Origin of the sequence: Streptomyces sp. NPDC046876 (assembly GCF_040645035.1) — a bacterium.
Lineage (GTDB): Bacteria > Actinomycetota > Actinomycetes > Streptomycetales > Streptomycetaceae > Streptomyces.
Genome location: NZ_JBEYXK010000010.1, coordinates 57,672 through 147,860 on the forward strand (window position 1 = coordinate 57,672; position 90,189 = coordinate 147,860).

The window sequence follows — 90,189 nt, forward strand, 5'->3', positions numbered from 1 at the left end:
CCGGGAGCAGGCAAAACGCACCCCCGGGGCCGGGGTGGACGCACCCCCTCCTCATCTGGGGCGACTGAGAGGCGCCTGCCGGGCGAACGCCCAGGTCCGGCGCCTCTTTTCGTGCCCTAGAAGAACCCGAGCTTCTTCGGCGAGTACGACACCAGCAGGTTCTTCGTCTCCTGGTGGTACAGCAACTGCACCCACGCTGACCAGCGGAAACGGCAGTTGGTGCGGCTCCTTGGTGCGATCTGGACCGGAATCGGTCCGGAATTTGTTCCGGATGCTGACGTTCCCGTCGCCTCGCCGTACAGACTGCGTGCGGGCCCCGTCGTCTCATTCGCGTCGTGTGTCCTGTCCCGCTGCCCTGTCTTTCGGGTCGGCCGACCGCCCTGGGGATTCGTGTCGGTCGCCTCTTGTCGTCCCCTCCCCAGGGTTGATGACCTACTCCCAGGGGCTCGGGGGGTGCGGGCCGGCGGGGGATGGCTGAGGTGTTGGGGGCCACGGATATCGAGTTGGACCGGCAGGTGATCGCGCGGGAGGGACTGGTCGAGGCCCGGGCGGCCTCCGCCGCCGATTCCCCGGCCGTGACCACGGCCGGGGTGGAGAGGGCGGAGGGGGAGCCGCCGCTCGCGTCGCTGCGGGCCCGACGGTGCCGCCCCTGGAGGCAAGGACTGCCCGTGATGGTCCTGGCGCCGGACCGTCAGCGGACCGCAGGAGTGCTGGAACAGTTCACCGGCGTGCACGGCTCTGCGCCATGAGCAACTCTGGTTGCAGAGGGCAAGTGTTTTCGGCCAAAGATCACGAAGGCCGCTGACCTGCTGGTATGGCTGGATGTGTGCGCCCCAAGCCGTTACCTGGGGAAGCGCGTCGCTGATGGCCAGTAGGTTTCAAGCCGTCGTGATTTTTCTTGTTGACCTTCGGTTTACCCACCTGTCACATTGATGCCGGTTCCCGATTTTGATCATGGAAATGGAGTCAAACATGCAGGTCAGCAGTCGATTCAAGGCCGCCGTCGCGGCCGGTTTCATCGTCCTGGGCGCGGCGGTTCCCGCGGTGGCTGCGCAGTCGGACGTCAGCGGCGGCACGTGGTACTACGGCACCAACAGCAGCGACTTCGTGTACTCGAACTACTACCACGGGGAGCGGTGCCACGGTTCGTCTGCGAAGGGCAAGTACCTTGCGCAGAGCGGCAATGTCGACAAGGGCAAGACGTCCTACGCGTCGGCACCGGAGGCGATGTGGGGCAACGAGTCGTACTACCGCTCCAACTGCAGCTAAGAGCTCTTCAGGCTCTCCATGCCATCGGGCCGCGTGAGGCGGACCTGGCAAGCCGGTGTCCGGGCGTCGGCGCTGGCGCCGGCGTCGGACGCCAGGTCGCCCTGCGTACCGCCCCGTGATCCTGCCCCTCCACGCTCGGGGCATCCCTGAACTGATTGTGAAAGAGCTGAACATGCAGACTCGTACGCGTTTCAAGGCAGCCCTCGCGGCGGGCGTCATCGTCCTGGGCCTCGCCACCCCGGCGATGGCCGGTACGTCGAAGGTCAGTGGCGGCACCTGGTACTTCGGTACCAACAGCAGCGACTTCGTCTATTCGAACTACTACCACCCCGACCGGTGCCACGGCTCTTCCGCGAAGGGCAAGTACCTCGCCCAGAGCGGCAACGTCGACAAGGACAAGACGTCCTATGCGTCGGCACCGGAGGCGATGTGGGGCAACGAGTCGTACTACCGTTCCAACTGCGACTGAGACACCGCATGACTTCGGATGCGTCGGACGTTCCGTAGCCGCTTGGACTGTGTGGGGACCGGCAAGCCGGTCCCCACACAATCGGCCCCACCGACGGTCTTCGCGCTGTCCCAGCGCATGCTCACCCGACCACTCCGACCTAGGTATTCGATTGCTGCACCGAGGTATCAAGTTCGTCTACGCCGCCGTGTTCGCGTTCTCCGCACTGGTGGCGTTTCTGTTCGTGCGGGGGCTGGACGAGGACTACGTACTGGGTCACTCGGCTGTGGTCTGGGTACTCGACTCCGACGATTCCGCCAGCGGTTCCGACGTCGCGCGCGGCGTGGCGGCCTTTGCCGCCCAGCACAAGGTCACGGTGGCCCGTGAGGTGCCCGATCTGCGGAATCCCGATGGTCTTCGGCACCTGTACCTCGCCACCGGCGCCCCGAACTCGGTAGCAGCGTCGTGGCTGACGCAGGGCTATCCGGCGTTCGGCCGGGACCTCCACACCGAGGTCCACCCCCTCGCCGAGATCGGGCAACGGGACCCGCGGGGCTACTACTACGTGTTCGGGTCGCCGGCGGCATCCGATGCCCTGGTAGCCAAGTTCAGGGACCTCGGGTTGCGAGCGAGCATTCACCACCCGCTCTCCTTCGAAGAACTGACCCCCTTCTACGCGGACAGCATCCTGGTCTTGTCCTTCGCCGTGGTCGCCCTGGCCGCCATCACCATGACCGGTGCGAGTGTCCTGCTCAACGCGAAGGCGTACGGGGTGCTGCGCCTGCAAGGCAGGTCGTTCACGGACATCCTCTTCCGAGATCTCCGCCAGTTGGCAGGGTTCGCCACGATCGCCGCCACCGCGGTGGCAGCCGGCGCCCTGTTCGTTCTAGCCGTCTACAACGGCCTGGCCTGGCTCGGCCTTTTCACCTCGGTGGCCACGGGCATCGCCGGCCTCCTCGTCCTTCTGGTCCTCGCCGCCCACGCGGCCATGCTCGCCCTGACGTTCAGGACCGATGTCCTGCGCGCCCTCAAGGGCGAGCTGCCGGCCCGGGCCGCATCCACTTCCGCTTACCTCGTGCGGGTACCCGCTCTCCTGCTCGCCTTCAGTATCGCCACCTCCACCGTGCTCGCGGCCCAGGATGTGCTCTCCCGCCAGGACAGTCGCCGGCTCTACGCCAAGGTGGGCGACACCGCCGCCATCCGTCTCAACGGCAGTCTGGGCGAGGAGGACACCAAGACACTGGAGGGCAGGGTGGGGCAGTGGCTGCGCCAGTCCGACGCAGCAGGCGAGCTCATCGTCGCCGGCCGCCGGGACCTCCAGGACCTCGCCCCGGGAGCTGGCCTCCCCCAGGGTGAAATGCTCATCGTCAATGAGACCTTCCTCGACCGACAACCCTTCCTCGATCCGGCAGGCCGTCGCTACGCCCCCGCCCCGAAGGACGGCAACTCGCCGGACTCCCGCCCGGTGCGGCTCATCGTCCCGGCCTCCCTGAGCCGGCATGCCCCGACCATCGCCGCTGAGATACCTGGAACCCTCAGCCCGGGCCATCGCGAACGGATCAAGGCCGATCAAATCGAGACGCTCCAGGCGGCGAGCGGCCAGCAGGTCTTCGGCTACAACTCCGGGGAGCAGGTCCACACGGCGGCACGCAATACCAAGGAAGACCGCTCCCTCGTACACGACCCGGTTCTGCTGGTGGTCCCCAACGGGTCGACGTACCTCACCGACAACGCCTACACCTCGTTCGCGACGCAGGGAGGTGTGGTCTTCCCGGACCCGGTCGACATCCAGAAGGGGATCGACGCGAAGGCGCTGCAGACGTACGTGATCGCCATCCGCCCCGTCGGGCAGAACGCGGCACTGCAGATGCGGGATGCCGTCAACGATCTGCGGATGCAGCTGTTCAATCTCGGCATCGCCGTCACGGTGCTCATCATTACCGGCATCGGTGTGTGCATCGTGTACTCACGCAAGAACGCCCAAGCCATCTTCGTCAAACACATCAGCGGCTGGAGGTTCGTCGCCAGCCACCGCTCCGTGCTCGCCGTCGAAGGGATCCTCGCCCTTCTCCTGGTCGCCTGGGTTCCGTTCCAGGTGTGGCAGCAGAACCAGGAACTGGAGCAGTACACAGCCATCGGTATCCCCGCACCAAGCCAGCCCGCACAGATTACTGCGCTGGACCTGGGCCTCACCGGCGGGCTGGTCGCCCTGGAAGCCGGTGCTGTGCTGCTCGCCTTGGCCGTCTTCCACCGCCGCATCGTCAAGGAAGGGGCAACCGAAGGGTGACCACTTTTGCCAACGCCCCCACGCCTTCCCCCCGCAGGAGCACTGCCGTGATCAGTATCGAGAACCTCTCCAAATCCTTCGGTCGACGGACCCTGTGGTCCCATGTCGACCTCACCGTCAACAGGGGTGCCATGCTCGCCCTCGTCGGCCCCAGCGGATCGGGAAAATCCACGCTCCTCAACTGCCTCGGCCTCCTGGAATCTCCGAGCACGGGCGCGATCCTGTACGACGGCAAGGACATTACCCGCTTCGATCGGCGCGGAGTCCGACGCTTTCGTCGCGAAGTACTCGGCTACCTCTTCCAGAATTACGCCCTGATCGAGAACGCCTCCGTCGCCGCCAACCTGGAGGCCGCCGTCAAGCCGCGTCGGGGTCTGAGGAACAGTTCGAGAGTCACCATCGCGGAGGCCCTCGACCGCGTCGGGCTTGCCGGCAGGGAGAAGGAAAAGATCCATCTCCTCAGCGGCGGGGAACAGCAGCGTGTTGCGCTCGCCCGACTCATGGTCAAGCAGCCCGCCCTCGTCCTCGCCGATGAACCGACCGGAGCTCTCGACCACGACAACACCGTCATGGTCGTGGAAATTCTTCGCGAGATGAGCGAGGCAGGCTGCGCTGTCGTCATCGCGACCCACAACGACTACGTCCGCGACCGCTGCGACACCGTCTTCTCCGTTGACACGGCCACGCTGACGACACCCCTCCGAGCCGAATCCACGCATTCAGGTGCCTGACACCGGCATCGCCGCGACTTTCAGGACCCACCATCGATGCCGCTCGTCCCAGTACCAGGCGGCAGGGGACAGCGCGGGTCGCCAGGTCGGCAGGGGCGCGGTTGCCACCTGCCTCACCTGGGCGGCAATCTGGTCCGTGACTGGTCCGGAGAAAAGGCTGCGCGGCCGAGTCGACTATTTGCCGTAATGCCTCGGAGCCGGCGGTGACGCATCTGAGGCTGGCCATGGATGAGCAATTTCCATGTCGCTGGACAGACTTGGGACGCTAGAAGAGCCCCAGCGCTTTCGGCGAGTAGCTGCAAAGAATGTTCTTCGTCTGCTGGTGGTACACGGCTCAGATGCAGTTTGACCAGCGAAAACAGCTTCGATCGCCACAAGCTACGGACGGCTGGTCCGGGTATGGCCCGGATCTTGGTTCGAAGGTTCGTGGTGATGAGCGCTGCTCGCATGTTGCGCTTGTACGACGATGACGGCCTCGGCATTGCTTCGAGAGGCGACGACGGGCCGCAGAAGACTGTCCTGACCGGGCTGCACCAAGGCTGGATCCGGCGCTGGCGGAGGCCAGCGGCGGTTTCTTCGGCCCGGCCCTACAACCGTGGCGCTGTCCTCGCAGGACCGCGACGACACCGCGTTGAGAATTCGTCCCGTGGGGGCTCGGTTGGCCGAGGCGTCGCGGCGGCGGGTTGATCAGTGCCTACCAGTGCCTCCCGACCCTGTGACGCCCCCGGGTCATGGTCGCAGAACCACGGCTTGAAGGGGCGGCGCCGGCGCACTATGGCTGTGAGTGCGCTTCCGCTGCTTTTCGCCATTCGTCGGCAGAGCTCCGCTTGGCGTGACCGGGGCTGTTTCCGCAGGTGAGAGACGGACAGTCACGCGCTGCGTAAGGGCTGGCGGAAAGGGCCATGGTGAACCGCTTGGGAGCTGAGAAGGGCATTCGCCCAGCTGAGCTGCCTCAGGCTCGGCCCCGTGAATTGGCCTGACGGTGTGGGCCCTCCTGGCCTGATGGCGACTCGACCGGGGCGTAGCGCCGTGATGACCCATCAGCTGCTGTCAGTGCCCACTGCTACATCCTTTTGTTGGGATGAGCCGCGCTCCGCGGCCCACCGACGGGAGGGGGAAACATGTCGAAGGTGCCGGACGGGTTCCACCGGGTACGCGGTCACATCCGTCGCAATCCGAAGCCCAGGAGCGCCAAGCGCATGAGCGGTTGGATGATTGCCGGCTTACTGGCCGGCGTGTGGCTGTGGGGGCACGTGTTCGGGTTCAGTGAGTCCACCGCCACGACACCGCCGACGGATCCGAAGCCGGCGGCCAGCGCGACGGCCGACCGCTGATGGGACGGATACGTCTGCGGCGCCCTCGCGGTGCCGCGGAACTGGTCGCAGCGGCTGTAGTCGCCCTGGCCGTGCTCGTCCTGGTGGCGCGGACGGCGGCCATCGCGGTCGGCACACTGAAGGCGGCCTGGCCTGCCCTGCTGGCTTTCGCTCTGCTCACGGGAGCCGTCGCGGCGTGGCGGATCAGGCAGGCGACCACGATGCGGCGTCGGGAGAAGGAGCGGCTGGCCACTCTGCGGATCATGCTCGCGGAGTTCGACACCATGGACGACCGTCGCTTCGAGTACGCCCTGCGGGATCTGCTGGTCCGCGACGGCTGGCCGGCCCGCAGAGTGGGTGGCGGCGGCGACCAGGCCGCCGACGTCATCGGTGACCATCCGCAGCGCGGCCGGATCGTGGTGCAGGCCAAGCACACCCGCGTCGGCGGGAAGGTGGGCTCAGCTGTGATGTACGCGGTGAAGGGGACGGCCGGGCCGGTCCACAAAGCCGATCACGCTGTCGTCGTCACCAACGGAGCCTTCACCCGCGATGCCATGGCGTGGGGCGACCGGCACGGCGTCCACTGGATCGACCGGGAAAAGCTTCGGCGCTGGGCCGGGGACGGTGCCGCTCTGCACGAGCTCCTCGGATTGTCCGCGCGCTCCCGCCCGAGCCGATTCAGGCGTGCGGCATGACTGGCAAAGATCGTGATCGCTGCCCAAGACGTCTGGAGGTGTGGTGTTCGATGAGGACGGGTCGCTCGACCCGCTGCTGAAGTTCCTGCTGTATGCGGTCATCGCGCTGGCCGTCGGCAAGATGCTCTGGGAGTGGCTCACCGAGGATGTCGGCCAGTGGATCACCGTAGATTTGTGGGGGCTGATAGCCGATCACCCGTGGTGGACCGGGCTCTTCGTGGTCGGCGGACTGCCCATGCTGCTCCTGCTCGGCAGAATCCTGTCGTTCCTGTTCGGCGCCAACACCTACGCCAACGCGGACGAAACGTTCGCCGCTCCCTCTGGCGATGCGATCGAAGCGGACGCGCTGACCTTCAAGATGAAGCAGCTTTCGTCGATGAGCGCGACGGGTTTCGAGCAGGCGTGCACTGATCTCCTGGCCCGTGAGGGATTCCGGCGTCCGAAGCGGGTCGGGGGCGCCGGTGACCTCGGCGTGGACATCACTGCTCGCGATGACGAAGACCGCCTCCTGATCGTGCAGTGCAAGCAGTATCAGAGCCCAGTCGGGTCAGGCCACGTGCAGAAGTTCAACGGGACAGCCCGCCCGCACCACGGAGCCGACCTCCCGATCATGATCGCGCTCAACGGCTTCACGCAGCCGGCGATCGACTTCGCCCAGCATCACCAGCTCATCCTCATGAGCCGCCCGGAATTGAAACGATGGGCCCACGGCGAGCACCTCTACGACGTCCTCGGCATCCCAAGCACGACACACTGATGCCAGCGCACACGGAGATGAGTCCGTCCCGGGAGATCCCGCCTAGTGGCCGGTGGTCCCGTTTCGGGCTCAGTCCGGTGCGGCGCGTTGTCATGGAGGTCGGCCCGGGCCCCTCCCGGCGAAGAGCTCCCCACCGCGAGGCGGCCTTGGGTCGAGGGATCGTGAGGCGACACACCCACACCTGTGATGACGCCGCGGTCTCCGGCATGCCGGTCCTCCCCAATGGGCTCTCCACCCCAGCCGCTCACCTTCTGAAGCGCGCTTCCTGACGGTCCGTGACCTTGCTGCTCGGCGGGTAGGTACTGAGGCTGCCCCGCAAGGCCGCAGTAGCGGACTCACTGCCTCCGAGGCAGCCGTCCGGGCTGACCATCAGCATGAGGAACCGATCAGGTAGAGCGCGGCAGGCGGAAGGTGAGCCGGTCGCGGCAGAGGGTGACCTCTATGTCGATTCCGCTGTCAAGGACGGTGAGCACGTCGATGTGAGCGTCGGCGGGTACCCGCGCCAGGTCCCTGGTTCCGTCGGAGACGGTCAGTGGATCGGGCGTGTCCGTGGCGTCATTTCGAATCCGCACCGCTAGAGGTGCCTCGGGAGCAGCGGCGAAAGGAATTACCTGCAAAGAGCAACGCTCGGTGTCCAACAAGTCGTTGATCAGGCTTCGCTTACGGAATCGGGTGTACTCGAGGAGTTCACCGGTCTCATAGGCGTTGGCGTTGAAGTCGCTCTTCCACCGGTTGATATGGAGATCGGTTAGCCACTGGCGAAGGTCTTCGGGGCGAACGTGTTGGGTCTTGGCCGAACGGCCAATGCTGTGGGCCAGTCGGCGAGACGTGATACCGGCGTTCAGGAGATTGAGGGCGTGGGGGGTGTCCACTCCGTGGCGCAGGTGCCATCCGGCCGTGGACGGGAGCCGGAATGTGGCATGAGCGTTTTCAAGGCGGGCGTTGACAAGGTTGATCAGTGCGCCGAGGGTCCAGGACAGGTAGTGCTCGAAGGTGCTGCTGATATTGCTGACGGTCTGTTCCAGGGCCCACTCGGGCGGAAGCGATGGCAGCCAGTCGGTGGAGAGGTCGGGGATGGAGCGGCCGCCGATCCACGCCGCCACCGCTGCCGCGATGTCGACAGTGATCTTGTTGCTCCTCCCCCTCGGCTTTTCGGTGAAGGTCCAGGCATCCTTGGCCTCGGGGAGACTGAGCAGAAGGCTGTAGACGTTGTGCTGATCAAAGAAGTCCAGGGCTTGTTGAAGCGGCCACTCGGAGGCCAGAGCATCGGCGAGGGCCTCTCCCCAGAAGCCGGGAGGAACCGGTGTGGGAGCTGCCGGCTCCCGCAGAAGGAGTACGGTCAGGACTTCTGCAACGGCGTCCAGGGTGCGGGCGGACCTGATACTGGTCCCAGGGGTGGTCCAACGGCGGCGTGCACCTTCATCGGTAGCTGCGTATTCATCAGCGACCTTGACCGCGAGACGCATCCAGCGCTGGGCGAGCTCGTCCGGCAATTGGCGCATTGCCAGAAGTCGTTGGACAGCGGCGAGGGGCGGCTGCTCGGTGAGCGTGGGGATGCGTGAGAGCGCGTCGAGCGTGAACCAGACGTATGAGGCGAAGTCCGCCGCCTGGCTGGCCGCGAGACGTAGGACAGCGTTGGCGCTCTGGGCGATGAGCTCCTCCGCCTCGGCGAGGGAAGCCAGAGCGTCTTCGGATCCGAGCGCGGAAAGTACGTGAAGCCGGTCGACTCCAGGCTGAAGCAGGCTGTAGTCCGCCGTACGCGGATTGCTGTGACGGGTGAGTAGGATCCAGCCTTCACTTTCGCGGCCGGCGCGGCCAGCTCGCCCGACGGCGTTAAGGAGTTGGGCAGGTGGCATCTGAGGTCGTCCCGACCAGCGGTGGGGTCTGCCGTCGTCGACGTCGCTGTGGATGACAACAGAGCGCACGGGCAGATTGACGCCGTCGGTGAGGGTGCTGGTGCAGCAGATCACGTTCAGTTTGTCGTCACGAAGCGCATCTTCGACGGCGCGCAAGACTTCGGCCGGGAGCCTGGCGTGATGGTAGGCGACGCCGTGGCGCGCACAGTCAATCAGGGGGTGCTCGGCTCCCAGGGTATCGGCGAGGAATTCGGCCAGTTGTGCGGCGGGAGCGTGTTCGGGCAGAAACTCAGCGACGGCGCGGGCCATCGTCTTGGCCGAGTTCCGTGAGTCGCAGACCACCAGGACGCTGCCAGCTCGTGCCAGGTGGGCGGCTCCGAAGGCGAACAAGGTGCGGTTAGGAACAGATGCGGGTGCTTTGGCACTGGTGTCGCCGGGCGTCTTTTCCAGGTAGATGCGCGTGCCCAGAGGCTCTTCCGGCCGGGTGGTCATCGAGTACGTCTGGCCGGTCGTGGTGGGACGGACACTGATTCGTAGGCCCATCGGCACTCGGAGCTCAGTGGTTCGCGTGCGGTTCGGGTGCGGCGGAAGTGTCCTGCGCACCTGCTGGTCGCGAAAGAGTTCAGGGGTAAGCAGTCCGTGTAGGCGTCGCGGTCCGCGCCATGCGTCGGTGAACACCACTTTCTCTGGGGGCTGTTCATCATCGAGCCAGGCCGCGAGTTCACCATGGTTTCCGACGGCCGCGGACAGCAACACCAGGCGTGGCGGGCGGGGATGCGCCTGACAGAAGGCGAGGAGCCCTTCGAGGAGGAATCCACGTTCGCCTTGCTGAATGTGATGAGCCTCGTCGATCACGATCAGTCCAACACCGTCCAATGCGGCATGGGCATCTTGGCGCAAGGCGTGCATCAGTCGCTCAGGAGTGGAGATCTCCACGTCGCTATCGGCGCTGGTGAGGGGGGCTCCGGAGGCCGGAAAGTCCGGCTGGTCCGCAGCGAGAGTCCGGCCCAGGACGCGCAGGCGCGAGCGTAGTGCCTGACGCATCTCACGGCCCAGACTTCGCAACGGTGAGACGTACAGCACGCGTTCCGCGTGGTCGGCGAGGTGGGCGCAAATGATGAGCTGCGCCATCAGGGTCTTGCCGGCGCTGGTGGGCACACTGATCAGCAGGCGGCGGGTGTTCTCATCCAGGGGGTTGGCCTTCTTGAGCAGGGAACGTTGCGGCGGCCACAGCGTCATCACCGGTGGATCCGACAGAGCGAAGGTCCGCGCGAGGGCTGGCGGAGATCCGTCGGGCAATAGCCCCTGCAGGCTGTCGGCGGCCAGATGTCCCAAGAACTCCAGCAGGTGTGCTGCCACCCAGCGTGCCGAGCGGTCGGCCATGCCCGCTTCCCCGGTGACGACGTCGCGCAGCCGGGTCCGAGCCTGCTCCAATGCCGGTGCGTCGGCCCGGGTGAGATATCGCGTCAGGTACGCACAGGCGTCGACGACCGCTTCGGCGGGTCCATAGACGGTGCCGTGCAAGTTGGGAGCGTCGGCGAGCTGGGCGAGATCTCTGAACTGAGAACGCCAGCGGCGCAGCAGTTGGGCGAGACGGCGACGCTGCATCCCCAGGAACGCCACTGCGGCTTCGACGGCGAGTGTGTCGAGGTGGCTCGACAGGGCCGCCTCAGTGATCAGAAGGGAGTCTGTCTGGTCGATCTGGCGGAAGACCGCGGTGGCGTTGGGGTCCTGCTCGCAACGCCGGTAGCCGATCTGTGCGCCGAAGGCCATGGCCAGGCGCCGGGCTCGGATCACTTCCGGGGGCTGCGCGGATGATGGACGTTCTGCTTCCGCGTCGACAGAGAATTCGGCGGCGCGGATCTGGTGCCGGGGATCGCCCAGAGCCAGCTCGAGGATGTGGGCGCTGACGGCAAACGCGTGTCTACGCCGTACCGGGTCATACAGCTCAGTGCCCTCTGCCGCGGCGGCCACCCCGTGCAGGTACCAGGCGGTGCCGAGAAGCTGATCCGGCACCTCCGAATCGGCACGGATCGCTGCGACTTCGATGTCGGCGATCAGAGCGGCGAGTTGTTCGGGGGAGGGCAGGATGCCGGTCTCATGGACACCCAGTGCTTGAGCCAGGATCTGTGGATCTACAGTGCGCTCCACACCAGCTCCTGTACGTGCTCGGCGAATTCCGCGAAGTTGTCGATGGCGATGACGAGCCCTTCCAGCGCACCGGGATGTGTCAGGTGCGGGATGTGAGTGTGCGAGGTGGTGAACGCCTCGGTGGGTGCTGCAGAGGTGTTGGTGGCCACGCTGACTCCTGCGCCGCTACTGGGGTGGCCGTCGATCCACATCTCGACCATCTGACTGACGAACGCACCGAGATCACCCGCGAACTCGCGGTCTGCCCAGGCCGTCTGGGACAGCACGTACGCGGCGCCATTCTCGCTGAGCTGCTGCCAGGCGCCGGTCACGGTGGCCGTGATCGAGTCGTCCTTGCCGGTGTACTTCTTCATTTCCCAGAGCCGGAATACCAGTTCCGGTCCCGAGCCGCTTCGGGTACGCCGGATGATCAGCCCGTCGCCGCCGCCGTCATTGACGTTCACTTTCGGCTCAGCCAAGTACTCAGTGGTTCGACCCGGCAGGTCAGGCGTCTCGAGAGCAAGTAGGTACCACAGCCACTCACCGACATGGCCGGGGACGCCGTGGTGCGGCTTTGCGTTTGGCTTCGTCTGAGGCTTGAAGACGGGACTGGCGAACTCCTTGATCAAGCGCTGCTGGCGCGGGTCGAGTGCTGCTTCACCAAGCGCCACTGCTCGCCAGAGAGCGAAGACATGCGGCAACTTGCGGCAGCGCTGTCGCATCACCGCCTCGGCGACGATCCAGGCGATCGCTGCGCGCTCTTCTGGGACGAGTCCGGCCAGCGAGGCGAACTCCCAAGGGCACGGCTGCTGCACACCATGGCGCTGTCGCTTCGTGAACGCGGTGATCCGATTGCCGTGCCGTGCGGCGAGCTTCTGACCTATAGAAGGGGGGACGCGGCCACCATTGCCACCTGCAGTCGCCATGAAGGTCGCGTGTCTCCCACCCGCGGCTGACTAGACGTTGGGCCTTAGGGAGCAAGCCGCTCAGCAGCCCTGGGCGCGTCCGAGGGTAGCTGACGGCTACATGCCCTGGCGCGCTGTCCGCCGTGAGTACGAGGTCGTGGTGCAAGGCGCCTGAGGTCTGCCAGTCGCAAGCTCCCCAGGGCCGGGACGGCGAGGGAATGGGCTACCTCTCCGTCGAGCACCGCGACGACCCGGCGGACGGCTGTCCGGTCGCTGCGCTCGCCACCGACATCGCGCGCGAGGTCGGTGGCGCGAGGCCCGTCGCGTCTACGTCGACCGGGGTGGCCGACTTCGCCGAATTCCTAGCTAGAGACGACCAGGACGGCATCGTCCGCCTCTGCACCCTGTTCGGTGCGCTGGTCCTATCCCGGGCCCTCAAAGCTCCCCGCTCTCCGGGGAGATCTTCGCCGCCGCGCACGCAGCCTTGACTGAAGCAGTCTGATCAAGGGTCCGATGCCGGTGCACATCGACCGCGCTCGAAGGCTCCTTCCCGCTCAGTAGGATCACCGGCAGAGCGGGGCGGGAGGCGCACGGGGTGGGGAGCAGCGGTATGGCAGCGGGGGGTCGGCGAGTGTCGGCGGAGCGGGTGCGGGAGCGCCGTAGGGCCGCGGTGCGCAAGCGCGTTCACGACAAGGCACTGGTCGAGGTGCGGGGCTGTCTGCGGGACTGGGACGACGGCCGGGACGCGGCACGCGAGGCCAAGGCGGTGGCCGAGACGATCATCGCGCCCGAGTACGAGGGTCGGGTGCTCATCGAGTTGTTGCAGAACGCGCACGACGCGCACCTGGCCGGCGCCGCCGACGGACGTATCGAGATCCGGCTGGACGAGGACGAGGGTGAGCACGGCACCCTCTATGTGGCCAATGGCGGCAAGCCGTTCGGCGGCAAGAACTTCAAGGACCTGTGCAGCATTGCCCTGTCCAGCAAGCGTGCCGACGCCGGGATCGGCCACAAGGGCGTGGGCTTCAAGAGCGTGCTGCACCTGTGCGACGCGCCCGAGATCTACAGCGTGGCCAGGGAGGGATCCCGGGTCCCCGACGGGTTCACGTTCCGGTTAGCCCGGCTCGATGACTACGACGCGCTCGCCCGGGAGGTGGCACCCGAACGCGTCGGTTTCGCCGACTACTTGAAGGAGAACCTGCTCACGCTGAAGGTGCCGGTCTTCCTGGAGGAGGCACCGAAGAGTGTCCACAACTTCGTGCGCCGCGGCTTCGTCACCGTCGTCCGTCTGCCGCTGAAGTCGGCCGACGCACGCTCGGCCGCCGGGGCGCAGGTGCGGGAACTCATGGACGACAGCGCCCCGTTCGAGCTGTTTCTTGACCGCCTGGAACGTGTCCGGCTGGAGCGGCGGGTCGCAGGGAAAACCCGGGGCAAGACGTATGACCGCCAGGTGGAGGTGCTGCACCAGGCCCGCGGCCTGAAGGTGCAGCAGGTCACCTTGCGCCGGCGGATGCGACTGATCGTCGTCTGCGGGAAGGCCAACCCGGACCGCGCCCGGGAGGCACTCACCGCGTCGATCGAGAAGAGCGGGATGCGACGCGACTGGATGGCCTGGGAGAAGAAGGCCGAGGTACGCGTCGCCGTACCGGTCACCGATCCCCTGCGGGAGGGGCGGCTCTACGCCTTCCTGCCGATGGGCGAGCAGATCCCGGCGCCCGTGCGCGGCTTCGTCCACGCCCCGTTCTTTGCCGAGATGAACCGGCGCTCGTTCAACGAGGCGGTGCCGTGGAACGGCCTGCTCCTCGACACCGTGGCCGAGACGTGTGCCCGCGCGGTGCTCGCCACGGCCGAGGGACGGGCCCCCGTTCCCGCCGGAGCGCTGGTCGACCTGATGTGCTGGCGGTCGCCCACAGCCCTGACCCGGCTCACCTCCTCCTTCCAGCGGCTCGGTCACGGGATCGCCGAGGTGCCGTTCATCCCTGTGATCGCCACGGCGTCCGGCACGCGCACCTCCCTGCACCGGGCAGTGCTGTGGGAACGCAAAGAACACGCCACGGCTTTCACCCCGCACGCGGCCGCCGCCAGTGGGGTCACCGAACTCCTCGACCCGCAGCTGCATTCCGTACGGCTGCGGCGGCTGGTGTCTCTCGCGAGAAGTGTGGGCACGCGCCTCGAACCGCCGCCGGAGCGCCTCGCCTCCTGGGCGGAGCGGCTCGCTGAGGCCGCCGCCCGCGCCCCCTTCGACCCTGGATGGTGGGCGGACTTCTACTACGACCTCTCGCAGGAGTTCCCCGACGGCTCGGACCTGCCCGGCAAGCGGATCATCCTCACATCCGAGTCGGCGTCGCCGGCACCGGCTGGCAGGGAAGGCGTCTTCTTCGACCGCGAGTCCCCGCGGGGCGGCCCCCTTCCGGCCCTGCCCGACGGGCTGTCCGGCCGTCTGCACTTCGTGCACGAGGGCATCGCCTGGACCGGCAAGGGCCGCAAGCGCAGAGCGCAGGGCCGCACCTGGCTCAGGACCGCCGGCCTCGTCCACGAGTACGGAGCCGACCGGGTGCTCGAGGTCGTGGCCGCGGCACTGAGGGCGGACGGAGAGGGCGGAGTCGAGGACGGCGTGCGCCTGGCCTGCCTTCGCTACGCCTGCGCGGTATCCCACGCGCTGGAGACCGAGGGGCGCAGGGCTCCGCAGCTGAAGGATCTCCGCGTACCGACCCGCGGCGGCTGGCAGGAGGCGAGCCGCGCCATGTTCGGGCCGGGATGGCCCGGTGAGCACTCTTCCATCGATGACACTCTGACCCGGTTCCTGGAGCGCGCCCGGGGACTGTCGTCCGTACTCACCCAGACGGAGCAGCGGCTCCTCCCGCGCCCCGAGGAGCTGTGCGGGGACACGCTCCCCGTCGAAGCCATGCGGCGCTTCCTCGAACGGCACGACGTCGCTCACGGCCTGCGTCCCCGGCACGAGGTCTTCCGCACCGAAGTGCGAGGCCAGGACCTCAACTGGCCCGCCCGGTTCTGGGTTCCGAACCGGCGGGATCTGCTGCCGCAGTGGCGGACGACCGCCGAGCGCTGGCCGAACCGGCGGCGGGTCGGTTACCTCAAGGTGGCCTACCACTCACGCGCCCATTCCGCGGACGTGCTGCCCGGACAGGCCGACTACGCCGCCTTCGGCGAGGAGGACCGCAGGCTCTACGCGGAACTCATCGTGCACGGCCTCGCCTTCTCCTGGCTCGACTCCGCGCTGGAGATGCATTTCGTACGTCACACCGACTCCGCGGGCACCCCCTGGCCCACTCCGCTGGCCGCCTTCCTCGCCCAAGCGCCGTGGATCCCGCAGACCACCGTCCCAGGCGCTCCCGCTGAGGGGATCGTGTTCGCCACGGCGGGCCGGGCCTGGTGGTGGCAGGGCACGCAGTCCCCGCCCCCTTTCCTCAGCGTGGTGCCCGCGACCTTGCGCAGCAGGCGGTCCGCCAAGCTCGTGGCACGCCTCGGCCTGCTCGGCATCCGCTCCTGGGACGACCCCGGCACCGCGCTCGACCGGCTCAGCCATCTGCCCAACATGGTGCAGGCCGGCCCGCACCTGCGCGAAGGCAGGCACGCGCACGAGATCGGGCAGGAGTACGAGAAGGCGTGGGCCCAGCTGCTGCCCGCGAACGGCGGCACACGCACCACCGACGGCGGGCCTGCCACGCCACCGCACCGGTTGCTGGTCCACCGGGCCGGTGCACTCGAACCCCTGGACGCGGCGGAGACGGACGAGCCGGTCTTCGTCCCGGACCCGGACGGCGCCCAGAACCGGGCCCTCCTGGACCGCGTCCCGGTACCTGTGATCCCGATCAGGGACAGGGCGCTGGGCGGCCGGGTCCACGCCTTCCTCGACCAGGGGACGACGTTCGACGTCCAACGGTGCGGCGACGCCACACACGACATCCAGGCCGACGGGCTGCCCGTCCGTGAGGCGATGCGCCTGCCGCTGACCCAGTACGCGGGCCCCTGGCTGCTCACCCTGGTCGCGGCCCTGGTGGAGTTCGACGAGGAGCGCGCGTCCCGGACGGAGCCCGTGACCGTGGCCGAGACGACCACCCTGCTGCGCCGCTGCGAGGTGACCGTGGCCGACGAGGCCGTCGTCTGGATCGCCGGACACCATCTCACCGAGAACGGCACGGACCGCGCCCTGCTCCACCCACACCCCGACCGGCCCTGTGTCGTCGTCATGCACAACGGGGCGCGCACCGGCTGGCGGGTGCTCCGTACCGCCGCACCCGCCCTGGCCGCTCTCATCCGCGCGCCCTACCTCGCGGACATCCTGTGGAAGGCACTGACCCGGCTGGAGGAGCGGGACCTGAAGACGGACGACGTTTCCGAGGAGGATCTCGCGGACGTCCTGGAGCTACGGCAGCACCAGCTGCGCGTAATCCTCGCCGAGCGCGCCTCGCAGCGCTCCGGCAGCGCGCGGCTCGTGCCGCTCCTCGCCTGCCTCTACCTCGACCTCGCGGAGGAACTCCAACAGCGCGTCGAGGAATTCCCCGACCGTGCAGCCCTCCTGGCCTGGCTCACCGCCCGCACCGGCGCACCCGACGCGGAACGCCTCATGCGGCTCCTCGACGACGACGATCCGGAACGGCAGCTGAGGGCCCTGTCCGTAACCCTGGCCGAAGCCAACCGCGCCTGGCGCGCACTGAGTCTGCCGCAGATCGACAACACCGACCGGCACGAACGGCAGTTCGCGACCTGGCTCCAGCGAAACCGTCCCGCACTCGCCGAGCGGATCAGGGACGCCCACGCCGACGTCCACCGCTCCGGCCGGTCCCTGGCCGCCTACGTGCGCCTGCGGGGCCTGCCCACACTCGCGCCGGACCCGACCTGGCACACGACACTCTGGGACCTCACCGACCAGCTCCTCCAAGCTCACGCGGACGCCTGGCTGACCCGATCGCTCCCCGCACAACCGCCGACGTCCCGCGCGCTGCCGCCGCTCACCGAGGTCCGCGAAGCATCCACCACCGCCGTCCACCAGCAGCTGCCGCGTCTACGGCAGCTGATCCAGGAATGGCAGCGTCTGCACCCGACGAGCCACACCGTGGTGCCGCCGCCCCCGCAAGAGGTGCTACGAGCGCTGGACGACGAAGGGCTGCTGGACTTCGAGGTCCTATCCACCAAGGCGTTGATCACCTGGCTCAGCCACCACGGCCACTGGCCGACGGACATGCCCCTGTCGGACCGGCGCGCCCAACTCGGGCTGTCCCCGACGAGCTCGTCGGCGCCTGCCGGGAACAGCGGCACGGCCGCGGGCACAGGCCAGTCCGGAGCACCCGTGCCCGGCCCCCAAGTGGCTCTGAACGGCAGGCTCGTCCCGGCGGGCCCCGACGACCTGGCCGCACTGGCCCGTGAGGTGGCCGCGGACCTGACACCGGAACAACGCGCCACTTCGGCCACGGCCGTGACCACGCTCGCGCCCCGCATTCCCCGGCCGCGCACCCCGTCACAGCCCGGAACGGGATCGCAGGGCGGTTCCTACCAGGCCGCGGGCAACGACCAAGACCGCACCGTGCCGGTGGGCGTAGCGGGAGAGGCGGCGGTGGCCGCCTGGCTGCACAAGCAGTTCGGCGTCGAACCACAGGACTCATGGAAGTCCAGCCTGCGCGTGCACGGACTCGCCGGAGCACAGCCGGGGGACGACCGGCTCGGCTACGACTTCCTCATCCACGACGGCGACGCGACCTACCTCTACGAGGTCAAGGCGTCCACGGGCGACAGCGGAGAGATCATCCTGGGCGAGTCGGAGGTACGACGCGCTTCCCGGCTGGCCCCGGGCGAGACGTACTTCATCGTGTACGTCTCCCATGTCTTCGACCGCGACCGCCGCGCCATCACCGTCCTGCCCAACCCATTCGGCGCCCCGGACCTCGCAGGCTACGAACTGGTTAGCACCCAGCTGAGGCTCCGCTTCAACATTGGCTGAATCAATAAGTTCGGGCCCGGCTGGCTGTGAGACGTCGGCCTTGTTGACGAGCTTGGCAAGCATGGGTTGGACACTGAGTGGGCACGGCCGAGCCGAGCCGGTGGCTCCGCACGGTCACGCGGCGCTGCGCGTGGAGGCGGAAGCGGAGCCCGTGCAGGGGGCCAACCGCCTGGCGGTCGTAAAGCCGCCGAAGGTGGAGTATGTGCAGAGCTGGACGCCGGTGATGACGAGCAAGCTGGAGGGGCCGAAGTGAGCGAGATCAGGCGCGACGAGTGGGTTGGGATGACCAAGTCCGCCAGGAGGTACGAGCCGTTTTGGGAGAGCGTCCGGGTGGCGGAGGCGCAGGGTCGTCCGGTGATGCACGTCGTTAAGGTTGGCAAGTTCATCATGCAGGCGTCCACGGACATCGAGCTCGCCAAGCTGTTCGCGGAGCACCAGATCTTCGACCAGGACGAGGTCGGCGAGTTCGACTGGGTGCCGGACGAGTTCGAGGTGCTGCATCTTCGGTTCAAGAACACGCGGACTGGGGAGTGGGAGTCCACCATCCAGTCCATCTCGACGGTGCCGGCGCTGCCGGAGGTGCCGAAGTGAGTGAGCCGCAGGGTCCCGGCCCTTCGTGGTCTGCTTGCTGGCCATCAGGCGACTCTCTCATCGAAGGAAAGCCCGCCGTCGATGACGCCGAGGATGCCGTCATAGGTATCCAAACGCGGCTGCTCGCACTGCACTTGGTCGGCAAGGGCCAGCCGCATGCGAGCCTATTCGCGGCTGGCTATCGCGGCCGCCGCGTGGGTGGGATCGGTGCAAGAAGCCATCCCACACCTCAAAACGGTGTAGCGCAGGCACGCGCGTCGGGGGCGCATTCCGCCCGAGCCACCGTCTGATCTCACTGCTGTACAGTCCGCCGACGTGTCACTGTGCGCGAGGGAGTTGGGGGCCTCTAGTGATCGGATTGCAGATCCCGGAGATCTACTGGGACGACGAGAATGCCGTGAGTCTGCTGGTCGAGTACTTCACCCGACGACGGTCAAGCGGTGACCTGTTCTATTCCGGCGCGCACTTCGAGCGCCTGGGCGGGGGCGGCGACGCCGAGCATGTCGCAGACCGCTTCGACAGCAACGACCTGTTAGCCATCACCATGCTCAACGTCTCCCTGGAGCCGCATGGGGCGATCAACTTGCTGACCGACCCCGACGGGCACTGGGCGCGCCTGCTGTCGCTAATCCCTCGTGACGCGCGCCTGGAGAATCCTGGAAGCGATGCGCTCATGGAGGAGGGTGGACCCGCGTGGGAGTTGTGGGAACGCCTAGCTGGCACCAAGCACTACCCAGGGAAACCCGACGGCAGCGGCCCGGTTGTGGCAGGTAAATTGCTGGCCCGCAAGCGGCCGCACCTCATCCCCATCTACGACATCCGCATCAAGCAGCTATTCGAGCGACCGAAGGTGGACCACTCCTTCTGGGCCGCGCTGTCCGCGGCCCTGCGGGTGGACAACGGTGCCTTCCGTGATCAGTTGATCCATCTCCGCGGCAAGGCGGGTATCGGTGAGGACATCGGCGTCCTGCGTGTGTTCGACGTCATCGCCTGGATGCTCCAAGGTCGGCAGGCACAGGTCGCGACGAACTGAGCCCTGAGGTGGAGTGGTGGGAAGGCACATGCGGAGGCCGATGGGGCACCGAGGGCGGGCGAGGCTAAGCGCAGACACATTGAGCCCTACCGGGCAGATGTCCCGGAAGAGACCAGGCAGCCCAGTGAGCTGCTCTGATGGGTGGTTACGCGCTCCTGACCTGGTGAATGAACTTTCGGCTGTTTCACGCTCATACCCGTTGATGCAGCCGGAAGTCCCAGAAAAGTCCCTGAGCACTCCCGCTGCCCGGAGCCACTCTTTCGGTTCTATGCAGAGTGTGGGGACGCAGTGCCGCCAGTGCCACGTCAGTGGTAGTTGTTTCTGACCGTGCTGATTCTCGGCGTGATCATGGTGCGGGTGTTGGTCCGCGCGCCAGCCGCCTGGACGTGGCACCTGACGGTCGACTTTTCCGGAACCAGGCTGGCAACTACGTGGACGCTGCCGCCTACGGCATCACATGGGCGCGGGCCCGGGAATACGCCCTGACCCTTACTGAGCGCACTTCTCGCCTGGCCAAGCGGCCTTACGATCTCCGTCACGCCGGGATCTCGTTCTGGCTCTACTCCGGAGTGGACCCGGCCGAGTGCGCCCGCCGCGCCGGCCAGAGCATCGAGGTTCTCTTTCGCCACTACGCCAAGTTCCTTGACGGCCTTCGAGAGCAGGCGAACCGTCTCATCGAGCAGTCCATGAACGAGTGGCAGCGCGTCAGTCAGGGTGACGTAACCGAGGGCTGAACCGGGGGTTTGGTCCGTGACTGGTCCGGAAGCACTGGTCAGGAGGGGTGCAGTCGTGGGAGGAATTGGGAGTTAGCACGCAAGCCGGGCCCGGTCGAGAACGGGTTGCACGAAGGGCGCCTGACGGGTGAAAACCCAGGTCAGGCGCCATTTCGCATGTGTCTAGAAGAAGCCCAGCCTCTTCGGCGAGTACGACACCAGAAGATTCTTTGTCTGCTGGTAGTGCTCCAGCATCATCTTGTGGGTTTCGCGGCCTATGCCGGACTGCTTGTAGCCGCCGAAGGCGGCGTGGGCCGGGTAGGCGTGGTAGCAGTTCGTCCAGACGCGGCCCGCCTGGATGGCGCGGCCCGCGCGGTAGGCCGTGTTGATGTCGCGGCTCCACACGCCGGCGCCCAGGCCGTACGCCGTGTCGTTGGCGATGCGGATCGCGTCGTCGAAGTCCTGGAACGAGGTCACCGAGACCACCGGGCCGAAGATCTCCTCCTGGAAGATCCGCATGCGGTTGTCGCCCTCGAAGACCGTCGGCTGGACGTAGAAGCCGCCCGCCAGCTCGCCGCCGTGGTCGATGCGTTCGCCGCCCGTGAGGATCTTCGCGCCCTCCTGCCGGCCGATCTCCACGTACGACAGGACCTTCTTCAGCTGCTCCTCCGAGGCCTGGGCGCCGATCATCGTGTCGGTGTCCAGCGGGTGTCCGGGCGTGATGAGTTCCGTACGGGCCACGGCAGCGTCGAGGAACTCGCCGTACCGGCCCCGCTCGATCAGGGCGCGCGACGGGCTCGTGCACACCTCGCCCTGGTTGAGGGCGAACATGGTGAAGCCCTCGAGCGCCTTGTCGCGCAGGTCGTCGTCGAGGGTCCAGATGTCGTCGAAGAAGAGGTTCGGGCTCTTGCCGCCGAGTTCGAGGGTGACCGGCTTCAGGTGTTCGGCCGCGTATTGCATGATCAGGCGCCCGGTGGAGGTCTCCCCGGTGAAGGCGACCTTCGCCACGCGCGGGCTGGACGCCAGCGGCTTGCCCGCCTCCTCGCCGAAGCCGTTGACGATGTTCACCACGCCCGGCGGCAGCAGGTCCGCCACCAGGCCCAGCCAGTAGTGCACCGAGGCCGGGGTCTGCTCGGCGGGCTTCAGCACGACCGTGTTGCCGGCCGCCAGGGCCGGGGCGAGCTTCCACACAGCCATCAGGATCGGGAAGTTCCACGGGATGATCTGCCCGACCACGCCCAGCGGCTCGTGGAAGTGGTAGGCCACGGTGTCCTCGTCGAGCTGGCTGAGCGCGCCCTCCTGGGCGCGCAGGGCGCCCGCGAAGTAGCGGAACTGGTCGATGGCGAGCGGCAGGTCGGCGGCGAGGGTCTCGCGGATCGGCTTGCCGTTCTCCCAGCTCTCCGCGACGGCCAGCGCCTCCAGGTTCTGCTCCATCCGATCCGCGATGCGCAGCAGGATCGCCGACCGGTCCGCGGCCGACGTCCGTCCCCAGGCGGGAGCGGCCGCGTGCGCCGCGTCCAGAGCGCGCTCCACGTCCTCGGCCGTGCCGCGGGCGACCTCGGTGAACGCCTGGCCGTTCACGGGGGAGAGGTCGGCGAACCAGCCGCCGCGGGCGGGTTCGACGTACTCGCCGCCGATGAAGTGGCCGTAGCGGGACGCGTACGACATCAGCGCGCCCTCGGTTCCGGGCGCAGCGTAGCGGGCCATGGTGTCCTCCCCTTGCCGGGCGCGGGCCGCCGTCGGCCCGCGCTCGTCGGCGAGGTTAGGAGCGGGCAGGTTGCGGATACGTTGCATGCCGGGACGGCCGCGCCGACGCAGTGCGCACCGCGGACGGGTCGGTGCCCAGTTCGCCGTCCAGCGCCCGTACGCGGGCCAGCGCGGCCGGGCGGTCCGCAGGCGGCAGGGCCGCCGCCAGGGCCCGCCACACCGCCGGGTCGTCCGCGCCCCACGGCGCGCACACCCAGTCGGTCAGCAGCCCCACGTCCGCGCGGGCGATCACGGCGGCCCGGGCCTGGTCCTCGATGCGGCGCCGGAGGCGGACGATGCCGGGCGCCGTGGAGCCGGGGAGCAGCGGGCCCGCGTAGTGGTGGAGCGCGGCGGACACCGCGCCGGACGCCAGGTGCCGGGTCACGGTGGTGAAGTCCGCCTCCAGCGGCGCGGCCGTGCGGTAGGGGCGGGAGAGCGGGGCGCGGGCGCCCAACAACCCGCGCAGCCGTGACATCTCGGCACGCAACGTCACCGGTGACACCGATTCGTCCTCGTAGAGCTCGATCGCCAGCTCTTCGCCGGCCAGGCCCTCGGGATGGTGCGCGAGGAGGGCCATGATCTCGCTGTGCCGCCGACCCAGGCGGGTGCGCGTGCCGCCGTCCGTGACGAGCAGCGCCTCGTCCAGCCCGAGGGCGCTCAGAGTGTGGGCGGCAGCCGGGGACGGGCCCGGGACGGGGGGTAAGGGTTGCAGCAGCGCCAAGTGGGACTCCGCCGCCCGGGCCACCGCCTGTACGAACGCCAGGGAGTGGGGGTGGGCCAGGCCGTCGCCGCCGGTGATGTCCACCGCTCCCAGGACCCGGCCGGTGCGGGGGTCGCGCACCGGGGCCGCCGCGCAGGTCCAGGAGTGCACCCGCCGGCTGAAGTGCTCGGCCCCGAAGACCTGGACCGGCTCCCCGACGGCGACCGCCGTGCCGGGGGCGTTGGTGCCCATCGCGGTCTCCGCCCAGCGCGCACCCGGCACGAAGCCCAGCCGCTCGGCCCGCCGCAGGGTGGCGTTCTCGCCCTCCACCCACAGCAGGCTGCCCCGCGCGTCGCACACCGCGAGCAGGTGCGAGCCGTGCGCCGCGAACGCCCCGACCAGGTCCCGGAAGAGCGGCATCACCCGGGCCAGCGGATGCCGGTCGCGGTACGACCGCAGCTCCGCCCCGGCCAGACCCACCTCGGGGGCGCACTCGGGGCTGACGCGGGCCCGGGCGCAGCGCCGCCAGGACCTCGCGATCACCGCCCGGACCGGCGCCTCGACCCGCCCGTCCCGGGTGAACGCGGTGTGCGCCCGCCGCAGGACGCGCGTGCGCTCGGCGGGGTCGGCCCCGCCCGCCAGTGCCACCGGCGGATCGTCCATGTCAGCCTCCCGTGGTCCCGCGGTGCCGGAGCGCCCCATGGTCGTCCCGGGCACGGGCCGCGACAAGCGCCCCACCGGCCACGAACGGTGCCGAAACGAGCGCCCGGCCATCAACGGGAACGCGCCAGGCCGGCGGCGCGTTGGGAAGGGCAGTGGCCGACGACGGATGGAGTGGAGGTCCGCTGATGTCCCCACGTGCGGTGATCGCGGTGGCCGGGATCCCGGTAGCCCTGCTGCTGTTCTGGCTGGTCGGGTTCTGGGCGGGCCTGCTGGTCCTGATCGGCGTGCCGACGGCCGCCTATCTGCTGCTGGACCCCTCCCAGCGGCGCCGCCTGCGGGGGATATCCCGCAAGCAGCTCGGCCGCTGAGCGCCCGCGCCCCCGCGCCGGTGCGGTACGGGGCGGGGGCGGTGCGGGATCAGCAGGAGCCGGATCAGTAGTAGTCCCGCATCAGCTCCGTGGCCCACTCCGGCTGCCTGTGCGCGCCCCGGGGGCCGAACTCCGCCATGTACGGCTTGAGGTCCAGGACCGGTGTCCCGTCCACCGCGTCCAGGCCCTCCACGTGCACGTCCAGTCCGTCCACCTTCAGGATCCGGCACCGCGACAGGCCCAGCCGGTTCGGGCGGTTCTTGCCGCGCTGGGCGAAGATGCCGACCAGCGGCCAGTCCGGGTTGCCGCGCGGCCGCCGGGCCCCCGTCTCGATCTTCTCCGCCGGGACCCGGTCGAAGTGGTACACCACCTCGACGTGGGAGAAGGCCTCCAGCCCGTACAGCGCCTCCGGGCCGAACCGGTCCGCGTCCAGCCGGATCACGGCCGTCTCCCGCCCCCAGTCGTCGTCGACCACCTCGGTGCGGCCGCCCACCACCACGGCCACCGGCTGCAACTCCACCAGCATGACGTCTCCTCCCCGTTGTCCGGTCGGATGATCATGCCGGGCGCACGGCGATCCGGTCCAGAGCCGAGAGGAGCCCCGGAAGCTCCGGAAGCCCCTGCTCCCCGCCCTTCGGGACGGACAGCACCTCGCCCGGCTCTTCGTCCAGCAGGACGAAGGCCGGACCGTCCGTGCGCGCCACCAGCGACCAGCCCGGCCCGTCGACGCGGAGCGTCCGCGCGCCCTCCCCGGCGAAGGAGGACCGCACCCGGCCCGGCGGCGGAGGCGTGCGCGTGTACTCCAGCGCCTGGGCGAGCGCCCGCGCCAGCCCGGGATGCGCCGCGGCGGCCGCCCCGCCGTCCGTCGCCACCCGCTCGCGCCAGTCGGACCACTCCCGGGCCACCTGGTCCGCGCCCATCCGCCGCTGCACCGCACCCCAGGCCTCGGCCGACGGCGGTGCCAGCGGCACCCGCCCCGTGCCGTCCGCGCCCTGCTCCGGATCGTGCGGCTCCGGGATCCCCGGGGCGGCCACCGACAGCTCCAGCGGCCAGCCCGCCAGCGAGACCACGATGGTCCGCTCGTCGGGCGAGAGGTCGTACTCCATCCCGCAGTCCCACGAGGCGATGGCCGCGGCGACGAGCGAGACGTCGTCCACGACGACCGTCCAGCGGGCGCCCTCCTCGTCCTGGCCGAGGACCAGGCCGTATCCCCCGGGCGCCGGCGGGACGCCGAGCAGCGAGCAGGCCTGCGGGAAGTCGTCGCCGAGGACGCCCGGGAACTGCGCGGGGGTCAGCAGTACGGCGGTGAGCACGTAGAGCGAACCGCCCCCCTCGTCATCGGACACGTGGCCTCCCGGTGCTCTCTGTCGTCGGCGTGCGCGCACCCTAACCAGTGAGTAGCCACGGCGTCGAGGGGCTTCGTGCGCGGACCTGCACCTCCTGCCCCCCGGCGTCAGCCGCCCGTCGCCAGCCGAACGGCGGTTTCGAGCAGGAGGGCGTGGACGAAGGCCTGGGGCAGGTTCCCGCGCAGCTGGCGCTGGGTGACGTCGAACTCCTCCGCGTACAGCCCCGGCGGCCCGCACGCCGCGCGGTTGCGTTCGAACCAGCGCGCGGCCTCGACCGCGTGCCCCAGCCGGTGGTGGGACAGGGCGACGAAGAACCCGCACAGCAGGAACGCGCCCTCGGCGTCCTCCAGGGGCCGCTCGTCGTGCCGGAAGCGGTAGCAGTAGTGGTCCCGGGCGAGCTCCGCCAGGACGGCGTCGAGCGTGGCCCGGCTGCGCGGATCCTCGGCCGGCACGGCCCCGCGCAGGGCCGGCAGCAGCAGCGCCGCGTCCACGCCCGCATCGGTCGGCGAGCGCTGCCAGCGGCCGTCGGGGTGCAGGGCGCAGGCGGCGGCCTCCGCGGTGATGCGGTCGGCGAGGGCCTCCCACCCGGCCGCGAGGCCGCGGCTCGCCCGCGGCAGCGCCGCGGCCATCGTGCGGAGCCCGGCCGCGCAGATCAGCCGGCTGTGCGTCCAGTGGTCCGGACGGAGTTCCCAGATGCCGGAGTCCGCGCGGGTGTGGCGGGCGGCGATCGCCTCGGCCGCCGTCCTGGCGGCCCGCCAGCCGTCCGCGTCCAGCCGGTCGTGGCGGGCGGCGGCCGCGAACAGCAGCAGGGCCTCGCCGAAGCAGTCGAGCTGGAACTGGCGATCGACCCGGTTGCCGATGACGTCGAAACCGCCCGGGTATCCCGGCAGATCCAGCCGTTTCGGGTCCGGGACGGCGCCGCCGTCGACGGTGCAGGCGGGCGGCAGGTCCGGGCCGTGTTCCAGCAGGCGTGCCGCGACGAACCGTACGGAGTCCTCCAGCAGCGGGTGCGCCCCGGCCGCGGCGGCGGCCTGGCCGACGTAGCACTGGTCGCGGATCCACACGTACCGGTAGTCGTAGTTGCGTCCCTGCTCGGCGCGTTCGGGGAGGCTGGTGGTGGCCGCGGCCACCGTGCCGCCGCCGCCCGGGTCGGTCATCGCGCGCAGGACGGCGTACGCGTGGCGGGCGTCCGCAGGCCCGGGGACTGCGCAGAGGCCGGGCAGGTGCGCCTGCCAGCCCGCCTCGGTGGCCCGCCACAGCAGGTCGGCCGGCTCACACCGCTCCAGTGGGTGCTCGGCGAGCTCCAGCACGAGGTCCTGACGGGCACCCGCTTCCAGGCGCAGCCGCGCGCGCAGCTCCGGAAGGCCGTCGCCCGTGCCGATCCGTGCGTCCGGCGGACCGCTCCAGCGCATGCGCAGGCGCCCGGCCCGCGCCGTCCAGCAGCCGTCCTCCCCGAGGACGGGATCGACCGTCCGCTGCCCGCCGAAGCCGGGGGCGAGCTGGAGCCGCACCGTCACCTCGGCCGGGCCGTCGACCGCCTCGACCCGGCGCAGCAGCACGGCGCGGCGGCGGTCCCCGGGGTACGCCAGGGCCTCGCGGCACTGGACGATGCCGGTGCGGGTCACCCAGCGGCTGCGCCAGATGAGACTGCCGGGCTCGTAGGAGCCGCCCCACACGTACGGCCCGGCGGGGGTGACGGTGTACCAGCCGGGGCCGCCGATCAGCGCGGCGAAGACGGCGTCGTCGTGCCAGGCCGGCGCACACATCCACACGATCTCGCCGCGCGGTCCGACGAGGGCTCCGCGCCGGCCGTCGGCGAGCAGGGCGTAGTCGCGCAGCGCGTGCGGTTCGGGTGCGGCCTGTGGTGCCAAGGGGGCCTCCTTCCCGGGTCCTGCGGCGGGTGAACGACCCCCACCCGCCGGGGCAGTCGGGTCGGCCCGCGCCGGGCCGGAGCACGCTGCCCGCGGCGCGGCTCAAAGATCGGGGCTCCGCCCCGGACCCCGCGCCTCAAACGCCGGCGAGGCTGGATTTCCGCCGGGCGGGGCTGGATTGTCGCCGGGCGGGGCTGGGTTTCGGCCGGGCGGGGCTGGATTGTCGCCGGGCAGCGCTGGGTTTCCGGTGGGCGGGGGTGGATTGTCGCTGTGTGGGGGTGGGTTTCCGGCGGGCGGGCGTGGATTGTCGCTGTGTGGGGCTGGGTTTCCGCCGGGGGGAGCCGGAAGCGGTGCGTAGCGGCGGAATCCAGCCCGCGGGGCGTTCGGGTGCACCAGGTGTGAAGCGCCCGGGTCTTGTGGCTCCGTCGGGGCGGCCGGTCCGGCTTCGGTGCCCGCCGGTCGGCGGGTGGTCGCCCGACCGGAAGCGTCGCCGCCGGCCCCCCGGCCGTAGCGGGCGAGAATCTCCGGCCGGGCGGTCAGGCCCAGGCCCGGGGTGCCGTCCGCGCCGGGCCGCAGTTCGCCGCCCGCGGGGTCGAGGACGCCGTCGAAGAGCAGGCGTTCGACGCGCACGTGGTCGTGGAACCACTCCACGTGCCGGAGGTTGGGCAGCGCGGCCGCCGCATGGGCGTGGACGTGCGGGGCGCAGTGCGCGGAGAGCTCCAGCCCGTGGGCCTGCGCGAGCGCCCCGGCGCGCAGCCAGACGGTCAGCCCGCCGCACCGGGTGGCATCGGCCTGGAGGCAGTCGACGACGGGCGCCATGGCGGCGAAGTACGGCAGCGTGAACCCGTATTCGCCCGCGGCCACGTCCGCGCCGGTGGCGGCCCGGACCCGGGCCAGCCCCGGCAGGTCGTCGGAGGAGACCGGCTCCTCGTACCACCGGACGCCGAACTCCCGGAAGCGCTCGGCGACCCGGATCGCCTGCTTGGCGGTGTAGGCGCCGTTGGCGTCGACGTAGAGCTCCGTGCCGGGGCCCACGGTCTCGCGGGCCTGCCGGATCCGGGCCAGGTCCCGGTCCTCCCGGGAGCCCCACGCCTCGCCGATCTTGATTTTGACGCGCGCGATCCCCTCGTCCACGGCCCATCCGCGCAGCTGCCGCTCCAGTTGCCCCTCGTCGTAGCAGGTGAAGCCCCCGCTGCCGTAGACCGGGACGCCGGTACGGGCGCGCCCGAACAGGTCGGCCAGCGGCACGCCCAGCAGCCGCGCCTTGAGGTCCCACAGGGCGATGTCGACGGCGGACAGGGCGTAGCCGCCGATGCCGGGGCGGGCGGCGTTGCGCAGGGCGCGGTGCATGGCCTCGTTCGCGGCCGGGACGTCGAATGCGCTGCGGCCGGTGACCTGTTCGGCCAGCAACTCGGTGACGACGCCCGCCGCGGCCGCGGCCCCGTAGGTCCATCCGAGGCCGTGGTGGTCCCCGGCGGCCGCCTCGACCAGGACCATGGTGGTCGAGTCCCAGGACGCGGTCCCGTCGGCCTCCGGGGCATCGGTCGGGAAGTCGAGGACCCGCACGTGCAGGGCTTCGACGACCGGAGCCGGGCCGTGCGCCATGGCGGTCACGACGTCCCGTCGGCACCGGCACCGGCACTGCCACCGGCACCGGCACCGGCATCTGCCTCGGCACCGTCCTCGGCCGTGTGCTGGGCGGCCTCGCGCGCGTACTGCAGGAAGTCGGAGCCGGCCAGCGCGGTCAGCGTGGCCGCGGCGAGCCGGGTGGCGCGGGGTGCGAAGACCGAGCCGCCGGTCAGCGCGGTCGCGATCCACAGCCCGGTGCAGAACGGGCAGCCGAGCAGCTCGCCCAGCGCCTTGCGGGCGCCGCTCCCGCGGACCTCCTCGTCCAGCTCGGCGGGCGCGGAGGTGCCCCGGAAGCGGGTGAAGGGCATCCGCAGCGGGCTGGTGACCGGGTCCTTGGCGAGGAGTCGGGCCATCTGGTGGGTGGCGACCGCGTGGAGGGCGATGTCGCGGAAGGACGGGTCGGGCAGCCGGCGCCCGGTGGCGCGCGCGGCGCCGGCGAGGGCGAGGACGGTGGCGGCGTAGACGCCCATGGCGCCGGTGTAGGCCGCGAGCGGGCGGTCCTCGCCGGCGGAGTAGCTGCGGGCCTCGTGGTCGAGCCGTTCGCGGACGGTCCTCCAGGCGTGCTGTGCGGTGGTCACGGGTTCCTCCTGACGTCGCGTCGGGCGGCGCGGGCGGCGGTGGCCGCCCCGGCCGCCGTGCCGATCAGCCCGCCCAGGACTCCGGCGGCGACCGCACGGGCGGGCCCGGGCCGCGGCCGGGGCCGCGGGGCGGCCTTCTCGGGGTGGTCGGCGGGCAGCGGTCCGTCCAGGGCGAGGGCGAGCGCCTCGGCCAGGTGAAGGGCCCGCCGCCCGGTGCCGGCCTGCTCGATCTGGGTCCGGCAGCTGAACCCGTCCGCCAGGACGAGGGCGCTCGGGGCGGTGGCGCGGACGGCCGGCAGGACGCCCTGCTCGGCGATGGCCAGCGACAGCTCGTAGTGCCCGCGTTCGAAGCCGAAGTTCCCGGCCAGTCCGCAGCAGCCGGCGTCCAGGACGTCGGCGTCGAGGCCGGCCCGGCGCATCAGTTCACGGTCGGCGCCGAAGCCGAGGACGGCGTGCTGGTGGCAGTGGGTCTGCACGGTCGCCGCCCGGGCGGCCCGCGGCGGCCGCCAGCCGTCGGGGGCGTGGTGGACGAGCTGCTCGGCGAAGGTACGGGTCCGCTCGGCCAGCCGCCGCGCGTCCTCGTCCCCGGCGAGCAGGTCCGGGGCGTCGGAGCGGAACACGGCCGCGCAGGAGGGCTCGAGCACGACGACCGGCGTCCCGGCCTCCAGCCACGGCCGCAGGCCGCGCAGCGTGCGCTGCAGCACGCGGCGGGCGCCGGCCAGCTGCCCGGTGGAGATCCACGTCAGGCCGCAGCAGACCGGCCCCGGCGGCACCGCCACCCGGAAGCCGGCGTCCTCCAGAACGCGCACGGCGGCGCGGGCGATGTGCGGATGGAAGTGGTTGGTGAAGGTGTCCGGCCACAGCAGGACCGTGCGCGGGTCCCGCGGGTCGGGCCCGGCCTGCGCCGGCCCGCGCCACTGCTCCTGGAAGGACGCGGCGGCGAACGGGGGCGCGGGGCGCCGCGGGTCGACGCCGGCCGCCAGCTTCCCCAGCCGGCCGAGGACCGGCGCCTGCAGCACGGCGTTGGCCAGGCCCGGACTCGTACGCCGCGCCAGCCGCGCCCACACCGGCAGCAGGCCGAGGGCGTAGTGCGCGGGCGGACGCAGCCGCCCCTGGTAGTGGTGGGCGAGGAACTCGGCCTTGTATGTGGCCATGTCCACGCCCACCGGGCAGTCGGAGGCGCAGCCCTTGCAGGCCAGGCACAGGTCCAGCGCGTCACGGACCGCAGGGGAGCGCCAGCCGCCGGTGACGGGGGAGTCGCCGTGGCCGTCGATCATCTCGAACAGCAGCCGGGCCCGGCCGCGGGTGGAGTGCTCCTCCTCCAGCGTGGCCCGGTAGGAGGGGCACATCACCCCGCCCTCATGGGTGCGGCAGTTGCCGACGCCGACGCAGCGCTGCACGGCCCGCCCGAAGTCGTGGCCGTCGTCGGCGAACGCGAAGTACGTGGCCCGCTGCGGCGCGGGCCGCCAGTCGGCGCCCAGCCGCAGGTCCTCGTCGACCCGGTGCGGACGGACCACCTTGCCCGGGTTCATCCGGTCGTCCGGGTCGAACAGCGCCTTGACCTCGCCCATCGCCCCGACGAGCGCCGGACCGAACATCCGCGGCAGCAGCTCGCCGCGGGCCTGCCCGTCTCCGTGCTCGCCGGAGAGCGAGCCGCCGTACGAGGCCACCAGGTCGGCCGCCTCGTACAGGAACGACCGGAACGCCTCCACGCCTTCGGCGTCGCGCAGCCCGAACGGGATCCGGGTGTGCACACAGCCCTGGCCGAAGTGCCCGTACAGGGAGGCCTGCTGGTAGCCGTAGCGGCGGAAGAGCCGCTCCAGGTCGCGCAGATAGGCGCCGAGCCGCTCCGGGGCCACCGCCGAGTCCTCCCAGCCCTCCCAGGTCTCGGAGCCGTCGGGGGGCCGGGCGGTGACGCCGAGGCCCGCCTCACGGGCCTTCAGGAACTCCTGTTCCCGGGCCGGGTCGTCGGAGAAGGCCACGGACGGGTCGTCCTGCGCCCGGCCGAGCGCGTGCAGCAGTTCGTACGCCTGCCGGTCCGCCTCCTCCTTCGTCCCGCCGCCGAACTGGACGAGCAGCCAGCTGTCGCCCTCGGGCAGCAGGTCCAGGGAGTCGAGGTGGACCCCCTCCTCGCGCATCAGCTGCGCCATCCGGCCGTCGACGGCCTCCAACTGGGAGGGGCGGCTGTGCTCCAGCAGCTGCGGTACGGCGTCCGCGGCGGCGAAGACGTCGTCGAAGCCCAGGACCAGCAGGGCCTCCGCCTGCGGCACCTCCACCAGCTCCAGTTCCGCCCGCAGCACGGTCACCAGCGTGCCCTCGCTGCCGACCAGGGCCCGGGCGAGGTCGAAGCCGTTCTCCGGGAGCAGGGAGTCCAGGTTGTAGCCGGAGACCCGTCGCGGGATCTTCGGGTACCCGCGCCGGATCTCGGCCAGGTGGCGCGCGGCGATGTCCCGCAGCCCCCGGTACAGCCGCCCGCGCGGGCCGCCCCCGGCCACGATCCGCTCGTACTCCTCGCTGCCGGTGGGCCCGGCGTGGAAGCGGAGCCCGCCGTAGGTGAGGACCTCCAGGCTGCGGACGTTGTCGACCGTCTTGCCGTAGGCCTGGGCGGAGGCCCCGCAGCTGTTGTTGCCGATCATGCCGCCCAGGGAGCAGTGGCTGTGCGTGGCCGGCTTGGGGCCGAACTTCAGCCCGTACGGCGCCAGCTGCCGGTTCAGCTCGTCCAGGACGATGCCCGGCTCGACCACGCAGGTCCGCGCCGCGGGATCCACGGAGACGAGCCGGTTGCAGTACTTGGTCCAGTCGAGGACGACCGCGGTGTTGGTGCACTGCCCGCCGAGGCTGGTACCGCCGCCGCGCGAGAGCAGGGGCGCGCCGAAGCGGGCGCATACGGCGACCGCCTGCGCCCCCGCCTCCACGGTGCGCGGGACGACCACGCCGAGCGGGACCTGCCGGTAGTTCGACGCGTCGGTGGAGTACGCGCCGCGGCTGCCCGCGTCGAAGCGGACCTCCCCGTCCACCTCGGCGCGCAGCGCGCGCTCCAGACCGGTGAGGTCGGTGCCGGAGCCCCGTGCCACGGTCAGCGCTCCTCTCCTGCTCCGCTGCCGGGCAGGAACTCCTGGACCTTCGCCCGGAAGCCCTGGCGGACCACGGCGGCGCGGTCGCTGTCCCCGCGCAGCACGGACGCGGCGGCGGACTTGATCTGGTCCCACGTGGCGTGCGGCGGGATCGGCGGCACGGCCGGGTCCGTACGGAAGTCGATGACGTACGGCCGGTCCGCGTCCAGCGCCCGGCGCCAGGCCGGGGTCACGCCCTCGGCGGTCTCCACCCGCTCGCCGTCCAGGCCGAACAGGGCGGCGACCTCGGCGTACGGCACGTCCGGGATGCTCTGCGAGGGCTCGAACGCCGGGGCGCCCTGCATGGCGCGCATCTCCCAGGTGACCTGGTTGAGGTCCTGGTTGTTCAGCACCGCGACGATCAGCCGGGGATCGGACCACTCGTGGTGGTACTTCGCGGCGGTCAGCAGCTCCGCCAGCCCGTTCATCTGCATCGCGCCGTCACCGACGAGGGCGACTGCCGGCCGGTCGGGGTGGGCGAACTTCGCTCCGATCGCGTACGGCACGCCCGGCCCCATCGTCGCGAGGGTGCCCGACAGGGAGCCGCGCATGCCGTCGCGCATCCGCAGGTGCCGCGCGTACCAGTTCGCGGCCGACCCGGAGTCTGCCGAGATGACCGCGTTCGACGGCAGCAGCTCGTCCAGCGCGTGGACCACGTACTCGGGGTTGACCGGATCGGCCGGCACCTCCGCACGCCGCTGCATGACCTCCCACCAGCGCGCGGTGTTGCTCTCGATCGTCTCGCGCCATGCACCGCCCGTACGCTGCCGGAGCAGCGGGGCGAGGCGACGCAGCGTCTCGGCCGCATCCCCGACGAGGTTCAGCTCGAAGGGGTAGCGCAGCCCGACCATGGCCGGCTCTATGTCGATCTGCACCGCGCGGGCCTGGTCGAACTCCGGCAGGAACTGCGTGTACGGGAAGCTGGATCCGACCACGAGCAGGGTGTCGCAGTCGCGCATCATCTCGTACGACGGCCGGGTGCCGAGCAGCCCGATCGCGCCGGTGACGTACGGCAGGGTGTCGGGCAGCGCGTCCTTGCCGAGCAGCGCCTTCGCGACCCCCGCGCCGAGGAGGTCGGCGACCTGCTCGACCTCGGCGCGGGCGTGCCGGGCGCCCTGCCCGATGAGCATCGCCGGCCGCTCGCCGGCGTTGAGGATCTCCGCCGCCCGCGCGAGGTCCTCGTCGGCCGGGACCGGCGCGTAGCGGCCGACGCCCAGGCTGGAGGGGACCTGCTTGAATGCGTGGGCGGGCGGCTCGTAGTCGAGCTCCTGCACGTCCGCGGGGATGATCAGCGCCGTGGGCGTGCGCTGCGTGGCGGCGATGCGCAGCGCCCGGTCCAGGACGTTGGGCAGCTGCTCGGGCACGGTGACCGTCTCGCAGAACGCGGAGGCGACGTCCTTGTAGAGGGAGGCCAGGTCCACCTCCTGCTGGTAGGAGCCGCCCATGGCGCTCCGGTCGGTCTGCCCGACGATGGCCACCACCGGCACGTGGTCGAGCTTCGCGTCGTACAGGCCGTTCAGCAGGTGGATGGCACCCGGCCCGGAGGTCGCCGCGCAGACCCCGGTGCGTCCGGAGAACTTGGCGTAGCCGACGGCCTGGAAGGCGGACATCTCCTCGTGCCGCGCCTGGATGAAGCGGGGCCGGTCATCGGCCCGCCCCCAGGCCGCGAGGAGACCGTTGATCCCGTCGCCCGGATAGGCGAAGACGTGTTCGACCTCCCATGCGCGCAGTCGCTGCAACAGGTAGTCGGCAACCTTCATCGTCCTGCTCCCTCGTGGTCGGGTCCGCTTCCCTCGTGGTCGGGTGCGCTCGCGTCCGCCCCCGCCACCCGCGTTCCGCCCCCCGCCACCCGCGTCTGCCCGGCGGCCCGCACCCCATGCACGGGGCGGTCCGCCCCGGCTACCGGCACGTAGAGTTGGCCATCCGCCACAGAAAGGGAGCACCCGGTGCAGCGTTACGACCGGCTGAGGGAGATCCTCGGTCTGGATCCGGACAAGGACTTCCTCGCCATCTACCGGCTCACCGCCACGTACGAGTTCCCCTGGGACTTCACCCGCGCCCTCGAGCTCGCACTCTTCCGGACCTATGCCGTCCCCAGCATCGGCCGCCTCCTCGCCGAGACCGCCGAGTTCACCGACCGCGCGCAGAAGCGCTACGACGACACCGCCCTGCTCCTCGACGCCGTCGTCGAGCACGGCTTCGAGCACGAGACCGCGCGCACCGCGATCCGCCGCATCAACCAGATGCACCGCAGCTACGACATCTCCAACGAGGACATGCGCTACGTCCTGTGCACGTTCGTAGTGATCCCGCCGCGCTGGCTGGACGCCTACGGCTGGCGCCCCATGACCCACCACGAGCGCCGCGCCTCCGCGAACTACTACGCCACTCTCGGCCGGCACATGGGCATCAAGGACCTCCCCGGTTCCTACGAGGAGTTCGAGGAGACCCTGAACGCCTACGAAGCCGAGCACTTCGGCTGGGACGAGGGCGGCCGCAAGGTCGCCGACTCCACCCTGGACCTGCTGGCCTCCTGGTACCCGGCGCCGCTCGCCCCCGCCGTGCGCGGCGCGAGCCTGGCCCTGCTGGACGACCCGCTGCTGGACGCGTTCCGCTTCGAGCGCCCCCGCCCGCAGGTCCGGCGCCTGGTCCGCGGCGCCCTGCGGCTGCGCGGCCGTGCGGTGCGGCTGCTGCCCCCGCGCAGGGCCCCGCACTACGCCCGCCAGAACCCGGAGATCAAGGGCTACCGGAACGGCTACGACGTGGGCGAGCTCGGCACCTTCCCCGTGCCCGGCTCCGGGGGATGCCCCGTGCCGCATCCGCGCCGGCCGGCCGGAGCCGGGGCCCAGCCCCCGGCCTGATCCGGAGCACCTCCGCGGGCCCCGGGGGCGGGGCCCTCGTACGAAGGAAGGGCGGACCGGATCCGGGGCGGCGGCTCAGGTGCGGCGCGCGGCGACGGCCAGGAAGCGGGCGTCCTCGTCGGTGTAGCGCAGCAGCTCCCAGCCCGAACCGGCCAGCAGGGGCCCGAGGTTGTGCTCGGCCCGCAGGTCGTCCGGGGTCAACGCGCGGCCGTGGCGGGCCGCCAGCGCCGCCCGCCCGATCGGGTGAAACAGCGCGAGCCGGCCGCCGGGGCGGACGACGCGGGCCAGTTCCCGCAGGTTCGCCGCCGGATCGGGGAGGTGCGCGATGAGCCCCGAGGCGAACACCGCGTCGATCGCCGCGTCGCGCAGCGGCAGCCGGGACACGTCCGCGAGCAGCAGCGCGCCGTCCGCGTCCCGCCCGGCCTGCTGCGCGGCCGTCAGCATCTGCGGGGTCAGGTCCGCGCCGAGCACGGTGCCCGCCGGGCCCACGGCGGCCCGCAGCGCGGGCAGCGCCCGGCCGGTCCCGCAGCCCGCGTCGAGCACGCGGTCGCCGGGGCGCAGCCCGAACTCGGCCACGGCGGTCTCGAACGCGGGCCCGTCGTCCGGGAACTTCTCGTCCCAGCCGGCGGCGCGCTGCCCGAAGAACTCCTGCACGTGACGGGGGTCGTGGTCGTCGCGGGGGATGCGGGGGTCGCGGGGGTCGCGGTCGTCAGTCATGGGCACATGTTCCCCCACCGGTCCGGCGCTGCCCTGCGCGGGCGCGGGCGGCCGGTGCGCACGGCGGGCGCGGGCGGCGGGTGCGCAAGGGTGCGCGGGCGGCCGGTGCGCAAGGTGGTGTGCGGCGTGGTCGAAGACGAACGTATCTCTGTCATATTCCAGCAGTTCCCGTTGGTTTTGAAATGCTCCCCTTGTTCGGCCCCTCACCCGGACTAGCGTCCCGGGGCCATGGGACACCTCGACCACGCGGCGTACGGCTGGCTGACGCCCGTACTGTCATATGTGATGGCATCCATCGGCGCCGCCCTCGGGCTGCGCTGCACCGTCCGCGCGCTCGCCGCGACCGGATCCTCGCGCCGCAACTGGCTCCTCACCGCCGCCTCCGCCATCGGCACCGGCATCTGGACCATGCACTTCGTCGCGATGCTCGGCTTCAACGTCACCGGCACCGAGATCCACTACAACGTGCCGCTGACCGTCCTCAGCCTGCTCGTCGCCATGGTGGTCGTCGGCGCCGGCGTCTTCGCCGTCGGCTACGGCAACCAGCGCCGCCGCTCCCTCGTCCTCGGCGGCCTCACCACCGGCCTGGGCGTCGCCAGCATGCACTACCTCGGCATGGCCGCCCTGCGCCTGCACGGCAGCATCTCGTACGACCCGCTCACGGTCGGACTCTCGGTCGCCATCGCCGTCGTGGCGGCCACGGCCGCGCTGTGGGCCGCGCTCCACATCAAGGCGCCCGCCGCCGTGGCCGTCGCCTCGCTCGTCATGGGCGCGGCCGTCAGCTCCATGCACTACACCGGGATGATGGCCGTCGCCGTCCGAGTGGCGCCCTCGGACCAGGCCCTGCCGGGGGCCACGGCCATGCAGTTCGTCTTCCCGCTCGCCGTCGGGCTCGGCTCGTACCTCTTCCTGACCTCCGCGTTCGTGGCGCTGTCGCCCACGGCCGACGAGCGGGCCGCTTCGGCGTCCGCTTCTGCCGCCTCGGCTGCCGCGGGCTCGGCTCCGGGGGGCTCGGGTTTCGGGGCTTCCGGGGCCTCCGGTGTCTCCGCTTCTGCCGCCTCGCCCGCCCACTGACCGCCGACCGCCCGCAGGACCAGGACCAGGACCAGGACCCGGAACGAGGAGCCCATGCGCACACCCCGCAGACACCCGGACGCAGCGGCACCCCGGCCGCCCGCGCCCTCGGCGCGCGGCCGCCGGGCCCACGCCGGACCGCCCGCCGAGGAGCCCGAGCCGTCGGCCGCGGGTGAGGCCGGTGCGGCAGGTGTGGCGGGTGTGGCGCGTCCCCGTCCGGGGCTGCGGCTCCGCCTGCGTCCCGCGACGGTCCGGGCCAAGATCGTCTCGCTGCTCATGGTCCCGGTGGTCTCCCTGCTCGCCCTCTGGGGCTTCGCCACTGTCAACACCGCCCGGGACATCGCCCGGATCGGCCGCGTCCAGCGGATCGACGAGCAGATCCGCACCCCCGTCGCGGCCGCCGTCACCGAGCTCCAGGCGGAGCGGCGCGCCTCCGTGCGCTACCTGGCCGACCCCGCCGCCGAGCGCGCCGCCGAACTGGACCGCCAGCAGCGCCGCACCGACGAGGCCGTCCGGCGCCTCCGCCTCGGCGACCGGCACACCGTGGCCGAATCCGGCGACCAGCGCACCGAGGTCGTCGTCCGCCTCGGCGCCTTCGTCGCCGCCGCCGAGGGGCTCGGCCCGGCCCGCAAGGACATCGCCGACCGGCGTGCGACCGCGGACGCGGCGTACGAGACGTACACCCGCGTCGTCGACGCCGCCCTCGCCGTCACGGGCTCCCTCTCCGGCGGGGCACGGGCCGAACTCGGCCCCGAGGCACGCGTGCTGCTCGAATTCGCCCGCGCGGGGGAACTCCTGGCCCGGGAGGACGCGTTGATCTCCGTGCCGGGCCAGCGCAGCGCCGAATCGGTTCGGCGCCTGACCGGCCTCGTCGAGACCCGCCGCGCCCTCACCGAGAGCTCCGCCGCCGACCTGCCCGCCGCCCAGCGGGACGCCTGGCAGGCCGTCGCCAAGGGCGCCGCCTACGCCGAACTGACCGGCGCCGAGGACCGGGTGCTGGCCGCCGGAACCGCCAAGGACCCGCGCGGCGCGGCCGCCGGCTGGGACGCCGCGTACACGAGCGTCAGCAGCTCCGTGCGGGAGATCGAGGCGGCCGCGCACGCCGGAGCAGCCGACCGCCGCGACCCCCTCGCGGAAGGCGCGCTCGGCCCTGCCGGAGCCGCGGTGCTGCTGGGACTGGCGGCCGTGGCCGCCTCGCTCGTCATCTCCGTCCGCATCGGCCGCGGACTCGTCGTCGAACTAGTCTCGCTGCGCAACACCGCCCTGGAGATCGCCCACCGCAAGCTCCCGCACGCCATGGACCGGCTGCGCGCCGGCCAGGACCTCGACGTCGACGCCGAGGCCCCGCCCGGGCCCGCCGCCGACGACGAGATCACCCAGGTCGGCGCGGCGCTGGCCACCGTTCACCGGGCCGCGCTGGGCGCCGCCGTCGAACGCGCCGAGCTCGCCAGCGGGGTGAGCGGCGTATTCGTCAACCTGGCGCGGCGCAGCCAGGTCCTCGTGCACAAGCAGCTCACCCTGCTCGACTCCATGGAGCGGCGCGCGGACGACCCCGGCGAGCTCGGCGACCTCTTCCGCCTCGACCACCTCACCACGCGCATGCGGCGGCACGCGGAAAGCCTGATCATCCTGTCGGGTGCCGCCCCGGGGCGGGCCTGGCGGACGCCGGTCCCGCTGACGAACGTGGTCCGGGCCGCCGTGTCCGAGATCGAGGAATATCCGCGCGTGGAGGTCCGGCAGCTCGTGGAGGCCGCCGTCATCGGCGGCGCGGTCGCGGACCTCACCCACCTGCTCGCCGAACTCATCGAGAACGCCACCCAGTTCTCCCCGCCCCACACCAAGGTCCGGGTCAGCGGCGAGCCCGTCGGCGCCGGATACGTCCTGGAGGTCGAGGACCGAGGCCTCGGCATGGGCCGCGACACGCTCGACGAGGCCAACCGGCGCATCGAGCAGTCCGAGGCCCTCGACCTCTTCGACAGCGACCGGCTCGGGCTCTTCGTGGTCAGCCGCCTGGCTGCGCGGCACGGCGTACGGGTGCACCTGCGACCCTCGCCGTACGGGGGCACCACCGCGGTGGTGCTGCTGCCGAACTCCCTGCTCCAGGGCGCGCTCGAGCCCGGATTCGGGCCGGCGGGGCACGCGCCCGCCCCGGAGGGCCCGGCTGCTGCGGCCCGGCCGCGCGGGGCCGGGCCGCAGCCGTCCGCCGTGGCGGCCGTGCCCGCGGTGTCCGGGGTGTCCGCAGGGTCCGCCGTACGGGAGGAGGCGCGCGCGGTCCCGGCCGCGGACCGCGGTCCCGTACGGGAGGAGGCGCGGCCCCCCGCCCCGGTGGCCTCCCTGCGGCCGCGGGGCGGCGCGGGCGGCGCGGCAGCCCGTACGCAGGACCCCGCGGCGGCGCAGGAACCCGTCCCCGCGGCCCCCGCGCCCCGGCCCGCCGCCGTGGCCGTACCGGCACCCACGCAGGGGCCGGCCCGCGTGCCGGCTCCCGCGGGCGCCGGGGACGGGCCCGCCGCCGAACTGCCGCGCCGCGTACGCCAGGCCAGCCTGGTCCCACAGCTGCGCGAGGTCGCGCCCGTGGAGGCCCCCGCCGCGGCGGGCCCGCCCGCGGAGCCGCCGCGGCGCAGCCCGGAGCAGGCCCGGGACCGCATGGCGGCCTACCGGGCCGGCTGGGTCCGCGGCGCCCGGGAGAACTCCGACCACCCAGGCAGCAGCGAAGGAGAAGAGTGATGATCGAGTACCGCAGATCCGGCCCCGGCGGCGGCGTCCGCAGGACCGGCGAACTGGACTGGCTGCTGGACGAGCTGGTGGTCCGCGTCCGCGAGGTCCGCCATGCCGTGGTCCTCTCCAACGACGGGCTCCCGGTGGGCGCGTCGAGCGCGCTAGGTAGGGAGGACGCGGAGCACCTGGCCGCCGTCGCCTCCGGTTTCCACAGTCTGGCCAAGGGCGCGGGTCGGCACTTCCAGGTCGGGGGTGTGCGGCAGACGATGGTGGAGATGGACGAGGGGTTCCTCTTCGTGGCGGCCGCGGGCGACGGCTCCTGTCTGGCCGTGCTCAGTACCGGCGGCGCCGACATCGGGCTGATCGCCTATGAGATGGCCCGGCTGGTGAAGCGGGTCGGGGAGCACCTGTACACGCCGCCCCGGTTCGCGGCCGAGCCGCCGGCCGCGGGCTGAAGGCGGCGGTCCGGTGGTCCGGTCCATGGACGGCCAGTGGTACGACGCCGAAGCGGGCCCGCTCGTCCGCCCGTACGCCATGACCGGCGGGCGTACGAAGCCGGGCCCGCACGGGGTGCGGTTCGACCTGATCGCGCTGGTCGTGGTGGACGCCGGGGGCGCGGACGCGGCGGACGAGGCGCTGCTCGGCCCCGAACACCGGGCCCTGCTCGGCCTGTGCCGGTCCGAGACCCAGTCGGTGGCGGAGCTCGCCGCGGACGCGGACCTGCCGGTGGGGGTGGTGCGGGTGCTGCTGGGGGACCTGCTGGAGGCGGGTCACGTGAGGGTCAGCAGACCGGTGCCGCCCGCCCGGCTGCCGGACGAGCGGATTCTGCGGGAAGTCATCGAGGGATTGCGAGCGCTGTGATGGGACAACGGCATTACGTCGGGGGCTACGAGGACGATGCGGGCTACGCGGGCGACGCGGCCGCCTTGGGCAACGAGGACGACGGAGGCGGTGAACTGGCGGCCCTCGCCCTGAAGATACTGGTGGCGGGCGGCTTCGGCGTCGGCAAGACCACGCTGGTCGGGGCGGTCAGCGAGATCCGGCCGCTGCGGACGGAGGAACTGCTCAGCGAGGCCGGCGAGCTCGTCGACGACACGGGCGGGGTCGCGCAGAAGACGACCACGACCGTGGCCATGGACTTCGGGCGGATCACCATCCGGGCCGGTCTCTCGCTGTACCTGTTCGGGACGCCGGGACAGGACCGGTTCTGGTTCCTGTGGGACGAGTTGGCGCAAGGGGCGCTGGGGGCGGTGGTGCTCGCGGACACGCGGCGATTGGAGGACTGCTTCCCGGCGGTGGACTACTTCGAGCACCGGCGCATCCCGTTCGTGGTGGCCGTCAACTGCTTCACGGACGCGCGCCGCTACGGGGCGCCCGAGGTGTCGCGGGCGCTGGACCTGGAGGCGGGGACTCCGGTGGTGCTGTGCGATGCGCGGGACAAGGATTCCGGGAAGGAAGTCCTGATCAGGCTGGTGGAGTACGCCGGGAGGGTGCACACCGCCCGGCTGCTGGAGTCGGTGGAGCCGCAGGCCGGACCGATGTGAGGCGGGCGGCGGCGGTGTCGCGGGGCGGTGGCGGGGGCCGTGGTGGCGTTGGTTCGGACCTTGCCGGAAAGGTCCTGGTGGGGAAGGCTTGCGGCACTTACTACGCGGGGTGCGGCGCGGCCGGGGCGGCTGCGTCACGGGGAGGGGCTGGAAATGGCACTGGACAAGCAGCTCGACTGGCTGCTGGACGACCTGTCCCGCAGGGTCCAGCAGGTCCGGCACGCGGTGGTGCTGTCCAACGACGGGCTGGTCACGGGCGCGAGCGCCGGGCTGGCACGGGAGGACGCGGAGCACCTGGCGGCGGTGGCGGCGGGACTGCAGAGCCTGGCGAAGGGGTCGGGACGGCACTTCCGGGCCGGTGAGGTGCGCCAGACCATGGTCGAGTACGACGACGGGGTCCTCTTCGTCATGGCGGCGGGCTCGGGGAGTTCGCTGTGCGTGCTCAGCTCCGCCGAGGCCGACATCGGGCAGGTCGCGTACGAGATGACGCTGCTGGTCAACCGGGTGGGGGAGCACCTGGGGGTGGCGGAGCGGCGCATCACCGGCGGCTGACGGCTCCGGCGGCCGCCCCCTCCCGCCGGGAGTTATCCACAGGCCTCGCGGGTTGTCGTGACGGTGGGTTACGTTCTTCACGCAGAGTGATGGAGATGCGATGCGTGAGGGGGATCGTCATGAACGTTGCGACGCAGCCGCGGGCCCGGGTACGGGTGGCCGCAGCACCGGGGCCGACGGTGGGCGGCGCCACGGCCGCCGGCGAGCTGGGGCTGAGCCGGGGCGAGTTCGCGCGGGCCGTCCAGTTGGGGATCGTACGCGCCGCGCCGGCGGCCCCCGGCGGCGCGGCCCGCTACACCCGGGCGGAGCTGGACCGGGTCAGGGCGGCGAAGGGCTTCCCCGAAGCACTGCGCGCCAGGATCGAGACCGTGGCCGGAGCGGAGGCCGCGGGCGCGGTGATGGGCATCGGGGCGAGCCGGTTCATCCGGCTCGCGCGGTGTGGACACCTCGTCCCCGTCGCCTACCGGGTCAACCGGTACCGGGCGGTGGTGTGGCTCTACCTGGCCGCGGAGCTGCGGGAGTTCGCCGCTCGGCAGCCGGGGCTGCTGAGCGGGAGCGCGCCGGCGCAGGACCGGGAGCTGTTGGCGGCGAAGGCGGACCTGCGCCCGCGGCAGTGGCGCGGCCGGCATGTCGGGCTCCTGCTGAGACGGACCGCCGACCCCTGGGAGCGGGCCGCCGTACTGGCCTCCGTGCTCCCTGAGGAGGAGGTGGCGCAGGCCGTGCCCGACCCGGCGGAGCGGATCGTCCTCGGCGCGCTGGCCCCGCCCCTGCCGTACGGGCACCCGCAGCTCCCGGCCGCCGCGGCCGTCGCGCAGCGGCTGCTGCGGGCCGAGTCGCCCGACGAGGTCCACTGGTACCGCACCAGCCTGGACTTCGCCCTGACCGGGGCGCGCGGTCAGTCGAACTCGACGGGGGAGAGGGGGCCGACGTAGACCCAGGCCCCGCCCTCCCGAGTGAAGGCGCTGTTCTCGTGCAGGGACCCGGCGTGCCGGCCCTCGCGGTAGTGCGCCCGGAACTCCACCGAGCCCTCCGTCTCGAACATCCCGCCGCGCTCGGTGCCCAGGATCTCCAGCTTGACCCAGCGCTGGTCGGGGTCGAGGTCGAGCCCGCCCGGGCGGGTGTCCGGATGCCAGGACCGCATCAGGTAGGCGGTGTCGCCCACGGCGAAGGCGCTGAACCGGGACCGCATCAGCAGTTCGGCGGTGGGCGCCTGCTGCGCACCGGAGTGGAAGCGGCCGCAGCACTCCGGGTAGGCGGCGGGCAGCCCGCAGGGGCAGGGGAGGGCCGGCTTGGGCATGGGGGTGATCAGCTCTTCGGGGTCGGTTCGGCCGGCGCGGACGGCCGGGCCTGCGGGGAGGGGTACGGGCGGAAGAGGCCTTCCTGGACCACGGAGACCAGCATCCTGCCCTCCAGGTCGTAGATGCGGCCGCGGGCCAGGCCGCGCCCGCCGTGCGCGATGGGCGACTCCTGGTCGTACAGGAACCACTCGTCCGCGCGGAACGGCCGGTGGAACCACATGGCGTGGTCCAGGGAGGCCATGTCGAAACCGCGCATGCCCCACAGGGGCTCCACGGGGATGCGCACGGCATCGAGGAGGGTCATGTCACTGGCGTACGTGAGGGCGCAGGTGTGCACGAGCGGGTCGTCGCCCAGCGGGCCGACGGCGCGCATCCACACCGCGCTGCGGGGATCGGCGTCCTTGAGCTCCTGGGGGGTCCAGCGGAGCCGGTTCACGTACCGGATGTCGAAGGCCTGGCGGCGGGCCATCCGCTCCAGCGACTCGGGCAGCGAGCCCAGGTGCTCGCGGATCTCGTCCGCGACCTTGGGGAGCGTCTCCGGGTGGGGAACGTGGTGGGAAGGCAGCTGGTGCTCGATGCTGCCCTCCTCCGGATGGTGGAAGGAGGCGGTCAGATTGAAGATCGTCTTGCCTTGCTGGACCGCGGTGACGCGGCGCGTGGTGAAGGACCGCCCGTCGCGCACCCGTTCCACCTGGTACACGATCGGCACCCCGGGGATGCCGGGGCGCAGGAAGTACGCGTGCAAGGAGTGGACGGGCCGGTCGCTCTCGGTGGTGCGGCCGGCGGCCACCAGCGCCTGGCCGGCGACCTGCCCGCCGAAGACGCGCTGGAGGGACTCCTGCGGGCTGGCGCCGCGGAAGATGTTGACCTCGATCTGCTCCAGGTCGAGCAGATCGACCAGTCTCTCGGCGGGGTTCGTCATCAGAGCCTCTCCACTGTCGTCTCCGGTGGGGCCGGTCGCCCTCCGGTGGGGGTCAGAGCGTGCCGAGCTCGCCGACCGAGGTCACCCGGATGACCGCCCGGCCCTCCTCGTCGGAGGCGGCGAGATCCACCTCGGCGCTGATGCCCCAGCCATGGTCGCCGCCCGGGTCCGCGAAGGTCTGGCGGACGCGCCACAGGCCGTGCGCCGGGTCCTCCTCGATCTGGAGGAGCTTCGGGCCGCGCGCGTCGGGGCCGGTGCCCAGGTCGTCGTACTCGTCCCAGTAGGCGTCCATGGCCTCGCCCCAGGCGTCGGCGTCCCAACCGGACTCGGCGTCCAGCTCGCCCAGCTCGTCGATGTGGTCCAGCGCCGCCAGCTCCACCCGCCGGAACATGGCGTTGCGGACCAGGACGCGGAAGGCGCGTGCGTTGGCGGTGACCGGCTTGACCTGGTCGGCCTTGTCCTGGGCCTCCTCCGCCGTCTCCACCTCCGGGTTCGCCAGCTGCTCCCACTCGTCGAGCAGGCTGGAGTCCACCTGGCGCACCAGCTCGCCCAGCCAGGCGATCAGGTCCTCCAGGTCCTCCGACTTCAGGTCGTCGGGGATGGTGTGGTCCAGCGCCTTGTACGCGCTCGCCAGGTACCGCAGCACGATGCCCTCGGTGCGGGCGAGCTCGTAGAAGGAGGTGAACTCCGTGAAGGTCATCGCGCGTTCGTACATGTCGCGGATGATCGACTTCGGGGAGACCGGGTGGTCGCCGACCCACGGGTGGCTCTTGCGGTACACGTTGTAGGCGTGCTGCAGGAGCTCTTCCAGCGGCTTGGGGTACGTGACGTCCTGGAGCCGCTCCATCCGCTCCTCGTACTCGATGCCGTCGGCCTTCATCGCGCCGACCGCGATGCCGCGCTCCTTGTTCTGCTGGGCGGCGAGGATCTGGCGCGGGTCGTCCAGCGTGGACTCGACGACCGAGACCATGTCCAGCGCGTAGGAGGGGGACTCCGGCTCCAGCAGGTCGAAGGCGGCGAGCGCGAAGGTCGACAGGGGCTGGTTGAGTGCGAAGTCCTGCTGGAGGTCGACCGTGAGCCGGATGGTGCGGCCCTCGGCGTCCGGGGTGTCGAGCTGCTCGACCACCCCGCCGTCCAGCAGCGAGCGGTAGATGGCGATGGCCCGCCGGATGTGCTTCAGCTGGGCCTTGCGCGGCTCGTGGTTGTCCTCGAGCAGGCTGCGCATCGCCTGGAAGGCATTGCCCGGACGGGCGATGACCGACAGCAGCATGATGTTGGTGACCTTGAACCGGGAGGTGAGCGGCTCCGGATCGGCGGCGATCAGCTTCTCGAAGGTGGTGTCCGACCAGGCGACGAAACCCTCGGGCGCCTTCTTGCGGACCACCTTGCGGCGCTTCTTGGGGTCGTCGCCCGCCTTCGCGAGCGCCTTCTCGTTCTCGATGACGTGCTCGGGCGCCTGGGCGACCACGAAACCGGCCGTGTCGAAGCCGGCCCGGCCGGCCCGGCCGGCGATCTGGTGGAACTCGCGGGCGCGGAGGGTGCGGACCCGGTTCCCGTCGTACTTGGTCAGCGCGGTGAACAGCACGGTGCGGATCGGGACGTTGACGCCCACGCCGAGGGTGTCGGTCCCGCAGATCACCTTCAGCAGGCCGGCCTGGGCCAGCTTCTCCACCAGGCGCCGGTACTTGGGCAGCATGCCGGCGTGGTGCACGCCGATGCCGTGGCGCACGTAGCGGGAGAGGTTCTGGCCGAACTTCGTGGTGAAGCGGAAGTTGCCGATCAGCTCGGCGATCTTGTCCTTCTCCTCGCGGGAGCACATGTTGATGCTCATCAGCGACTGCGCCCGCTCGACGGCCTGCGCCTGCGTGAAGTGCACGATGTACACGGGGGCCTGCCGGGTCTCCAGCAGCTCGGTGATCGTGTCGGTGATCGGGGTGGTGACGTACTCGTACGACAGCGGGACGGGGCGGGTCGCGGAGCGCACCACCGACGTCGGCCGGCCGGTGCGCCGGGTGAGGTCCTCCTCGAACCGCGTCACGTCGCCGAGGGTCGCCGACATCAGGATGAACTGCGCCTGCGGGAGCTCCAGCAGCGGGATCTGCCAGGCCCAGCCGCGGTCCGGCTCGGCGTAGAAGTGGAACTCGTCCATCACGACCTGGCCGATGTCGGCGTACTTGCCGTCGCGCAGGGCGATGGAGGCCAGCACCTCGGCCGTGCAGCAGATCACCGGGGCGTCGGCGTTCACGGACGCGTCGCCGGTCAGCATGCCGACGTTCTCGGTGCCGAACAGCTTGCACAGGTCGAAGAACTTCTCCGACACCAGCGCCTTGATCGGCGCGGTGTAGAAGGTGACCTTGTCCTGGGCCAGGGCGGTGAAGTGCGCGCCGGCCGCGACGAGGCTCTTGCCGGAGCCCGTCGGCGTGGACAGGATCACGTTCGCTCCGGAGACGACCTCGATCAGCGCCTCCTCCTGGGCCGGGTACAGGCTGATGCCCTGATCCTCCGCCCACGAGGAGAAGGCCTCGAAGAGGGTGTCGGGGTCGGCGTTCGGCGGGAGCTGATCAATGAGGGTCACGCCCCCATCTTGCCTGGCTTCGCCCCGGATGAGGGAACCGGCGGCCGCGGGCGAAGATCACCACGGGTACGCTGTGCCGTTGACCGGGGCCGGACGACGTCGTCAGCGGGGCCCGACCAGCACACCACCGGGGCGGGAAACGAGCATGATGGGTCCGGCGCACTCACTGTCCGGGGCGGCAGCCTGGCTGGGGGTGGGCGCTGCGGCCGCGGCCGCCGGGCACCCCATGCCCTGGCCGGTCCTCGTCGTCGGCGCGCTCATCTGCGCGGGCGCTGCCCTCGCCCCCGACCTCGACCACAAGTCGGCGACGATCTCGCGGGCCTTCGGCCCGCTGTCGCGGGGCCTGTGCGAGGTGGTCGACAAGATCTCCTACGCCGTCTACAAGGCCACCCGTGCCCCGAAGGACGCCCGCCGCTCCGGCGGCCACCGCACCCTGACCCACACCTGGCTCTGGGCGGTCCTGATAGGCGGGGGCTCCTCGGTGCTGGCGGTCACCGCCGACCGGTGGGGTGTGCTGGTGCTGCTGTTCGTCCACCTCGTGCTCGCCGTCGAAGGCCTGCTGTGGCGGGCTGCCCGGATGTCCAGCGACATCCTCGTGTGGCTGCTCGGCGCCACCAGCGCCTGGATCCTGGCCGGGGTCCTGGACGAGCCCGGCAATGGTGCGGGCTGGCTGTTCGGCCCCGGCCAGGAGTACCTGTGGCTGGGCCTGCCGATCATGCTCGGTGCGCTCGTCCACGACATCGGCGACGCCCTGACGGTCTCCGGCTGCCCGATCCTGTGGCCCCTGCCGATCAAGGGCAAGCGCTGGTACCCCGTCGGCCCGCCCAAGGGGATGCGCTTCCGGGCGGGCAGCTGGGTGGAGCTCAAGGTCCTCATGCCCGCCTTCATGCTGCTCGGCGGCATGGGCGGCGCCTCGGCCCTCGACTTCATCTGACGGGCGCCGACCGACCGGTTCTGCCCGGGTGGTCCTGTTCCGCCGTGCGGCCTGCGCGGCCGGTGCGGCCTGTGCGGCCTCCGGCCCTGGCACCGGCGCCAGGGCCATGGGCCCGGACCCCCGGTCAGCCGTGCCAGGAGCGCCACAGGGCCGCGTACGCCCCGTCGGCCGCGACCAGCTCGTCGTGCGAACCGAGCTCGCTGATCCGGCCGTCCTCGACCACCGCGATCACGTCGGCGTCGTGCGCCGTGTGCAGGCGGTGGGCGATCGCGATGACCGTCCGGCCGTCCAGCACCCGGGCCAGCGACCGCTCCAAGTGCCGTGCGGCGCGCGGGTCCAGCAGCGAGGTCGCCTCGTCGAGGACGAGCGTGTGCGGATCGGCCAGCACCAGCCGGGCCAGCGCGATCTGCTGGGCCTGCGCCGGCGTCAGCGCCGTGCCGCCCGAGCCGACCTGGGTGTCCAGGCCGCGGTCCAGGGCCCGCGCCCAGCCGTCGGCGTCCACCGCGCCCAAGGCCGCCCACAGCTCGGCGTCCTGCGCCCCGGCCCGGGCCAGGCGCAGGTTGTCCCGCAGCGTGCCCACGAACACGTGGTGCTCCTGGTTGACCAGGGCCACCTGCTCGCGCACCCGCTCCGCGGGCATCCGCGACAGCTGCGCCCCGCCGAGCGTCACCTCGCCCGTCCGCGGCGCATAGATGCCCGCGAGCAGCCGGCCGAGGGTGGACTTCCCCGCGCCCGACGGGCCGACGAGCGCCATCCGGGTGCCCGGCGGAACCGCCATCGACACCTCGTGCAGCACGTCGACGCCCTCCCGGTAGCCGAAGCGGACCGCATCGGCGCGGACGTCGCGACCCGCCGGGGAGACGGCGCCGTCGCCGCCGTCCGGCTCGATCTCCCGCACGCCCACCAGCCGGGCCAGCGACACCTGGGCCACCTGCAGCTCGTCGTACCAGCGCAGGATCAGGCCGATCGGGTCGACCATCATCTGCGCCAGCAGCGCGCCCGTGGTCAGCTGCCCGACCGACAGCCAGCCCTGCAGGACGCAGAAGCCGCCGATCAGCAGCACCGAGCCGAGGATCGTCACGAAGGTGGCGTTGATGACGGGGAAGAGGACCGTCCGCAGGAACAGGGTGTAGCGCTCCCACGCCGTCCACTCCTTGATCCGGCGCTCCGACAGGGCGATCCGCTCCGGGCCCAGGCGGTGCGCCTCGACCGTGCGGCCCGCGTCCACCGTCTCGGTGAGCGCCGCCGAGACCGCCGCATAGCCGGCCGCCTCGGAGCGGTACGCCGAGGGCGCCCGCCGGAAGTACCAGCGGCAGCCGGCCACCAGTACCGGCAGCGCCACCAGCGCGGCCAGCGCCAGCGGCGGCGCGGTCACGCCGAGCGCCCCGAAGAGCAGCCCCACCCACACGACGCCGATGGCCAGCTGGGGCACGGCCTCGCGCATCGCATTGGCGAGCCGGTCGATGTCGGTGGTGATGCGCGACAGCAGGTCGCCGGTCCCGGCCCGCTCCAGGACGCCCGGCGGCAGGCCCACCGACCGCACCAGGAAGTCCTCGCGCAGGTCGGCCAGCATCTCCTCGCCGAGCATCGCCCCGCGCAGCCGGACCAGCCGCACGAAGGCCGTCTGCACGATCAGGGCCAGCCCGAACAGCACCGCCACCTGCACCAGGTGGAGCTCCCGGGCCCCGGCCGCGAGCCGGTCCACGACCCGGCCCAGCAGGTACGGGCCCACCATGGAGGCGATCACCGCGACCGCGTTGACCGTCACCAGGGTCGCGAAGGCCCGCCGGTGCCGTCGCAGCAGGCCGCGCACATAGCCCCGTACCGTCGCCGGCGAGCCCACGGGCAGGGTGGCGGCCGATTCGGGGGCCGCCGGGTCGTATTGCGGCGGCGCCACACCGATCATGCGGATTCCTCGATCTCTGTGAGTGCTTCGTGGAGCCGTGCCGGTGCCACGCGGGCGATCCGCTGCTCCTCGTCGGTCTCGCGGGTGACGACCGCCCGGTAGCGCCGGTCGTCGTGCAGCAGCTCGCGGTGGGTGCCGGTCGCGGCGACCGTGCCCTCGTGGAGGAACACGACGTGGTCGGCGCGGTCCAGCAACAGCGGTGAGGAGGCGAGCACCACGGTGGTGCGCCCCGTGCGCAGGGCGCGCACGCCGTCCGCGATGCGTGCCTCGGTGTGCGAGTCGACGGCCGAGGTCGGCTCGTCGAGGACGAGCACCTCGGGGTCGGTGACCAGGGAGCGGGCCAGGGCGAGTCGCTGGCGCTGCCCGCCGGACAACGACCGTCCGCGCTCGGTGAGGTGGGCGTCCATGGGGTCGGCCACCCCGTCCGGGGCCGCCTGGAGCAGCGCGTCCAGCACGTCCCCGCACTGGGCGGCGGCCAGCGCCGCGGCGGGCTCGACCGCCCCGGACGCCGGTACGGCGAACAGCCGGCGCAGGGTGCCCGACAGCAGCACCGGGTCCTTGTCCTGTACGAGGACCAGCGTGCGGGCCGTGTCCAGCGGCAGTTCGTCGAGGGCGACCCCGCCCAGCAGGACCGAGACCCGCTCGGGGGCGGCGGGGGCGTCGCCGTCACCGGCCCCGCCCGCGGTGCCCTCGGCGCCCTGGCTGTTGTCGGCGTCCTTGCCGTCCTTGGCGCCCGCGTCGCCGTCCGGCGGGTGTCCGCCGAGGCGTTCGGCGAGCCGGCCCGCGAGGTCCGGGTCCCCGCACACCACGGCGGTGAGTCGGCCCGCCGGGGCCAGGAGCCCGGTGACCGGGTCGTACAGGTCGCCGCCGGGCTCCGGGGCCCGCACGGCCGCGGAGGAGGGCCGCTCGGGGGCGTCGCCGCGGGCCAGCGACAGCACCCGGGCGGCCCGTTGGGCGGAGGGCCGGGAGAAGGAGTACGCCATCGCGATCTCCTCGAAGTGCCGCAGCGGGTAGAGCATCGTGGCCACCGCGCTGAAGGCCGCGACGAGTTGGCCGACCGCCAGCCGGCCGTCCAGGACGAGCGCGGAGCCGTACCAGACCACCGCGATCAGCAGCACGCCCGGCAGCAGCACCTGGATCGCCGAGATCAGCGCCCACATCCGGGCACTGCGCACGGCCGCCCTGCGGACCTCCTGCGAGGCCTCGCGGTAGCGGCCGAGGAACAGCTCCTCGCCGCCGATGCCGCGCAGCACCCGCAGGCCCGCCACGGTGTCGGAGGCCAGTTCGGTGGCCTTGCCGGCCTTCTCCCGCTGGGCGTCGGCGCGCCGGGTGGCGCGCGGCAGCAGCGGCAGGACGGACAGGGCGAGCACCGGGATGCCGAGGGCGACGACGGTTCCGATGGCGGGTGCGTAGAACAGCAGGCCGACGCAGATGGCGACGACGGAGAAGGCGGCCGCGAGGAAGCGGGAGACCGCCTCCACGAACCAGCCGATCTTCTCCACGTCGCCGGTGGAGACGGCGACGACCTCGCCCGCCGCGACCCGGCGGGTCAGGGCCGAGCCGAGCTCGGCGGTCTTGCGGGCGAGCAGCTGCTGCACCCGCGCGGCGGCCGTGATCCAGTTGGTGACGGCGGTGCGGTGGAGCATGGCGTCGCCGACAGCGATCGCGACGCCGACCAGGGCCAGCAGCGCCCCGACGAGCAGCAGCCGGGTGCCGTCGCGGTCCACGACCGCGTCGACGCCGAGCCCCACCGCGTACGGCAGGCCCGCGACGCCGCAGAAGTGGACCAGGCCCCAGCACAGGCTCTTGACCTGTCCGCCGAGTTGGCCCCGCCCGAGCCACACCAGGAAGCGGGGGCCGGAGCGGGCGTCGGGTACACCGGGATCCGGATACGGGAGATCGCTGATCTGCATGACGCCCCATGACTGGTCGAGAGGTCCAAACCGTGCAAGGTTCGCCTTCCGGACCGGAGCCGGGCAATCGATTTTGTGTTGGCCAAAGCCTCACGCGGCAGGATGTCCCGTGGGCGCGGACGCATGACGCCGGGTCAGGGGCGGGTGGCCCGCTCCAGCTCCAGCAGCGCCGAGCGGTAGCTGCGGCCGGTGGCCCGGTCCATCCCCACTTCGCACATCCGGTTCGCCGACAGGTGCACGTCGAACGCCCGCGAGGTCACCTCCGCCGCCTCCCGCGCCGTCGCCGAGGCGGTCAGCTCCGGGTGCAGCATGCCCCGGTCGCCCGCGAAGGCGCAGCAGCCCGCGTCCTCGGGCACCACCACCTCCCGTGCGCACGCCTCGGCCACCGCCAGCAGCTGCGCCTCCACACCCAAATGGCGCATCGAGCAGGTGGGATGGAGCACCGCCGAACCCACCGTGCGCCGGATCGTGAGGTGCGGCAGCAGCTCCTGCGCCGCCCACACGACGGAGTCGACGACCCGGAGCTCCGCGTGCAGCGCGCGGTTGTCGTCGGTCAGGAACGGGACCACCTCCCGCGCGAGGCCCAGCGTGCAGGACGAGGCGTCGACGACGAGCGGCAGCCGCCCGCCCGCCGTCCAGCCCCAGGCGGCCTCCACGATCCGGTTGGCCATCACCCGGTTGCCGGCCTCGTAGCCCTTGGAGTGCCAGATCGTCGCGCAGCAGGTCCCGGCGACGTCGCCCGGGATCCACACCGGCTTGCCGGCCCGCTCGGAGACGGCCACCACGGCCTCCTGCAGGGAGGGGCCGGACGCGTCGTCCGGTCCGCCGAAGATCCGGTTGACGCAGGCCGGGTAGTAGACGGCCGCCGCACCCACCCGCCGGGTCGCAGGCGCCCTGCGGGCCGCGGCGCCGGGGAGCTGCGGCAGCCACTGCGGCACCAGGTCGGGCCGTACGGCACGCCGCACGGCCCCCGTCACCGCGGCCGGCAGCCGGTCCCCGACCAGGCCGCTCACCCGGTCGGCGGCGGCCACGGCCAGCCGGGCCGCGCCCTCGACGGCCGTGAACGAGCGGGCGGCGAGCTCCGCCGCCCGCTCCTCGCGCGGGCCGTGCCGGCGGTGGCGGAAGTCCCGTACCAGCGCGCCCGTGTCGATGCCGACGGGACAGGCGATCATGCAGGTGGAGTCGGTCGCGCAGGTGTCGACGGCGTCGTGGCCGTACGACTCCAGCAGGCCGTCCAGCACCCGCGAGCCCGGCTGCTGCCGCATCGCCTCCCGGCGCAGCACGATCCGCTGGCGCGGTGTCGTCGTCAGGTCCTTGCTGGGGCAGGTCGGTTCGCAGAACCCGCACTCGATGCATGGATCGGCCACCGCCTCGACCCCGGGGATGGTCTTCAGGCCGCGCAGGTGGGCCTGCGGGTCGCGGTCGAGGAGGATCCGCGGGGCGAGCAGCCCGTCCGGGTCCACGAGCCTCTTGGTGCGCCACATCAGCTCGGTGGCCCGGGGCCCCCACTCCAGCTCCAGGTAGGGGGCCATGTTGCGGCCCGTGGAGTGCTCGGCCTTCAGCGAGCCGTCGAAGCGCTCCACCGTGAGCCGGCAGAAGGCGTCCATGAACGCCGCGTACCGCTCGACGTCGGCGGGCCGGGAGGCGTCGAAGGCGAGCAGGAAGTGCAGGTTGCCGTGGGCCGCGTGCCCGGCGACGGCCGCGTCGAAGCCGTGCTCCGCCTGCAGCGCGAGCAGCGCCTCGCAGGCCTCGGCCAGCCGGGAGGGCGGCACCGCGAAGTCCTCGGTGATCAGGGTGGTGCCGGGGGCCCGGGCCCCGCCGACGGTCGTGACGAAGGCCTTGCGGGCCTTCCAGTAGCCGTCGATCGTCCCCGGGTCACCGGTGAAGGCGTTGGTGACCGACGGGACAGGGGCCACCAGGTCCAGCCCTGCGAGGACCTCCGCGGCGCGCCGCTCGTGCTCCGCCCGCCCCGCCTCGTCCGGGGCGCGGAACTCCACCAGCAGGGCCGTGGTGTCCTTCGGCAGGCCCGCCCAGTCGGCGGGGACCCCTGCCACGCGCACCGAGGCGCGCAGGGTGTTGCCGTCCATCACCTCGACCGCGAGGGCGCCGGCCGCGGTGAAGAGCGGCACCGCCGCCGCCGCGGCGGGCAGGGACGGGAAGAACAGCAGGGCAGTGGTGCGTTCGCGGTCCAGCGCGAGGGTGTCGAAGACGAGCTCGGCGAGGAAGCCGAGCGTGCCCTCGGAGCCGACCATCAGACCGCGCAGGATCTCGACCGGCGTGGTGCCGTCCAGATACGCGTCCAGGCGGTAGCCGGTGGTGTTTTTGATCTCGTACTTGGCCCGGATCCGGGCCACCAGCCCCGGATCCGCCTCGATCTCCCGCTTGATCTCCATCAGCCCGCGGCACAGCGCCGGCTCGGCGCGTGCCAGCTCCTCATCGGCCAGCGGGTCGGCGGTGTCCACGACCGTGCCGCCCGGCAGCACGAAGGTCAGGGACGACAGCGTGCGGTACGCGTTCCTGGTGGTCCCCGCCGTCATGCCGGACGCGTTGTTGGCGACGACCCCGCCGAGCGTGCAGGCGATCGCGCTGGCCGGGTCGGGCCCGAGGACCCGGCCGTGGCGGACGAGGGCGGCATTGGCCCGGGCCACGGTCGTGCCCGGCCGGATCCGGGCCCGGCGGCCGCCCTCCAGCACCTCCATGCCGGCCCAGTGGCGGCGTACGTCGACCAGGATGTCCTCACCCTGGGCCTGGCCGTTGAGCGAGGTCCCGGCGGCCCGGAAGACCACCTCCCGCCCGCGCCCGCGGGCGTACGACAGGACCGCGGAGACGTCGTCCACGTCCTCGGCCACCACCACGACCTGCGGCACGAACCGGTACGGCGAGGCGTCGGAGGCGTAGCGGACCAGGTCGGAGAGGCTCCACAGCACCTTCTGCGCACCGAGCAGCTCGATCAGCTCGGTCCGCAGCGGCTCGGGCGTGCCGCCGGCGCGCCACTCGGGCACCCGGTCGGGGGAGGGGCCGCGGACGCCGTGCGGGCGCAGGGCCCCGGGCTTCGGTTCCAGCAGCGGCATCGCGACCCCTCGTTCCCGTCAGCAGCGGCGCCCCGCGGGGGCGTCCATCAGAGCGTCCAGCAGGCCGCCGAGCTGGTCCCGCTGCCCGGCGGTCAACGGAGCCAGGATCTCCTCTGCGGCGTCCGTCCGCGCGCTGCGCAGCCGGCGCAGCGTGGCGCGCCCCGTGTCCGTGAGCTCGATCCGTATGACACGGCGGTTCGCCGGGTCGGGCGCGCGGCGCACGCAGTCGGCGGCCTCCAGGCCGTCCACCAGCGTCGTCACGGCGCGGGGCACCACTTCCAGGCGCGCGGCGAGGTCCGCCATGCGGGGCGGCTGCCCGTCGTCGTAGTGCGAGACGAGCCGGAGCAGCCTGCTCTGGGCCGGGGTGATCCCGAGCGGCTCCAGGTGGCGCTTCTGGATCCGGTGGAGCCGGCGGGTCAGCCGCAGCAGCTGCTCGGCGAGCACGCCGTCGGTGCTGTCGGTGGAGCTGTCGGTGGAGCTGTCGGGCGCGCCGGCGGTCGAGCTGTCGGTTTCGGGAGCGGTGCTCATACTGGTGAACGGTACCAGGACCAGACTCATTGTGAGCATAGGTAACAATGAGCTATGCTCATGCAAGTCTCGTCAGAAGGAGGCCCATGCGCCCCGAAGAACCGAAGTGGACCCCATCGAAAGAAGCCCTCGACCCCAGCAGCCCCGCCCCCGCGGAGCGCCCGCGCGAACTGCGCCGGATCGTGGGCCTCTTCCGCCCCTACCGCGGCCGGCTCGCCGTCGTGGGGCTGCTCGTCTGTGCGTCCTCCCTGGTCGGCGTCGCCTCGCCGTTCCTGCTGAAGGAGATCCTGGACGTCGCCATCCCCGAGGGCCGCACCGGACTGCTCAGCCTGCTGGCCCTCGGCATGATCCTCACCGCCGTCGTCACCAGCGTCTTCGGCGTGCTCCAGACCCTGATCTCCACCACCGTCGGCCAGCGCGTCATGCACGACCTGCGCACCGCCGTCTACGCCCAGCTCCAGCGGATGCCGCTGGCCTTCTTCACCCGCACCCGCACGGGCGAGGTGCAGTCCCGGATAGCCAACGACATCGGGGGCATGCAGGCCACCGTCACCTCGACCGCCACCTCGCTCGTCTCCAACCTGACGGCCGTGGTCGCCTCCGTGGTCGCCATGCTCGCGCTCGACTGGCGGCTCACCCTCGTCTCGCTGCTCCTGCTGCCCCTGTTCGTGTGGATCAGCCGGCGCGTGGGACGCGAGCGCAAGAAGATCACCCTGCAGCGGCAGAAGCAGATGGCCGCCATGGCCGCGACCGTCACCGAGTCCCTGTCCGTCAGCGGCATCCTGCTCGGCCGCACGATGGGCCGCGCCGACTCGCTCACCCGGTCGTTCGCCGAGGAGTCCGAGAAGCTCGTCTCCCTGGAAGTGCGCTCCAGCATGGCCGGGCGCTGGCGGATGTCCACCATCGGCATCGTCATGGCCGCCATGCCCGCGCTCATCTACTGGGCCGCGGGCATAGCCCTGCAGTCCGGCGCCCCGTCCCTCTCCGTCGGCACCCTCGTCGCCTTCGTCACGCTCCAGCAGGGCCTGTTCCGGCCCGCCGTGAGCCTGCTGTCGACGGGTGTGCAGATCCAGACCTCGCTGGCCCTGTTCGCCCGCATCTTCGAGTACCTCGACCTGCCGGTGGACATCACCGAGCGCGAGGACGCCGTCCGCCTGGAGCGCGCCAAGGGCGAGATCCGGCTGGAGGACGTGCACTTCGCGTACGACGCCAAGCACGGGCCCACCCTCACGGGGATCGACATCACCGTCCCGGCCGGCGGCTCCCTCGGCGTGGTCGGTCCGACCGGCTCCGGCAAGAGCACCCTCAGCTACCTGGTGCCCCGGCTCTACGACGTCACCGGCGGACGGGTCGCCCTCGACGGGGTGGACGTGCGCGACCTCGACTTCGACTCGCTGGCCCGCTCCATAGGCGTGGTCTCCCAGGAGACCTACCTCTTCCACGCCTCGGTCGCCGACAACCTGCGCTTCGCCAAACCGGACGCCACCGACGAGGAGATCGCCGAGGCGGCCCGCGCGGCCCAGATCCACGACCACATCGAGTCCCTGCCCGACGGGTACGACACCCTGGTCGGCGAGCGCGGCTACCGCTTCTCCGGCGGCGAGAAGCAGCGCCTGGCCATCGCCCGGACCATCCTGCGCGATCCCCCGGTGCTGATCCTCGACGAGGCCACCAGCGCCCTCGACACCCGCACCGAGCACGCCGTGCAGCAGGCCATCGACAACCTCTCCGCAGGCCGCACCACGATCACCATCGCGCACCGGCTCTCCACCGTCCGCGATGCCGACCAGATCGTCGTCCTGGACAAGGGGCGCATCGCCGAACGCGGCACGCACGACGAACTGCTGGAGGCCGGCGGCCGGTACGCGGCCCTGGTCCGCCGGGACCGCGAGACCGCGGGCGGCGAGCGTGCGGAACGGGTCGACCCGCTCGAGCGGGTCGACGGGACCGTCCGCGCCGAGCGGGCCGAACGTGTGGAACGTGTGATCGTCTGACCGGTGCGGGGGTGTGACGCCCGGGAATGCGGCGCTGTGCCGTTTAGCGTGCCCGTATGCGCCCTGAGTACCGGCCGCCACGGCATCGATCCCGGCTCACCCGCCGGGGCCGTCTGGCGATCTTCCTCTGCACGCTGCTCGCGACCGGCGCGGCCGTGCTCGTGCCGCTGCTGCGCGGCGCCGAGCCGGAAGCCCCCGAGGTCCTGGGCCGGCTGACCGTCCCCGAAGGCTGGCGGGCCCCACAGATCTACGCCGCCATCGACCGCGAGCTGAGGCTCCCGGCCGGGTCCGCCCAGGCCGCGGCCGCCGCGACGGAACTGGCCCTGCCCGCCGAGGCGAAGGGCAACCCCGAGGGGTTCCTGTTCCCGGCGTCGTACCCGGTGACCTCGAAGACCACGGCCGGCTCGCTCCTCGCCTCCATGGTGGGGACGGCCAACCGCCACCTCGCCGCCCGGGCGGTCGCCGACGGCGGCAAGGCGCACGGCATGACCCCGTATCAGACGGCCACCCTGGCCAGCATCATCGAGGCGGAGGCCGACTCCCGCGCCGACATGGGCAAGGTCGCCCGCGTGGTGCACAACCGGCTGGCGAAGGCGATGCCGCTGCAGATGGACTCCACCCTCAACTACGCGCTGGACCGCCGGACGCTGAACACCACGCTGAGCGACACGCGCATCGACAGCCCCTTCAACACCTACCGGCGGCACGGACTCCCGCCCACGCCGATCGACAGCCCCGGCGCGGACGCCCTGGCGGCCGCCGTCGCGCCGACGCCGGGCGACTGGCTCTTCTTCGTCACTGTGAAGCCGGGGGACACCCGCTTCTCGGTGACGTACGAGGAGCACAAGAAGCACGTCGCGGAGTTCAACCGCATCCGCGCGGCCGCCGCTTCGGGTGCGGCCGGCGCGAGGCCGCGCGCGGCACAGGCCCGCGCCGACGGCAGCTAGGTCGTCTCTTTCGGATCTTGCCGGTTAAGCCCGCGTCGTCCGGTGCCGTGCATCGCAAGGCGGAGAGGCTCCCGATTACTGGACGTCCTCGGGTGCCTCGACAACGCAGCGAGGTGCGGTGCCGGGCGGCGCGGGTCTGGGGGCACCTCCCAGCAGTAGCTGGGGGAGCAGGATCCGGAAGAGACGGCCTAGACCCTCGCGCCGACCCCGGCCGGTTCGAGGGCGGAAGCACCGAAGGCGGAAGCCGCCGCTTTCGGCGTGCGCACGGCGGCGGGCGGGTCAGCGGGATCCCGGGTCGCGAGCAGGCGGCGGATCTCGCGGACCGCGGCGCCACCGGCCCGGTTGGCGCCGATGGTGGACGCCGAGGGCCCGTAGCCGACCAGGTGGACCCGCTCGTCGCGGACCGCGCGCGTGCCCTCGACCCGGATGCCGCCGCCCGGCTCGCGCAGTCGCAGCGGGGCCAGGTGGTCGATGGCCGCCCGGAAGCCGGTCGCCCACAGGATCACATCCGCTTCCACGTGCCGGCCGTCGTCCCAGGCCACGCCCGTCGGCGTGATCCGGTCGAACACGGGCCTGCGGTCCAGTACGCCCGAGGCCATCCCGGCCCGGACCGCCACGTTCAGGGGCAGGCCGGTGACGCTGACCACGCTCTGCGGGGGCAGCCCGCGGCGCACCCGCTCGTCGACCAGGGCCACGGCCGCGCGGCCCTCGGCCTCCCCGAACGGCCCGTCGCGGAACACCGGTGGCCGCCGGGTCACCCAGGTGGTGTCGGCCGCCACCTCGGCGATCTCCAGCAGGTGCTGCACCGCCGAGGTGCCGCCGCCTACCACGACCACCCGGGCCCCGGCGAACGCCTGCGGCCCCGGGTAGTCCGCCGTGTGCAGCTGGCGCCCCCGGAAGGTCTCCTGCCCCGGGTAGCGCGGCCAGAAGGGCCGGTCCCAGGTCCCGGTGGCGTTGATCAGCGCCCGGGCGGACCAGGCGCCGGCCGAGGACTCCACGCGCAGCCGCCCGCCCGCACCCTCCCGTACGGCGGTGACATCCACGGGGCGGCGCACGTCCAGGCCGAACCGGCGCTCGTACGCCGCGAAGTACTCACCGATCACCGCCGAGGAGGGCCGCAGCGGGTCCGCGCCCGTGAGCTCCATGCCGGGCAGTGCGTGCATTCCGTGGACCTTGCCGTACGTCAGGGACGGCCAGCGGAACTGCCATGCGCCGCCCGGGAGCGGGGCATGGTCCAGGACCACGTGGCCGATCCCCGCCCGCGCCAGGTGGTAGGCGCTGGACAGTCCCGCCTGCCCGGCGCCCACGACCACCACGTCGACCGCCTCGGACATCCCGGCGTGCGCGCTGGTGCCGGCAGGCCGCGTACCGCGTATGACTTCGTTCACGGTTCTACCAACTCGCGGGGGCTGCCGGATCTTCCCCCCCCTTGTCGAGGGGCGCCCCGTCACGGCCGCCGCAGCACCGCCGGGACCGGCCCCGCCGGCTGGAGCGTCAGCCCGGGGAAGACGGGCACCGGCGTGGGGCCGCTGTCCACATGGAACCGCTGGGCCAGCACCGCCAGCACCAGCGCCGCCTCCACCAGGGCGAACCGCGCCCCCAGGCAGGCCCGCGGGCCACCGCCGAACGGGATCCAGGCCTGCTCGGACGCGGCGTGCGCGGCAGCCCCGTCGGCGGACCAGCGCTCCGGGCGGAACGCCTCCGGATCGGGGAACCACCGCTTGTCCCGGTGCATCGACCAAGGGCTGGTCCATACGGTCGTCCCCTCCGTCACGGGCCGCCCGCCGATCGATGCGCCCTCCCCGGCGACCGCCGAGATCAGCCAGACCGGCGGATACACCCGCAGCGCCTCCTTGACCACCTGCCGGGTCCAGGTCAGCCGCTCGTAGTCCTCGTACGTCGGCAGCCGGCCGCCCAGCACCCGGTCCAGCTCCTCCGTCAGCCGGGCCCGCGCCTCGGGCGCACCCGACAGCAGCTGCCAGGCCCAGGTCAGCGTGGTCGACGTGGTCTCGTGGCCGCCGATGTACAGGGTGATCGACTCGTCCCGCAGCTCCTTCTGCGAGAGCGGGGCGCCCTGCTCGTCGCGGGCCGCCAGCAGCCGGCTCAGCAGGTCGTCCCGCTCGGCGCCACCGCTCCGCGAGGCCGCCTCGTGCTCCCGTACGACGTAGGCGATCTCCCGGTCGAGGACCGCCACGGCCCGGCGCATCCGGCGCCGTCCCGGAGTCTGCACCCAAGGCGGCAGGAACAGCGTCAGACCCCGGAATTCGGCGCCCAGCTCCCGCTGCGCCGTGGCCATCGCCGCACTGATCGGGGCCTCGCGGCCGGCGGCGTCGCTGCCGAAGAGGGTGCGCACCGCGATCCGCTGGGTGAGCCCGGCCATCTCCCGGTGCACGTCGATCCGGCCGCCCTCGGCCCAGCCGCGGGCCAGCGCGTCCGCGCACTCCACCATCGTGGCGGCGTACGCGCGCACCTGCCGGGGCCGGACGGCCGGCTGCACCAGGGCCCGCTTGCGGCGCCAGTCCTCACCGGTGGAGACCACGACGCCGTCGCCGAGCAGTTGGTGGAACGCCCAGCCCAACTCCATCGGCTTGAACGTTTTTTCCACAGAGCCGAGCAGCTCGCCGGCGTGCTCCGGCCGGGAGATCAGCACGTTGCGCTGCGGGCCGAGTGCCCACGGCACCCAGTCGCCGTAGTCATCGCGCAACGACTCGAAGAAGGCCAGGGGATCGCGGGCGAAGGCCGGCAGGTTCCCGACGAGGGGCCACCGGCGCGGTCCGCGCTCGGTGCCCGGGGGCAGCAGGGTGGCGGTCACGCCACGCATGGTCGCAGCGCACCGCCCGGCCCGCCAGAGCCCCGCGCGCCGCAACACTTCGGCCTGACGGGCCGGTTGGAGGTCCGGGGCGGGCCGGCAGTCCAGCAGCCCGGCAGCTCGGTGGCCCCTCGGCGGTCCGGAGGCCGGAGGTCCGGTGCCCCGGGCCTGCGGCCCCGCCTCAGGCGGCGCGGCGTGAGGTCCGGTGCCCCGGGCCCTGTGCCCCCGCCTCAGGCGGCGCGGCGGGCGGACAGCCAGGCGTAGGCCGCCTCCGCGCTGAACTCCGGCTGGCCGGACGGGAAGACGAGCTCCGCGGTCGCGAACCCGGGATCGCCGGCCGCCGCCTCCGCGTACGGCACGGCCACGCACGCCATGCCCGCCGCATGGGCGGCCCGCGCACCCGGCGCCGCGTCCTCGACGACCACGCAGTCGGCGGGCCGCACGCCGAGCCGGCGCGCCGCCTCCAGGAAGACGTCCGGCGCCGGCTTGCCGTGCGCGACCTCCTCGGCGGAGACCGCCGTGGTCAGCAGCGCGTCCAGCCCCGTCCCGGCCAGCACCGCCTCGATCGCCTCGCGCGAGGACCCCGACGCCACCGCCATCGGCACCCCCTCCGCGAACAGCCGCTCCACGAACTTCCGCATCTGCGGAAACACCTCGGTGCCACCGCGGGCCAGCTCCAGGTACGCCGCGTTCTGCTCGGCCAGCAGCTGCTCCACCGGCGCCGGGATGCCGTACCGGTCCTTGAGGATCTCCAGCGTCTCCAGGGTGCCGATGCCGATGAAGCGGGAGTGCTGCTCCCACGTGAAACCGTGGACGCCGTGGCGCTCCAGGGTGCGCCGCCCGGACTCGTAGTAGTTCGGCTCGCTGTCCACGAGGGTGCCGTCGAGATCGAATATGACGGAGATCATCCGCTGCGCCCGTCCTGCCGGTCCTGAAGTACGTGCTGTACGGGCCCGTGCCCGCCCCGGCCATCTTGCCAGGACGCGCGCTCGTCAGGAGGTGCGCGCCGCCCGTCCCACGGACTCCACCAGGGGCAGCAGCCGGTGCGCCACCCGCTCGCGCAGCGCCACCTCGGTCCGCGTGCGGACCACGCCCGGAAACCGGATCAGCCGCTGGATCACGTCCTCCAGGTGCGCGTTGTCCCGGGCCGCCACCCGGGTCAGCAGGTCACCGCCGCCGGTGATCGAGAACGCCTCGATGATCTCGGGCACGGCCGCCAGCGCATCGCCGACCTCGTCCAGGTAGCCCTGCGTCACCTCGATGTGCACGAAGGCCAGGACCGGGTGGCCGAGCGCGGCGGGGGAGATCACGGGGCCCGTCCCGGTGATCACACCGGTGCGCTCCAGCCGGTCGAGGCGGGCCTGCAGGGTGCCGCGCGCCACTCCGAGGATCCGGGCGTACTCGCGGACGCTGGTGCGCGGCTGCTCGATCAGCAGGCGCAGAATCCGGGTGTCGAGCTCGTCCACCGCCATGCCGCGACTGTACCAATGGCCCAGTGGCCGGGCGTCGCGCCGGGATGCGCGCAGGCGGCCGCGGTGCATCCGGGACCGGCCGTCCGACCGAATCCCTGTCGAGGAGCATCCCCACCGGGGAGCACGAAGAGCGGAGCGCGAACCATGACCGGTCTGCACTGCCTGGTCACCGGGGCCACCGGCTACATCGGCGGCCGGCTGGTGCCCGAGCTGCTGGCCGCCGGCCACCGCGTCCGGTGCCTGGCCCGTTCGCCGGAGAAGCTGCGCGACCACCCGTGGGCCGGACGGACCGAGACGGTCCGCGGCGACGTCGGCGATGCCGCGGACGTGGCCGCGGCCCTGGAGGGCATCGACGTCGCCTACTACCTCGTCCACGCCCTCGGTGCGGGCTCCGGGTTCGAGGAACGCGACCGCGCCGCCGCCCGCGTCTTCGCCGAGCAGGCCCGCGCGGCCGGCGTCCGCCGCATCGTCTACCTCGGCGGCCTCACCCCGGCCGGGATCCCGCTGCGCGAGCTGTCCCCGCACCTGCGCTCGCGCGCCGAGGTCGGCCGGATCCTGCTCGCCTCCGGCGTGCCGACCACCGTGCTGCGCGCCGCCGTCATCATCGGCTCCGGCTCGGCCTCCTTCGAGATGCTGCGCTACCTGACCGAGCGGCTGCCCGTCATGGTGACCCCGAGCTGGGTCGGCACCCGCGTCCAGCCCGTCGCCGTCCGCGACGTGCTGCGCTACCTCGTCGGCAGCGCCGCCATGCCGCCCGAGGTCAGCCGGGCCTTCGACATCGGCGGCCCCGACGTGGTCACGTACGAGGAGATGATGCGCCGCTACGCGGCCGTCGCCCAGCTGCCCCCGCGGCTCATCCTGCGCGTCCCGATGCTGACCCCGGGGCTGTCCAGCCACTGGATCGGCCTCGTCACCCCCGTCCCGCGGGCCCTGGCCCGGCCGCTCGCCGAGTCGCTGCGCCACGAGGTGGTGTGCGCCGAGCACGACATCGCCGACCACGTTCCCGACCCGCCGGGCGCCCCGATCGGCTTCGACGAGGCGCTGTCGCTCGCCCTGCAACGGGTGCGGGAGGCTCAGGTGGCCACCCGCTGGTCCTCCGCCGCCGTGCCCGGCGCGCCGAGCGACCCGCTGCCCACCGACCCCGACTGGGCGGGCGGCAGCCTCTACACCGACCGGCGGGAGCGCACCGTGGACGCCTCTCCCGCCGCCCTGTGGCGGGTGGTGGAGGGCATCGGCGGCGAGAACGGCTGGTACTCCTTCCCCCTGGCCTGGGCCGTACGGGGCTGGCTGGACCGGCTCGTCGGCGGGGTCGGCATCCGCCGCGGGCGGCGCGACGCCGCCCGGCTGCGGGTGGGGGACTCCCTGGACTTCTGGCGGGTGGAAGAGATCGAGGCGGGCCGGCTGCTGCGGCTGCGCGCCGAGATGCGGCTGCCGGGGCTCGCATGGCTGGAGATGTACGCGGAGCCCGCACCGCCCGCTGCAGGCGGCGGGCCGACGCCGCGGGCCCGCTACCGGCAGCGGGCCCTGTTCCACCCGCACGGGCTGCTCGGGCACCTCTACTGGTGGAGCGTCTCGCCCTTCCACGCCGTGGTCTTCGGCGGCATGGCCCGCAACATCGCCCGCGCCGCGTGCCGGCTGCAGGAGCGGACCGGCGGCGCGACCGGTGCATCCACGGGGCCCGCACCGGCCGAAGTACCGGACGAGAGCGGCCGTCCACCCGAGCCCGGACGGCCCTGACCCGCCCACTGACCCGCCCGGCCCCCGGCCCGCCCACTGCCCGGGGCGGACCCGGACCCGGACCCTTCACCCTGACCGGAGCGAGACCCATGAACGTCGCGGTGGTCCTCTACACCTCCGACCTGCGCCTGCACGACCACCCCCCGCTGCGCGCCGCGCTGTCCTCGTGCGACCGGGTGGTCCCGCTCTTCGTCCGCGACCGCGCCGTCGACGCCGCCGGCTTCGCCGCACCCAACCGGCTGGCCTTCCTCGCCGACTGCCTCGCCGACCTCGACGCCGCCCTGCGCGAGCGCGGCGGCCGCCTGGTCCTGCGCTCCGGCGACACCGCCGCCGAGGTCTGCCGACTGGCCCGGGAGTGCGACGCCGACGAGGTCCACATGGCGGCCGGCGTCAGCGGCTTCGCCCACGCCCGCGAGGAGCGGCTGCGCGCCGCCCTCGAAGCGGAGGGCCGCCGGCTCTACGTGCACGACGCGGTGGCCACCGTTGCCGCCCCCGGCGTCGTCCTCCCGGCCGGCTCCGACCACTTCGCCGTGTTCACCCCCTACTTCCGCCGCTGGGCCGAGCTCGCGCCGCGGCCCGCCCTGCCCGCCCCGCGCGCCGTGCGCGTGCCCGAGGGCCTCGGTTCGGAGCCGCTGCCCCGGCGCGGCGCCGTCACGGGCGTCTCCCCGGGCCTCGCGACCGGCGGCGAGCGCGAGGCCCGTACGCTCCTGGCGCGCTGGCTGCGCGCCGGCCTGTCCCGTTACGCCGACGCCCACGACGACCTGGCCGGCGACGCCACCTCCCGGCTCTCCCCGCACCTGCACTTCGGCACGCTCTCGCCCACCGAGGCCGTCCACCGCGCCCGCGCCGCCGGCGGGCCCGGCGCCGAGGCCTTCGTCCGGCAGCTGTGCTGGCGCGACTTCCACCACCAGGTGCTTGCCGCCCGCCCCGACAGCGCGACCCACGACTACCGCGGCCGCGGGGACCACTGGCGCACCGGCCCGGCCGCGCAGGAGGACACCGAGGCCTGGAAACAGGGCCGCACCGGCTACCCGGTGGTCGACGCGGCCATGCGCCAGCTGCGGCACGAGGGCTGGATGCACAACCGGGGCCGGCTGCTCGCCGCGAGCTTCCTGACCAAGACCCTGTACGTGGACTGGCGGATCGGGGCCCGCCACTTCCTCGAGCTCCTGGTCGACGGCGACCTCGCCAACAACCAGCTCAACTGGCAGTGGGTGGCCGGCACCGGCACCGACACCCGGCCCAACCGGGTCCTGAACCCTGTGCGGCAGGGCCTCCGCTTCGACCCGGACGGCCGCTACGTGCACCGCTGGGTCCCCGAGCTTGCCGGCCTCGATGGCCCCCACCTGCACGAACCCTGGCGCCTGCCCACCCCGGACCGGGCCCGCTACACCTATCCGAACCCCGTGGTGGACCTCCCCACCGCCCTCGCCCGCTTCCGCCGCGAACGTGGCACGGACTGACCCCGGGCCACCGGCCGGGCCGTATCGTGAGCGGGTGGACAGCGTGCACAACGTGCCCCCTTCCCCTTCCCCACGCCCGGACCCCCCGAAGACGCCGGCTCCGCAGGGGCTGCCCGCCGCCGCGTTGAGCACCGGCGCCGTCGCCCGCCGGCTCGGGGTGTCCCCGACCACCGTCCGCTCCTGGGAGCGGCGGTACGCCATCGGTCCGGCCCACCGCGAGGACGGCCGGCACCGCCGCTGGACCCCGCAGGACATCGCCCGCCTGGAGCTGATGTGCCGGCTCACGGCGCAGGGCGTCCCACCGGCCGAGGCGGCCCGTACCGCACGCGGCGGAGCCGACGGCCCGGCCGCGGCGCGTACCGAGCCGTCGGACGCCCCAGCCGACCGCTCCGGGGGGCCCGGCAGCGGACTGCCGCTGGGCGCGGTCCGCCCGGAATGCCGCGGCCTGTCCCGAGCCGCCGTACGCCTGGACGCACCGGCCGTGGGCGAGCTGTTGGAGGCGGCCCTGGCCGACCACGGCCTGGTCGCGGCCTGGGAGGAGGTCATCGCGCCGACCCTGCACGCGGTGGGCCGCAAATGGGCCACCGCCGGGGAGCGGTACGTGGAGGTCGAGCACCTGCTGTCCTGGCACGTCTCCGCCGTCCTGCACCGGATCCGGCCCCGGCCCGAGCCCCCGCACGTCCCGCCGGTGCTGCTGGCGTGCGTGCCCGGCGAGCAGCACAGCCTGCCCATCGAGGCGTTGACCGCTGCGCTCGGCGAACGGGGCGTGGCCACCCGGATGTTCGGCGCGGCTCTGCCCGCCGGGGCCCTGCACGATGCCGTACGACGTACCGGTCCGCGCGCGGTCGTCCTGTGGGCGCAGTCCCGTACGACCGCCGACCGCGCCCTGGCCCGCTCGGTCGCGGGCATCGAGTGGGGCCTGCGCGGCGCCCGCGGCCATTCGGCGCTGCTGCTGGCCGGACCCGGCTGGGCCGGCGGCACGCCGCTGCCGCGCACCGAACGGCTGCACGGGCTGAGCCAGGCCCTCGCGGTCATCGACCCGCGGGCGCCTGCTCCGGCAGGGTCCGGCGCAGCCGGCCCAGGGCCCTTCGCATATGGCTCTTGACGGTGCCCAGCGGCAGCCCGGTGCGGTCGGAGATCTCCGCCTGCGTCAGGTCGGCGTAGAACGCCAGGTGCAGCACCCGCCGCTGCGCCGACGGCAGCCGGGCGAGCTCGGACAGGAGCAGCACCCGGTCCACGGCCTGCTCCGCCTCCGGCAGCGGCGCCGCCCCGGGGCACCCGCCCGCCTGCACCACGATGCGGGCGGCGGCCTCGGCCGCCAGGGCGCGCCGGGTCCGCGCCCGGAGCGCGTCGGCCACCTTGTGGCGGGTGATCCCGGTCAGCCAGGCCCCGAACCCGCCCGGCCCGGGCCGGTAGCGGCCGCGGCCCCGCCAGGCGGCGAGGAAGACCTGCTGCGTGACGTCCTCGGCCTCCCGATCGTCGCCCAGGGCCCGCTGCGCGAGCGCTTGGACGAGGGGCCGCCACCGCCGGTACACGGCCTCCACGCACCGCTCCTCACCCGCCACGAACCCGGCGGCCACCCGCTCCTCGGCCGCCACGAACCCGACGCCGACCCACTCCTCGCCCGGGCCACCGCCCCTGAGCTCACCCATGCTCCGAGCCTCGCGACCCCGGCGCGGCCGCAGCCAGTCGCACCGTTTCCGCATCGTTTTGGGCCCAGCCACCGCCACCGCCGCGGGCCGTGGGCGTGGCCCGCGGTGGTGAAGGGGGCGGAGGGTTATCGTCCGGAGGGTGAGTGACCTGCTGCTGGTGAGGCACGGCGAGACGGCCTGGAGCGCCACCGGGCGGCACACCGGCCGCACCGACGTCCCGCTCGCGCCCGCCGGGGTCGAGCAGGCCATCTCGCTCGCCCCGTTCTTCCGCGAGCTCGCACCCGCACCCGCCCTGGTACTGACCAGCCCGCTGCGCCGCGCGGTCGCCACCGCGGAGCTCGCCGGGCTCACCGGCGGCATCGCCGACCCCGACCTCTGCGAATGGGACTACGGCGCCTACGAAGGCGTCACCACCGCCGAGATCCGCCGCACCCGCCCCGACTGGTCGCTGTGGACCGACGGCGTCCCGCCCGGCGACGGCGACCATCCCGGGGAGGACGCCGCCCACGTGGGCGCCCGGGCCGACCGTGCCCTGGCCCGGGTGGCCCCGGCCCTCGCGGGGGACGGCGGCAGCGCCGTCCTCGTCGCCCACGGCCACTTCCTGCGCGTGCTCACGGCCCGCTACCTCCGGCTTCCGCCCCAGGACGGCCGGCTCTTCCTCCTGCGCACCGGCACGGTCAGCGTGCTGTCCACCGAGCACGGCCTCCCGGTGATCGCGGGATGGAACATCCGCCCCTGACGGCGTCGCCGACCCCGACCTGCCTCCTTTCCGGCCCCCGCCGCGCAGGCTGGTCCGTTGGCCCGGGCCTGGCCGAAGAGGAGCACCACTGAGTGGGCCATTGGCCCAGCGGTCGGCGGCCGGGTTGAGCCACTGGGCCCCCGAATGGTTATCTGTGGTGTATCCATGTACTTACGGCACCGCGCGGTGCCGGGCGGCAACGAGGCCGTCCCGGAGCGCGGTGCCTTCGCCGTGCCCGCCCGCCGCCCACCACCCCCGGGCGGACGCCGGGCCCGGCGCGCACCACCTTGAGGGGGGCGGCACACCGCCGTGAAGAGGATGTTCGTGGCTCCGGATCCGGGGCGTCTGAGACTGCGCAACTCGCTGCGGGCCGTGATCGGCGTCGCCCTCGCCGTGGCGGTGGCCGAACTGTGCGGCCTCTCCCTCACGGCGTCGATCACCGGCGGCCTGGCGGCCCTGCTCGCCCTGTTCACCGTGCTCGACCCCACGGTCGGCGCCCAGCGCGCCACGACCGCCCTGCTGCCCGTCGCCGGCTTCCCCGTCCTGGCGCTGGCCACCACCCTGCACGACATGCCGCACGCCCGCGACGCCGCGTTCCTCGCCGTCGTGTTCGCCGGCGTCTACGCCCGCCGCTGGGGGCCGCGCGGGCACGCGCTCGGCATCTTCGGCTTCATGATGTTCTTCGTCACGCAGTTCCTGCACGCCGTCCCAGAGCAGCTGCCCGAGCTGTACGCCGCCGTCGGACTCGCGCTGCTCGCCTCCGGCGCCGCCCGGTTCCTGCTGTGGCCCATCGAGCTGCGGACCCCGCCGCCCGCCGCCCCGCCCGCGCTGCCCGGAACCGGGCTGGCCCGGCCGACCACGCGGCAGGCCTTCCAGGCCACCGTCGCCTGCGGATTCGCGCTCGCCATCGGCCAGGCCCTCTCCGAGGACCGCTGGTACTGGGCCGTCGGCACCGCCTGGTGGATCTTCGTCAACACCGCCTCCCGCGGCGAGACCCTCGTCCGCGGCTTCCGCCGCGTCCTCGGCACCGTCATCGGCATCGCCGCCGGCCTGCTGATCGCCGTACCGCTGCACGGCGCGCCCACCCCGACCGCCGCGCTCGTCGCCGTGTGCGTCTTCGGGATCTTCTATACCGCGGCGCCGTCCTACTCCTGGATGATGTTCTTCGTCACGGTCATGGCAGGGCTGCTGTACGGGCTCCTCGGCGTCCTGCACCCCGGCCTGCTGCTCCTGCGCTTCCAGGAGACCGCCATCGGCGCCCTCGGCGCCGGGCTCGCCGTGGTCCTCGTCCTCCCCGTGACCACGCACGCCGCCAACGACGCCTGGATCCAGCGCGCCCTGCACTGCGTACGCGCCGCCACCGCGGCCGCCCTCGACCGCCTCGCCGGAGACCCCGAGGCCGACCCCGCCCCGCACGCCGCCGAGCTCGAACTGCTGCTGGGCCGCGCCCGGACGGCCCTCGCGCCGCTCGTCCACCCGCTGAGCCCGCTGCGCGCCCGCAAGGCCCGGGCCCGGCAGGTCCTCGCCCTGCTGGACGACTGCGCGCGGGAGGTGCGCGGGCTGGTGGCCGTCGCCGCCGACCCGCAGGCCTCCCACGACGCCCGCCTCGCCGCCGCGTGCTGGCGCGTCGAGGCGGCGGTGGAGGCGCTCACGGCCCCGGTGGCGGCGGCCCGGGCCGGTGCCGGTGCCGGTGCCGGCTCCGTGGTGCCCGCCCGTCCGCGGCCCCCCGCTGCCGGTGCCGCAGCCGAGGGCGTACCGGCGCTGGAGCACCTGCACGGTCTCGAGCACGCCCTCGTGGCGCTGCACGCCCCGTTGCGCACCGACCCGCGGTCCCCGCTCGTCATCACTGCCTGACGGCCTGACCGAAAGCCGCGCCCCGGGGAACCGGTCGGTCGTAAGGTCGGCGCCATGGACATCACGTACCGCACGGCGCGCCCGGAGGACGCGGAGGGCATCGCGCGGCTCGACGGCTCGTTCACCACGCACACCGTGTTCGAGGTGGCCGGCGGGGAGGCCGGCTTCACGGTGCGCGAGGTGCCGGTCGACCCGCCCGTGCGCAAGGTGTTCCCCGACGACACGGACCAGGCCGAGGACGACGCCGCCCACGCCCCGGACGCGGTGGGCGGGCCGGCGGAGGGCGACGAGCGGGTCTTCGTCGCCCTCGACGGGGAGGCGGTGTGCGGGTTCGCCGCGGTCACCTACGCTGCGTGGAACCGCCGCGTCACCATCGACGACATCGAGGTCTCGCCGGCCCACCGCGGCCGCGGCATCGGCCGGACCCTCATGGAGCACGCCGCCGCCTTCGCCCGCGAACGGGGCGCCGCTCACCTGTGGTTGGAGGTCAGCACGGTCAACGCCCCCGCCGTGCACGCCTACCGGTCCATGGGATTCGCCCTCTGCGGACTCGACACCGCCCTGTACGACGGCACCGCCTCGGCGGGGGAGCAGGCGCTGTTCATGAGCCGGCCGTGCCCCTGAGATGCCCTACGCCGCGGATCCTACGCCGCGCCGGACGGGCCCGCAGGGCGATGGCTCGAAGATCACTCGGTGGAGTGTTCCGAGTTCTCGCACCCTCACGCGACTGACCTGCGGCATGTACAACGGGTGATTGTTCACCGCACATTCATCCGGCACGTACAGGGTGGATCTGTCCGGACAGGGGGTAACCGCCCGGGATGGAAATACTTCAAGAGCGCTCGACCACCGACCAAGTGTGGCAGGCGGCGGAGGAGTTCATCCGACTCTTCCATCGGGAGATTCCGCAGGCAGGCGATCCGCAGGCCCGACTCGCCGCGGTGCGGGCCGAGATCGCGGAGACCGGCACCTACCGGCACACCCCGCAGGAGCTGGCCCATGGGGCCCGAGTCGCCTGGCGCAACAGCAACCGCTGCATAGGCCGCCTGTACTGGAACTCGCTGCGGGTGCGCGACCGCCGCGAACTGACCGACGCCGACGAGATCGCCGACGAGTGCTTCCAGCACCTGCGCGAGGCGACCAACGGCGGCAAGGTCAGACCCACGATCACGGTCTTCGCGCCGGACACCCCGGACCGCCCGGGCCCGCTGATCTGGAGCGAGCAGCTCGTCCGCTACGCGGGCTACGGCGACCACCCCTCGATCACCGTCGGGGACGCCCGCAACGCCCCGCTCACGAGTGCGCTGCTCGCCCTGGGCTGGAGCGGCGGCGCCGGAACGCCCTTCGACCTGCTCCCGCTGGTGGTCCAGGGGGTCGACGACAAACCCCGCTGGTTCGACACCCCTGCGGACGCCGTGCTGGAGGTGCCGATCGAGCATCCCGACGATCCCGGCTGGGCGGACTGGGGGCTGCGCTGGCACGCGGTTCCGGCCATCTCCAACATGTGCCTGGAGATCGGCGGCATCCACTACCCGGCCGCGCCCTTCAACGGCTGGTACATGGGGACCGAGATCGGCGCCCGCAACCTCGCGGACACCGACCGGTACAACCTGCTGCCCGCCGTGGCCCGGCGCCTCGGCCTCGAGACCTCGAGCGACCGCTCGCTGTGGAAGGACCGCGCGCTGGTCGAGCTCAACCGGGCCGTGCTGCACTCCTTCGACCGGGCCGGCGTCACGATCGCCGACCACCACAGCGAGTCCCGCCGGTTCCTGACCCACATGGCGCGCGAGGAGGGCAAGGGGCGCGAGGTCGGCGCGGACTGGTCGTGGATCGTGCCGCCGATCTCGGGTGCTGCGACGCCGGTCTTCCACCGCACGTACGACGACCGGCCGAGCTCCACGACGTACGTGCACCATGCGGGCGCGCAGGAGCGGGCCCGGGGCCGAGATCTGGTCTAGACGGTCGAGGCCGTCGAGATGGTCTAGACCTTCTGTTACCGTCGGCTCCGGACGGACCGGTCCGTGTACGGAGAGCGGGGGAGAGGGGTCGTCATGGGCGGCGGTGGCGGTACAGGGGGAACGGGAGGCGTTGCCGAGGGTATGGGCGGGGCGAGCGGTGCGGGTGGGGCTGCCGGTGACCGTGCGGGCCTCGTGTACATCGGCTCGTTCACCTCGGCCGGCGGGCGCGGTATCACCACCGCGGCCGTGGACCCCGTGACCGGGGCCCTCACCCCGCTCTCGGCCACCGACGCGCTCGCCGACCCCTCCTACCTCGCCCTCCACCGGGACACCGGCGTGCTGTACGCCGTGAGCGAGACCGAGCAGGGTGCGGCCGGTGCCTTCCGGCCCACTCCGGACGGCCTCACCGCCCTCGGACCCGCCGTCCGCGTGGGCGGCTCGGGCCCGACGCACCTCAGCGTGGCCGGGCGCCGGCTGCTGACCGCCAACTACACCTCCGGCAGTGTCAGCAGCCTTGCCCTCGACGCCGACGGCCGACTGTGCGGGCCCGCCGCCGTCCTCGCGCACCGGGGCGGCGGACCCGACCCGAGCCGCCAGGAGCGCCCGCACGCCCACCAGGTGCTGTCCGACCCGAGCGGCCGCTGGGTGCTGAGCGTCGACCTCGGCACCGACTCCGTACGGGTGTGCGCCGCGGACCCCGCCACCGGGTCGCTGCGCCTGCAGGGGGAGACGGCGCTGCGCGCCGGGACGGGGCCGCGGCACCTCGCCTTCCACCCGGAGGGCGAGGTGCTGTATGTCGTGCACGAGCTGGAGCCGCAGCTGACCGTCTGCCGCTGGCATCCGGGCGCGGGGCGGGTGGAGGCGGGTGCGGAGGTTCCGATCCCCTCGGAGGCGAGTCCCGGGGGTGGCGGCACCCAGGGGGTACGGGCCTACCCGTCGGCCGTCGTGGCCTCGCCGGACGGGCGCTTCGTGTGGGTCGCGGTGCGCGGAACCGACGTCATCGCCGCCTTCTCGCTCGCCGACGGGCCCGAGCGGCCCCGGCCCACGGCCGGCGTGCCGTGCGGCGGGAGCTGGCCCCGGGACCTGGCCGTCGACCCGGCGGGGCGCCGGCTGTACGCGGCGAACGAGCGCTCCGGGGACGTCAGCTGGTTCGACGTGGACCCGCTGACCGGGCGGCCGCAGCCGGCCGGCTCGGTGGCGGTGCCGGCGGCGACCTGTGTGGTCTTCGGGTGAGGGTGAGGGCGCGGGTGACGGTCCGCGCGGGTGCCGGGGCTGGGCCCGATCACGCGCGAGGGCCCGCACCCCCGTGGTGGGGTGCGGGCCTTGGTGCTGCCGGGGTGCTGCGGCCCGGGCTCAGCGGGCCGGAGTGCCCTGGTTGATACCGAGAGCCGCCGCGTACTGCGTGACGACGAGCTTGCCGAGTGCCGAGTAGGCGCCCAGCACCTCGGCGACCGCGCAGTCGGCCTCCTTGGCGGCGGTGTCCAGCAGGCCTTCGGCCGCTTCCGGGCCGATCAGGTACGGGGCGAGCGCGAGCTGCGTGGAGCCTTCGGCGCGCAGCTGCTCGGCGACCCCGGCCACCGAGCCCTCCTGGTCCAGGGCGGCGGCCTTGACCGGCACCGCGAGGCGGGCGGCCAGCAGCATGCCGGTGACCCCGGCGACCTGGACGGCCTCCTCGCCGCCGGTGGTGGCCACGATGATGCCGTCGGCGGCGGTGGTCACGGTGAAGAGCCGGGCGCGGTCGGCACGGGCCAGGCCCGCCTCCGACAGGCGCACGTGCAGGCCCTCGGCCAGCAGCGGGTGCGGGCCGAGCACCTCGGCCAGCTCGACGGCGGCCGAGGAGTCCATCACGGCCTGGCGGATCCGGCGCAGCAGGTCGGCGTCCGGGCCGGCCAGCAGCGGCACGACCACGGCGTCCGGGCCGGTCGGCTCGGGCACCTCGTGGCCGGCGGCGCGGGCGAACTCGGCGCGCGCGACGCGCTCGGCCGCGATGGCGCTCAGCGTGGTGGACAGGGCCGGGAACTCGGCACCCTCCTCGTCGCTGCCCTCGAGGAAGCCGATACGGGCTTCCAGGCCGGGCAGCTCGGAGCGGCCGATGCTGATGATCTCTTCCGCGAGACCCCGCGAGGCGGCCGAGGGGGTGCCGGGTACGGCGAGCACCAGCGCGGGCGCTCCCTCGGGGGCCACCGCGGGCTCGGGCCGGCGGTGGCGTCCGGTCTGACGGGGTCGCGGCATTCGTACGGGCAGGCCATGTGCGGGCCCAGTGGGGGAGCTCATGGCGCCGCATGCTACTGGCTTATCGGAACCCGGTGTTCGGTCAGGGTCCACTCGGGCGGCATCTGTCCGTATTTATCCGGTGAATGTCGTATACCGTTCAACTGCTTGGGTGGAGTGCTCGTCAACCGCCGGGTTGCATTGCCCCGAGCGCCGGGTCAAAGGGCGGCGGGAAGGCGCCAGTCCACCGGCTGTGCTCCTTGACGCGCCAGCAGGTCGTTCGTCCTGCTGAACGGCCTGGAGCCGAAGAACCCGTTGTCGGCGGACATGGGGGAGGGGTGGACCGACTCCACGGCCGGCAGCTGCCCCAGCAGCGGCCGCAGGTTGCGGGCGTCACGGCCCCACAGGATCGACACCAGCGGCTTGCCGCGCGCCGCGAGCGCCCGGATCGCCTGCTCGGTGACCGCCTCCCAGCCCTTGCCGCGGTGCGCGTTCGGTTTGCGCGGAGCGGTGGTGAGGGAGCGGTTCAGCAGCAGCACGCCCTGGCGGGCCCACGGGGTCAGGTCCCCGTTGGCCGGACGCGGCACGCCGAGGTCGGCGTACAGCTCGCGGAAGATGTTGTCCAGGCTCGGCGGTACGGGCCGGACGTCCGGGGCGACCGAGAAGGACAGGCCCATCGCGTGTCCCGGGGTGGGGTACGGGTCCTGTCCGACGATCAGTACCTTCACCTCGTCGAAGGGCTGCTGGAACGCCCGTAGGACGTTGGCCCCGGCGGGTAGGTACGTTCTGCCCGCCGCGATCTCGGCGCGCAGGAAGTCGCCCATCGCGGCGACCTGCGCCGCCACCGGCTCCAGAGCCCGGGCCCAGCCCGGCTCGACGATTTCGTTCAACGGTCGTGCTGCCACGGGGAGTCACTCTACTGGCCCACACTGTCAGCGCTGTCACACCGTCACTCCGTACCGCCTCGTGGTGTGCTGCGACCTCAGTCGGTGGCCCCGTTGAGCACCGCCGCCCGGACGCACAGGACGTCCGGCAGGTGCTCCGCCAGGAGTTCCCAGGTGTCCCCGTCGTCCCGGCTGGCGTACAGCTCGCCGTTGCGGTTGCCGAAGTAGATGCCCGCCGGGTCGGCGTCGTCCGTGCAGAGGGCGTCGCGCAGCACCGTCCCGTAGTGGTCGGCCGTCGGCAGCCCGTGGGTGAGCGGCTCCCAGGTGGTTCCCGCGTCCCGGGTGCGGAAGATGCGGCACCGGTGCTCCGCGGGGACCCGGTCGGAGTCGGCGTTGAGGGGGAAGACGTAGGCGGTGTCCGGGCGGTGCGGGTGTGCGGCCACGGCGAAGCCGAAGTCGGACGGCAGCCCGCCGCCGATGTCGGTCCACTGACCGCCGGCGTCGTCGCTGCGGTACACGCCCCAGTGGTTCTGCAGGTACAGCCGGTCGCGGTTCCCGGCATCCCGGGCGATCTTGTGCACGCACTGGCCGAATTCCGGCTGCGGGTCCGGTAGGAACACCGCCGAGACGCCCCGGTTGGCCGGGGTCCAGCTGGCGCCGCCGTCCCGGGTGCGGAAGACCCCGGCGGTGGACACCGCCACCGTCACCGCATCGGGGTCCGACGGGTCGGTCAGCACCGTGTGCAGGCCCTCACCGCCGCCGCCGGGCACCCAGGCGCTCCGGGTCGGGTGCTCCCACAGGGTGCGGACCAGCTCGAAGGACACCCCGCGGTCCGTCGAGCGGAACAGCGCGGCCGGCTCCGTCCCCGCGTAGACCACGTCGGGGGCCTCGGGGCCGGCCGGATGCAGCTGCCAGACCCGCTCCAGCGAGGCGCCGGTGTCCTTGGGGAAGCGCACCGCGGGCTCGGCGGGCTCCTGCCAGGTCGCGCCCAGGTCGTCGGAGGTGAAGACCGACGGGCCCCAGTGCGAGCTGTCCCCGCCGACGAGCAGCCGGGGGGTCGGGCCGCGGCGGTCGATCGCCACTGCGTAGACGGCTTGGGCGTTGAAGTGCGGGCCTTCGAATGCCCAGGGGGCGGGGCTGTTGGGCCGGTCCGTCGTGTTCGTGCTTCTGCGTGCGATGAACAGGCCTTTGCGTGTTCCTGCGAGGAGCAACACCTCTGGCATGTCGAGACCTCCGGACTTCGTCGTACGTCCAGGTTCGTTCTGGTGCGTTCCGGCCAGTCTGCACCCGGTTGGCCGTCCCGGCTTGGCGGCTGGCCCGGCGGCTTTCCGGCTGATCGCCGTCGATCAGCGGAGTGCGTGAAAAGTGTGGCTACTTGATCGTAGGAGGGTGAAAGGGGTTGACTTCAGCCTCTGCCACTGCACGCGAGAGGCACTACGTGGCCACAGAGCACCTCTCCCCGCTCGACCTCGCCTTCTGGCGGATCGAATCCGCTGACCATCCCATGCATCTCGGGGCACTGGCGGTTTTCGACGCCTCCGCTTTCGACGCCTCTGCTTTCGATGCTTCCGCCGTCGATGCCGCCTCCATGGCCGCTCGGCTTCTCGCCGCCCGCTGTGCCCAGGTGCCGGGCCTGCGGCGTCGGATCCACGATGTGCTGGTGCCGGTCGGCGCGGCCGCCTGGGCGGCCGACGAGGATTTCGATGCGGCGCGGCACGTGTTCCTCGTCCGTACGTCCGACCCGCGGGCCGCTGCCGGCCCGCTGATGGCACGTCCCCTGGCCCGGGACCGGCCGCCCTGGGAGGCGCACGTCCTGGCCGGTCCCGACCCGCGATCGTTCGCGGTGCTGTTCAAGTTCCACCACGCCCTCGCCGACGGGCTCGCTGCCCTCGCGCTCGCGGCCTCGCTGTTCGACGAGGGGCCGCCCGTACGGGGCCCTGCGCGGCCGCTGCCCGAACCGCCGGCCGCCGGCTCCCGCCTGCGCAGCCTTCCCGGAGTGCTGGCCGCCCGGCTCCAGGGTGTCGGGCAGGCGCTGGAGATCGGTGCCGCCATGGCGCGGTCGGGTCTCCCGCTCGCCGTCCCGTCGGCCCTGACCGCGGTCGCCGGCGGGACCGGGACGCGGGCGGTCGCCGGCCTCGCCCTGGATCTGGACGACGTGAACCGCATCCGCAAGGTCGCCGGGGGCACCGTCAACGACGTGCTGATCACCCTCGTCGCGGGGGCCCTGCGGCGGTGGCTGGCGGGCCGCGGTGACGCCGTGCCCGAGGGGCCCGGCCCGCGGGCGCTGATACCGGTATCCCGCCGCAGACCCGGCGCCGGCGCGAAGTACGGCAACCGGCTCTCCGGCTATCTGCTGCGGCTCCCGATCGAGGAGCCCGACCCGTTGCGGAGGCTGGAGCGGGTGCGGACCGGCATGGACCGCAACAAGGAGGTGGGGCCTGCGCGGGGAGCCGGCGCAGTCGCCCTGCTCGCCGACCACGTCCACCCGCTCGGGCACCGCCTCGGCGGCCCGCTCGTGGCCCAGTCGGCCCGGCTGCTCTTCGACATCCTGGTCACCAGCGTCCCGCTGCCGGGCTTCACCTTCACGCTCGGCGGCAGCCGGGTCCGGGAGGTCTACCCGCTGGCTCCGCTGGCCCGCGGGCACGCGCTGGCGGTGGCCGTGTCCACGTACAAGGACACCGTTCACTACGGGCTGGTCGCCGATGCGGGCGCCGTGCCGGATCTGGGTGCGCTGGTGGAGGCGCTGCGGGTGGAGCTGGAGGAGTTGGTGGAGGAGGTGTCGTAGGGGCTCCGGGCCGGAAGCGTGTTGCGGGCCGGCCGGGGCCTCATATCAGGGGCCGTGGTGGGTGGCCCCCGATGCGGTCAACAGGCCCGGCCAGTCGGGGATCTTGACCGAGCGGCGGCCCAGGGAGCGGCCGAGGGCGGCTTCCGCGGTTTCGATGGCCAGCCAGCCCGGCCATTCGACCGGGTGGAGGCCTGCGGAGCGCAGGGCGTCGAGGGGGTCGTCCGGGAGGTTGCGGCGGGCGAGGGCGGGGGCGTCCTGGAGGAGGGAGGAGGCCGTTTCCTTTGCGCAGGGGCGGTTGGTGCCGATCACGCCGGTGGGGCCGCGCTTGATCCAGCCCGCCACGTATTCGCCGACCGAGGCACGGCCGTCGCGCAGGACGCGGCCTGCGGCGTGGGGGACGGTGGCGGTGACGGGGTCGAAGGGGAGGCCGGGCAGGGGGACGCCCTGGTAGCCGACCGAGCGGAGGACCAGCTGGGCTTCGATGTCCTCGTGGACGCCGGTGCCGACGACGCCGCCGTGGTCGTCGGGGGCGGTGCGTTCGAAGCGGACGGCTCTGACGTGGCCGTCCGGGCCGCCGAGCAGTTCCACCGGGCGGAGGTAGAAGCGGAGCGTGATGCTGCGGTCCGTGATGGGCGCTGCCGAGGCCCAGGTGCGCAGGACGTCCAGGTTGCGGCGGGCCACCGCGGGGAGGGAGGAGTCGTCGGTGAAGGCCGGGTCGCGGGTGAGTTCGGCGGGGTCGACGTGGGTGGCGACGTGCGGGAGGGTGCCGAGTTCGCGGAGTTCCTTGGTGGTGAACTTGGCCTGTGAGGGGCCGCGGCGGGCGACCATGGTCACCGAGCGGACGCCGCTGTCGGCCAGGGCGCCCAGGGCCGGGTGCGGCATGTCGGTGGGGGCGAGCTCGGGCTCTCCGCGGGCCAGCATGCGGGTCACGTCGACGGCCACGTTGCCTGCGCCGATGACGACCGCCGAGGTGGTCCCCGGGAGGTCGAAGGTTTCGGCGGCGGCGTCCGGGTGGCCGCTGTACCAGGCCACGAAGGCGGTCGCGGAGTGGACCCCCGCCAGGTCCTCGCCCGGGATGCCCAGGGTGCGGTCGCGTGCGGCGCCGACGCAGTAGACCACCGCGTGGTACAGGTCGAGGAGGCGGGCGGTGGAGAGGTTCGGGCCGCCCACCTCGAGATTGCCGAGGAAGCGGATCCTCGTGTCCTCCAGGACGGTGCGCAGGTTGTTCTGGAGCGACTTGATCTTCTCGTGGTCGGGGGCCACCCCGTAGCGCACCAGGCCGTACGGGGCCGGCAGGCGGTCCAGTACGTCGACGCGGACGCCGGGCACCTCGCGCTGCTGGACCAGGGTCTGGGCGGCGTAGACCCCGCTGGGGCCCGAACCGACGACGGCGACACGAAGCACGGCGGAACTCCTCCCGCAGGGATTCCCAGGATGGCACCGGCGCGCGCGGGCGTCAGCCCCGCAGGGCGCATTCGGCTGACTACGAGGGGAACGTCGCCTCCGGCGGGGTGGCCGAGGGCGGTGTGCCCAGGGTCCAGTCGAGGGCATAGCGCTGGAAGAGTTCCGCGCGCAGGCGGGCCGCCGGCATCGGGGCGCCCGGCAGGAGGACCGCCACCACCGCGCCCATCAGCAGCGCGCGCAGGAGGGGGTAGTCGGCGTCCGGGTCCGCCGAGCCGTAACGGGTGACGGTGTCGCGGAGCAGCGCCGCCAGGCGCTGCTGCTCCGGGCACTGGACGAAGCCCTCGGCCTGGAGGATGCCCGCCATGTGCGTCCGCATCAGCAGCGGCTGGTCCCGGGCCAGGCCGAGGATCGCGTCGATGGCACGGGCGAGCCGTTCGCGGCCGTCGTCGGTGCGCGGCTCCCGTTCGAGGGCCGCCTCCAGGGTGAGGTGCATCAGCCGGTGCACGGCCGACTGGAGCAGCTGCCGCTTGCCCGGGAAGTAGTACGAGACCAGGCCGCGGGCGGCGCCCGCCCGGTCGGCGATGTCGCCGAGCGTCGTGGCCTCGTAGCCGCGCTCGGCCACGAGTTCGACGGTGGCCTGGAGCAGCCGCTCCCGGGAACGTCTGCGCAATTCTTCATTGACCGATGCGCTGCGCGGGGACATGCTTGACTCCTGCGTTGACTGGCTGCCAGCCAATATACTCAGCGCACGGGCGCCTGCTCTGCGCGACGCGGGGGATCGCGCAGAGCGGGCCTTGCACACCCTGGGTCAGCGGGTGTCTTTCGGCCGATTCCGGGGCCCTGCGAGGGTGATGGCGAGAACGGCCAAGGCCGCGCCCAGCAGCCAGCCGCCCACCACGTCCGACAGCCAGTGGACACCGAGGAAGATCCGGGTGAGGCCCACCCCGAACACCGAGGCCAGGGCGAGGATCCACGCCGCCAGCCGCCACGGTTTCGGGGCCGACGGGGGCAGCAGCCACAGCAGCAGGGGGCAGACCACCGCCGCCGTCAGCGCGTGGCCCGACGGGTAGGCCGCGTAGCCGGCCGACACGATCGGATCCGGCCAGACCGGGCGGTGCCGGCCCACCAGCGCCTTCATCCCCTGCGACAGCAGCACGGCCGCCACCGCCGTCCCTGCGATCAACACGGCGCGCCGCCGGTCCCCGCGCCACCACAGCCACAGGCAGGCGAGGGCGGCCAGGGCGCGCATCGCCCAGGGGTCCCAGACCCAGTCGGTGAGGACCCGCGCCGCCGAGGTGACCGCCGGATGGCCCACGGCGTCCGCGTGCAGACTCCGCGCGACCGTGACGTCGTACGCGAGGAGGGGCGCCCAGCGGACGACCACGAGGACGGTCACCACGGCCGCGAGCACGGCACAGCCGATACCGGCCCGGAGGAGGTGCCTGCGGTGCATGGCGGAGATCCTCGCACCGCCGGGTCCGTGCGGCGGCGATGCGCCGGGGTGCGGCCGCGTCGCGCCGCCGGTGTGCACGGGCACTCAGGCGAGCGCGGTCAGGCCGGGCACGAGCGCCACGGCCAGCGGGACGGCCGGAAGCAGCGTGGCCAGGGCGGTCAGTCGCAGCCTGCGGCCCGCCGACAGCCGCGGCGGCGCCGACAGCAACCGGCGCACCCGCTCGGGCACATGAGGCTCCGGGGCGGGGGAGGGGCCGAACACCCCGCGGTCCTCGTTCAGGCCGACGAGCGCGAGCGCGACGGTGAGCCGCCCGAACCGGCGCGAGGCCACGTCGTCGGCGGCCAGCTCGACGAGCCGGTGCATCTCCGCGTCGAAGGCGGCGAACACCGGCACCTGCGGGAACCCGCCGGCCAGCGCCCGCGAGCAGTGCAGCAGCCAGTCGTGGCGGGCGGCCGCATGCCCCTGCTCGTGCGCCAGCACGGCATCGAGCTGACTGCCCTTCAGCCGCCCGAGCGCGGCCGTGGTCACCACCAGCTGCGGCGCGGGGCCGGGCAGCCACCACGCGTCGGGCCGCGGCCCCTCCAGGACGACGAGCCGCGCTCCGCCGGCCGGGTCCTCCCCGGGCAGCAGCGGGGCCCGCACCCGCAGCTCGGCGCCCCGCGCCCGCCGCCCCGCCCGGGCCCGCAGCACCTCCCGGGTCAGCCGGAACCCGCTCCACAGCCCGCCGCCCGCCAGCACCAGGGCGGTTCCCGCGGCCCAGGGGCCGCCCGTCGGGCCCAGGGCGTAGGCGTCGACCACCCCGTGCGGTGCGGCGGCGAAGAGCCGGCCCCGCACCGCCAGCCAGGCGGCGGCCGCGCTCAGCAGCATCGACAGCGCGAAGGACAGCAGCACCGCACCCACCACGCACTGCCACACCCACAGGGCCACGACGGGTTCCCGCTCGGGCCACCGGGCCCTGGCCAGCAGGCGCGGGGCGAGCACCGCGGTCACGGCGCCGAGCAGGAGGAGGGCGGCGGGGACCATCATGGCCGCCAGCCTATGAGCGGCGGACCCCTGCGGGTACGGTCCCGGGGGATTGGTGACGCAGGACACGTTTCCTCCCCCTTCACAGGGTGAGCAGCATCGCCAACATCCCCATTCCCATGGCCAGTCGGCACGCCCGGGCGAGCTCGGCCGGGCCCGCCGGGACCGGGAGCGGCGCCGCGCCCGCGACGGGCACCAGGCGGGCCCCGCCGAGCAGGACGTACCCGGCGTAGTAGAGGAGCAGGGCGCCGGTGACGAGCGGCGGCGCCCCGCCGTGCACGTGCCCGTGGCCGCCGGCGCCGGCGCCGGCCCCGGCCCCGGCCCCGGCAAGGGCCATGTAGGCCATCGCCAACGAGCCGACCAGGTGGTGCGCGTGGTGCAGCCCGCCGCGCAGCAGCCACAGCGCGTGCACCGCCGCCCCGCAGAAGACACCCAGCAGGATCTGCGGCCCCCACGGCCCGATCCCCGACGGCGCGGCCATCGCCGCCATCCCCAGGCCCATCAGCCCCTCGCCCGCCGCCGCACCGTCCGCCGCCCGGCCCGCTCTGCGCACCCGGCCCAGGCAGTACGCGCCGCTCACTGCGCACAACACCACCAACAGCCAAGCGGGGAGGGCGGCGGAAGAGGACAGCGCTGGACCGTGCACGGCGGAACCCCCCGGTTCGTCGGCGTCACGGAACAGATGCCCGCGCCCGCAGGCCCGCACGCCGCACGGGGTTAGGCTGTCCGTGCCGCACCGGGCACGTCATATGCCACTCAGCAGCGCAGCACGGCGCAGAGAGATACGGAGCCACCCATGTCGACAGCCCAGCCCAGCGCACTGGAGTTCCGCACCGCCGTGGAGGCGGACGTCCCGGAACTCGTGACGCTCGTCGAGTCGGCGTACCGGGGGGACGCCAGCCGGGCCGGGTGGACGACCGAGGCGGACTACCTCGAGGGGCAGCGCACCGACCCGGACGGGGTCCGGGCCGTGATCAACACCCCCGACAGCGTCCTGATCGTCGTCGAGCGCTCCGGTGAGCTCGTCGCCTGCTGCCAGCTCGAACACCGCGGCGACCACGCCTACTTCGGGATGTTCGCCGTCCGCCCCGGCCTCCAGGGCGCCGGCCTCGGCAAGGAGATCCTCGCCGAGGCGGAGCGCCGCGCGCGCGAGGAGTGGGGCGCCAAGGAGATGCGGATGACGGTGGTGAACGTACGGGAGGAGCTCATCGCGTACTACGTGCGCCGCGGCTACCGGCGCACCGGCGAGTTCAGCCCCTTCCCGTACGGCGACCAGCGCTTCGGCGTCCCGCTCCGCGACGACCTGGCCTTCGAGCTGCTGGTCAAGTCGCTCTAGCGGACGGGGCCGCGGCGGCCCCGTCCGTTCCGTCAGGCCGTGAACCGGCCCGTGCTGCGGATCTCCGGGAAGTCGGTGGCCGCGCCGTCCAGTTCGAGCGCCCGCGCGAGGCGCAGGTGCTCCAGCGAGTTCACCGTCCAGCCGGTCACGCGCAGCCCGGCCCGGTGCGCCGATCCCACCGTCTCCAGGGTGAGCCGCCGCAGGTTCAGGGCGAGGCCCTGCGCGCCCGCGGCCAGGGCCCGGTCCACGACGTCCTCGGCCTCGTCCCCGGCGAGGTCCGAGTGCAGGACGGTCCGGGCGCCCGGCACCAGCCGGGCCGCTTCGGCCAGTACGGCGTCCTGGAACGAGGCCACCTCCACGCGTGCGACCGCGTCGCGGCGCACCACGAGCTCCGCGAGCGCCGCAGCGGCGGCCCGGTCCCGTACCGACACCTGGAGCGGGATCCGGACCGCGTCCAGGACCTCCTCGAAGACCGGCACCCGTTCGCCCTGTCCGGCGTCGAGCTCGCGCAGCTCGGCCAGGGTCAGATCGGCGACGGCGCCCGTGCCGTCGGTGGTCCGGTCCACCTCGGCGTCGTGCAGGACGACGAGGACGCCGTCCTTGCTCAGCTGCACACCCAGCGCGATGGCGTCCATGCCGGCTCGCTCCGCGCGGACGAACGACCGCAGGGTGTTCTCCGGCTCGACACCCATGACCCCGCGGTGACCGATGGTGAGGAAAGTCAAGGTTCTCTCGCTTCCGTCGACGGCGGCTCCCCGCGCGGTCGCTCCGTCCCAGGTCCGGCCGCGCGCGGTGAGGCGCATGCTAGTGGCCCCCGCCCGCGTTGGGACCGCCCGTGCAGAGCCCCGGATTGCGCGTACGACCGGTTCCCGCCAGGGCCGTACGCCCCCCGGGGGCCGTCGGCGGGCCGCCCGGGCCCGTGTCGCGTCACCCGCGCGTGGGCGCGCCTCCACGACCTTGACGGAAGGGCGAAGCCGTCGCCCGGACGGCGGGCGGCGGGAAGAATTGCGGTAACGATAGGGGTACCACCGAATAATTTCCTGAGCGACCTCTTGAGCAGGAGAGCCTCCCGTGCATACGCTGTGCTGACGTGAGGTTCTCCTGTGGAGGAAGTGACATGACGGAAACTCTTGTGCCGGCAACTGGCGGCGCGGTGATAGCCGCCGGCGCGCGGGTGGTCGACCACCCTGCGTGGCCCGAGCTCAAGGCCGCCGTGGAGGAGATCCGCCCCTGGCAGGCCAAGGACGGTTCGATCGACTTCGAGGCCGCGGACGCCCCCTCCCGCGCCGACGTCGAGGCCGCCGTCGAGCGTGCGGTCGGCGCCGTCGAGACGCTGTCTCCGCTGCTGCCGCACGCCGCCGCGTACCACAAGGCGCTCGTCGCCGACCTGCGCAAGTGGGTCGCCGAGGGCTTCGGCGTGCCGGACTTCCTGGACTCCCTGCTGGCCTTCCAGCCCGCCTCCGAGCGCGCCGACGGCCTCCAGCACCTGGTCGTCTTCCCCATGTACACGCAGAACGGCAACCCGGACCGCAACTTCGAGGCCGTCGTCCTGAAGATGGTGTGGCCCGACTGGCTCTCCGAGCTGGAGCGCACCCGGTACGACAACCCGCTGTTCCTCGGCATCACCTTCGAGGACTTCACCCCGGGCTACGACACCCACTCCGCCGTGCTGTTCCCGGAGACCATCGCCGTCCGCGAGGCCCCCGAGCGCTTCACCTGGGGCGGCATCTTCTGCGACCGTGAGGCCGCCCGCTACCGCAAGGTCACCGAGGCCGCCGTCGACATCCTCGGCATCGAGCTGCCCGAGGACATCGCGCGCATGGTCGAGGACCAGGAGCGCTGCGAGAAGGCCTTCGTCCTGTGGGACATGGTCCACGACCGCACCCACAGCCACGGCGACCTGCCGTTCGACCCCTTCATGATCAAGCAGCGCCAGCCGTTCTGGATGTACGGCCTGGAGGAGCTGCGCTGCGACCTCACCGCCTTCAAGGAGGCCGTGAAGCTCGAGTCCGAGGGCAACGAGCACGGCCGTGACGTGCAGTACGCCGTCCTCTTCGACCGGATGTTCCGCTTCCCGGTCTCGGGCGACCGCAACCGCAACTACGACGGTCTCGGCGGTCAGCTGCTCTTCGCGTACCTCCACAAGCACGACGTCGTGCGCTGGACGGACAACAAGCTGAAGATCGACTGGATGCGTGCCCCGCAGGTCACCAACCAGCTCTGCGGCGAGATCGAGGACCTGTACCGGGCCGGCATCGACCGCCCGAAGCTCGTGCACTGGTTCAAGGCGTACGAGCTCGTCTCCACCTACCTCGCCCCGCACCCCGGTTCCAAGTGGGCCAAGGGCCCCGACGCCCTCGACCTGACGCAGCCGCCGCGCAAGCTCGTGGACGACGTGCTTCCGGACGAGTTTCCGCTGAGCATGTTCTATGAGGCGCTCGCGAAGAAGCTCAAGGGTGTGATCGCCTCCACGAAGGGCATCACCGCACCGAACGCCGAGTCGGCCGAGCGGGCCGCCGCGTGAGCACTCGCCCACAGGAGGCTGCACAGATGAACACGGGGAACAACGCGAACGGCACGCTGAAGGGCGCCGTCGTGGCGGTCGCCGGTGCCGGCGGTCCCGCCGGCCGGGCGGCGCTGCTCCGCCTCGCCGAGGCCGGCGCGGTGGTCGTCGCGTCCGACGCCGACCCGGCGCGGCTCGCCGAGGCCGTGGACGCGGCCCGCTACGCCCACGGCGGTGCCACCGTCACGGGCGACACGGTGGACCTGCTCGACCTGGAGGCCACCAAGGCCTGGGCCGACCGCACGGAGAAGGAGTTCGGCCACGTGGACGGACTCGTCCACCTCGTCGGCGGCTGGCGCGGCAGCACCTCCTTCACCGAGACCGACCTCGCGGACTGGGACTTCCTGGAGAAGCTCCTGATCCGCACCGTCCAGCACACCTCGATGGCCTTCCACGACGCGCTGCTGCGCAGCGACCGGGGCCGCTACGTCCTGGTCAGCCAGTCCGGCGCGCACAAGCCGGTCGCCAACAACGCCGCGTACAACGCGGGCAAGGCGGCCGCCGAGGCGTGGACGCTGGCCATGGCCGACTCCTTCCGCAAGGCAGGGGGCGAGCAGGGCCCGGGCGCCGCGGCTGCGATCCTGGTGATCAAGGCACTGGTGCACGACGCGATGCGCGCCGAGCGCCCGAATGCGAAGTTCGCGGGCTTCACCGACGTCAAGGAGCTGGCCGAGGCCATCGCCGGCGTGTGGGAGCAGTCCGCCACCGATGTGAACGGACAGCGTCTGTGGCTCACTCCGCAACCGTGAAGACCGATGCCCGCCGCCACCACGATCCGGCGGTACGCGGTTTCGCGAGCGACAACTACGCAGGGGTCCATCCGGAGATCCTGGAGGCCATTGCCCTGGCCAATGGCGGCCACCAGGTCGCCTACGGCGAGGACGAGTACACCGAGCACCTGCAGAAGATCATCCGCAGCCACTTCGGCCCGTACGCGGAGGCCTTCCCGGTCTTCAACGGCACCGGCGCGAACGTCACGGCCCTGCAGGCCATGACCGACCGCTGGGGTGCGGTGATCTGCGCCAAGACCGCCCACATCAACGTGGACGAGGGCGGCGCGCCCGAGCGCATGGCGGGCCTGAAGCTGCTGACCGTCCCCACCCCGGACGGCAAGCTCACCCCCGAGCTCATCGACCAGGAGGCCTGGGGCTTCGAGGACGAGCACCGGGCGATGCCGCAGGTCGTGTCGATCACCCAGAACACCGAGCTGGGCACGGTCTACACCCCGGACGAGATCCGGGCGATCTGCGAGCACGCGCACGCGCTCGGCATGAAGGTCCACCTCGACGGGGCCCGCATAGCCAACGCCGCGGCCTCCCTCGACGTGCCGATGCGCACGTTCACCAATGCGGTGGGCGTCGACGTGCTGTCCTACGGCGGCACCAAGAACGGCATGATGTTCGGCGAGGCCGTGGTCGTGGTCAACCCGGACGCGGTCCGGCAGATGAAGCACATCCGCAAGATGTCGATGCAGCTCGCGTCGAAGATGCGGTTCGTGTCCGTGCAGCTCGAGGCCCTGCTCGCCAAGGACCTGTGGCTGCGCAACGCCCGGCACGCCAACGAGATGGCGCAGCGGCTGGCTGCGGGCGTCCGCGAGACCGACGGGGTGGAGATCCTCTACCCGGTGCAGGCCAACGCGGTGTTCGCGAAGCTGCCGCACGAGGTGTCGCGGCGGCTGCAGCAGCGCTACCGCTTCTACTTCTGGGACGAGGCCGCCGGCCACGTGCGCTGGATGTGCGGCTACGACACCCAGGAGGAGGACGTCGACGGCTTCCTCCAGGCGCTGAAGGAAGAGATGTCCCGCTAGCCGACAGCGCCGGGCCCTTCGAATCTTCTGAATATTTATACCGAGGACCGCAAATTCATTGATTTGCGGTCCTCGGTGTGCCTATCCTCGGAGTCATGGAGCTGATCCAGCAGAACCCCGACATCCACGACTATCTGGCTGCCGACGAGGTGATAGACCACGGCCACCCCGTGGTGCAGGAGATCGCAGACACCTTCTGGTTCGCCACCGGCAGTGCATACTCATACGCCGAGACGGTATTCGACTTCGTCCGCGACACCATCCCGCACTCGGCCGACTCCGGCGACCCGCGGGTCGCCTGGCGCGCCTCCGACGTGCTCAGCACCCGTAACGGCATCTGCTACGCCAAGGCCCACGCCCTGGTGGCCCTGCTCCGGGCCAAGGGCATCCCCGCAGGCCTGTGCTACCAGCGGCTCACCGACGATCATCAGTGCAGCGACAGCTGCTCCAGTGGAGCCGGGGCTTGCCCCGGGGGCTCCCGGCCCGCCGTCCACGGCCTGGTCGCCCTCCGGATGCCCTGCAGCAGCCGGTGGTACCGGCAGGACCCGCGCGGCAACAAGCCCGGCGTGGACGCCCGGTTCTCCCTCGACGCCGAGCGGCTCGCCTTCCCCGTACGGCCCGAGCTCGGCGAGATCGACTACCCCGAGCTGTACGCCACCGCCCACCCGGCCGTGCTCAAGGTGCTCCGGGAGTCCGCCGACCGGTCCCGGATGTGGCGGAACCTGCCGGTGGAGCTGTAGCCGCGGCGGCCGCTGCGGCGGTGCCGCGCGGCGCCAGCCGTGCGTGCAGCAGGGCCGACACCAGGATCAGTACGGCGACCCCGGACAGCAGCGCCTGCGGCGGCGCCCCGGCGGCGAGCCCCACGACGGCGGCGCCGAGGGATGCCGCGGTCGTCTTGAGGCCCGCGCCCAGCGTGAACACCTGGGTCCGCACGCCCTCGGGGGCACAGGCCGCGCGGACGCGGAGCGTCGCCGTCAGCAGCGGCCCGTCGCACACCCCGGCGGCGGCGAACAGCGCCGCCGCGACGGGGACGGAGGGCGAGAAGGCGGCCGCGGCCAGCGCGACCCCGGTCCCCGCCATCGCCCACCGCGCCAGCCGACCGGGGTCCAGGCCCGTGATCCGCCCGAAGGTCAGCGAGCCCGCCAGCGCGCCCAGCGCGAAGGCCGTCATCAGCACACCGCCCGCCCCCGGACTGCCGAGCCGGGTGGCCAGCAGGACCGAGGTGGCGGTGAGCGAGCCGAGCCCGGCGAAGGCGAGGCTCGTGGCCGCGGTGATCGCCCGCAGCTCCCGGATCCGCCACAGGGCCGAGAGTCCGGCTCCGAGCCCCGCCTTCGGCCCCGTTCGGTGCGGGGCGTCCCGCTGTGCCCCGAGCGGGGGTTCGTACGGGAGCGTCGCGGCCAGGCCCGCCGCGAGCGCGCAGGTCCCGGCCAGGGCCGCCATCGCGGGCGCGGCCGAACCGAGCGCGGCGACCAGGCCCACCGCGGCCGGGGCCACCACGGAGGCGGCGTTGTAGGTCGCCGCGTCCCAGGCGTACGCCCGGTCCCGGCCGGGCCCCGCCGGGACCAGCCCGGCCACCAGACTGGACATCCCGCCCGTCACCATCGGCCCGCAGCTCCCGCCGAACACTGCCACGCCGAGCACCACCGCAGTAGGCGCCCGGCCCAGCAGCAGGGCCAGCGCCGCCGCCGCGGCCGTGAACCCGGCGAGCGCCCCCACGTGGAAGAGGCGCGGCCGGCCGGCCCGCGCCGCGGCAGCCCCGGCGAGCGGGGCCGCCAGGACGTGCGGAGCCAGCCACGCGGTCAGCACATAGGCGCCGTGCGCCGCGCTCCCGGTCCGCTCCAGGGCCAGCAGCATCACCGCCAGGCCCATCCCCTCCGAGGCCGTCCGCGCCGCGACCGCCGCTGCCAGGTACCGCCCGAATACGGGCATCCCGGATCCCTCCCCGGCCATGTAACGTGATGGTCGTACAAGACGTTACGCGGTGCGGGCGTACGGCGAAAGGATCCCGGGATGACCGACTCCGCCCAGGGGTTCTCCGCGGCCCGGCGGCTGATCGAGCTCGCCGAGGCGGTCCGCGCCGACCCCGGCCTGCCGCGCGCCGACCTCGCGGCGCTGCTCGGCCGGCACGGGGAGCACCCGGCCGACCTCGCGCCCGAAGCCTTCACGGAAGCGGACGCGGACGGGCTGCGCGCCGCCGCACGGCGGATGGCGGAGGTCCTCGCCGAACCCGACGAGGACCGCGCCGCGCAGGCACTCAACGCGCTCTTCGCGCAGTACGCCACCCGGCCCCGCCTGACCCGGCACGACGGCCACCCCTGGCACCTTCACGTCGACCGGGGCGACGCAGCCGGGTGGGGCGACTGGCTCCTGGCCTCCGGGGCCCTGGCCCTCGCCCAGCTGCTCACCGAGCACGGCCGCATCGCGTGGGGCGCCTGCGCCGCCGCCGGCTGCGGACGGCTCTTCCTCGCCGGCGGCCCCGGCAGCCCGCGCCGCTACTGCTCCTCCACGTGCGCCACCCGCGAACGGGTCGCCGCGCACCGCCGCCGCAAGCGGACGAAGGCCGCCGAAGCCGCGGGCTGAGGCGGCCGCTGCGCGGAGCCGTTTCCCCTCCCCGCCCCTTCCCGAACTGGGGCTCCGCCCCAGACCCCGCGCTCAAACGCCGGCGGGGCTGATAAATCAGCCCCGCCGGCGTTTGAGGCGGGGGGTGCCCCCCCCCGTTGGGGGGGGGGGGTGCGGGCGGGGCCCGGTTTGCGGGAAGGGTGGGGCCGGGCCCCGGCGCCCCGGCCC

At 72.8% G+C, this 90,189-nt stretch carries 74 protein-coding genes and 1 pseudogene; 41 read left to right on the plus strand and 34 right to left on the minus strand.

The features are described from left to right. Positions 1–470: 470 nt before the first annotated feature. From ABZ924_RS08875 to ABZ924_RS08910, 8 genes are all read left to right on the plus strand, one after another. On the plus strand, positions 471–749 hold the full coding sequence (locus tag ABZ924_RS08875; RefSeq protein ID WP_361906053.1) for a hypothetical protein: 279 nt from the start codon (positions 471–473) through the stop codon (positions 747–749). A 223-nt stretch (positions 750–972) separates the two neighbouring features. Beyond that, complete coding sequence (locus ABZ924_RS08880; RefSeq protein WP_361906055.1) at positions 973–1,269, plus strand: lactococcin 972 family bacteriocin; 297 nt, start codon at positions 973–975, stop codon at positions 1,267–1,269. Positions 1,270–1,441: 172 nt separating this feature from the next. Then, the gene (locus ABZ924_RS08885) at positions 1,442–1,738 is read left to right on the plus strand and encodes a lactococcin 972 family bacteriocin (protein ID WP_361906057.1); all 297 of its coding nucleotides are present in this window, start codon (positions 1,442–1,444) and stop codon (positions 1,736–1,738) included. A 151-nt stretch (positions 1,739–1,889) separates the two neighbouring features. Then, the gene (locus tag ABZ924_RS08890; RefSeq protein ID WP_361906059.1) at positions 1,890–4,004 is read left to right on the plus strand and encodes a hypothetical protein; all 2,115 of its coding nucleotides are present in this window, start codon (positions 1,890–1,892) and stop codon (positions 4,002–4,004) included. A 47-nt stretch (positions 4,005–4,051) separates the two neighbouring features. Further along, positions 4,052–4,735 carry an ATP-binding cassette domain-containing protein gene (locus ABZ924_RS08895; RefSeq protein ID WP_361906061.1) on the plus strand — a complete coding sequence of 228 codons (684 nt, stop codon included), beginning with the start codon at positions 4,052–4,054 and terminating at the stop codon, positions 4,733–4,735. A 1,121-nt stretch (positions 4,736–5,856) separates the two neighbouring features. Continuing rightward, positions 5,857–6,069: a hypothetical protein gene (locus ABZ924_RS08900; RefSeq protein ID WP_361906063.1), complete on the plus strand. Its 213-nt coding sequence runs from the start codon at positions 5,857–5,859 to the stop codon at positions 6,067–6,069. Further along, positions 6,069–6,743 carry a restriction endonuclease gene (locus ABZ924_RS08905; RefSeq protein WP_361906065.1) on the plus strand — a complete coding sequence of 225 codons (675 nt, stop codon included), beginning with the start codon at positions 6,069–6,071 and terminating at the stop codon, positions 6,741–6,743. The genes ABZ924_RS08900 and ABZ924_RS08905 overlap by 1 nt, the downstream gene beginning before the upstream one ends. A gap of 43 nt (positions 6,744–6,786) precedes the next feature. After that, complete coding sequence (locus tag ABZ924_RS08910; RefSeq protein ID WP_361906067.1) at positions 6,787–7,500, plus strand: restriction endonuclease; 714 nt, start codon at positions 6,787–6,789, stop codon at positions 7,498–7,500. A 386-nt stretch (positions 7,501–7,886) separates the two neighbouring features. Here the strand turns inward: ABZ924_RS08910 and ABZ924_RS08915 are convergent, their stop codons facing one another. After that, positions 7,887–11,507, minus strand: coding sequence for a DEAD/DEAH box helicase (locus ABZ924_RS08915; RefSeq protein WP_361906069.1), 3,621 nt, complete (start codon positions 11,505–11,507; stop codon positions 7,887–7,889). Further along, positions 11,492–12,412, minus strand: coding sequence for a hypothetical protein (locus ABZ924_RS08920; protein WP_145870759.1), 921 nt, complete (start codon positions 12,410–12,412; stop codon positions 11,492–11,494). The genes ABZ924_RS08915 and ABZ924_RS08920 overlap by 16 nt, the downstream gene beginning before the upstream one ends. 203 nt (positions 12,413–12,615) lie before the next feature. Between ABZ924_RS08920 and ABZ924_RS08925 the strand changes: the two are divergent. From ABZ924_RS08925 to ABZ924_RS08950, 6 genes and pseudogenes are all read left to right on the plus strand, one after another. Next, positions 12,616–12,893: pseudogene (locus tag ABZ924_RS08925) on the plus strand (TetR/AcrR family transcriptional regulator); the annotation flags it as partial. Between the two features lie 168 nt (positions 12,894–13,061). Next, positions 13,062–18,350: a DUF3883 domain-containing protein gene (locus tag ABZ924_RS08930; protein ID WP_361906071.1), complete on the plus strand. Its 5,289-nt coding sequence runs from the start codon at positions 13,062–13,064 to the stop codon at positions 18,348–18,350. Positions 18,351–18,411: 61 nt separating this feature from the next. After that, positions 18,412–18,603 (plus strand): hypothetical protein, encoded by a 192-nt coding sequence (locus ABZ924_RS08935; RefSeq protein ID WP_361906073.1) that lies wholly within the window; start codon positions 18,412–18,414, stop codon positions 18,601–18,603. Next, on the plus strand, positions 18,600–18,941 hold the full coding sequence (locus tag ABZ924_RS08940; protein ID WP_145870761.1) for a hypothetical protein: 342 nt from the start codon (positions 18,600–18,602) through the stop codon (positions 18,939–18,941). The genes ABZ924_RS08935 and ABZ924_RS08940 overlap by 4 nt, the downstream gene beginning before the upstream one ends. 349 nt (positions 18,942–19,290) lie before the next feature. Continuing rightward, positions 19,291–19,974: a DUF6308 family protein gene (locus tag ABZ924_RS08945; protein ID WP_361906075.1), complete on the plus strand. Its 684-nt coding sequence runs from the start codon at positions 19,291–19,293 to the stop codon at positions 19,972–19,974. 431 nt (positions 19,975–20,405) lie between these two features. Beyond that, complete coding sequence (locus ABZ924_RS08950) at positions 20,406–20,708, plus strand: hypothetical protein (protein ID WP_361906077.1); 303 nt, start codon at positions 20,406–20,408, stop codon at positions 20,706–20,708. 162 nt (positions 20,709–20,870) lie between these two features. Here ABZ924_RS08950 and ABZ924_RS08955 read toward each other — a convergent pair whose 3' ends face one another. Together ABZ924_RS08955 and ABZ924_RS08960 are read right to left on the minus strand one after the other, a co-directional pair. After that, on the minus strand, positions 20,871–22,394 hold the full coding sequence (locus ABZ924_RS08955) for an aldehyde dehydrogenase family protein (RefSeq protein WP_361906192.1): 1,524 nt from the start codon (positions 22,392–22,394) through the stop codon (positions 20,871–20,873). A 55-nt stretch (positions 22,395–22,449) separates the two neighbouring features. Beyond that, positions 22,450–23,796, minus strand: a complete 1,347-nt coding sequence (locus ABZ924_RS08960; RefSeq protein WP_361906079.1) for a GAF domain-containing protein — start codon at positions 23,794–23,796, stop codon at positions 22,450–22,452. Positions 23,797–23,981: 185 nt separating this feature from the next. On the opposite strand from ABZ924_RS08960, the gene ABZ924_RS08965 reads away from it, so the two are divergent. Then, positions 23,982–24,164, plus strand: a complete 183-nt coding sequence (locus ABZ924_RS08965) for a hypothetical protein (protein ID WP_361906081.1) — start codon at positions 23,982–23,984, stop codon at positions 24,162–24,164. 64 nt (positions 24,165–24,228) lie between these two features. Here the strand turns inward: ABZ924_RS08965 and ABZ924_RS08970 are convergent, their stop codons facing one another. The 7 genes from ABZ924_RS08970 to ABZ924_RS09000 form a co-directional block, all read right to left on the minus strand. Beyond that, a complete protein-coding gene (locus ABZ924_RS08970) occupies positions 24,229–24,690 on the minus strand; it encodes an SAM-dependent methyltransferase (RefSeq protein WP_361906083.1) in 462 nt (153 codons plus the stop codon). Positions 24,691–24,721: 31 nt separating this feature from the next. Next, a complete protein-coding gene (locus ABZ924_RS08975; protein WP_361906085.1) occupies positions 24,722–25,510 on the minus strand; it encodes a hypothetical protein in 789 nt (262 codons plus the stop codon). Between the two features lie 107 nt (positions 25,511–25,617). Then, positions 25,618–27,381 (minus strand): glycoside hydrolase family 15 protein, encoded by a 1,764-nt coding sequence (locus ABZ924_RS08980; protein WP_361906087.1) that lies wholly within the window; start codon positions 27,379–27,381, stop codon positions 25,618–25,620. A gap of 102 nt (positions 27,382–27,483) precedes the next feature. Beyond that, a complete protein-coding gene (locus tag ABZ924_RS08985) occupies positions 27,484–28,986 on the minus strand; it encodes an enolase C-terminal domain-like protein (RefSeq protein WP_361906194.1) in 1,503 nt (500 codons plus the stop codon). A gap of 5 nt (positions 28,987–28,991) precedes the next feature. Further along, complete coding sequence (locus ABZ924_RS08990; protein WP_361906089.1) at positions 28,992–29,588, minus strand: DUF1360 domain-containing protein; 597 nt, start codon at positions 29,586–29,588, stop codon at positions 28,992–28,994. After that, complete coding sequence (locus tag ABZ924_RS08995) at positions 29,585–32,662, minus strand: FAD-linked oxidase C-terminal domain-containing protein (protein WP_361906091.1); 3,078 nt, start codon at positions 32,660–32,662, stop codon at positions 29,585–29,587. Before ABZ924_RS08995 ends, ABZ924_RS08990 begins: the two co-directional genes overlap by 4 nt. 2 nt (positions 32,663–32,664) lie before the next feature. Then, positions 32,665–34,461, minus strand: coding sequence for a thiamine pyrophosphate-requiring protein (locus tag ABZ924_RS09000; protein WP_361906093.1), 1,797 nt, complete (start codon positions 34,459–34,461; stop codon positions 32,665–32,667). A 186-nt stretch (positions 34,462–34,647) separates the two neighbouring features. On the opposite strand from ABZ924_RS09000, the gene ABZ924_RS09005 reads away from it, so the two are divergent. Continuing rightward, positions 34,648–35,562 (plus strand): oxygenase MpaB family protein, encoded by a 915-nt coding sequence (locus ABZ924_RS09005; protein ID WP_361906095.1) that lies wholly within the window; start codon positions 34,648–34,650, stop codon positions 35,560–35,562. A gap of 75 nt (positions 35,563–35,637) precedes the next feature. Here ABZ924_RS09005 and ABZ924_RS09010 read toward each other — a convergent pair whose 3' ends face one another. Further along, a complete protein-coding gene (locus ABZ924_RS09010) occupies positions 35,638–36,279 on the minus strand; it encodes a class I SAM-dependent methyltransferase (RefSeq protein ID WP_361906097.1) in 642 nt (213 codons plus the stop codon). A 228-nt stretch (positions 36,280–36,507) separates the two neighbouring features. On the opposite strand from ABZ924_RS09010, the gene ABZ924_RS09015 reads away from it, so the two are divergent. The 7 genes from ABZ924_RS09015 to ABZ924_RS09045 all read left to right on the plus strand — a co-directional run bounded on the left by ABZ924_RS09015 (position 36,508) and on the right by ABZ924_RS09045 (position 43,096). After that, positions 36,508–37,353 (plus strand): MHYT domain-containing protein, encoded by an 846-nt coding sequence (locus ABZ924_RS09015; protein ID WP_361906099.1) that lies wholly within the window; start codon positions 36,508–36,510, stop codon positions 37,351–37,353. Positions 37,354–37,407: 54 nt separating this feature from the next. Beyond that, positions 37,408–40,077, plus strand: coding sequence for an ATP-binding protein (locus tag ABZ924_RS09020; protein ID WP_361906101.1), 2,670 nt, complete (start codon positions 37,408–37,410; stop codon positions 40,075–40,077). Beyond that, a complete protein-coding gene (locus ABZ924_RS09025; RefSeq protein WP_361906103.1) occupies positions 40,077–40,523 on the plus strand; it encodes a roadblock/LC7 domain-containing protein in 447 nt (148 codons plus the stop codon). Before ABZ924_RS09020 ends, ABZ924_RS09025 begins: the two co-directional genes overlap by 1 nt. Before the next feature lie 25 nt (positions 40,524–40,548). After that, entirely contained in the window at positions 40,549–40,929 is a 381-nt protein-coding gene (locus ABZ924_RS09030) for a DUF742 domain-containing protein (protein WP_361906105.1), read from the plus strand. Continuing rightward, positions 40,929–41,612, plus strand: a complete 684-nt coding sequence (locus ABZ924_RS09035) for an ATP/GTP-binding protein (RefSeq protein WP_361906107.1) — start codon at positions 40,929–40,931, stop codon at positions 41,610–41,612. Before ABZ924_RS09030 ends, ABZ924_RS09035 begins: the two co-directional genes overlap by 1 nt. 153 nt (positions 41,613–41,765) lie before the next feature. Then, positions 41,766–42,164 (plus strand): roadblock/LC7 domain-containing protein, encoded by a 399-nt coding sequence (locus tag ABZ924_RS09040; RefSeq protein ID WP_361906109.1) that lies wholly within the window; start codon positions 41,766–41,768, stop codon positions 42,162–42,164. Between the two features lie 119 nt (positions 42,165–42,283). Continuing rightward, positions 42,284–43,096, plus strand: coding sequence for a DUF6397 family protein (locus ABZ924_RS09045; RefSeq protein WP_361906111.1), 813 nt, complete (start codon positions 42,284–42,286; stop codon positions 43,094–43,096). Here the strand turns inward: ABZ924_RS09045 and ABZ924_RS09050 are convergent. The 3 genes from ABZ924_RS09050 to ABZ924_RS09060 are packed head-to-tail and all read right to left on the minus strand — an operon-like array spanning position 43,060 to position 46,959. Further along, the gene (locus ABZ924_RS09050; protein WP_361906112.1) at positions 43,060–43,461 is read right to left on the minus strand and encodes a YchJ family metal-binding protein; all 402 of its coding nucleotides are present in this window, start codon (positions 43,459–43,461) and stop codon (positions 43,060–43,062) included. The two genes, ABZ924_RS09045 and ABZ924_RS09050, sit on opposite strands and share 37 nt — an antisense overlap. Before the next feature lie 8 nt (positions 43,462–43,469). Next, the gene (locus ABZ924_RS09055) at positions 43,470–44,384 is read right to left on the minus strand and encodes an acyl-CoA thioesterase II (RefSeq protein WP_361906114.1); all 915 of its coding nucleotides are present in this window, start codon (positions 44,382–44,384) and stop codon (positions 43,470–43,472) included. A 52-nt stretch (positions 44,385–44,436) separates the two neighbouring features. Continuing rightward, the gene (locus ABZ924_RS09060) at positions 44,437–46,959 is read right to left on the minus strand and encodes a DUF3516 domain-containing protein (RefSeq protein ID WP_361906116.1); all 2,523 of its coding nucleotides are present in this window, start codon (positions 46,957–46,959) and stop codon (positions 44,437–44,439) included. Between the two features lie 145 nt (positions 46,960–47,104). Here ABZ924_RS09060 and ABZ924_RS09065 point away from each other — a divergent pair, with 145 nt between their 5' ends. After that, positions 47,105–47,893: a metal-dependent hydrolase gene (locus ABZ924_RS09065; RefSeq protein ID WP_361906118.1), complete on the plus strand. Its 789-nt coding sequence runs from the start codon at positions 47,105–47,107 to the stop codon at positions 47,891–47,893. 124 nt (positions 47,894–48,017) lie between these two features. On the opposite strand, the gene ABZ924_RS09070 is transcribed toward ABZ924_RS09065, so the two are convergent. The 4 genes from ABZ924_RS09070 to ABZ924_RS09085 all read right to left on the minus strand — a co-directional run bounded on the left by ABZ924_RS09070 (position 48,018) and on the right by ABZ924_RS09085 (position 55,311). Beyond that, entirely contained in the window at positions 48,018–49,799 is a 1,782-nt protein-coding gene (locus tag ABZ924_RS09070; protein ID WP_361906120.1) for an ABC transporter ATP-binding protein, read from the minus strand. Then, positions 49,796–51,712, minus strand: a complete 1,917-nt coding sequence (locus ABZ924_RS09075) for an ABC transporter ATP-binding protein (RefSeq protein ID WP_361906122.1) — start codon at positions 51,710–51,712, stop codon at positions 49,796–49,798. Before ABZ924_RS09075 ends, ABZ924_RS09070 begins: the two co-directional genes overlap by 4 nt. Positions 51,713–51,846: 134 nt before the next feature. Continuing rightward, positions 51,847–54,783, minus strand: coding sequence for an FAD-binding and (Fe-S)-binding domain-containing protein (locus ABZ924_RS09080; protein WP_361906124.1), 2,937 nt, complete (start codon positions 54,781–54,783; stop codon positions 51,847–51,849). Positions 54,784–54,801: 18 nt separating this feature from the next. After that, entirely contained in the window at positions 54,802–55,311 is a 510-nt protein-coding gene (locus ABZ924_RS09085; protein WP_361906126.1) for a MarR family transcriptional regulator, read from the minus strand. Between the two features lie 86 nt (positions 55,312–55,397). On the opposite strand from ABZ924_RS09085, the gene ABZ924_RS09090 reads away from it, so the two are divergent. Together ABZ924_RS09090 and mltG are read left to right on the plus strand one after the other, a co-directional pair. Continuing rightward, the gene (locus ABZ924_RS09090; protein WP_361906128.1) at positions 55,398–57,305 is read left to right on the plus strand and encodes an ABC transporter ATP-binding protein; all 1,908 of its coding nucleotides are present in this window, start codon (positions 55,398–55,400) and stop codon (positions 57,303–57,305) included. Between the two features lie 56 nt (positions 57,306–57,361). Continuing rightward, on the plus strand, positions 57,362–58,252 hold the full coding sequence (gene mltG, locus ABZ924_RS09095; RefSeq protein ID WP_361906130.1) for an endolytic transglycosylase MltG: 891 nt from the start codon (positions 57,362–57,364) through the stop codon (positions 58,250–58,252). Between the two features lie 188 nt (positions 58,253–58,440). On the opposite strand, the gene ABZ924_RS09100 is transcribed toward mltG, so the two are convergent. From ABZ924_RS09100 to ABZ924_RS09115, 4 genes are all read right to left on the minus strand, one after another. Then, the gene (locus ABZ924_RS09100; RefSeq protein ID WP_361906196.1) at positions 58,441–59,586 is read right to left on the minus strand and encodes an FAD-dependent oxidoreductase; all 1,146 of its coding nucleotides are present in this window, start codon (positions 59,584–59,586) and stop codon (positions 58,441–58,443) included. A gap of 113 nt (positions 59,587–59,699) precedes the next feature. After that, positions 59,700–61,064 (minus strand): cytochrome P450, encoded by a 1,365-nt coding sequence (locus tag ABZ924_RS09105; RefSeq protein ID WP_361906132.1) that lies wholly within the window; start codon positions 61,062–61,064, stop codon positions 59,700–59,702. Between the two features lie 227 nt (positions 61,065–61,291). Next, positions 61,292–61,969 carry an HAD family phosphatase gene (locus ABZ924_RS09110; protein WP_361906134.1) on the minus strand — a complete coding sequence of 226 codons (678 nt, stop codon included), beginning with the start codon at positions 61,967–61,969 and terminating at the stop codon, positions 61,292–61,294. A gap of 84 nt (positions 61,970–62,053) precedes the next feature. Continuing rightward, positions 62,054–62,533: an Lrp/AsnC family transcriptional regulator gene (locus ABZ924_RS09115; protein WP_361906136.1), complete on the minus strand. Its 480-nt coding sequence runs from the start codon at positions 62,531–62,533 to the stop codon at positions 62,054–62,056. Positions 62,534–62,677: 144 nt separating this feature from the next. On the opposite strand from ABZ924_RS09115, the gene ABZ924_RS09120 reads away from it, so the two are divergent. The 3 genes from ABZ924_RS09120 to ABZ924_RS09130 all read left to right on the plus strand — a co-directional run bounded on the left by ABZ924_RS09120 (position 62,678) and on the right by ABZ924_RS09130 (position 66,838). Beyond that, entirely contained in the window at positions 62,678–64,270 is a 1,593-nt protein-coding gene (locus tag ABZ924_RS09120) for an SDR family oxidoreductase (RefSeq protein ID WP_361906138.1), read from the plus strand. An 89-nt stretch (positions 64,271–64,359) separates the two neighbouring features. Next, the gene (locus tag ABZ924_RS09125; protein WP_361906140.1) at positions 64,360–65,733 is read left to right on the plus strand and encodes a deoxyribodipyrimidine photo-lyase; all 1,374 of its coding nucleotides are present in this window, start codon (positions 64,360–64,362) and stop codon (positions 65,731–65,733) included. A 109-nt stretch (positions 65,734–65,842) separates the two neighbouring features. Continuing rightward, the gene (locus ABZ924_RS09130) at positions 65,843–66,838 is read left to right on the plus strand and encodes a MerR family transcriptional regulator (RefSeq protein WP_361906198.1); all 996 of its coding nucleotides are present in this window, start codon (positions 65,843–65,845) and stop codon (positions 66,836–66,838) included. On the opposite strand, the gene ABZ924_RS09135 is transcribed toward ABZ924_RS09130, so the two are convergent. Beyond that, on the minus strand, positions 66,765–67,385 hold the full coding sequence (locus ABZ924_RS09135) for a sigma-70 family RNA polymerase sigma factor (protein ID WP_361906142.1): 621 nt from the start codon (positions 67,383–67,385) through the stop codon (positions 66,765–66,767). The genes ABZ924_RS09130 and ABZ924_RS09135 overlap by 74 nt on opposite strands. 139 nt (positions 67,386–67,524) lie before the next feature. Here ABZ924_RS09135 and ABZ924_RS09140 point away from each other — a divergent pair, with 139 nt between their 5' ends. From ABZ924_RS09140 to ABZ924_RS09160, 5 genes are all read left to right on the plus strand, one after another. Beyond that, the gene (locus tag ABZ924_RS09140) at positions 67,525–68,124 is read left to right on the plus strand and encodes a histidine phosphatase family protein (protein WP_361906144.1); all 600 of its coding nucleotides are present in this window, start codon (positions 67,525–67,527) and stop codon (positions 68,122–68,124) included. A gap of 318 nt (positions 68,125–68,442) precedes the next feature. Then, the gene (locus ABZ924_RS09145) at positions 68,443–69,978 is read left to right on the plus strand and encodes an FUSC family protein (RefSeq protein WP_361906200.1); all 1,536 of its coding nucleotides are present in this window, start codon (positions 68,443–68,445) and stop codon (positions 69,976–69,978) included. 54 nt (positions 69,979–70,032) lie between these two features. Continuing rightward, positions 70,033–70,602 (plus strand): GNAT family N-acetyltransferase, encoded by a 570-nt coding sequence (locus ABZ924_RS09150; protein WP_361906146.1) that lies wholly within the window; start codon positions 70,033–70,035, stop codon positions 70,600–70,602. Positions 70,603–70,799: 197 nt separating this feature from the next. Next, the gene (locus ABZ924_RS09155) at positions 70,800–71,936 is read left to right on the plus strand and encodes a nitric oxide synthase oxygenase (RefSeq protein ID WP_361906148.1); all 1,137 of its coding nucleotides are present in this window, start codon (positions 70,800–70,802) and stop codon (positions 71,934–71,936) included. Between the two features lie 141 nt (positions 71,937–72,077). Then, positions 72,078–73,169, plus strand: a complete 1,092-nt coding sequence (locus ABZ924_RS09160; RefSeq protein ID WP_361906150.1) for a lactonase family protein — start codon at positions 72,078–72,080, stop codon at positions 73,167–73,169. A gap of 120 nt (positions 73,170–73,289) precedes the next feature. On the opposite strand, the gene ABZ924_RS09165 is transcribed toward ABZ924_RS09160, so the two are convergent. The 3 genes from ABZ924_RS09165 to ABZ924_RS09175 all read right to left on the minus strand — a co-directional run bounded on the left by ABZ924_RS09165 (position 73,290) and on the right by ABZ924_RS09175 (position 76,254). Then, entirely contained in the window at positions 73,290–74,210 is a 921-nt protein-coding gene (locus ABZ924_RS09165) for a hypothetical protein (protein WP_361906152.1), read from the minus strand. Positions 74,211–74,365: 155 nt separating this feature from the next. Then, the gene (locus tag ABZ924_RS09170; protein WP_361906154.1) at positions 74,366–75,052 is read right to left on the minus strand and encodes a uracil-DNA glycosylase; all 687 of its coding nucleotides are present in this window, start codon (positions 75,050–75,052) and stop codon (positions 74,366–74,368) included. Positions 75,053–75,129: 77 nt separating this feature from the next. Then, on the minus strand, positions 75,130–76,254 hold the full coding sequence (locus ABZ924_RS09175; RefSeq protein WP_361906156.1) for an exo-alpha-sialidase: 1,125 nt from the start codon (positions 76,252–76,254) through the stop codon (positions 75,130–75,132). A gap of 215 nt (positions 76,255–76,469) precedes the next feature. Between ABZ924_RS09175 and ABZ924_RS09180 the strand changes: the two genes are divergently transcribed. Further along, positions 76,470–77,816 (plus strand): wax ester/triacylglycerol synthase family O-acyltransferase, encoded by a 1,347-nt coding sequence (locus ABZ924_RS09180; protein ID WP_361906158.1) that lies wholly within the window; start codon positions 76,470–76,472, stop codon positions 77,814–77,816. A gap of 45 nt (positions 77,817–77,861) precedes the next feature. Here the strand turns inward: ABZ924_RS09180 and ABZ924_RS09185 are convergent, their stop codons facing one another. From ABZ924_RS09185 to ABZ924_RS09205, 5 genes are all read right to left on the minus strand, one after another. Further along, positions 77,862–79,220, minus strand: a complete 1,359-nt coding sequence (locus tag ABZ924_RS09185) for an FAD-dependent oxidoreductase (RefSeq protein WP_361906160.1) — start codon at positions 79,218–79,220, stop codon at positions 77,862–77,864. 79 nt (positions 79,221–79,299) lie between these two features. After that, positions 79,300–79,923 carry a helix-turn-helix domain-containing protein gene (locus tag ABZ924_RS09190; RefSeq protein WP_361906162.1) on the minus strand — a complete coding sequence of 208 codons (624 nt, stop codon included), beginning with the start codon at positions 79,921–79,923 and terminating at the stop codon, positions 79,300–79,302. 105 nt (positions 79,924–80,028) lie between these two features. Further along, positions 80,029–80,673: a phosphatase PAP2 family protein gene (locus ABZ924_RS09195; RefSeq protein ID WP_361906164.1), complete on the minus strand. Its 645-nt coding sequence runs from the start codon at positions 80,671–80,673 to the stop codon at positions 80,029–80,031. An 84-nt stretch (positions 80,674–80,757) separates the two neighbouring features. Then, the gene (locus ABZ924_RS09200) at positions 80,758–81,699 is read right to left on the minus strand and encodes a M56 family metallopeptidase (protein WP_361906166.1); all 942 of its coding nucleotides are present in this window, start codon (positions 81,697–81,699) and stop codon (positions 80,758–80,760) included. A gap of 79 nt (positions 81,700–81,778) precedes the next feature. Beyond that, positions 81,779–82,276, minus strand: a complete 498-nt coding sequence (locus tag ABZ924_RS09205; protein ID WP_361906168.1) for a DUF5134 domain-containing protein — start codon at positions 82,274–82,276, stop codon at positions 81,779–81,781. Positions 82,277–82,492: 216 nt separating this feature from the next. On the opposite strand from ABZ924_RS09205, the gene ABZ924_RS09210 reads away from it, so the two are divergent. Continuing rightward, a complete protein-coding gene (locus ABZ924_RS09210) occupies positions 82,493–83,032 on the plus strand; it encodes a GNAT family N-acetyltransferase (RefSeq protein WP_361906170.1) in 540 nt (179 codons plus the stop codon). A gap of 32 nt (positions 83,033–83,064) precedes the next feature. Here the strand turns inward: ABZ924_RS09210 and ABZ924_RS09215 are convergent, their stop codons facing one another. Further along, a complete protein-coding gene (locus ABZ924_RS09215; protein ID WP_361906172.1) occupies positions 83,065–83,757 on the minus strand; it encodes a glycerophosphodiester phosphodiesterase family protein in 693 nt (230 codons plus the stop codon). Positions 83,758–84,149: 392 nt separating this feature from the next. Between ABZ924_RS09215 and ABZ924_RS09220 the strand changes: the two genes are divergently transcribed. The 4 genes from ABZ924_RS09220 (at position 84,150) to ABZ924_RS09235 (ending at position 88,142) form a co-directional block, all read left to right on the plus strand. Beyond that, positions 84,150–85,556, plus strand: a complete 1,407-nt coding sequence (locus ABZ924_RS09220; protein WP_361906174.1) for a DUF6421 family protein — start codon at positions 84,150–84,152, stop codon at positions 85,554–85,556. Positions 85,557–85,582: 26 nt separating this feature from the next. Continuing rightward, positions 85,583–86,344, plus strand: a complete 762-nt coding sequence (locus ABZ924_RS09225; protein ID WP_361906176.1) for an SDR family NAD(P)-dependent oxidoreductase — start codon at positions 85,583–85,585, stop codon at positions 86,342–86,344. Beyond that, positions 86,341–87,402: a low specificity L-threonine aldolase gene (locus tag ABZ924_RS09230; RefSeq protein ID WP_361906178.1), complete on the plus strand. Its 1,062-nt coding sequence runs from the start codon at positions 86,341–86,343 to the stop codon at positions 87,400–87,402. The genes ABZ924_RS09225 and ABZ924_RS09230 overlap by 4 nt, the downstream gene beginning before the upstream one ends. A gap of 95 nt (positions 87,403–87,497) precedes the next feature. Further along, positions 87,498–88,142, plus strand: a complete 645-nt coding sequence (locus tag ABZ924_RS09235; protein WP_361906180.1) for a transglutaminase family protein — start codon at positions 87,498–87,500, stop codon at positions 88,140–88,142. On the opposite strand, the gene ABZ924_RS09240 is transcribed toward ABZ924_RS09235, so the two are convergent. After that, on the minus strand, positions 88,078–89,331 hold the full coding sequence (locus ABZ924_RS09240; protein ID WP_361906182.1) for an MFS transporter: 1,254 nt from the start codon (positions 89,329–89,331) through the stop codon (positions 88,078–88,080). The genes ABZ924_RS09235 and ABZ924_RS09240 overlap by 65 nt on opposite strands. 81 nt (positions 89,332–89,412) lie before the next feature. Between ABZ924_RS09240 and ABZ924_RS09245 the strand changes: the two genes are divergently transcribed. Beyond that, on the plus strand, positions 89,413–89,982 hold the full coding sequence (locus tag ABZ924_RS09245) for a CGNR zinc finger domain-containing protein (RefSeq protein WP_361906184.1): 570 nt from the start codon (positions 89,413–89,415) through the stop codon (positions 89,980–89,982). Positions 89,983–90,189 lie beyond the last annotated feature (207 nt).

Coding starts and splice junctions, on each gene's coding strand:
- ABZ924_RS09080 (WP_361906124.1), bottom strand. CDS start 54,783: ATGCCGCTGCTGGAACCGAAGCCCGGGGCCCTGCGCCCGCACGGCGTC.
- ABZ924_RS08960 (WP_361906079.1), bottom strand. CDS start 23,796: ATGGACGATCCGCCGGTGGCACTGGCGGGCGGGGCCGACCCCGCCGAG.
- ABZ924_RS08885 (WP_361906057.1), top strand. CDS start 1,442: ATGCAGACTCGTACGCGTTTCAAGGCAGCCCTCGCGGCGGGCGTCATC.
- ABZ924_RS09160 (WP_361906150.1), top strand. CDS start 72,078: ATGGGCGGGGCGAGCGGTGCGGGTGGGGCTGCCGGTGACCGTGCGGGC.
- ABZ924_RS09070 (WP_361906120.1), bottom strand. CDS start 49,799: ATGATCGGTGTGGCGCCGCCGCAATACGACCCGGCGGCCCCCGAATCG.
- ABZ924_RS09035 (WP_361906107.1), top strand. CDS start 40,929: ATGGGACAACGGCATTACGTCGGGGGCTACGAGGACGATGCGGGCTAC.
- ABZ924_RS08965 (WP_361906081.1), top strand. CDS start 23,982: ATGTCCCCACGTGCGGTGATCGCGGTGGCCGGGATCCCGGTAGCCCTG.
- ABZ924_RS09220 (WP_361906174.1), top strand. CDS start 84,150: ATGACGGAAACTCTTGTGCCGGCAACTGGCGGCGCGGTGATAGCCGCC.
- ABZ924_RS08900 (WP_361906063.1), top strand. CDS start 5,857: ATGTCGAAGGTGCCGGACGGGTTCCACCGGGTACGCGGTCACATCCGT.
- ABZ924_RS08905 (WP_361906065.1), top strand. CDS start 6,069: ATGGGACGGATACGTCTGCGGCGCCCTCGCGGTGCCGCGGAACTGGTC.
- ABZ924_RS08880 (WP_361906055.1), top strand. CDS start 973: ATGCAGGTCAGCAGTCGATTCAAGGCCGCCGTCGCGGCCGGTTTCATC.
- ABZ924_RS09120 (WP_361906138.1), top strand. CDS start 62,678: ATGACCGGTCTGCACTGCCTGGTCACCGGGGCCACCGGCTACATCGGC.
- ABZ924_RS08985 (WP_361906194.1), bottom strand. CDS start 28,986: ATGGCGCACGGCCCGGCTCCGGTCGTCGAAGCCCTGCACGTGCGGGTC.
- ABZ924_RS09195 (WP_361906164.1), bottom strand. CDS start 80,673: ATGCACCGCAGGCACCTCCTCCGGGCCGGTATCGGCTGTGCCGTGCTC.
- ABZ924_RS09045 (WP_361906111.1), top strand. CDS start 42,284: ATGAACGTTGCGACGCAGCCGCGGGCCCGGGTACGGGTGGCCGCAGCA.
- ABZ924_RS08935 (WP_361906073.1), top strand. CDS start 18,412: ATGGGTTGGACACTGAGTGGGCACGGCCGAGCCGAGCCGGTGGCTCCG.
- ABZ924_RS09135 (WP_361906142.1), bottom strand. CDS start 67,385: ATGGGTGAGCTCAGGGGCGGTGGCCCGGGCGAGGAGTGGGTCGGCGTC.
- ABZ924_RS09190 (WP_361906162.1), bottom strand. CDS start 79,923: ATGTCCCCGCGCAGCGCATCGGTCAATGAAGAATTGCGCAGACGTTCC.
- ABZ924_RS08920 (WP_145870759.1), bottom strand. CDS start 12,412: ATGGCGACTGCAGGTGGCAATGGTGGCCGCGTCCCCCCTTCTATAGGT.
- ABZ924_RS09085 (WP_361906126.1), bottom strand. CDS start 55,311: ATGAGCACCGCTCCCGAAACCGACAGCTCGACCGCCGGCGCGCCCGAC.
- ABZ924_RS09110 (WP_361906134.1), bottom strand. CDS start 61,969: ATGATCTCCGTCATATTCGATCTCGACGGCACCCTCGTGGACAGCGAG.
- ABZ924_RS09125 (WP_361906140.1), top strand. CDS start 64,360: ATGAACGTCGCGGTGGTCCTCTACACCTCCGACCTGCGCCTGCACGAC.
- ABZ924_RS09200 (WP_361906166.1), bottom strand. CDS start 81,699: ATGATGGTCCCCGCCGCCCTCCTCCTGCTCGGCGCCGTGACCGCGGTG.
- ABZ924_RS09000 (WP_361906093.1), bottom strand. CDS start 34,461: ATGAAGGTTGCCGACTACCTGTTGCAGCGACTGCGCGCATGGGAGGTC.
- ABZ924_RS09050 (WP_361906112.1), bottom strand. CDS start 43,461: ATGCCCAAGCCGGCCCTCCCCTGCCCCTGCGGGCTGCCCGCCGCCTAC.
- ABZ924_RS08970 (WP_361906083.1), bottom strand. CDS start 24,690: ATGCTGGTGGAGTTGCAGCCGGTGGCCGTGGTGGTGGGCGGCCGCACC.
- ABZ924_RS09145 (WP_361906200.1), top strand. CDS start 68,443: ATGTTCGTGGCTCCGGATCCGGGGCGTCTGAGACTGCGCAACTCGCTG.
- ABZ924_RS08875 (WP_361906053.1), top strand. CDS start 471: ATGGCTGAGGTGTTGGGGGCCACGGATATCGAGTTGGACCGGCAGGTG.
- ABZ924_RS09020 (WP_361906101.1), top strand. CDS start 37,408: ATGCGCACACCCCGCAGACACCCGGACGCAGCGGCACCCCGGCCGCCC.
- ABZ924_RS09055 (WP_361906114.1), bottom strand. CDS start 44,384: ATGACGAACCCCGCCGAGAGACTGGTCGATCTGCTCGACCTGGAGCAG.
- ABZ924_RS09065 (WP_361906118.1), top strand. CDS start 47,105: ATGATGGGTCCGGCGCACTCACTGTCCGGGGCGGCAGCCTGGCTGGGG.
- ABZ924_RS09040 (WP_361906109.1), top strand. CDS start 41,766: ATGGCACTGGACAAGCAGCTCGACTGGCTGCTGGACGACCTGTCCCGC.
- ABZ924_RS09175 (WP_361906156.1), bottom strand. CDS start 76,254: ATGCCAGAGGTGTTGCTCCTCGCAGGAACACGCAAAGGCCTGTTCATC.
- ABZ924_RS09155 (WP_361906148.1), top strand. CDS start 70,800: ATGGAAATACTTCAAGAGCGCTCGACCACCGACCAAGTGTGGCAGGCG.
- ABZ924_RS09025 (WP_361906103.1), top strand. CDS start 40,077: ATGATCGAGTACCGCAGATCCGGCCCCGGCGGCGGCGTCCGCAGGACC.
- ABZ924_RS09015 (WP_361906099.1), top strand. CDS start 36,508: ATGGGACACCTCGACCACGCGGCGTACGGCTGGCTGACGCCCGTACTG.
- ABZ924_RS09225 (WP_361906176.1), top strand. CDS start 85,583: ATGAACACGGGGAACAACGCGAACGGCACGCTGAAGGGCGCCGTCGTG.
- ABZ924_RS09240 (WP_361906182.1), bottom strand. CDS start 89,331: ATGCCCGTATTCGGGCGGTACCTGGCAGCGGCGGTCGCGGCGCGGACG.
- ABZ924_RS09210 (WP_361906170.1), top strand. CDS start 82,493: ATGTCGACAGCCCAGCCCAGCGCACTGGAGTTCCGCACCGCCGTGGAG.
- ABZ924_RS09115 (WP_361906136.1), bottom strand. CDS start 62,533: ATGGCGGTGGACGAGCTCGACACCCGGATTCTGCGCCTGCTGATCGAG.
- ABZ924_RS09075 (WP_361906122.1), bottom strand. CDS start 51,712: ATGCAGATCAGCGATCTCCCGTATCCGGATCCCGGTGTACCCGACGCC.
- ABZ924_RS09090 (WP_361906128.1), top strand. CDS start 55,398: ATGCGCCCCGAAGAACCGAAGTGGACCCCATCGAAAGAAGCCCTCGAC.
- ABZ924_RS08955 (WP_361906192.1), bottom strand. CDS start 22,394: ATGGCCCGCTACGCTGCGCCCGGAACCGAGGGCGCGCTGATGTCGTAC.
- ABZ924_RS09165 (WP_361906152.1), bottom strand. CDS start 74,210: ATGAGCTCCCCCACTGGGCCCGCACATGGCCTGCCCGTACGAATGCCG.
- ABZ924_RS09030 (WP_361906105.1), top strand. CDS start 40,549: ATGGACGGCCAGTGGTACGACGCCGAAGCGGGCCCGCTCGTCCGCCCG.
- ABZ924_RS09010 (WP_361906097.1), bottom strand. CDS start 36,279: ATGACTGACGACCGCGACCCCCGCGACCCCCGCATCCCCCGCGACGAC.
- mltG (WP_361906130.1), top strand. CDS start 57,362: ATGCGCCCTGAGTACCGGCCGCCACGGCATCGATCCCGGCTCACCCGC.
- ABZ924_RS09235 (WP_361906180.1), top strand. CDS start 87,498: ATGGAGCTGATCCAGCAGAACCCCGACATCCACGACTATCTGGCTGCC.
- ABZ924_RS09100 (WP_361906196.1), bottom strand. CDS start 59,586: ATGTCCGAGGCGGTCGACGTGGTGGTCGTGGGCGCCGGGCAGGCGGGA.
- ABZ924_RS09245 (WP_361906184.1), top strand. CDS start 89,413: ATGACCGACTCCGCCCAGGGGTTCTCCGCGGCCCGGCGGCTGATCGAG.
- ABZ924_RS09150 (WP_361906146.1), top strand. CDS start 70,033: ATGGACATCACGTACCGCACGGCGCGCCCGGAGGACGCGGAGGGCATC.